This window comes from Sphingobacterium sp. UBA5789 (assembly GCF_002418355.1).
In the GTDB taxonomy this organism is placed as follows: domain Bacteria; phylum Bacteroidota; class Bacteroidia; order Sphingobacteriales; family Sphingobacteriaceae; genus Sphingobacterium.
In genome coordinates this window covers 1-115,343 of sequence record NZ_DIDX01000001.1, presented here as the reverse complement: position 1 = coordinate 115,343, position 115,343 = coordinate 1, and the positions used below count along the sequence as shown (strand labels likewise).

The window sequence follows — 115,343 nt, the reverse complement described above, 5'->3', positions numbered from 1 at the left end:
TGTCTTTATTCTGGGACATCAAATCTCAGATAACTATCAGATAGAATTAAAGAACAATTATGAGACTATACCAATGTTCAATGTGGCGGGTATAATTCCGGGAAAATCCAAAGCAAACGAGTTTGTTATCTTTTCAGGCCACTATGACCATATTGGCATTCTGGCTCCCGAAGGACAGGATTCTATTGCCAATGGTGCTGACGATGATGCCTCTGGTGTAACAGCGATGATTGCTTTAGCAAAGCATTTTAAAAAGGTAAATAAGAATGAAAGAACTCTCATTTTCGTGGCCTTCACCGGAGAAGAGCTTGGTATGTACGGTTCCACTTATTTTTCCAAACACATTAATCCGGATCAGGTCACAGCCATGATCAATATGGAAATGATTGGGAAAGATTCCAAATTTGGCCCCAATACAATGTACATTACGGGTTATAATCAATCCAATCTCGGAGAATTGATGCAGCAAAATCTGAAAGGCTCTAAATTTAAATTTTATCCGGATCCCTATCCGCAGCAGAATCTCTTCTACAGAAGTGATAATGCTGTCTTGGCGGCACAAGGTGTACCTGCTCACTCTTTTTCAACCAGTCAGATGGATCAGGATACATACTACCATACTGTAAAAGATGAAGTAAGCACACTGAATATCGAAAATATTAAAGCCAGTATAGAGGCAATTGCGATTGGTATTACTGGTATCGTCAACGGTAAACAGACACCATCAAGAGTAGAGAAATTACGGGAGTAAACGCTGCATGACATAATCATCCAGCACATAGCCAAAATAAGGGATATCTACTTCTTCGGAGACGTGGAATCCCTCTTTTTTATAAAAATGGTAAGCCGGATTATTCCGGTTTACATTAAGTTCCAACACTTTACAGCCAAACCGCAAACCCTCCTCTTCAGCAAATGAAATAAGTCTCTTTCCGAAACCCTTTTTTTGCGCAACAGCAAGTAAATAAAGTTTTTCTATGCGTAAGACAGCGGTATCCTGAGGTTTCAGTCTGACAGATAAAAAACCTTGTTCCTCTTTATCATCATACAGGATATAAAACAAATGTCCGTCTTTCATTAATTGCCTGATAGCAGATGCTGTGTAACTCTTCTCCAGCATAAATTCAATCTGATCGGCTGATAAAATTTCAGGGTATGTAGTATAATAACTTGCCCGGCCAATTTGAGCAATAGTTTCCGCTTCCTGCTCCGTTGCTTTATGAATGGTAATACTCATCGTTCTTCTTCTATAAACAGATATGTAGGTTGCTCAAATTCTATCTTAAAAAATCCTTCCAGCGAAGTCTTATAGCGATTATCTCCTATTGCTGTTAATCCGGATGTATGAATTTGATCCGAACCGATAACACGTAATACCTCTCCCTGTGGTTTCCACTTTTCATAGGGAGACTTTACCAGAACGGTTCTTTTCGTGGTGGATATAATCACCATATCCAGCTTGTCTGCATAGTAAAGCAATAACTCAAACGGGATATGATCAGTAATTACATTGACGGCGCGATGTCCGTTTTCGACAAGATACTGCAGTGCGCTGCTTATATAGGATTGTTCTACTGGAAATATTCGGGTGTGTTCCTGTATATCTATATCATACACGGAATCATGAAGAAAAAGTATATCTACCTTAATACCCAGACTTTCGAGCGCATCATAACTTGCGTCACTGCTGATAAGGGTAGGGCTCCATTCCAGTAACTGGCCCAGGGACTCTTCATCGATAGCGTCGAGCACATCAATCAATAAAGCCGGTTCTTGATTTTCACGAACGATGTGGTGAGAAGACATATTAATTTCCTAATTTACGAAGTGCGATATAAGCCATCAGACCCATACCTGTTCGTAATGATTGCTCATCAATATCAAATGTCGGTGTATGTACCGCCGAGGTAATGCCTCGGGATGCATTTGCTGTTCCCAATCTATAGAAACAGGCGTCTGCTTCCTGAGAATAATATGAAAAATCTTCGGCTGCAGGCCACAGATCCAGATCAACAACGTTTTCTTTGCCCAGATAATCTTCTGCCAGCAATCTGGCCTGACGTGTCGTTAATTCATCATTAATTAAGAAAGGATAACCTTTACGCACTTCAAAATCACAGACAGCATCCATGCTTTCGGCTATGCCTACGGCCATCTTAACCATTTTTTCATGTGCTTCTGCACGCCATTTTTCATCGAAGGTTCTGAACGTTCCTTCCAGATATACTTCATTAGGAACTATATTTGTTGCACCATTTGCCTGTACCTTACCCCAGGATAATACTGTAGGTGTCCGCGGATCTGCCATACGGCTTACAATCTGCTGTAAAGCGGTAATGATATGTGCAGTTATGACAATAGGATCTATATTCTGGTGAGGATGTGCTCCATGCCCGCCCCTGCCCTTGACAGTCATAAACAGCTCATCACAGGAAGCCATATACTTGCCTTCCCTGAAACCGACTTTTCCGGTCTCTATAAAAGGCATTACATGTTGGCCGATGATAGATTTAGGCTCTGGATTATGTAATACTCCTTCTTTGATCATCAGTGATGCTCCGCCGGGAAGACGTTCTTCTCCAGGTTGAAAGATCAGTTTGACTGTACCTGAAAAAGTAGATTTGAGACGATGAAGGATTCTGGCAACGCCCAGCAGTGAGGATGTATGAGCGTCATGACCGCAGGCATGCATTATCCCCTGATTAGAGGAACCGTATGACCTGCCTTCTACCTCCTGAATCGGCAAGGCATCGATATCCGCCCGAAGAGCAATTACCTCTTCTCCGGGAAGATCTCCTTTTACTAATGCCACTACTCCTGTATTGGCCATTGTTGTAAACGGAATATCAAGCTGTCTTAACTGATCCTGTATGAAAGCAGAGGTATTGTATTCTTCAAAGGAAAGCTCAGGATGTTGATGCAGATGTCTTCTGATAGCTATAATATCATTTAAAAACTCTTCTGCCAGTTGTTGTACCTGTTCCTTTGAAATTGTCATGATTAGCAACTTTAACGATAGACATACACGTCTTCTGTAAAGACGAATACATTATCAAACTGAGACCTTAAAATACGCATCAGATTGTTTGCTTCTGAGCGACTTGTAAAGTCTCCCACTTTTACACGGTAGTTCGGCTCATCATAATTGACATAAGCCTCATACTCTTTATATAGGTTTTTGAATCTTCCCTGTTCAGCATATGCCTCATTACGGCTTGCTCCGGAAAAAATCTGTACTCTGAATCCCCGAACTTTGACACGCTTCATTTTGGACTTATCCACTACGGAGGTTTTTCCTATAGAAACGGTCTTTTTTTCAAGAGAGGGATTAATACCTTCTTCCGATCTGTAGGCTTGCAGAACCGAGATCAGGGAGTCCTTAAACACCTCAACCCGTCCTGATTGCTGAGCTTTTGCAAACACGGCAAATCCAAACATCAAAAAAAATAGTATTAATCCCTTTTTATACATAGTGAATACTTTATTCTTCAAAAAGATTAACTGTTTTTGCCGTGGCAATTTTTGTATTTTTTACCTGACCCGCAAGGACAATCATCGTTTCTGCCTACAGTCGCTTCTTTTCGGATAGGCTGTGTAACGACATTTTCTCTTGTGTCCTGTACATCTTCGTCACTCACTCCGGTCGGAGAAGTCAGTTCTGCTTTTGAAGCAACCACTCTTGCCGGCTGTGCCGGTATAGGACGGGCTTCAGCCACTTCCTGTGTCTGACCCGGGATTTCTCCTTTAAATAAGAAGCTGACAATTTCTTTATTCATCGAAGCTAACATCGATTTAAATAAAGAGTAAGCTTCCATTTTATAGATAATGATCGGATCTTTCTGTTCGTATACCGCATTCTGAACAGACTGTTTCAAGTCGTCCATCTCACGAAGATGTTCTTTCCAGGCTTCGTCTATCAATGCAAGTACTATCCCTTTTTCGAATGATTTGAAAACTTCTCTTCCGTTTGTTTCGATTGCCTTTTTCAGATTAGTTGCAACCTGAATACCACGAATACCATCCGTAAAAGGAACAACTACATTTTCGATAACATTACCACGCTCAGCAAACACATTCGCCAGTACCGGCAATGTCTGTGTTCCGATCTGAACAGCTTTATTGTGATAATGATTGATCACCTGATCAAACAAACGATCTGTTAATGTAGTAATATTACTTTGTGCAAATTCTTCTGCTGTAACTTCCGGATCCAAAGCAAACAGTCTGATCACTTCCAGTTGGAACTCTTCAAATGATCCTCCTTCTTTTGCTTCTGCTACGATATCCTCAACAACATCAAAAATAGTGTTATTCAAATCTACATCCAGACGCTCTCCGAATAATGCATTTTTACGTTTAGTATAAATAACTGTACGCTGTGAGTTCATCACATCATCGTATTCCAGTAAACGTTTACGGATACCGAAGTTATTTTCCTCTACTTTGCGTTGAGCACGTTCGATAGATTTCGTCAGCATGCTGTGTTGCATCTCTTCGCCTTCTTCCACACCCATTTTTACCATGATGTTAGAAATACGCTCAGAAGCAAACAGACGCATCAGGTTGTCTTCCAGAGAAACGAAGAACTGAGAAGAACCCGGATCTCCCTGACGACCTGCACGACCTCTCAGCTGACGGTCTACACGACGTGATTCGTGACGCTCTGTACCGATGATAGCCAGACCACCTGCCTTGATGACATCCTCACTTAGCTTAATATCCGTACCACGACCAGCCATATTTGTAGCAATAGTCACTGTTCCGGCTTTACCAGCTTCAGCAACGATATCTGCCTCTTTCTGGTGTAATTTAGCATTCAGTACATTGTGTTTGATACCTCTCATCTTCAACATACGGCTCAGCAATTCGGAAATCTCGACCGAAGTAGTACCTACCAGTACCGGGCGACCTTCTTCTGTCAGTCTTTGGATCTCCATTGCTACTGCATTGTATTTCTCACGAGCAGTACGATAGATCAGGTCATTTCTGTCATCACGCTGAATTGCTCTGTTTGTCGGGATTTCTACAACATCTAATTTGTAGATTTCCCAAAGCTCTCCTGCTTCTGTAGATGCTGTACCCGTCATACCAGACAATTTGTGGTACATACGGAAGTAGTTCTGTAAGGTAATCGTAGCGTATGTCTGTGTAGCATCCTCTACTTTAACATTTTCTTTTGCTTCGATCGCCTGATGAAGACCGTCAGAATAACGACGTCCTTCCATAATACGACCTGTCTGCTCATCTACGATTTTCACTTTTCCGTCATCAACGATATACTGATCATCAATTTCGAATAATGTGTATGCTTTTAATAACTGGTTGATCGAATGAATACGCTCAGATTTAACAGCGTAGTCACGCAACAATTCTTCTTTTTTATGAACTTTCTCTTCTGTAGTAAGCGTTGATTTTTCAATTTCAGCAATCTCCGTACCTACATCCGGAAGAATAAAGAAGCTTGGATCTTCTCCTGATGCTGTGATCAGTTCGATACCTTTATCTGTCAGCTCTACCTGATTATTTTTTTCATCAATGACGAAGAATAATTCCTTATCTACCTTAGGCATCTGACGGTTTTGCTCCGCCATGTAGTAGTTCTCTACCTTTTGAAGGATTTGTCTGTTACCACCTTCACTCAGGAATTTGATTAAAGCTTTATTTTTAGGAAGACCTCTGTAAGCACGTAATAAGGACATTCCTCCACCTTCTACATCCGAATCTCCGGCATTGATTGCTTTTTTAGCATCATTCAGGACAGTGTTGATATAGTTTTTCTGTGCATTTACCAATCGCTCGATACGTGGTTTCAATTGGTAGAACTCATGTTCATCCCCACGCGGAATAGGTCCGGAGATAATCAATGGTGTTCTGGCATCATCAATTAATACAGAGTCAACCTCATCGATCATGGCATAGTGCAACTTGCCCTGTACCAGTGCATCGGGAGTCTGCGTCATATTGTCACGCAGGTAGTCAAAACCAAATTCGTTATTTGTACCGTAAACAATGTCAGAAGCGTATGCTTTACGACGTTGAGGTGAATTCGGCTGGTGCTTGTCTATACAGTCTACACTCAATCCGTGGAACTCGAATAACGGGCCATTCCACTCGGAGTCACGACGAGCAAGATAATCATTGACCGTAACGATGTGAACACCTTGTCCTGAAAGGGCATTCAGATAAGTAGGTAATGTTCCTACCAATGTTTTACCCTCCCCTGTAGACATCTCGGATATTTTACCCTGATGTAATACAATACCACCGATCAACTGTACATCATAGTGAACCATATTCCATTTCACTTCTGTACCCGCAGCAATCCAGGTATTTTTCCAGAAAGCTTTATCCCCTTCAATAATGACATTCGGTTTGCGGGATGCTATTTCTTTGTCAAACTCAGAAGCCGTAACCTCCAGCTGATCATTTTCGGAAAGACGTCTTGCTGTTTCTTTTACTACTGCAAATGCTTCGGGTAAAATCTCCATCAACACTTCTTCCAGTTTTTTATCGCGATCCTTTTTCAGCTTATCTATTTTATCATAGATTTCTGTTTTATGCATCATATCGACATCATCCGCATCTGCCTCTGTTTTCAGGGCATTTATTTCCTCATCGATATCTGCTAAGTATTCTTTAATTCGGTTTTTGAAGTCTGTTGTCTTAGAGCGCAGCTCATCATTGGTTATACTGGATAACTTTTCGTATTCAGCTTTAATTTTGGTAACAATGGGTTGGATAACTTTGATATCCCTTTCGGATTTACTACCAAATAATTTACTTAAAAATTTTAACATAATTTTTTATCTATCTCAATTTATAGCATTTCTCAATAATGACTCCAAAACTATTTTGCAGACAATTTGACACTAATCGGGCAAATTTAGTTATTAGATATGATAACTTACAAAATCACCGGCTTTTTTTTATTGATTTTAAGAAAGAAACAATTTCTTATCTGTATCAGGGATCAGCTTTAGAGCCAAAGCATTATCAAACATATAGGCAATAGCCTTTCTGCCCTCTGTCCCGAGGTCTCTGGAATAGGAATTAACATACAGCTCAATATGTTTGTACATCACTTCTTCGCTCATTTCCTGTGCATGTGAACGGATAAAGTCAAGTCCTGATTTTGGATGTTCAAAAGCAAAGGCTACACTCTTCTTTAATATGCGGTTAAGCTTTTGTTTCACTTCATCTTCCAACCCTCTCCTGACCACAATACCGCCCAGCGGAATCGGGTACCCGGTCGTTTTTTCCCAAAAATCGCCCAGATCAACTACTTTATGAAGTCCCTTATCTGCATAAGTGAATCTATTCTCGTGGATAATCAAGCCCAAATCAATGTCTCCGTCAATCACAGCTTGTTCAATACCCGAGAAAACAACTTCCTGTTTATTTTGCAATTGCGGAAAAGCCAGGCCTAAAAGAAAATTTGCAGTGGTGTATTTTCCCGGAATTCCTATTCTCAAATCTGCCAGATCAGCACTTAATGTTCCTTTAGTATCCAGAGATTCTTTCAGTCGCTCTGCCAATTTTTCATCTTTTGTGATCAGCAAAGGGCCGACACCAAATCCAAGGGCACTCCCGGCATCCAGTAATTCATAGTCTTCTACCGCATAGGCAAAGGCATGGTAACTCAGCTTAGTTACATCCAGTTCCTGCTGAAAAGCTTTTTGATTAAGGGTTTCCACATCCTGGTATTCCACTTCAAAACTCAACCCTTCTGTATCTATCTTATTGTGAATGAGCGCATCGAAGATAAACGTATCATTAGGGCATGGAGAAAAACCTAATGTTAATTTCATTATCCAAATATTTTTAATGTATAAATCAATATGACTGTCCCTGCAAATGTAACCAACATAATACCCCTGGCCGTCTGCTCTTTGTCATTTCTATAAAAGTAACGGAGCATAACCAGGTTGACTAATCCGGCAATAACATACAGTGCAGCGGGCTTATTGGCTGACAGCATAGTCTCCAGAGCGGTATAAGTCGTCAGAAGATACGCAACCAAAGGAGCAATGACGCCGATTGCCATCCCGATTAAAAAGTTATTTTTCTGCATGATCCGGATTAAACATCAAAACTCCAGGAATTCAACTCGGGAATGGCATGATGTGCGGTCATGTCATATTGTGTCGGAACGACAGATACATATCCGTGATTGAGAGCATGTGCATCTGTATCTTCTCCGCGGTCTTCCAGTTGAAATTTGCCCGTAAGCCAGAAATAATCCCGGTTGTGCGGATCTACACGTTCATCAAACTCCTCTACCCAGCGAGCACCTGCCTGACGGCAGATCTTAATTCCTTTAATATCGTTTCCTTGCGGAAAATTGACGTTTAACAACGTGTTCTTTGGTAATCCGTTGTTGAGTACCTGTTGGGTTATACTCAATATATAAGGCCTGCAGGGATCAAAGTTCGCATCATATGTAAAATCATCCAGAGAAAATCCGATAGAAGGAATAGATTCAATAGCCCCTTCAACCGCAGCCGACATTGTGCCGGAGTACAGGACATTAATAGAATTATTAAGGCCATGATTGATACCTGATACACAGATATCCGGCTTCTTACCTTTGAAAATCTTATTTACAGCCAGTTTTACGCAATCTACAGGAGTACCGGAACATTTGTACATTTCTACTCCTTCATAGAGATTTACTTTATCCAGTCGCAAAGGTTTTCCGATTGTTATCGCATGTCCCATTCCCGATTGCGGGCTGTCCGGAGCTACGACGACAACATGTCCCAGTTTTTGCATTTCTTCAATAAGCACCTTTATTCCCGGTGCTGTTATACCGTCATCGTTAACCACTAATATGGTTGGCTTCTTTTTTACCATACTGCTAATTTAGAAAGAAAAAAAGAAAGCGCTAGCTAAATTAGCTAACGCTTAACGATCTTATTACAATAACTAAAGGATTACAAACTGTTGAACCAGTTTTCTACTTCTTCCTTCGTTTTTCCAGTTTTCTTTTGAATGCGGCCCAACAGTTCATCGGCTTTTCCTTCTTCGTATAACAAATCATCATCTGTCAAATCTGCATACGACTGTTTAACCTTACCTTTTAATTCGTTCCAACGGCCTTCCCATGTTAATTTACTCATCTTTTTCCTCCTTTGTTTTAATTTAAAAAATTTTGAGAATGTAATAAGATAACAACCTTACCCCCCTTTTTGTTTTAGAATACGAACTATTCCTCAACACTCTTCTTATAATCAACTCTTTATATTTTACCTGTATTTACCCTTTAGTTCTTAATTTTACTTAAATTAAGGATTGAAAACCTTTTCGTAGAATTATATGTCAATCCGGCCTAAAACCGTTAATTTAGAAATTTATTCACCCCTCATTACTATTAATTTTTTTCTAATATGAAAACAATATTTGAATCCAGATACGCAATCGGTCCTCAGGAAAGCAAAGCCCTTGATACTGCCGGTCTAAGAAAAAACTTTTTGATAGAAAAGCTCTTTGATGCAGATCAAATTCATTTTGTATATACACACTATGACCGATATATGGCCGGAGGTGCCATGCCGGTATCCGGAAAAATCAAATTAGATACAATTCCTGAATTATTGAAAGAAGAGTATTTTTTGAGTCGCCGTGAATTGGGCATTATCAATGTTGGTGGAAAAGGTTCGGTAGAAGTTGACGGAACGGTCTATGAACTGGAATACAAAGAGGCATTGTATATAGGAAAAGGAAATAAAGAAATCTTCTTTAGCAGCGAAGACCCTCAAAAACCTGCTAAATTCTATATGAATTCCACTCCTGCACACCGTAATTTTCCAACGAAAAAAGTTACTAAAGAAACAGCCATTAAAAAAGAACTGGGCACATTGGAAACCGCCAATCACCGTACCATTAATCAAATGTTGCTGAATACAGTGCTGGAAACTTGTCAGCTGCAGATGGGAATGACAGAGCTTCAGCCGGGTTCTGTATGGAACACGATGCCAGCACACACGCATGACCGCCGCATGGAAGTATATTTTTATTTCGAAGTGCCTCAGGAGCAATCTGTATGTCACTTTATGGGACAACCGGATGAAACAAGACATATCTGGATGCAAAATGATCAGGCCGTTATATCTCCGCCATGGTCCATACATTCTGGCGCTGGCACAAGTAATTATACATTTATCTGGGGAATGGCCGGTGAAAACCTGGACTATGATGATATGGACAAAGTGGCAATAAACGACTTAAAATAAAGAAAGATGAAAAAGACATTCATAGCTGCTTTTGTAGCTCTTGCGCTTGCAAATTCTTTATCCGCACAGCAAAAAATTGTAGTTAAAAATCCGGGTAATCATTCCCGTCATGAACTGATAAGCATCCCTTATTCCTCGTTCACAAAGCATTTTAAAGTAGATTCCGTCTTTACCATTGTCAATGCAGCTGACGGTTCCGAAGTTGCACATCAACTTGAAAAGCTGGGACAGTCTTCTCCACAGAATGTTCTGGTGGAAGTCAACGTTGGTAAACAACAGGAACTGACTTTAACGGTAAAACCTCAAAAGGGATCTGCTTTTCAGGCACGGACCTATGCAAGGTATGTCCCTGAGCGGAAGGATGATTTTGCCTGGGAAAATGATATTGCGGCATACAGAGCTTACGGCAAAGCATTAGAAGGCACAAGTGAAGATGCACAAGGTTTCGATTTTTGGTCAAAAAGAACATCCGAACTGGTTATTAATGAATGGTACAAGACAGGGGATTATCATGCAGATCATGGAAAAGGTCTGGACTATTATTCAGTAGGTCAGACGTTAGGTGTTGGTGATCTGGCCTTATTTGTCAATGGAAACATAAAGTTTACCAAACATTACCGCAAATTTGAAGTGCTGGACAATGGTCCTATCCGGTCGACATTCAAATTGATATTCGAACCTGAGGAAATTGAAGGAAACACGATTGAAATCTCCAAAACAATATCTATTGACGCAGGTTCTCAGCTCAATAAAATACAGGTAGAGCTGAAAAACAATAAGAAATCTTCTACAGCTGTAGTAATAGGACTATCCCGCAGAGGTGAAGAAAAACCAGCTTATCAATTTGCAGACAATAGTCTTGCATATTGGGAGCCTACACTAGCTGATAAGGGAACTACCGGTACAGCTGTATTGTTCGGAAAAGATAAAATAACGTTAGATACGAAGGATCCTAAACAGTTTCTGGTACACACGACTATTCCGGGAAATAAGAAATTTGTTTATTATAACGGTGCTGCCTGGGATAGAGCCGGAAAAATCACAAAAGCACAGGAATGGTTTGATTACATAAAGCAGCAACAACAAAATATTAGCGCACCGCTAAAGGTAACACTGAAATAACAGCATCAGAAGTCTTATCAGCATACAACTTTTAAAGATATATACTATGTCCATAACCCAAATGTTTGACCTGACAGGGAAAACAGCTATCGTAACAGGCTGTAAAAGAGGTATCGGAAAAGCCATAGCCGAAGCACTTGCAGAGGCCGGAGCAGATATTATAGGAGTATCTGCATCTCTGGAACTGCAGGACTCTGCTGTAGAAAAATCCGTTAAAGCTATCGGAAGAAAATTCAGTGCATATCAGGCAGATTTTTCCAACAGAAAAGACCTTTATGCTTTTATTGAAAAGGTCAAAGCAGAACATTCGCAGATTGATATTCTCTTTAATAATGCCGGTAATATTTTGCGAAAACCAGTCGCAGAACACCCGGATGAATACTGGGATGAGATTATCGAAATCAATCAAAATGCACAATTTATACTGACCCGGGAAATCGGAAAAGAAATGGTGGCAAGAGGGTCCGGGAAAATCATATTTACAGCTTCTCTCCTGACATTTCAGGGAGGAATTAATGTTCCGGGATATGCAGCATCCAAAGGAGCAATAGGCTCTCTTGTAAAAGCGTTCTCAAATGAATGGGCTTCAAAAGGAGTCAATGTGAATGCATTCGCTCCGGGATATATTGCAACGGACAACACAGAAGCGCTCCGTGATGATCCTGAAAGGTCAAAATCTATATTAGATCGTATTCCTGCAGGAAGATGGGGGCAGCCGGAAGATTTTAAAGGTCCTGCCATTTTCTTAGCATCTCAGGCATCTGACTATGTACACGGCACTATTCTTACCGTAGATGGCGGATGGATGGGAAGATAATCTCAATATAAAATAAATGGCTTCCGAAAAGGGAAGCCATTTATTTTACTGGTTGTATCCTGCCTATTAGAGCATTTCCTTTTCTTTTTCAGACATCTTTGTAATCATAAACCGCCGGACGTCGGCTATCTGAATCTCATCCAGGACATCTACCAGATTCTTTGTAACTGATTCATTTCCGGGTTTGATCAGCACAATCATATCTTGTCCTCCAGTACTTTGTAGTATCTCCGTTTTCAAATTTATCAAAAGCTCTCTCAGTCCCAGTTTACCATATGACACCTTTACAGGTTTGCTCTTTGGATGCTGGTCAGCACCTTTATAATAGGTGATTTCATTATGATCTCCTAATAAAAGATTGATGGTGCGGTCCTCATTAATAAATACCGGTTTGGTAATGGGTCCCTTATCCGGCATAGCGACAGCCAGATTATTGGGTGTATTCAATGAAGTGGTCAGCATAAAAAAGGTAATCAGTAAAAATGCCAGATCTACCATTGCCGTCAGATCTACTTTAGGCATAGCCCTTGCTCTGATACTTCTCCGTTCTTTTTTTCCGGTGTTTTGTTGTTTAAGACTTAGCTCTGCCATGACCTTGAAGTTTAAAAGTTAAATAACCATTATTTAACTTTAGGATGCTTTAAAAACGTCCTTTCCATAAAAAAGGAAAACTAAATCCTGCAGCTGTAGCAATTAAAAAAGCCCACCTGAATAGATGGGCTATGTCTTTTTTTATTTTGAATAAAGACCCTTTTTGTCTATAAATTCTATAACCTTATCCGGTGTAAAAAACTTAATATCTTTCCCTTCCTGAATGGCCTTTCGTATAAATGTAGAAGACAATTCCATTAATGGGGTATCCGTGATGGTGATAGAAGGGTGATCTTTAAAATCTCCGGAATTGTAGCCGGGTCTCGGGTATACATAGATGTGATAATCCCGCAGAATGATATCTATATTCTTCCATTTCTGAAGAGATTCCAGATTATCCTGTCCCATAATAAGGTGAAACTGCTTATCCGGATATTTTTCAGATAAGTGTACAAGTGTATCTATAGTATAGGATGGCACAGGCAGATTAAACTCAATGTTACTGCACCTTAAGTTTTCCGTATCTTCAATAGCCAGATTCACCATCTCAAGACGATCATAAGGATCCGCCAAAGATGCTTTCTTTTTAAAGGGATTCTGAGGGGATACCACAAACCATACTTCATCCAGAGCAGTATGATTAGCCATATAATTGGCAATGATCAAATGCCCTACATGTACCGGATTGAAAGATCCAAAGAAAAGCCCAACCTTCTTCATCGCCGATCTGTACTTAATCCTGATCGATAAAATCTAACAATAGTTTTTCTGCTTCAGCACATGCTGTATCCAGATCATAATTTTTGAGGATGACATCAAACCGATCAGCAAAAGACAACTCATGTTCCGCTTTTGCAAAGCGCTCTTTCAGTTTATCTTCACTATCAGTACCACGACCTCTCAACCGATCTTTCAACACTTCCAGAGAAGGCGGTTTTACAAATATAGAAAGTGCCTGATCCGGAAATTTGGATCGCAGCCGCAACCCTCCGACAACATCTATATCAAAAATAACATGCTTTCCTTTTTCCCAGATACGCTCTACCTCTGAACGGAGTGTACCGTAAAAAGTACCGGAATAAACTTCTTCAAACTCAATGAACTCCTGCTTTGCAATTTTATGCAAAAATTCTTCTTTCGAAATAAAATAATAATCCTTTCCGTCCACTTCCTCTCCACGCGGTTCACGCGTACTGGCCGAAATCGAAAACTCTATTTTATCTGGATATTTATTTAATAAGTGTCTTACTATTGTTGTTTTTCCTGCTCCTGAAGGTGCAGAAAAAATGATTAACTTTCCTTTCATGCGGCTATAAAACGTTTAGCAACTGTTCTTTAATTTTCTCTAACTCCTCTTTCATACGAACCACGATCTGCTGTATCTCCGCATTATTCGCTTTTGATCCTAAAGTATTGATTTCTCTTCCCATCTCCTGAGAGATAAATCCAAGTTTTTTACCATTAGAATCCGGTGCATTCAATGCTTCTAAAAAATAATTACAATGACTGCGTAAGCGGACTTTCTCTTCCGAGATATCCAGTTTATCGATATAATAAATCAGCTCTTGCTCAAACCTGTTCTTATCGATATTCTCTTTGCCGACGACTTCGTCCATATACTGGCTGATACGCTCTCTTATCAACGGAATGCGGGAAGTTTCTTTTGCTTCTACTGAAGTCAGATAGTCCAGGATAAACTGTACACGCTGTTCCAGATCATTCCGTAATACCACTCCTTCCTTTTCACGGAATATATTAAACTGATTAACGGCTTCCTTAAAAGCGGTCATCAATATACCACCTTCTTCTTCATCAACCGTGTCATCATTATTGGTTACCACTTCGGGCATATCCAAAGCCATAGCAAATAAAGACGCATGCTTATCACCAAGTTCTACAGCGATGTCCTGAAGTTGTTCGTAATATTTCTTTAAGAGAGCAGCATTAATATTTGAGGCTTTTGCTGTCTGATCGGTATACTCAACGTTTACCATCACGTTGACTTTCCCTCTTTCAATAAGCTTACCACACTCTCCGCGAAGGGTCAGCTCTTTATCGGAAACCGCCTTAGGAAGACGGATATTAAGCTCTAAGAATTTTGAATTGAGGGATTTTATTTCAACACTATACTTAACCTTTTCATTGTCATGAGTGCCAATACCATACCCGGTCATTGATTTTATCATATGCAAAGGTATGAAAAGTAAAAAATAAAAAGTAAAAAATAAACCGGTGAAAGTGAGCTTTATAGAAGATAATGCATTTATTACCAGTCATGCTTTGCGATTATAACACAGAGATAGCTTTTATAAGTCGCTCCCGAAGGGATCCTGACATATCCAATACCTATATCCTGGAGGGATCCGTTCCATTTATCCATGCCAAGCAAATGCTTACGATGCATAAAACCGGGAGATCCTTTCCCAATAATCAGCGCCCTTATTCCTTCTTCTGCAGAAGGATGGTTGGCAGCTATAGATTCAAAATTATTTGCTTTAATGTTTTTTAACCAGTCTTTGTTTAAAGAATATCCTCCTTCAGCGATCTGTACATTCACGCCCACACCATCAGGTGTAATGTGGTCAAAATAATCTCTTTTGGCCATATCATAAGCTCTTTCTTCCGCAACTTTAGCTAATTGTTTGTTCCAGACTAATGCCTTTCTGGTTACATTTTGTATATCCGATATTCCCAGTTGCTTCTTGTATTTGGAAGGATTACTGCGTATATCATTAAGTAATACATAGGCATCTTTCGCTTCATCTCTTTCTGTGGTAATAAGTTGTGCTTGTGCAACATGAGCAACCAGCGAAAAAATCGCTACAATCAGATATTTCATAGGCATATTTTATAGTGAAGACTGAAGAGCCAGACAAAAGTTTAATCTATAAACGTTGCTTATTTACTTTTATTTCTGACAATCTCTATAACCGGAGGAATAATCGATACAGCTATAATAAATAAAATAACAAGAGAAAAGTTCTGCTGTATAAAGGAAATCTGACCAAAGAAATAACCGGTCAACAGAAAAAGAGACACCCACAATATTCCTCCTATTATATTATAGGACCCAAAACGGGAATAAGGCATCTTACCAACCCCTGCAATAAAAGGTGCAAATGTCCTTACAATTGGTACAAAACGGGCATATATTATAGTTTTAACACCATATTTTTCATAAAATTGTTCTGTTTTCAACAAGTGCGAGGGTTTAAAAATCTTAGAGCCGGGTTTGAACAATCGCTTACCAAAATATTTACCAATCTCATAATTTACAAAATCCCCAAGCACTGCCGCTGTTATCAGCACCACCAGCATGACCCATACGGACAACTGACTCTCCTGCTTAGCTAAAATAACGCCTGTAGCAAACAATACGGAATCTCCGGGAAGGAATGGTGTCACAACAAGACCCGTCTCCGCAAAAATGATGATAAACAAGATAAGATATGTCCATGTCTGATAATCATTGACAATATCCATCATGTGCCGATCTATATGTCGTATAAAATCAAAAAGCTGTACAATCAGATCCATAGCAATAGGTATAGAAACAAAAAAGGAAGCTTTTAGGCTTCCTTCTTTTTAAATTTTTCTTTTATCACTTCCACTACCGGAGGCAGTATAGAGAATACAATAATGCCAAGAATGACATATGTAAAATTTTTCTTTACAAATTCTAACTCTCCAAACTTAAATCCCAGAAATAAGAAACTGGACACCCAAACAATCGCTCCGATAACATTATAGGAAGCGAACTTGCGGTATGACATAGATCCTACCCCCGCCACAAAAGGCGCAAATGTTCTTACTATTGGAAGAAAACGGGCATATATAATCGTCTTCCCACCGTATTTTTCATAGAATTTTTCGGTCTTATCCAGATAATCCTTTTTAAGAAACCGATATTTTCCACTGAAGGCTTTGGGTCCTATATACTTTCCGATATGATAATTCACCATATCGCCAAGTATTCCGGCGACCATTAGTAGTACCCACATCAGCCAGATATTTAAATCTGTTTCTGGTTTGGCAATGATGGCTCCCGTTGCAAACAGTAAAGAATCTCCCGGTAAAAAAGGAGTAACTACAAACCCTGTCTCTGCAAAAATAATAATGAAAAGAATCAGATAAGTCCATGTTTGATAATCATTGACGATCTCGACCAGATGTTTATCAATATGGAGAATAAAATCAATAAGTGATGATATAACTTCCAAGACGCTCTAATTAACCGGCATTATTCAACATGACAGGCATTACCAACATCAGGATGTCTTCATTGTCATCTTTGATCGCCGGGATCAATAAACCAGCTCTGTTTGGTGTACTCATCTCAATAATTACTTCTTCGCTGCTCAGGTTATTCAACATCTCAACCAAAAATTTAGCATTGAAACCGATCTCCATATCATCTCCTTCAAACTGGCAGCTCAAACGTTCGTGTGCTTCATTTGAAAAGTCAAGATCCTCCGCAGAAATATTAAGCTCACTACCTGAGATACGTAAACGTACCTGATGAGTAGTCTTATTTGCGAAAATGACAACACGACGTAAAGTATTCAGAAATAAAGAACGGTCTACGGTCAGTTTATTAGGGTTTACCTGAGGAATAACAGCCTCATAATCCGGATAACGCTCATCAATCAGACGACAGATCAGAAAGATATTGCCAAACTGGAAGAATGCATTCGTATTATTATATTCAATAGTCACATTCACATCGTCAGATGGTAAAGACGATTTTAATAAAGAAAGTGCTTTTTTAGGCAAAATAAGAGATGCCGGTTTATCCGTGTAAATATCTGTACGGCGGTAACGCACCAATTTGTGTGCATCTGTAGAAACAAAAGTAGTCGATTGTTCCGCCAGTTGTACCAATACACCGGACATCGCAGGTCTCAACTCATCGTTACTCACCGCAAAGATTGTTTTGTTTATCGCCTCAGCCAAAACAGGTGCAGGAATATTTACTGTAGAAGTATTGTCAACGGTTGGAATCTTAGGAAAATCATCTGCATTTTCACCACTCAGCTTATACTTACCATCTCCCGCACTGATCTCGATAGCTAACGTATTTGTGTCAACAGAAAAAGCTACTGGCTGATCTGGTAATGTCTTTAAAGTCTCAATCAAAATCTTAGATGGCATAGCGACACGCCCCTCCTCTTTAGACTCTATCTGTAAAGAAGTTACCATACTTGTTTGCAAATCTGTCGCAGAAATTGTCAGCGTATTGTCTTTGATTTCAAACAGGAAATTTTCCAAAATAGGCAGAACAGTACTGCTACTTGAAGCGCCACTGATGGCTTGCAACTGTTTTAATAGAATTGAAGTGGATACTATAAATCTCATTTCCTAATATACTTATTTATACTTGCAATAATACAGAAAAGAATCAATATTCTTTGTATTCACTCGTCGTTAATGACGAATAGTTTTCTACATTTTGTTTTATCATACAGCAGGCGAAACCGTATCCGCAAATATATTTTGTTACATTTGTATGTTGGCATTGAATTATGCAGTTTAAAGATATTATTGGTCATCAGGAAATTAAAGATCATCTCGTACGTACCGTATTGGAGAACAGGGTAAGCCATGCCCAGTTGTTTCTTGGTCCTGAGGGTTCAGGAAGCCTGGCTTTAGCACATGCCTATGCCCAGTTTATCAATTGTGAAGCTAAACTTGCTGACGACAGTTGCGGCCAGTGTAATTCCTGTCGGAAATATGCCAAAATTATTCATCCCGACCTTCATTTCTCTTTTCCCTTTTTTGCAAAAGGAAAAGAAGAGACTTCTGTAACATATATGGAAGAATGGCGGGCAGCATTTTTGAAAAATCCATACCTCAGTCTTGAATATTGGAGAGGACAACTTGAGGCTGATAACAAACAAGCCAATATCAACATAGCAGAAGCGCATGATATTATCAAAAAGCTTAGTTTGAAAGCCTTTGAAGCAGAATACAAAATCCTGATCATGTGGTTGCCGGAATATCTGGATACGCAAGGCAATGCTCTCCTCAAATTAATAGAGGAGCCACCGGAAAAGACACTGTTTCTCCTGGTATCAGAAAATCAGGATCGCATATTAAATACTATTATTTCCCGGACCCAACTTGTCAAAATTCAAAAACTTCCGCATCAGGAAATTACAAACTACCTGGTAGAAGAACGTGGAATTCAGAAAGAACAGGCCGGAGAAATCGCTTTTATTGCAGATGGAAATCTTCAACAGGCGCTCAATCTGCTTTCAGAATCCGGTAATCATCTGGATTTGCTGATTCGCTGGCTGCGATTTATTGTCAGTGATGCAGGTCTGCATATGATCAGTATATGTGATGATGAACTTTCAAAACTCGGAAGAGAGAATCAGAAAAGCTTTCTTTTGTACGCTATAAATATGATGAGGCAGATTATCCTTATCAAGGAAGAACTTCATGATCTGGTCTTCCTTCCGGAGAAAGAATTAGAGTTTGTAAATAAATTTGCACCACTTTTTACGGTTAATCAGATCGAAGAAGCTGTATCTTTATTTGAAAAAACACATTATTGTGTAGAACGCAATGCAAATCCTAAAATATTATTTTTAGATTTATCTTTGCAATTAGTTTTATTGTTTAAGTATCAAACGTTCCCAAAAGGGACTCAATATATATAAAGAAAAAATATGGGATGTGGCAGTTGCTCATCCGGTGGAGGTTGTGGAAGCGGAACTGCAGTTGCAGGTGCTACCCCGGCAGGTTGCCAAAGCAATGGCTCTTGCATGACCAGCGGATGTAATAAATTAGATGTATATGACTGGCTTTCCAATATGGATATGCCATCTAACTATAAAGCCTTCGATGTGGTCGAAGTGCGTTTTAAAGGATCTCGCAAAGATTTTTTTATCAATACGGACAATCATTACCTGGAAATGGGAGAAATGGTCGTCGTAGAGCCTTCTACAGGTGGCTATGACATTGGTCATGTATCCCTGACCGGTGAACTGGTCAGACTGCAGTTGAAAAAAAATAATGTTTCTGTAGACGCTGTTACAAAAAAAATCTACAGAAAAGCAAACGAGGCGGACGTAAAGAAATTTGAAGCAGCGAAGGATCTGGAATGGGAAACCATGCACAAAGCGAGAAAACTGGCTTTGGATCTGGGACTTTCGATGAAGATATCTGATGTTGATTATCAGGGTGACAAGACCAAAGCAACCTTCTACTACACAGCTGAGGGCCGTGTAGATTTTCGGGAGCTCATCAAAAAAATGGCGGAATCCTTTAGGATACGTATAGAGATGAGACAGATCGGTATGCGTCAGGAAGCAAGTCGTCTGGGTGGAATCGGATCCTGTGGCCGGGAACTTTGTTGTTCCACGTGGCTTACAGACTTCAAAACCGTATCAACTTCAGCTGCGCGCTATCAGAATCTTTCGCTTAATACGCTTAAATTAGCGGGACAATGTGGCAAACTCAAGTGTTGTCTCAACTATGAGCTGGACAGCTATATGGATGCATTAAAGGATATTCCAAATAATGTAGACCGTATCGAAACAATTATAGGTACCGCATATCTTCAAAAAACCGATATTTTCAAAAAGACAATGTGGTATGCTTATCCGAAAGCGGAAAACTGGATACCTCTGTCTGTAGATAAGGTAAAAGAATTCATTGAAATGAATCGTGAAGGAAGAAAACCGGAAGAACTGGTTAATCCTAACATTCAGGAAGAAGTAGAAAAACCTGTGGTCTACGATTATGAAAATGTAGTAGGTCAGGATAGTCTGACACGTCTGGATGAACGCAGAAAGAAAAAATCCAAAAGCAAAAACCGTAATAAAAACAAACAAACGGTACAGAAAGCAGAAGGAGTAGCTGAGGACAAAAAACCTGTAAATAAACAGAATAATAAGCCCCAGCAACCGAAAGCTCAACAAGCGAAAAAGGAAGATAATACGGAATCCAAATCAGCAAAAGAGCCTCAAAATACTGATGCTCCAAAACCAAAAAAGAGATTCAATAACAGAAACCGTAATAAAGGAAGAAATAATAATAGTGGTTCTCAGCCTGCTGAATAGGGGTTAACAAGATGAAAAGATTACTTTACGCTTTTATTCTTTTAAATATACTGGTATTGGCCGGATGTGATGCCAATACCGTAGTAGATGAGAATATCATCATTACAGACAAAAGCTGGCCGTATAATGTTATTCCAAAAATAAAAGCGCATATTACGGACAAAGATGCTAAGTATGATGTATACCTTAATCTGCGTCACAACGGAGATTACAGATACTCTAATATCTTTGTTCGTATACATGAAACAAATCCTAAAGGTATCAGTAAAAGAGAAAGAAGAGAGCTTAAACTGGCAGAATTAGATGGCAGATGGACAGGGAGCAGTGCGGGAAGCTTATATGCACATCAGGCGTTGATACATGAAAATTACAGCTTTCCTGATACAGGTGTTTACACTTTTGCTATAGAACAAAATATGCGCGAAAACCCACTGAAAGACATCAATGATGTGGGAATAAAAATTGTAAAGAGATAACTATGAATAAATTTAACCAGATTTTAGTACATCCGAATTTTAGTTATATCTATCTTTTTTTAGTTGTTATTTGTGCTGTTTCATTCTTTGTAATAGATGAAAAACATCCTTTCAAAACCTATATTTTTCCGATAGTAATTGTTTTATTCTTGCTACAACGATACCGCAGATACCTGATCCAACGTAATCAAAAGTAATTTGGCTATGCTATTGTTAAGATGGTTTCTATTTCCAATTACCATTATCTACACCAGCATTATATGGCTTAGAAATCGTCTGTACGATTATCAGCTGCTAAAAAGTAAAACCTACGATATTCCCCTCATTGTAATAGGAAATCTGGCAATAGGCGGGACAGGTAAAAGCCCGATGACCGAGTTCCTGATCCGTCTTTTGAAAGACAAAATTAAACTGGCTACGCTCAGCAGAGGTTACGGCCGTAAGACAAAAGGGTTTAGATTTGTGTCTACTCAGTCTACATCTGCAGAGGCAGGAGATGAACCTTTGCAATTCAAACGCAAGTTTCCGGAAATAACTGTAGCCGTTTGTGAAGACCGCTGTTATGGTGTAGAACAATTAAAAGATCAACATGAGCTGATTATTCTGGATGATGCATTTCAACACAGAAAATTAAAACCTACCTATTCCATTCTACTTTTTGAATATACTTCTCTTCTGGCACCCGCTATTTTACTTCCTACCGGAAATTTCCGCGATATGATGATGGAAAGCCACAGAGCTAATATCATCATCGTAACCAAAACCCCGGAAGAAGCAACAGAAGAAGATAAAAGGAAAATTGTTAAGAAGATTTCCCGTCACAATTCCACTGCTTCCATATATTTCAGTAAAATCAAATATGATAAATGGATGGATAAGAATGGTTCAGGCTGCTATACCAATTTAAAAGAAACAGATGTTCTACTTATAACAGGAATAGCAAATCCAAATCCGCTGATCAATCATTTACAACCCAATGTAAACAGATTGATTCATATGTCCTATTCCGACCATCATGCTTTTTCAGAGACAGATATCAGTAAGATAGAAGAAATGTACAAAGCTATTACCGGATCAAATAAACTTATTCTGACTACAGAAAAAGATTTCCAGCGTTTGTATGGAACACGTCTGCATCGTTTCCCGTTTTACTATATTCCTATTCAGATAGCATTTGATACAGCAGATTATGCAAACATAGAAAGAAGTATTTCGGATCATTTAGGAATCTGATATACATATAATATCTTTTTATATGTAGGTATAATACTTCCATACTCTGCTAAACTACTATCTTACGATAAGAAGATATATATCCTTTAAACCTATCACCCCACCTTCATTATATATAGTATTTTACCTCATTTTGAGATAAAATAAAGCTTTTACAAGCCTTTCATCTCAAAACAGTATTAATCAGGCTCAGATTGACCTTAAATTCATCAATTTATTGTAACACAATAATTACAATTTAAATTATTGATTATCAAATGTTTACAAATAATCAAAATGTTAAGTAATGTTAAAAAGTAACAAACCTGATACAATCATATACTAAGCCCTGTCAAAAAGCAGTTATTAATGTAAAGAATTTAATAATTGAGTTTTAAACGTATAAATTTTAACAAGATGAAAAAATTAATTTTAACAGGTATCGGATTTTTCTTAGCATTAGGATTAACATTTGCGCAAGCGCAACAGACCCAGTCACCAGAAGATAATGCAAAACAAGTGGTTACTGTATTGACACAACAATTAACATTGACAGAAGAGCAGCAACCAACTGTATATAATGCAACATTAGAATATGCAAAAGCAGAACAAGCATTATTAGCAGATAATACAGCATCTAAAGAAGCTAAAGCTGAGCAAATCACAAAACTTCAGGCACAGACAGATGCAAAAATCATTGAAGTCTTGACAGATGAGCAAAAACCACTTTTTGAAAAAATTGTAGCAGAAAGAGCTCCTGTAACGATTCCTGAGTCAGCTCCGGCAGAAGTACCTGCTACTGAGCCTTCAACTACTGAGCCGGTAGAACCAGCACAACCAGTAGAACAAACTCAGCCAACTGAGCAACCTGCTCAGCCGGTACAATAATTAGCAAAGCAATAATAGGTTTCATAAATTAGCAATTAAGGGGTCTTGTTGAAAAACAAGGCTCCTTTCTTTTTAGAGCTTATACCCTAAAGTATAGAACGCTAATTTTGCAGGTTAGTCTTCAATGCTTATATATAAAGAAAACGGTATTTAAATTTGCTTAACAAGCTGCTTACCGTAATAACGAGATAATAAAAAAGGGAAGCAAATGATTGCTTCCCTTTTTACGTTCAAAATTTTGATTGTTAAGATGCTTTTAACTTCTTCAGGATATCCTGTACATACGTTTTAAACTTCTTGTCTGTTTCTATCAGATCTTCTACTGTCTGGCAGGCATATATCACTGTAGAGTGATCCCGTCCACCAAAGAAGTTACCGATAGACTTCAAAGAAGATTTAGTATGATTCTTTGCAAGATACATAGAGATCTGACGTGCCTGTACGATTTCACGTTTCCTAACTTTTGATTTTACCATTTCTACCGGAACTTCAAAGTACTCACATACCAATTTCTGTATGTATTCCATTGAAATTTCCTTACTGGTATTCTTCACAAAGTTTTTCAGCATAGATTTAGCAAGGTTCAGGTCAATCTCCTTTTTATTAAGGGTAGATTGCGCCAATAATGAAACCATAGCACCTTCTAATTCACGGACACTGTTATCAATCTGATGCGCCACATACTCTACTACATTCTCCGGCAACTCAATACCGTCAGAATACATTTTTTTCTTCAGGATAGCCATCCTTGTCTCCAGATCCGGAACCTGTATATCCGCGGATAAACCCCATTTAAAACGACTTAATAATCGTTCTTCCAGTCCTGCCAGATCTTTAGGAGCCTTATCAGAGGTCAGAATAATCTGTTTACCTGACTGATGAAGATGATTAAAGATGTGGAAGAAAATGTCCTGGGTTTTTTCCTTACCGGCAAAATTGTGTACATCATCCATGATGATGACATCCATTGCCTGATAAAAATTCACAAAGTCATTGATTGTATTGTTCTTTAATGAATCTACAAACTGTTGACAGAATTTTTCACAGGATACATAGATAACCAACTTATCCGGCAGATTACGCTTGATCTCATTTCCAATGGCCTGGGATAAATGGGTTTTACCTAACCCTACATCTCCGTATAACATCAAAGGGTTAAAAGAGGTTCCTCCGGGCTTATTTGCTACCGCAAACCCTGCAGATCTTGCCAGTCTGTTACATTCACCTTCGATAAAATTATCAAAAGTATAATGCTGATTCAACTGCGGATCTACCTGTAACTTCTTCAATCCCGGAATAACAAAAGGATTCTTAATATTCTTATTCAAATTGACCGGAACCGGGATCGATTGACGCTTCCCTTCTGCACCGTTTCCATTTGACGGAATATTGGTTGTATATGGTATATTGGTTGAAGATTTCTCCACCACAATATTATATTCCAACCTTCCCTGTTCTCCCAAAAATTTTTTGACCGTTTTACGTAAGATACCTACATAATGTTCCTCAAGCCACTCGTAAAAAAATAAGCTCGGCACCTGAATAGTTAAAACGTTCTCATCAAGTTTCACCGCTTTCACCGGTTCAAACCAAGTCTTGAAACTTTGCGCAGGTATATTGTCTTTGATAATCTGAAGACAACTATTCCAAACACTTGTGTACGTTTTTTCCATTCTAAAATTGTTAATAACTTGATTTACAATATCTGACCAAAAAATTGTTCATAACTTTCTCTTAAAACGAAGATGGCAAAAAAAATTCAGCTAAAAAATTAAAAAGTAAAAAAATACACAACGTATTAATAAACAATAACTTAAGTCGTTTTTTAGAGATTTTTTACTAAAATTCACAGGCAAAATTTTAGTTTTCAACATCAGCTCTTATGATGGGCTCGATACTCCCAATTTAGTAACTTTTATTGAATTAAAAAAATCAATGTGGAAAACTATGTTTTAAAATCGGGGATAATTTTCAGATAGTTTTATAAGGATAAAGCATAAAAAAGGAGTTGANNTCAACTCCTTTTTTATGCTTTATTATCGTACAGGTTATCTATCCAACTAGAGAATCTGTTTTACGGATAGTGGATAATTTTCTGCATTGCTCAGCAATAGCCTCTGCATCATAATGACACAAATTCCAAAGCTCTTTTTGCTCTCCATGCTCTACAATTTCATCCGGAATACCAAGACGAACAACATGAGATTGGTAACCATTATCGACCATAAATTCGAGTACTGCCGAACCCATTCCTCCCTGTAAACAACCATCTTCTACGGTGATAACTTTTTTATACTTACGGAAGACTTCATGTAACAATTCTTTATCCAAAGGTTTGACAAATCGCAAATCGTAATGTGCCGGATAAATACCCTCTTCATTTAATACACGAATTGCTTTTACAGCTTCATTACCTATACTGCCAATGCTTAATATAGCAACCTCTTCTCCGTCCGATACTTTACGGCCTTTTCCTATTTCTATTTCTTTAAATGGTCTTTTCCAATCCGGCATTACCCCTGCTCCGCGAGGATAACGGATCACAAATGGTCCTTTATTCTCCAATTGTGCGGTATACATCAAATTGCGAAGTTCTTCTTCATTCATAGGAGCAGACACAGTCATATTTGGTATACAACGCATATAAGCAAGATCGTATGCGCCGTGATGTGTAGGACCATCTGCCCCGGCAACACCTGCTCGGTCCAGACAGAATACCACATTCAGATTTTGTAAGGCTACATCATGAATAACCTGATCATAAGCCCGTTGCATAAAGGAAGAGTAGATATTACAAAAAGGAAGTAATCCCTGTGTAGCCAGTCCAGCACTGAATGTAACAGCATGCTGTTCAGCTATTCCCACGTCAAAGGCACGGGTAGGCATAGCTTTCATCATAATATTCATAGAAGACCCAGACGGCATAGCGGGAGTAATTCCCATTATCTTCTTATTATTCTCAGCCAGTTCCACTAAGGTATGTCCGAATACATCCTGATACTTAGGTGCAACAGGTTTGTCAGAAACAGATTTTTTAATCTCTCCTGTGATTTTGTCGAAAAGACCCGGTGCATGCCATAGTGTCTGATCTTTCTCGGCTAAAGCATATCCTTTACCTTTTACTGTAACGCAATGCAGGAGCTTCGGTCCCGGAATATGTTTAAGATCTTCCAGCGTTTTGGCTAGTTTCTTGACATCATGCCCATCTACAGGTCCGAAATATCTGAAATTTAAAGATTCGAAAAGATTTGCATTCTTAAGCAGTGAACCTTTGATTCCTCGTTCAAGCTTTTTGGCTATTCCAAGTGCATCCGGTCCTACTTCTGATATTTTAGAAAGCACAGCAGCCAGATCATCTCTGAATCTGTTGTAACGTTTAGACGTTGTTATACTGGTCAGATATTCCTTCATCGCTCCAACATTCGGATCGATTGACATGCAATTATCATTTAGAATAACCAGCAGATTGGATTTTTCTATACCGGCATGATTCAAAGCCTCAAACGCCAATCCGGCAGTCAGGGCTCCATCTCCTATTACAGCTACATGTTGTCTGTCATCTTCTCCTTTATAATGAGAAGCTACAGCCATCCCCAGAGCTGCCGATATAGAGGTAGATGAGTGACCTACACCAAAAGTATCATACTCACTTTCATTTCGGTTTGGAAAACCCGAAATACCATTTAATATCCGGTTTGTATCAAAGACGTCCCTTCTCCCCGTCAATATCTTGTGACCATAGGCCTGATGACCTACATCCCAAATCAATTGATCATAAGGTGTATTTAACACGTAATGAAGGGCAACGGTTAATTCTACTACCCCTAAACTTGCTGCAAAATGCCCTCCGTTAACGGAGACAATATCAATTATATATTGTCTAAGCTCTTTACATACCTGCAATAAATCTTCTTCCTTTAATTTCTTAAGATCTGAAGGAAAATTTATTTTTTGCAATAGTTCTCCAGCCTCTACCTGCATAGTTTTTACGATTTCAAAATAAGATACAAAGTAACAATTTTTTATTTACATAAATCATATAACAATTCGCAATTGTTATGGTTTACATAGGTTCTATAATAAACTAATTTATTAATAATTTTTTATAATTATGTACTTTTGAATCTATGAATGCAAGTGAGGGTTACGAAATTAAGTTAGAACAATTTGAAGGTCCGTTTGATCTGCTTTTGTTTTTTATAGAGCGTGATGAATTGAATATCCATGATATAGCGATCTCTAAAATAACAGATGATTTTCTGGACTACATCCAGAAGATGCAGGCTTTGAATATAGAACTGGCCAGTGAGTTTATATTTGTAGCTTCTACCCTCATGCGTATCAAAGCAAAAATGCTTTTACCACGCCCTGACCTGGATGAAAATGAAAATGAAATAGATCTTAAAAAGGAACTGGTACAGAAACTGATACTCTACAAACAGTTCAAAAATATTTGCGAAGATCTGAAAGGACTTGAAGAAAACCGTGTCAGGTATCATTTAAGAGGAAATATCGGTTATGATCTGAAGAACACTAACCGCCCTGTACAGGAAGGAGAAGAATTGTCTTCATTTGATCTTTACAAACTTATGATGGTATATGAACGTATGATGTACCATTATTCAAATCGTGTCCAGGAAGTCAAACATACTGTTGTAAAATATCCTTATACCATAGAACAACAGAAGAGAGTCATTAAGGAGTTGATAGAAATGAATGAGAAACTGGATTTTAACAGTATCCGAAAGAGTTCAGAAAATAAAGTTCATTTCGTCTATAATTTTTTAGCCATTCTCGAAATGCTGCAGCAACGCTTATTAGAAATTGAGGTAGGATTGGGCTATAATAATTTTTGGGTTGGAAAACATGATCCCAATGTACCGGATCCGGTAGTATTAGAACTGGAGGAAAACTAAAAAAGGTGCTGTTTCACATGAAACAGCACCTTTTTTATATAGTAATCAATACATTACTTTTTAAAAGCATTCCAACCCTGAGCTGTTAAAGGATATACATTTCCGGATTTGGAAATCATTTCATATCCAGCATTTGGCTCGGTTATATATCCGATAACTGTTATATCGGGAAGATTTCTAAGTTTATCATATGCTGACTGTGGAACTGTAAACAACAATTCATAATCTTCTCCTCCGTTTAATGCACAAACTGTAGGATCTAAACCAAATTCACGGGCAGTATCATATGTCATCTGATCCAACGGAATTTTATCTTCATATAATTTACATCCTTTATCAGACTGTTTACAGATATGAATGATCTCCGAAGCCAGACCATCTGATACATCTATCATAGCATTTGGTTTGATATCCAGACTATCCAATAGTTGAACAATATCTTTACGGGCCTCCGGTTTCAACTGGCGCTCGATGATATAATCTTTTCCTTCCAGATCCGGCTGAATATTGGGATTATCTAAAAATACCTGCTTTTCACGCTCCAAAATCTGTAATCCTACATAAGCAGCTCCAAGATCTCCGGAGACACACAGAAGATCACCTTCCTGAGCACCTGAGCGATAAGTTATGCTGTCTTCATCTGCATATCCTATACTGGTTACAGATATAATTAATCCCTGGGCAGAGGCTGATGTATCTCCACCTACCAGATCTACGTTGAATTTCTTACAGGCAATCAATGCTCCTTCATAGATTTCTTCAACTGCTTCTAAAGGAAATTTTGAGGATAATCCTATTGAAAAGGTAATCTGAGAGGCTATACCATTCATAGCATATATGTCACTTAAATTTACCTGTACAGCTTTATAACCCAGATGTTTAAGTGGAACATAGCGCAAATCAAAATGAATTCCTTCCAACAGCAGATCAGTAGAAATAAGCGTTTTCTTATTTGAAAAATCTAATACAGCAGCATCATCTCCTATACCTTTGACCGTAGACTTTTCAGTCAGTTCCACATGTTTGGTCAGGTGTTCAATCAAACCAAATTCACCCATCTGATCCAGATTTGTTCTTTCTGTATTTTCAAACATTCTATAATGTTAAAATTAAAAATTATATCAGTTAAGCTTACAATCCTAATCTTTCTGAAATCTCCAACATACGTTCAATTGGCTTTTGAGCGCGTATAATTACATCTTCAGGAAGTGTAATTTCAGGAGATTCGAACTTGAGACAATTGTAAAGTTTTTCTAAAGTATTAAGCTTCATATGCGGGCAATCATTACATGCACATGCATTATTCGGAGGTGCCGGAATGAATGTCTTTTCCGGACTCGCCTTTTGCATTTGATGAATAATACCGGATTCAGTGGCTACAATGTAAACCTGTGAGGGATCATTCATGGTAAACTTAAGCATACCTGAAGTGGATCCTACATAATCAGCACCAGCCAGAATATGATCCTCGCACTCCGGATGTGCTATAAACTTTGCATCCGGGTATTCGTTGCGTAAAGCATCTATTTTATCCTGCGAAAAAATCTCATGTACCATACATGCACCATTCCACAAGACCAGATCTCTACCCGTCTTCTTTTTTACATAAGCTCCGAGATTGCGATCCGGACCAAAAATTATTTTCTGATCCAACGGAAGGCTTTCTACGATCTGTACCGCATTACTGGAAGTACATACAATATCTGATAATGCTTTTAACTCAGCTGTACAGTTTACATAAGTTATGACCAGATGATCAGGATATTTTTCTTTAAATTTCGCAAATAAATGAGGAGGGCAACTATCTGATAGTGAGCATCCTGCCTTCAGATCAGGTAATAATACCTTTTTTGATGGGGATAATATCTTTGCTGTTTCAGCCATAAAATGCACCCCAGCAAACACAATCACGTCTGCATCTGTCTTGGCAGCCTGTTGGGAAAGTCCCAAACTATCCCCTATATAATCCGCAATATCCTGAATTTCAGACTCTTGATAATAATGAGCCAGAATAACAGCATTCTTTTCCTTCTTGAGGCGATTAATTTCTTCTACGAGATCAATTGTAGGATCAATAGCTACATCTATGTATCCTTTTGCTTCCAGATCTCTGTCATAAGTAATATTCATTTCCGTGTTGATAAAATTTAAGTCAACGATTCAGACGGTATCACTTCACAAAAGTAGCGAAAGAATTTGAAACGAAATCCACATTCCCTTTTTTCAATAATTAATAACTCTTTTTATAAAAAGGAGACTTATTGTTTATTAGTGTGTGGAAAATGGGGAAAGTTTTAAGAATTTATATTTGCGATTATTACTTTTAACATAGTTATCCACATTTATCCACATCTAAAGTTTATAAATAGAGCTGATTTTCAGATATATGAAAATTACTCTTTTTCGTTTTCCATATTTTAGTGTGAATTGTTTGTTGTTTACATTTTGTTAATAATGGGGTAAAGTTGTGGTTATAATTTGTTCACAATGGCTGGATTTTTTGTGGAAATGTGAAATAAAAAATAGTTTTCATTTTTAATTCACCATTTATCTACACGTTATCCACATATTTTGTTAATTTGTTATCTGAAAAACTAGATTTTTAATACGCATTAGTATTTATGGGAGATCGTAAGGTTGATTTTTTGATTATTGGTTCCGGAATTGCTGGTTTAAGCTTCGCTTTGAAAGCTGCAAAAAAAGGTAAAGTCTTGATAGTCACTAAGTCTAATGAAGATGAGTCTAATACCAAATATGCACAGGGCGGTGTTGCTGCAGTTGTGGATAAGTCTGATAGCTTTGAGAAGCATATACTTGATACTCAGATAGCTGGTGATGGATTGTGCCATGTGGAAATTGTGGAAAACGTTGTTAGGGAAGGTCCTGAACGTATAGCAGAGCTTATAGCTTATGGTACTAACTTCGATAAGGTAGATGATGACAGCTATGATCTCGCAAAAGAAGGTGGTCATTCCAAACACCGTATTTTACATTATAAAGATATAACTGGTTATGAAATAGAACGAGCCTTGCTGGCTAAAGTACATCAGGATCCTAATATTGAGATACTTACACATTATTTTGCAGTAGATTTAATTACGCAGCATCATTTAGGTGAATTTGTTGATAAGAAATCGGACGATATTAAGTGTTTTGGTATCTATGCATTGAATACAAAGAATCACCGTATAGAGAAGATTTTAAGCCGTATTACCTTGATGGCTTCAGGAGGTGCAGGACATGTGTATTCGAGTACGACTAATCCTACGATAGCTACCGGTGATGGTATAGCAATGGTCTATCGTGCTAAGGGCAAAGTGCGTAATATGGAGTTTATACAGTTTCATCCTACAGCTCTTTATAATCCCAGTCAATATCCTGCATTTCTGGTATCCGAGGCTGTACGTGGCTTTGGAGGTATCCTGAGACGTGTGTCAGGGGAACCATTTATGGAAGAGTATGATGAACGGGGTTCATTAGCACCACGGGATATCGTAGCTAGGGCAATAGATGCTGAAATGAAGAAATCAGGTATCGATTATGTATACCTGGATATTACGATGCGTAGTAAAGAGGATATTTTAGCCCATTTTCCAAATATCTACGAAAAGTGCTTATCCATCGGATTGGATATGACAAAGGATTATATTCCTGTATCTCCGGCTGCACATTATTTATGTGGGGGAATTCTGGTAGATGCATACGGACGTAGTACTATTAATAATTTGTATGCATGTGGAGAATGTTCATCTACCGGGCTTCATGGAGCTAATAGATTGGCTTCCAATTCATTACTGGAAGCTGCTGTATATGCCCACCGGATCTGGCTGGATGCTGCTGAAAAGTTAGGGGATATCGATTTTGAGGAAAATATACCAGACTGGGATGATTCCAATACAAGTTTATCCAATGAAGATATTCTGGTCTCACACAATCTTCGGGAGACACAAAAAGTAATGTCCGATTATGTTGGTATTGTGCGTTCTGACTTCAGATTGGATCGTGCATTCAGAAGACTTGGATTTTTGTATGATGAGACGGAAGAATTTTATAAGCATACCAAATTATCAGTGCCGCTTTGTGAATTGAGAAATGTCATTCAGGTTGCTTTTTTGGTTATTAAGTCAGCTCAGGATCGCAAAGAAAGCAGAGGACTCCATTATTCAACAGATTATCCTTATCATGCTGATATATTAAAGGATACTATATTTTAGAAGACATATGGCTGTTATTTTACCTGTTAAAGATAAATACCCTGAATTTGCGGAAGATTGTTTTATAGCCCCTAATGCGACCGTTGTAGGTGATGTGGTTATGGGCAATAAGTGTTCGGTATGGTTTAATGCTGTGATAAGAGGAGATGTAAACTATATACGAATCGGATCTTATACGAATATCCAGGATGGGGCTGTTATTCATTGCACTTACCAGAAGAACGGAACTGATATAGGTAGTTATGTCAATATTGGCCATCAGGCTATGGTACATGGTTGTGTAGTAAAAGATTATGTATTGATCGGTATGGGCGCTATTGTCATGGATAAAGCCGTAGTAGAGACTGAAGTTATTATTGCTGCAGGCGCTGTGGTACTGGAAAATACCATATGTGAATCAGGCTATCTGTATGCAGGTGTTCCAGCTAAAAAAATAAAAGCGATAACTGATGAACAACGGGAGATGTTGCATCAGTTACCGCATAATTATGTGTTATACAGTTCCTGGTTTGAAAACAGTTAATTTAGATTGACTGTTTCATTTTGTTCCCAGTTGGCCCGTATTGTAAATGTTTTGTTAAGATACCATATTTGTTCTGCCTGCTTTTTTGTTTTTACATCTGCAGGATCCCATACACCATTCTTGTTAGCATCATATATTACACGTAAAGAATATCTGCCACCCGGAAATTTCTTGTAGGATATCGTATTATCAGGGCCTAATATCTGCCTGTTAAATACCTTTTCTTTCTTGTCATCGATAAGTTCTACCACATATTGCATAGTACTGTCTATATTGGTAAAATTGAAGTTTATATCTCCGTAATTTTCGCTTTCATCCAATGTGAAATTAGTTTTGAACTCCTTATTATGATCTCCGAATAATCCTGTTAAAGCTTTTTCTTCTAAAACTAATGTATAATTCCTTTTAGGTTTCCAGTTAAAACGAATATGATATAGCTGATTATTAAGTGTATCTTTTTGCAATTGGAAGTTGGTTCTTGCTACACTATCTTCTGTGAGTTTCACTTTAGATTTATCTATTGAGGCTAAAGGTATTTTAGAGGTAACGGTGATATGCGTAATCTTATCTACTTTATTACTGATATTCAGGACAGGTAGTATTTCTTTTTCGAACTTCACATTTACTCCTTTCTTTAATATTACAGTGTCCATGACCGTATTATAATTGCGTATCTCCAATTTAAGAGAGTCAAAATCAGTGTTTTGAGTATATATTAATGCACTGTCTTTATGTACACCATAGCGTACATATTTAGATGCATCCAGTTCCTGTGGAGATAATATTTTTATAGCCGGATCAAGTAGAGGTCGGTTAAATACAAGTTGTATACCCCCATCCTTTTCCAGTTTCTTTTCACCGGTTCTGAATTTATCAGGGTAGGGTTTAGTAAATTCCAATTTGATATTACTCGTATCTTTCTTTAATACGATGCTGTCATTGAGAAAACCTATCCAGTCATCTGTGCTTTCATATATACGATTACTGCTTTTCTCCTTCAAGGCATATATACGGTATGTATCCTCTCTCAGGTTATTAAATTTGAAATTACCAGCTGTATCTACAGCCGTAAATATATTCGCTTTACGTTTACCAAATATACTGTCCTGACGGGTGGGAATCAGAATAACGATGACATCTTTATCTTCATTCTTCATATCCAGACTCTTGGTATATCCGTTCAGAACTGATCCTGATATAGAAAGAGAGTCAAGCTCATCACCAGTGGCAAATACATACGAATAGTTAGGAAGCGGATTACCTTCATTATAGTCGACTAATCCTTTTCCGAAGTGGATTGTATATGTTGTATTTTCTTCTAATGAATCTGGTAATGTTATTTCAAGATTTTTTTTCTTGATTTTATATTCAGGTTGAGTATCTACATCCGGGGATATACTGAATTCTTTAAACTGACTGTTTAGTTTGACATACTCATCGAATTCCAAAACTATTTTTTTTGCTTTGAAATTTCGGGTATAATTTTTTGGTAACTCACTTAATATTTTCGGTGGAAGTGAATCTTTAGGCCCGCCAGTAGGGTGTTGCATGTTGGCGCACTGTATAGTACTTAAAATAAGAAGACAAAAAAATGAAAAAATTACCACTTTTTGAAATAGGGTAGTTTTTAGCGTTTCTGAGCTACTTTTATCTTTTTTGGATGTTTGTGTCATAAAATTAAAAATATCTTCTTATATCCTTTTATTTTAAGCTTATATATTTTATTGTTAATATACTGAAAATCAATATATTAACTCATGTGTACCATTAAAACACTAATATCAGCAGGTGAAACTCCTGAAATTCGGGAAGCCTGTCCCAATGTTCTTGGCTTAACCTTTAACAGTTTTTGCCTTGCTTCTATAGAAAGAGAAGTTAAAGAATTGTAATCAAAATTAGGATTGATCTCTTTATCTTCCATTTTTTTCATACGGTTGACAATCTCCATTTCTTTTTCAAAATAGCTGTCGTATTTTACTTTTATTTCAGCCTGCTCTATTGTTTCTTTATCAAACTGATTTAAATAGTTTTCAAAATCACTATCCGCTTTTTTGATATCGTAAATATTAATCTGTGGTCTGCTTAGTATATTAAACATTCTGGTTTTTTGAGATACCGGCGAGGAGTTAAGATCTTCGAGTACCGGATTAATGTGATCCGCTGTTACACTATTTTGTCTTAAATATTCTACAATAGCATCTGAATTTTTGATCTTTTCATTTACCTTATTCAGTCTCTCCTCTCCTACCAGACCCAGTTTATAAGCCATTGGTGTAAGACGAATATCTGCATTATCCTGACGTAACAATAAGCGGTGCTCCGCTCTTGATGTAAACATTCGGTAAGGTTCTTCCGTACCTTTTGTAACTAGGTCATCAATCAAAACGCCTATATAAGATTCAGAACGTTTTAGCGTCAGTTCATGAAGATCATTTATTCTCTGGTGAGCATTGATACCTGCAATGAATCCCTGTGCTCCTGCTTCCTCATATCCTGTTGTTCCGTTAATTTGTCCTGCAAAGAATAAGTGTTTTACTCGAAGTGTTTCTAGTGTCAGATCTAGTTGCATTGGCGGAAAGAAATCGTATTCAATAGCATATCCCGGTCTGTACATTCTGGCATTTTCAAATCCGGGAATCAGTTGTAATGCTTTTTGCTGTACATCTTCCGGAAGAGAAGTCGAAAATCCATTCACGTATATTTCTACCGTATTGAATCCTTCCGGTTCTACGAATATCTGATGTCTTTCACGTTCTGCAAATCTGTTTATTTTATCTTCTATAGAAGGACAATATCTGGGACCTAAGCCTTTTATTCTTCCTGTAAACATAGGGGATCTTTCGAATCCTGTTTTCAGCATTTCATGAACTTTGTCATTTGTGTAGGTTATCCAGCAACATCTTTGTTCTGTAGGAATAGGTACATCTGTATAGGAAAATCTTCCTTTATTTTCATCTCCCCATTGCTCTTCCATGAGGTCGTAGTTAAGAGATCGTCCATCTATACGTGGAGGTGTTCCGGTCTTCATTCTACCCGATTCAAAGCCGAGACTTACTAATTGTTCGGTAAGACCTGTAGCTGCTTTCTCTCCAGTACGGCCTCCTCCGAATTTTTTTTCTCCGATGTGGATCACTCCATTTAAGAACGTTCCGTTTGTCAGAACTACTGCATCTGCTTCTATTCGTATTCCCAGAGAAGTAATGACTCCCGCAGCTTTATCGCCTTCTACTATGACTTCTTTAACGGTATCCTGCCACATATCCAGATTAGGGATAGCTTCGAGTTGCATTCTCCATTCTTCAGCAAAGCGCATTCTGTCATTTTGGGATCTTGGACTCCACATGGCAGGACCTTTGGACAGATTAAGCATTCTGAATTGTAGTGTAGATTTGTCTGCTATGATACCTGTGTATCCACCCATTGCATCAATCTCTCTTACGATCTGCCCCTTTGCTACTCCTCCTATTGCTGGATTACAGCTCATCTGAGCGATTACACCCATGTTCATTGTAATCAACAAAACAGATGATCCCAGGTTGGCTGCTGCTGCTGCTGCTTCACATCCGGCATGACCGGCCCCTACTACAATTACGTTATATTTCTTAAACATTTTATTTTAGTTTCACGTGGAACAATCACTGCTTCACGTTTAATTTATCTATAGTTTCACGTGGAACGCTTCCTTATTATTCTGCAAGCTCTGCTAATAATAACCAACGTTCTGTTTTTTCTTCTAGTTTTAATTCAAGTGATTTGATAGCTTCCGCAATCTCGACGAGTTGTAAATGGTCGGTTGTTGAATTTAATACTTCTGTTTTTTCTGCTATCTGCTGTTCTAAAGAAGTGACTTCTTTTTCCAGATCTTCATATTCTTTTTGCTCTTTATAGCTTAGCTTTTTCTTGCTTGGTTGTTCTTTTACTTCTACAGGCTTCACATTTGTTTTTCCAGCTTTGAGTTGTTTGTTTAATAGGTCCTGCTCTGCTTTGAAGTCTGCATAGTTTCCGTTATATATGTTGATATTTCCTGATCCATCAAAGATGAAAAGTTGATCGGTCAGTTTGTCTACCAGATAACGATCGTGTGAAACAAGAAGAAGTACGCCTGTATATTTTTCAAGAAAATCTTCCAGTACATTTAAAGTATCAATGTCAAGATCATTAGAAGGCTCATCCAGAATAAGAAAGTTTGGATTACGCATAAGCACGCGCATAAGTTGTAAACGCTTACGTTCTCCCCCACTTAATTTTTCAACCATGCCGAATTGTTTCTCCGGAGGGAATAAGAAATGTGTTAATAATTGAGAAGCGGTGATCACTTCTCCTTTAGCCATTTCTATATATTCAGCCACATTCTTTACAACGTCTATTACACGTTCATTGGTTTGAAATTCCAGACCGCCTTGTTTATAGTATCCGTATACTGTAGTCTCTCCTACACTGATTGTTCCGGACGTTGGTTTTTCAATCCCTGTGATTAAATTCAGGAAGGTGGATTTTCCGGAACCATTGCGACCGGATAAGCCTATGCGATCTCCCTTTTTGAAAGTATAGCTGAAATTTTCAATTACCGATTTAGTTCCGAAGCTTTTAGAAGCATTTTCTATTTCCAGAATTTTGGAGCCCTGGCGACTTACTTTTACACTCAGCTGTACAATGTCATTTTTCTTTGCGGCTTTAGATTTTTCCTCTAGATCATAGTAAGCTTCAATTCTGGATTTGGATTTAGTCCCTCGTGCCTGCGGTTGTCTGCGCATCCATTCCAATTCCTTACGCAACAGATTTCTGCTCTTTTCAACCAATATGGAATCATTAGCTTCGCGTTCTGCTTTTTTCTCCAGATAATAGCTGTAGTTACCTTTGAATGTCAGAAGATTTCCTCTGTCAAGTTCGCGGATTTCTGTACAGACTCCATCCAAAAAGTAACGATCGTGCGTTACTAATAATACTGTTTTATTTCCTGTAGTCAATAACTTTTCTAACCATTCTATAGTCTCTATATCCAGATGATTCGTAGGCTCATCTAGAATATAGACATCAGGTTCGTCAATTAGTAATTTTGCAAGTGCCAGCCTTTTTCTCTGACCACCTGACAGATTATCTATCTGCTGGGTGAAATCAATAATATTAAGGCGGTTTAGAATAGTCTTGATGTTGTATTCATATTCCCATGCATTAAGCAAAGATAATTTTTCAGTGAGATCTTCCAGTTTTTGCTGATCAGGTTCATCTGTACTTAACAATTCTTCATATTGACGAATTAAAGTCTGCTGTTCGTTATCCGCACTATAGATGAAATCATTGATAGAATGTAATCCTGAAAAGTCAGGATCTTGAGCAAGAAAGCCAATTTTAATTCCTTTTTCCTTTACTACTTTTCCTGAAGTCGGAATTACCTTTTCTGCTAAAATAGATAGAAGTGTAGATTTGCCGGTACCGTTAATTCCGACAAGAGCTATCCGGTCACCCTTTTGTAGTCCAAAATGGATGTCTTTGAATAACCATCTGTCATTGAAGGAATGACTGACCTGTTCTGTAGATAATATACTCACGCTAATTCTTTAATTTTCGCTGTTTTGAAGATATGTGTGCCTGTGACATCAGATAAACATATTTTTATCATTGATCTGGCTACATCTTCCCCTTTTATACTTTTATAATCTTTTAATTTTCCTATTAGGAAATAATTTATAATATTCATAACCACTGAAGAGACCTTCTCCAGCATTCTGTTTTCTTTGCGTTTTCCCAATAATAAGGATGGTCGGAATATGAATGTTCTTTCAATCGAAAGTAATTCTATATCACGCTCAATCTCTCCTTTCATTTTCAGATAGAAGTTATTGGATAATACATTAGCTCCCATACTTGAAACCAAACTCACAGCAGAAAGCCTTTTGTCTTTGAGATGCTGTGCTACCGACAAAGGATAATCATGATCTATCTTATAATATGCAGACAGATCAGGAGTTTTACTTTTGGTACTTCCCAGACAGCAATACAGGTGATCAACAGCTATATTTTCCAGCTGATGTGCTATTGAATCTGCATCTGCTATAATATTGATAAGCTTGGGATGTTGCATCTGTAGCTGACTTCTTGATACAGCGTATACTGTTGAATACTGTGTATTATCCAAAAGCATCTCGACCAAAAAGCTGCCAATCAGGCCTGTGGAGCCTAAAACAAGTGCGGTATAGCCAGTCTTATCCATAATAAGGTACAAAAATACAGAATTTAACGGGTTTAAACAGCGTAATATTTATAGGAAAGCTTAGAATTGTACTTCTTTATGACAGTGTATATATAACTGTTAATTTAAGCGGTGATTAGCAATAAGGTTAAAACGGGGAATCTCTACATAAAAAATCTCTCCGTCTAACTGGCGGGACATTTGGTATGTACCTTCCATATAGCCCATTTCGCTTTTAAGATTACAACCGGATACATATTGATGTGATTCTCCTGGCTGTATAACTGGCTGTTCTCCCACTACCCCATCTCCTTCTACTTCTCTGTGTTCTCCAATTGCATCAAATATTTGCCAGTGACGACGCAATAGCTGAACGGTATAATCGCCTACGTTTTCAATAGAAATACGATAAGCAAACATGAAATGTTCCTTTTCAGGATTAGAATATTCCGGTTGATAAATACTCTCTACCGAAATCTTTACACCTTCTGTTATTAGAGATACCATTAATGCAAATATTAATATAATTTATAAATTATCAAAGAACAACTCCCTGAATGTGATAAAATTACGTAAAAATGAAAAAATCCTGAACCAGAGCTTGTTAATGTTTGTTAAATGACGATTACGTAACCTAATCAAATGCTGACAAACAAGATAAATTTGTATTCGTCTGATCATATTCGTCATAAATGACTAGGTTTGTATATGTCAAAAGGTATATTGTATCTCCTTCCTGTTCCGTTGAGCGATGACGCTGCAATGGCTTCTTATACACCCTATTTACAAGAGACCATCAATACACTGGATGAATATATTGTAGAAAACGAAAAAACTGCCCGGAAATTTTTGAAACAAGCCGGTTTGTCTATTCCGCAACAACAGTTGATCATCCATGATTATGGTAAACATAACCGTGATCAGGGAAATAAACAGGAGTTTTTCAAAGGACTGATGGCTGGCAAGAATGTGGGATTAATGTCTGAAGCTGGATGTCCGGGAGTAGCAGATCCGGGTGCGGATATTGTCGCTGAAGCACATAGCAAAGGTATAAAGGTTGTTCCTTTGGTGGGACCAAGTTCGATTCTTTTAGCCTTAATGGCTTCTGGTTTCAGTGGACAGAAATTTGCATTTCAGGGATACCTTCCTATTGATAAATCGGATAGAAACCGGAAGATAAAAGATCTGGAAGCACAGGCATACAGAGACAAGCAGACGCAGATTTTTATAGAAACTCCCTTTCGCAACAATGCCTTATTCGCGGAATTACTGAAGGTCTGCAAGCCTCAAACCAAAATATGTGTGGCCTGTAATCTGACTGCTCAGGATGAATTTATCCTGACACTTACAGTGGATCAGTGGAAAAAAAGAAAGGATGATTTTCACAAAAAACCGGCTATTTTCCTTCTGTATTTTTAAAGAACAGAAATAGAAGAATGACTCTGTAATAAGCCTATTTTCGCTGATTTTGTAAGAAAAATAGAACCAAAGAACTTTTTACAGGTTGTTAAATTGTCAGATAGGTGCTAAATATTATTCATAAATATCAAGTTTTGAATAATTCAGCCTATATTTAAAGAAGAAATTCAAAATTAAGAATGCTAGAGTTTACACCTGATAAGATGACGATGGAAATGCTGTACATTGTTTTGGCAGCATCCGCAGTTCGTCTGATTTGCTGGATTTTATTTGCCAATACCATTCGGAAAACATTAAATCTGATCGCTCCGGAAAACAGGAATATTTTGCCGTCACAAGCCTGGTTTGTAGCTGTGCCGTTGTTTAATATTTACTGGCACTTTGAGGTCGCACGAAGACTCTGCGACTCCCTGAATAATGAATTTTATGACCGTAAAATTCCGGTGGAAGAAAATCCAACACGTAAGGAAGGACAAATTTATGCATGGACATTTCTTTCCATTAATATTCCTTTTCCACCCTTTATACTTGTTATTGCAGGTATTATGAATCTGATTTATTTCATTACATATTGGGTAAAGATCAATCAATACAGAGTTTTATTGATAGAGCACAATAAGTTTGTGGAAAAAGAGGTTAATGAAGGATAAAGGCCTGATCCTTTTCTTTGGTAAAGTAAAGCAAATAAGAGTTGAATGAAAATATTTGAACTAACAAACTATTTAGAGAGTATAGCTCCTTTGGCATATCAGGAATCTTATGATAATTCTGGTCTGCTAGTGGGTAATCCCGGAGATGAGATTCACCGTGCATTAATCTCCTTAGATTGCACCGAAGCTGTTGTGGATGAAGCTATTGCTGAAGGATGTGATATCATTATTTCGCACCACCCTATTGTATTCGGGGGCTTGAAAAAGTTTACCGGATCCAATTATGTGGAGCGAGTGATTATTAAGGCTATCCGGAATAATATAGCTATTTATGCTATTCATACCAATCTGGATAATATCTTTGGTGGGGTCAGTTCAAAAATTGCGGAGAAGCTTCATCTGGAAAATACAGCTATATTAAAGCAAAAGAAGAATCTGTTAAATAAGCTGGTTGTATACGTACCGAGAACACATGTGGAGCTTGTGCGGACGGCTCTTTTTGATGCAGGAGCAGGCAATATTGGTAATTATGACCAGTGTAGCTACAACAGTGCCGGATACGGAACCTTCAGACCATTGGAAGGTGCTGAACCCGCTATTGGTGAGATCGGTCAGCAGGAAAGGGTTGAAGAGACTAAAATAGAAGTTATTTACCCACAAATAAAAGAGCGTGAGATCCTCGTAGCCATGTATGCAAGTCATCCCTATGAAGAGGTTGCGTATAATATTGTTACATTGCAGAATAATTATCAGACTATAGGGTCTGGAGTGATAGGAAATTTATCCGAACCGATGAGTGAAATAGATTTTCTGCAATACTTGAAAGAAAAGCTCAATCTTACAGTCATTCGTCATACTGAATTGAGAGGCAAAGAAGTGTCTCGGGTAGCAGTATGTGGGGGTGCAGGAGGCTTTTTGCTTGCTGATGCAAAAAGATCAGGAGCAGATTTTTTTGTTACGGCAGATTATAAGTATCACGAGTTTTTTGATGCTGAAGGTCAGATAGTCATTGCAGATACGGGACATTTTGAAAGTGAACAATTTACGCAAGAATTATTGTTAGAGATTATTCGGAATAAATTTGCTAACTTTGCAGTCCTAATAACGGAAACAGACACAAATCCAATAAAATACTACTGTTAATGGAACAAACTGTAGAACAAAAATTGAAAGCATTATGGTCTTTGCAAACCATACATACTAAAGTCGATAAAATTCGTCAAATCAGAGGTGAATTGCCTATCGAAGTAGCTGATCTTGAAGATGAAATCGCAGGATTAGAAACCCGTATTGAGAAAATCAGAACGGATCTGGATGAATTGGAAGATTCTATCGTAAAGCGCAAAAACATGATTAAGGACGCTCAGGGGGCCATCAAGAAATATGAAGGTCAGCTGAACGAAGTTAAAAACAATCGTGAATATGATGCTATCACTAAGGAGATCGAAATTCAGGGCTTAGAAATTCAGGTTTGTGAAAAACGAATCAAAGAATATGAGTTTGAAATCCGTAACAAGACTGAACAGTACGAAAGCACAGAAAAAACCTTAGGTTACAATAAGACTGAGCTTGAAGGAAAAAGAAAAGAGCTGGATACAATTACGGCAGAAACTCAAAAAGAGGAAGATACGTTATTGAAGAATGCTGAAGCAGCAGAAAAAAACATTGAAGATCGTTTAATGAATGTCTACAACAGACTTCGTAATTCATTCAAAAATGGTCTTGCTGTAGTTTCTATTGATCGCGACAGCTGTTCAGGATGTCACAATAAGATCCCTGCACAGATGCAATCTGAAATTCGCCAACGCAAAAAAATCATTATTTGTGAGCACTGCGGACGTGTAATCGTTGACGAAGGAATCCTACTGGAAGTAGAAGGCGAAATGGTTTAATTTCGATTTACGATAAAAAATGTTAAAGCGCTGATAATCTCAGCGCTTTTTTTGTAAATAAGATTTCATAGCCGTATCTTCATGCTGTTTTACAACAAAAATTTAATAGCATATTTCCTACTTTATGAATAAAAAGCTAAGATTCTATTTCAATAGTATCATTCTCACTGTAGTTTCAGCTACAGCAGCTCAGGGACAACAACAGGAAACACTGTTGTTGAGAAACCCCAGCATTAGTCAAAATCACATCTCTTTTGTATACGGAGGCGATATCTGGATCGCAGGAAGAGACGGCAGTAATCCTAAAAGACTTACAGTCAACCCCGATGTAGAAAGAAACCCAATGTTTTCACCCGACGGAAAGCAGATTGCTTTTACAGGTAACTATGATGGTAATGTCGATGTTTATACCATCTCTGTTGCTGGAGGTGAACCTAAACGAATTACGTATCATCCTGCAGCAGATGTTATGAGAGGGTGGATTAATAACCAGGAACTCTATTTTACAAGTACACAGGAGTTTCAGTATTCATTGGGCTCCAGACTCTATAAAATCAATATAAACAAAGGAAAAGACGAAGCTCTTCCTATGCCGACAGCTTTTGAAGGCTCCCCTTCTCCTGACGGTAATTATTGGGCATATTTAAAAAATTCCGACCCTACGGAACGCGAAGTTGTAGCTTTTAAAAGATACAGAGGTGGAGGTATGCCTTCGATCTGGATTTTCAATAATAAAACAAATGATATTGAAATCGTACCCGGAGAAAAAAGTAATAATGTTAAGCCTATATGGTTAGGAGATAAGATCTACTTTTTGTCAGATAGAGATAAAATCGTGAATATCTTCAGCTACGATACAAAAACCAAGAAAACAGAGAAACTTACCAATAGCAAGGAATACGACATCCGGACATTGAACGGCTTCGGTGATGATCTTATTTATGAAGCTGAAGGTAAGATCTATACCTTCAATATTAAAAGTAAAAAGACTTCTCATATCCCTGTTCAGATCTTTGCAGATAACACGTATAAGCGCCCTCATTATACCAATATATCCGAAGGTATCCGCAATTGGAATGTCTCTCCTACGGGTCAGCGGGCAATTTTTGAAGCAAGAGGCGAAATATTCACAGTACCTAAGGAAAAAGGTGATGCAAGAAATATATCCTCTTCACCAGGCTCTCATGAGCGTTTTCCGAATTGGTCACCCAACGGAAAATGGATATCTTATCTGTCTGACGCAAGGGGAAAATATGAATTGGTGCTGAGAGATCAGATGGCCAAAAATGACCCTATTTATATATCACTGGGAGATTATTACTTCTATTTTGATCCGATCTGGTCTCCGGACAGCAAAAAGCTATTCTTTAATGATGCCCATCTCAACTTGTATTATGTAGATATTGACACGAAGAAAGTGACAAAAGTTGATGATGATGTCCTGGGATCGCATACTAACAGAACAGGCAATTATTTTGAACCGTCATGGTCCCCGGATTCTAAATGGATATCTTACATCAAAACATTACCGAATACTGTATCGGCAGTATTTATGTATAATCTGGATACAAAGCAAAGTCAGCAGATTACGGATGGTATGTCTGAAACGCATCAGCCTACATTCAGCAGAGACGGAAAGTACCTGTTTTTTACGGCTAGTACCAATACCGGGCTGACAAACTCGGGCTTGCATATGTCCGCCTATGAGCGTTCCCCTAATTATACCATTTATGCCTTTATTTTAGCTAAGGATACGCCTTCTCCGTTTAAACTGGAAAGTGATGAAGAAGCTGTTGGTAAGGATAAAGAAAAGGAAGAAGAGAAGAAAAAAGAAGAAAAAGAGGAAAAGAAAGAAGAACCGAAAGTCAAAAATATAAAAGTCGAATTTGATCAGATTTCTAATCGTATTGTCGCTTTGCCGTTACCTGCAGGCTATTATAAACTGGATGGAAGAGTGGAAGATATGCTGCTTTACCAACGCGGACGTACTATCGGAGCATATGATTTAAAGAAGCTGGAAGATAAAGTATTTGTAGAGGGTGCCGGTGGATTTGAGGTTAGTGCAGATGGTAAAAAGCTGATGTACAGTTTAGGCGGGTCATATTTTATTGTGAATTCTAACCAAAAGCCTATTCCTGATAACGGTAAACTAAAGATTGATAATGTTAAACAGCTTGTAGATCCTGCTGCTGAATGGAAGCAGGTATTCAATGAGGTCTGGGCAATGGAAAAAGAATATTTCTATGTTGAGAATATGCATGGTGCAGACTGGAATGCGGTAAAGCGTAAATATGAGAAATTTCTGCCGTACGTGAACCATCGTTCGGACCTGTCTTATCTCTTGAATGAAATGATGGGTGAGATGGTTGTTGGTCATAGTTACATCTATCCGGGAGATCAGCCAAGAACTCCGTCTGTGAATGTAGGAATGCTGGGTGCGGACTATAAAATAGTTGACAACCGTTATCAGATAAGTAAGATCTATACCCGTATGGAGTGGAATCCTGAGCTGCAGGCACCATTAGCTGAGCCGGGGATAGAGGTTTCGGAAGGTATGTTTATTGTCTCTGTAAATGGAGTGGAACTGACTGCTGATATGAATATTTATAGTTTATTCAATCAAACAGCAGGAAAGCAAACGGTCATTATGGTGAATAGTAAACCATCCCTTGTTGGTGCAAAAGAGGTTGTCGTGAAGCCGATTCCTTTCAGTGATGAAATAAACTTACGCCAGACAGAATGGGTAGAGCGTAATAGAAAACGTACAGATGAACTTAGTAAAGGCCAGATTGCGTATGTGTATATGCCGAATACCGGATCAGAAGGATATACATCGTTCAACAGATACTATTTCTCTCAAATGGATAAGAAAGCCCTGTTATTGGATGAGCGTAACAACGGTGGAGGATCGGTAGCCGACTATGTCATCGATCTGCTGTCCCGTGATCTGATCGCTGGCTGGGGTATACGCGACGGAAAGAGCTTTACTACACCCGGAAATGGTATTTACGGACCAAAGGCAATGATTATTAATGAAAATGCAGGATCAGGAGGCGATATGATGCCTTATATGTTTCGTCATAAAGGCTTAGGAAAGCTGGTTGGACGTACGACTATGGGCATATTAGTAGGTATCAGTGGCTACCCTATTCTATTGGATGGCGGAAGGGTAACTTCTCCTAACTTTGGGATATTCGATCTGAAAGGAAATTATATTATCGAAAATGAAGGTGTTGCTCCTGATGTTTTTGTGGAGCAGACTCCAAAAGAAGTGCTGCAGGGTCGTGATCCGCAACTGGAGAAAACGATACAGATCTTGTTGGAAGAGATGAAAACATATCCGTATCAGCAGATGCGTAAACCGGCAGATCCGGTCAGAGTAAATTAATAGAACGAGTGAAAAGGGCTGAAGTTTAATCTTCAGCCCTTTTTCGTTAAATAACACGTCCCATCTGAGGATCTGTCATCGAGGAAGTACCTGTCTCTGCTCTTCCGGCAAAACCACGTTCAAAGTTCGGATCATCAGCTAATAAAACCTTAACTTCATACCAGTTAAACGATTTTTTCCCATTGATAGAAATGATTTTTTCCTGATTGGGCTTCAGGCTTATTTTCTCCTGAAGCTGTTGATAGATCTGTGCAGATACAATTACAGGTCGTGTTTTATTCGCATCTGTATTTTTAATCCTGAGGTTGATATTGCCAGTCGGAATACCTTTCTTATCTAATTCATATTCACAGGTTACGTCTAATAATTGTGAACTTTGATTGCCTTTGAAGGTTCTTAAAAATCCGTTAGGACCATATACCCGTAAGTCATAGTTGTCTTTGAAGTCGGCAAGATTCCATTCAAAATCTACCTGATTTCCGGCTGAAGTAGCAAAAGGCCAGTAGCTAACACCGTCATTATAGGAAGGCCCGGAATACACATTGAAAGGCGAGCCTAATGCGTTGTCTTTAAATATATTTTTTCCGGCATTAAATCGAAGTTTTATTTTAGATGCAGTCATCTCAGCATCTACATACAACTCATATGCTAATGCAGAGGATTCTTTTATACCAGATTCTTGTTTAGGTAAAAACGGACTCGTAGCCGGAGATCTGTTTGCTGTTTCTATTTCTGAAGAGGACAGCGCATGGTGGTTTTTCGGATAGTCCAGTGATTTGCTTTTATCTATTCTCAGGATTTGTTCATTGCGGTCAAGAAAATCCGGAGAAGATGTACTTTTATTCGTTTGAGGACGGAAAGCCGAAGTCAGATCGCCGGTAATACCTCTTCTCCATGAGCTTATATTACTTTCAAAGATTTGCTTGTTGTACTTTTTATTCAGGAATGTTTCCATAAATTGAATAGTAGAGGTAATATCGCATACTTCGGAATTAACCCAGCCTCCCTTAGACCATGGTGAAGCAATGACCAATGGAACGCGATACCCCAGGCCGACAGGGCCTTCAGTTGCACTTTGCTCTGATACACCGGCTGCAATCTCTTGTTCGCGTGTTACATATTCATCACTATAGTCCAGATCCGCAGAGGTTCGGCCCGATGCAGGATCATTTGGATTAGGCGCAACAAAAGGAGGTATATGGTCAAAATAACCATCATTTTCATCGTAGTTAAGGATAAAAATAGTTTTTTTCCAGACTTCAGGATTCTGCGTCAATATATTCAGCACTTCTGAAACATACCAGGCGCCGTACATCGGTGCGCTCGGATGATCAGAAAAGTTTTGTGGAGCAACCAGCCAGGAAACTGTAGGCAGCTTTCCGGATTTGACATCCTCTCTGAACTGATATAGTACATCTCCTTTAGGAACCGTAATATCTTTTGATGTTCCCTGATCATCCATTGATACCGTTTCGATTTCGTGGTAGTGCGGATCTCCTTCATTTGTTTGAAAGGCTTTCGTTACAAGCGCTTTATCAAAATTGCTTAATGCAGCAAAGTTCTCAGCACTGTATGTTTTTAATGCAGACTGATAGCTCTCGAGTTGCTGAATTTTGTTCTTTAAGTTCTTCTGTAATTTTTGGCTATCAGCAGCCTTTGTATTTTTTATCTGTGTTTCCAATTCCGCAATTTCTGCAGGTAATTGCGTTACACGTATTTTTAAGAAATCGGTATGGCTTTTCTTGAACCGTATATTATATTGCGCGAACCACTCCAGATTATTGTCTGTAAAATTGCCCAACCAGGGTTCGCGTTCTCCTTCAAGCGCATTTTGGATGCTGACCTCATTTTGATAGACTCTCCAGCTGATATTATTTTCTTCCAGCCGCTCAGGAAAAGTTTTCCAGTGAGCAAGTTGATTAAAATAGATATCGGAATTACGCACAAGCGGCTTTTCTCCCTTTTTAGGGACACATTTTCCTGTCCAGAAGAAATGGCGGTTAGTGGTAGTTCCGGTTATAGAAGAACAGAAATGCTGATCACAAATCGTAAAGGCATCTGCAAAAGCATAATAGAATGGAATATCAGCTCTGGAATAGTAACCCAGTGTCAGTGGAATATCTCTTTGTTCTTTTACTCCCGAACGTTTGGCCTCCAGCCAGTTATCGTGTTTTCCCTTATTGCGTGCAGCAGATTGGTTTTCCCAGGAATGCGGAAGATCTCTTGTCCAGGCTGCATTCGAATTTTGCAGATCCAGCCGGAATGGAGCATACGTTTTACCTTCTTTATTTTGCTGTAACCAGACCAGATTTTTATTGGGCAGCTGGATTGCTCTGGGATCATTAAATCCACGCACACCTTTTAAGGTACCAAAGCTGTGATCAAAAGATCTGTTTTCCTGCATCAGTAGTACGATATGCTCTGCGTCATAGAATGTGGATCCGGCCGCCGGCTCAATAGCTAGTGCTGCCTGAATAGATCCGGGCAGGCTATTAAAAAGACCAAAGGAACCCGTTAATAACGCGGCCTTTTTAATAAAATCTCTTCTATTTTCCATAAGAATTAGGTGTTTGCGGGAAAAATCCGCAGTATTTGTAAAATTGAACGTGCAAACTACTGATATTGCCTATCTTTAACAAATTTTTGAGATTAAGAGAATACAGTATCATTATTATTTTTACAATAACAAATGCTATTAACAAAGCCTATTCATACGCCGGTTGTATCTATGCTATTATTGATTATTATTAGCCTGGCTTGCAGTTTGACGCTGCAGGGAATAGTCATGTTTATATATGCTGTTTATTCCGGAAGTTTTGACGTGCTCAAATCGGGCTCTTCGATCATGAGTAATCCGGTTTTCAGCAATTTGTTATTAGCTGTAAGCAGTATTGCTACATTCGGATTACCGGCTTATTTTCTTTTACAGGCCGAACAGCGTCAGATAAATTACTTTCCTTTACAAAAGAGGGGACGCCTCACCTATTTTGTACTGGTATTGCTTACGATGACTGCTTTTATCCCTTTGATGAGTCAGATTGCAGAATGGAATGCAGAGATGGTTCTGCCGGACGCTCTGAAAGGCATCGAATCCTGGATGCGGGAACAGGAAGACAATGCGGCCTCCATGATGTCTGGTATCGTTATGAAAACGTCGTGGTGGGGTTTGTTTATTAATCTGATTATTCTTGCCCTATTGCCCGGAATCTGTGAGGAATTGTTTTTCAGAGGGGTAATCCAAACGAGTTTTTTTCGTCTTTTCAAAAATCAGCATCTTGCGATCTGGGTAACGGCTATAATTTTTAGTGCCATACATGTTCAGTTTTACGGATTTTTCCCAAGAATGTTTTTAGGAGCATTTTTCGGATATCTCCTGATCTGGAGTAATAATATCTGGGTCCCTATATTCGGACACTTTATCAACAATGCTACAGCTACCATTTTTGGCTTTTACTATTCCAGAGAAGGGAAAACTTTTGAGGAGATGAGTACTGCTGAAACTTATCCATGGTATATTTATATCGGGAGTATAGCGGCAACAACGGTATTGTTATTTATAATTTACAACTATTCAAGAAAGATTAACGATGGAAAAAGACTGGGTAAAGATCAAGACGTATACGAATGCGATCCAGAGTGAAATTGTAAAGCAGATGCTTTTAGAAAATGAGGTTAATGCTGTTGTTCTCAATAAGCAGGACTCTTCTTATCTGTTTGGTAAGATAGAGCTTTATGTCAATGTAAATGATGTAGAGAAGGCAAATGCATTGATCGAAGAACTTAATCCGGAAGAAAACTAATCATGAAGACAAGAGCTATTACAGGTGTTTTCTTTGTTATTATCCTTGTCGGGTCTCACCTGTTAGGTAAAGAGGTATTTGTGGCTTTCTTTGCGTTACTGGGTGTAGCAAGCCTTCATGAATTTTATAAACTGGTAACTTCTGATGATATCAAACCAGATAAGACTATCGGGTTATTGACCGGACTGGTTCTGATGGTTACAGGCGGAGGAGCTTATCTGGAATTTTGGTCTTTCCGGTTTATTCTGCTGGTCGTTCCTTTTCTTTTATGGATCTATATTGCGGCTCTATACCAAAACCGTAAATTTCCTTTCCACGATATATCTTATACTATCAGTGGAATCGTGTACACTGTTGTCCCGTTTTTAACACTGATAGGCCTGGCTTTTGTAAACGGGAAATTTAACTTTTATATTCCTTTAGGGTATCTGATTCTTCAATGGTCTAATGATACAGGAGCTTATTTGGCAGGGAGAAGTTTTGGAAAGCGGAAACTTTTTGAGCGGATTTCTCCAAACAAGACCTGGGAAGGATTTATCGGAGGTGTACTGCTTGCAGTAGTGGTTGCGCTCAATCTGGAACAGTATTTCGGGTCTATTGAAAAATGGCAATGGGTTGTCGTGGCGCTGACAATTGGCGTTTTCGGGACATTGGGAGATCTTGTTGAGTCTATGCTTAAGAGAAGTCTGGATGTCAAAGATTCAGGTAAGATCATGCCCGGACATGGTGGTTTTCTGGACCGGTTTGACGGTGTGCTTATTGCAGCTCCGTTAGTCTATATATTTTTGTTGTTAGTTTAAACTCTATTTTCGTTATGGCTAAGATTGAAAAACAAACCTTTTCTTTTTTGGAGGCTCTTCGTCCAAATAATAACCGGGAATGGTTTCAGGAAAACAGAGAGCTTTATGAGGCTTCTCTGGCTAATGTAAAAGCATTTATCCGTGGCATTATTGATGCATTATCTGCTTTTGATCCTCATATTCACACCGATATTTCAGAGAGCAAGTGTTTGTTCAGGATCTATCGGGACACTCGTTTTTCAAACGATAAAACGCCTTACAAAACCTGGTTCAGTGCCGGGATATCTGTTGACGGGCGTAAACTGGACGGGCCGGAATATTATTTACATATAGAGCCGGGTAAGTCTTTTTTAGGAGTGGGATACTGGAGACCAAATAAAGAGCATCTGGATGCCATCCGTCAGGAGATTGATTATAATGCTGAAGGGTTTTATAAAGCATTGGAAGATCATCAGTGGAAAGCATCAGACCTGTCTGCAGAAGATAAATTGGTAAGACCTCCTGCAGGATATGATGCTTCGCATCCGGAGATAGAGATCCTTAAATTAAAGAGCTTTATTCTCTATCGTAAGTTTACAGATAAAGAGCTGATTGCTTCTGATGCACTGGACAAGGTGATTGAGGCCGCACACAGCATGCTGGCCTTTAAAACCTATATACATCAGGCGATCGACAACGATTAGACTGGCAGGCTTATTTTGCCCATACAAACAGCAGGTGAATCTTTGATCTGATTGACATGATCCGGCTTTCCAACAAGTGTCTCGTTTGCCAGTAATGCAAACAGACACGCTTCTTTTGCATCCGGATTAAGTCCCAGCTCTTCGAAAGATGTTATTTTATAATCTGGTAAACCTGCTTTTATTAATTCTACGAGTAAGGGATTATGCAGTCCTCCTCCGCTGATGTATACAGCAATATTCTGAAGATCTTCGCATTGTTTTAAAATAGCGGCAACAATAGTGTTTGCAGAGAAATGACAAAGTGTAGCCATCACGTCTTCATGAGAGAGGGCTGTGGTATCTGACAATTCCTGTAAATGATGTAAATACTCGAGATTAAAAAGTTCCGGCCCTGTTGTTTTTGGAAAATCCAGCAGGAGAAAAGGTTCTTTACTTAATTCTTCCAATAATTTTTGATCAGGTTTTCCGGAGCGGGCCACATGTGCGTCTGTATCCATTTCTTCATCAAAATATTCCTTCATATATTGATTCATCATGGTATTTCCAGGACCCAGATCTGTTGCATATGCTTCATAGGTACTGTCTGTATGCGGCAGGAATGTGAAATTCGAAATACCACCAATATTAAGTAATATTCTGTTCTCAGTCTTATCGGTGAATAGCAGGTAGTCTCCGTAGGCCGCTAAAGGAGCTCCTTCTCCCCCGGCAGCAATATGCTTTTGTCTGAAATCTGAAAGTGTAATAATGCCGGTCATTACAGCAATATGATCTCCATCGCCGACCTGTAATGTGCTATTCGGCAGGCGCGTGTCATGAGTCAGACTTTGAGGAGCGTGATATACGGTTTGCCCGTGACTGGCAATAATATCCACCTGAGAAGCATCCATATGCCATTGCTGCAACGCCTGATTGATCAGCTTAGCGTGCACAATACCAACATAGGCATTCAGCCCGGATAAGGTTTGCAGATCAATAGTGCGCTTTGAAAACACTTCCCTTACATACGTTCTGAATTGAGGTTCGTAATCCATAGTCTCAAAAGCTACAAGTTCCAGACGTGTATTGCTTCCTGAACCGGAAATCTTACATAGTGCAACATCTAATCCGTCCAGTGATGTTCCAGACATTAGGCCTATAATCATCCGTTCCTGCTTTTGAGCAAGGGCATACAACTTTTCAATCTGTGCATTCATATTCTAAAAATACAACTTTAATCATATATAAAGGGCATCTTTAATATTTTGTAATGTCATGTTATAATTCTATTTTTGAGAAAAAATTAAGATTATGAATTTTCCAGCAGAATTAAAATACACGAAAGATCACGAATGGGTTCGTGTTGAAGGAGATGAAGCCGTAATTGGTATTACAGACTTTGCACAACGCGAACTAGGCGATATCGTATTTGTGGATATCAACACAGTAGGCGAAGAAGTGCCTGCAAATGAAGTTTTCGGTACAGTAGAGGCTGTAAAAACAGTTTCAGATCTGTTTATGCCCGTTACTGCAACTGTATTAGCAGTAAACGAAGCTATCGATGCTTCTCCTGAATTGGTTAACTCGGATGCCTATGGCGAAGGTTGGATTATTCGTGTTAAATTGAGCAATGCTGCTGATGTAGACGCTTTATTGTCTGCAGATCAATATAAAGAAGAGATTAATGCATAATGCATTTACGTATAAATAACAAAAGGCTCACCATTCGGTGAGCCTTTTGTTATTTATAAGGTATTCATAGTGACTTCTGTAGTCACTTTTGTCCCCTGTACTTCAAGTCTTGTTGTCAGGATATAGCTTTTGGTCAGATTAGTGGTTTTATCTAAGATATAGTTTCCGGTTATCGTTCCTATCTGAGAGTCATCATCCCCGAATACATTCCCTGCAATATCAATAACGTAGCCACTATCCGATATTTCTTTAAATGTTGATTTCGTTGTGATTTTCGGAACAAGTTCCCCTTTTTCTATTTCACTATCCCATGTATCTCCTGGTTTTACAGGATGATCGGGCAAGGCTGTTGCCATATTATTAAAAGAGTTTTTATCTATGCTTTGTCCCAGTTCTGTCGGAAAGGATACATCCAGCACTTTTCCTGAGTTTGTCATTACAGTCGTAATTGTTTTGCCAAGTATAGGTGCAAACTGTTCACTCAGCATTTTTCCCATTTCGTCAGTGGATTCTTTTTCCGAATCGTAATTCAGCGTCATCATATCTGCATTGATTTCAGCTTTTATCGTTTTGGTAAGGGTTTCGATAGTAATCTTTTCCCCTTCTATACTTTTTGGTGTCATTTCCATTTTCATGGACATATTCATTAATACACTTTGAGGTCCGTCCACATCTGTCTTGACCTCCATTTTGACTATGGATGGTTTGTTAAGGGATGGTTTGATTTTTAAAGTAACGGCTTGTTGTGCCTGAGTGGTCAATGTTAGGCCTATTAAGATAAGCAGGCCTAATGCGTGTTTTTTCATAAAAGTAATTTAAGTAAGTGGTCAAAAAGAAAGCCCCTCATCACTGAGAGGCTTTCCTGAATTTATAATAAGATAACTTATTTCTTTAAGTAAGCAACTTCTTTTACTGCTTTTACCACTTTAGCTACACTTGGTAAAGCTGCTTCTACTAATGTAGGCGCATATGGAAGAGGTACATCTGCCGCTGTAACACGAGTTACAGGAGCATCTAAGTAATCGAAAGCATCACGTTGTACTTTGTATGTTATCTCTGAAGAGATAGAGGCCAGAGGCCATGCTTCTTCAACAATAACCAAACGGTTTGTTTTCTTAACAGATTCAACGATAGTTGCATAATCGATAGGACGTACAGAACGTAAGTCGATCAATTCAACATTTACACCTTCTTTTGTCAATTCTTCGATAGCCGGAAGAACAACACGAGGAATCATTTTACCGAATGAAACAACAGTTACATCAGTACCTTCTTTTACGACATTTGCTTTGCCGATTTCCAGGTAGTATTCTTCCTCAGGAACAGGACCTTTATCGCCGTACATTACCTCTGATTCCATGAAGATAACAGGATCCGGATCAATGATAGCTGATTTCAAAAGTCCTTTTGCATCATAAGGGTTAGATGGAACGACAACTTTCAGTCCTGGTGTATTAGCATACCAGTTCTCAAAGTTTTGAGAGTGCTGCGCACCTAACTGACCGGCATTACCTGTAGGGCCGCGGAATACAATAGGGATGGAAAACTGTCCACCACTCATCGAATGAATTTTGGCTGCAGCGTTGATCACCTGGTCAATTGCTACCAGTGAAAAGTTGAATGTCATAAACTCAACAATAGGCTTAAGGCCGTTCATTGCTGCTCCAACACCGATTCCGGCAAAACCAAGCTCTGCGATTGGAGTATCTATAACGCGTTTTGGTCCGAATTCGTCAAGCATACCTTGACTTACTTTATAAGCTCCGTTGTATTCTGCAACTTCCTCGCCCATTAAAAATATTTTTTCGTCTTTACGCATTTCTTCGCTTAAGGCTTCGCGAAGTGCTTCTCTGAATTGTATTTCTCTCATCAGTTGTAAATAGTGTCAAATTCTAATACGCAAAACTACTATTATTTATTGATATTTTGAAGGTTCCGGCTGTCAAAATTATATGACTTTACTTCATTTTTGGTAAAAAAAGGAGACTGATATGGCAATATTAACAAGAAATAAAACCTATTTGGATAAAAGATCTAAAAGTTGGACGTTCAAATTTTTGATTGCCAACGGGATATTCCAGTTCTCTCTGTTGCGCCTTTCCACATAGTTTGAAATGCTTCGAAGCTGAATCACAGGGATGTTTTCTTCTCCGGCAGCCATGAATACAGCCGCTCCTTCCATAGATTCTAAAGAGACAGAAGGGAATAGCCTGTTGATATCTTCAATTGTCTGTTCATGACCATGTACTTTATTGACTGTAATTGCGGTACATTTTTTATAAGAGTCAAGACGGGTGTTCCAGTCAGGAGGGGGTGTTGCAATATAAACAGATTGGCCAAATCCGAGTGTTTCTATGGGAAGAAATGTTTCTCCGTCTTCAGCACCTAATTCTGCAAACCGGTCTTCTGTGATCTGCAGCACCTCTCCTATCATCAGATTTTTGTCAAAAGATCCGGCTATTCCGGCGTTAATAATCAGATCATAGGGATTGCTGACCAGGTGTTTCCCGAGCTGATAGGCCGTATTGGTCATGCCAACCCCCGTGATTAGGATCTCACAGGATGGATAATCCTGTTTTTTTTCCAGAAAGGGTTGAATTTCAAAGGATGTAGCGGCAACAATAAGTGTCTTCATACGAGCAAGCGTTGTCCTACAATAATACTAATATTTACTCAAATCTAACCGTAAAGCAGTATCTTTGCAGCATTATGATTTTTATTACTCGACGCGAGCGTTTCAGTGCTGCGCACAAACTTTACCGAGAGGACTGGTCATCAGAACAGAATGAAAATGTCTTTGGAAAATGTAGCAACCCCAATTGGCACGGACACAACTATGTGTTGTTTGTGACAGTCAAGGGAGAGGTAAATCCGGAGACCGGTTTCCTTATCGATTTAAAAAAAATGAAGGAAATCATATTGCATCATATTATCGAAAAGCTGGATCACCGCAATGTGAACCTTGATGTAGACTTTATGAAAGGCAAACTGGCTTCGACGGAATATATCGCTATTGAGATCTTTAATGTATTAAAGCCTCTTTTTGAGGAGGAGAATGTAATCCTTCATAGTGTGAAATTAGTAGAAACAGAAAACAACTATGTCGAATATTTCGGCAATTAAATCTTAAAATAAAATTTGATCATGAGCAACCCTTCAAGTTTAGATCATGAAGAGATGGATGGCTATGTTAAAATCGACAAGTATAATCCATTGCACGTTGACAGAATAGCTACTCATTATACCGATATCCTGCAGGCTCTGGGCGAAGATCCCGCACGTGAGGGACTGTTAAAGACACCAGAGCGTGTTGCAAAAGCATTGAAGTATCTCACACACGGATATGATCTGGATCCGGCGGCTGTATTGAAAGGTGCTATGTTTGAAGAAGACTACAGTCAGATGGTTGTGGTAAAAGATATAGAAGTATACTCGCTTTGTGAGCATCATATGCTTCCTTTCTTTGGAAAGGCGCATGTGGCCTATATTCCCAACGGGCATATTGTGGGTCTGAGTAAAATCCCGCGAGTCGTGGATATTTTTGCAAGACGTCTGCAGGTACAGGAGCGTCTTACCAATGAAATCCGGGATTGTATTCAGGAGACACTTGGTGCACAAGGTGTAGCTGTAGTGATGGAATGTAAGCATATGTGTATGGCTATGCGCGGTGTGCAGAAACAAAATTCTGTTACAACTACATCCGCATTTACCGGTGCATTTCAAAATGATGTGACACGGTCCGAATTTTTGAGATTAATTACCGCCAATCTGGTTTAATCTAAGAAATCCCCGCTTATATTAAGAATTACTGAATCCGGACATTACTTTGCTTTGTGACGAACGAAATAAAGTAATGTCTTGATTTTTAGTGAGATATGATTTTTTGTTTTTGTATTTACAAAAGCCTTATTTACATTTGCATCCATGTATCAGTCAGAAGAACTGTTAAATACGTACTTAGAACATACTTGTGACGCGGAATCTGCGTTACTAAAAAGGATCAACAGAGAGACCTATTTACGGGAAACTATGCCTCATATGTTGTCGGGTCATTATCAGGGAAGAGTACTTTCTTTTTTGAGTAAAATGGCAAGGCCGGGACGTATTTTGGAGATCGGTACATTTACAGGATATGCTACTCTTTGTCTGGCTGAAGGGCTCAGTAAAGATGGTGAAATCCATACAATTGATATCAATGCAGAGCAGGAAGAACGTGTGCAGGGATATTTTGATGAATCATCATATAAGGAGCAGATCCGGTATCATATCGGAGACGCGCTGGAAGTGATAAAAGAGATATCAGGAGATTTTGACCTGATATTTATAGATGCTGACAAAAAGAGAAATCTTCAGTATTATGAATTACTGGTTGATCGGGTTCCGTCCGGAGGACTTATTATGATCGACAATGTTTTATGGAAGGGAAAAGTGTTGCAGGAGGATCCGGACAATCAAACGAAACAAATTCTCGAGTTGAACGAGCAGTTAGCAAAAGATCAACGGGTAGACAAATTAATTCTACCTATTCGGGATGGGCTTTTTGTATTACGCAAAAAGTGATTTGTGGACTAAATGATTTATTATGCAAGAAAAAAACTTTAAGAAGGTTCTTCTTGTGTTGTTTTTGTGTTTTTTAAGTATAACTACTTTTGCACAGAAATTTTCTCCGACATCTTATGTCGAAGAGCACAAGCAGATCGCACAACGTCTGAGCCGCGAACAGGGTGTTCCCGCCTCCGTTATTTTAGCTATTGCAATGCATGAGAGTGCAAATGGAAATAGCAAAGTTGCCAAAAACCTGAATAACCATTTCGGAATTAAAGGCAAGAACAATAGCAAGACCATCCGGTCATCCTACAAAGGCTATTCTTCTATTTTAGATTCATATCATGACTTCGTTGCCTTACTAAAGCGAAGGACTTCTACTCAAAAACTTTTTGACAAATACGACTCAGACGATTATCAGCAATGGATAAACGGAATCGCAAGATCCGGATATTCACACAGTAAAAGCTGGAAATCTCAGGTGTTGGGTATGATCAAAAGATATGGATTGGACGAACTGGATACTCCGGTTTCGGATAATAAATCCCGTATTGCCAACAGATTAGATGCTGATGTTTCACAAGGAACATCCTCAAAATTGAGATAAGCTTTTTTTTTCAGTATTATTGCATTTTATAACAAGGTAAAACTCTATAGTATTCAATGAAAAAGATTTTCTATTTGTCCATCATGGTTATGCTGGTCGCATCATCATGTTCAAGTAAAAGGCACACCGTTTTACAGGGCAAAAATGGAACCTCTGTTTCAAAAGGAAATCAGGGCAGCCAGACTTCCTCCGGCAAAGGAGCGACCAGTATGTCCGGATTGAGCTATATTGAACGTTATAAAGGTGTCGCTATTTCAGAAATGAATAAATACGGGATTCCGGCCAGTATAAAATTGGCACAGGCATTACTCGAATCCGGAAGCGGCAACAGCTATCTTGCCAGAGAAGCAAATAATCACTTCGGTATCAAGTGTGGCGGCGTATGGAATGGCAGAAGTGTCAACCGTCCGGACGATAACGAAAATGACTGTTTCCGCGTATATGATAATCCGGACCAATCTTTTAAAGATCACTCTCAATTTTTATTAAGAAAACGATACGAGAAGCTTTTCCTGCTGGATAAGAACGACTATAAAGGTTGGGCAAAAGGACTGAAATCTGCTGGTTATGCCACAAATCCACGCTATGCCGAACTCCTGATTGATATGATCGAAAGGTATGAGTTGTATCGCTATGACCGCTCCGAGACTTATGTGGAAAAAGAAAAACGTGAGGAAGTCGTGGACAAAGTAATAGAACAACGTATTGTACAGGAACCCGCAGCGGTGGTACCTGAGCAGATAAAAAGTCCTGTGGCGATGCGTATTCATGAAGTCAAAGCAAAGGAGACATTATATGCCCTCAGTAAAATGTATAATGTGTCTGTAGAACAGATAAAGCAACTGAATGGATTGACTGCTGATGATGTTTCTATAGGGCAATTGCTTGTAATTTCAAAATAGTTTGCAAACAGTGAAAAGTTGTTAAATATTTCACAATTAGCGTTCGATAATGTAGTTTTACCTTGTGAGAACGCGCCTTTATATTCTTTTTTTTATTTTATTTCTCGGGAAAATCACGCCTCTTTTTGCACAAAAGCAAATAGAAGGAATAGTTTTTGATATGGACACCAAGCAAAGGATTGCGAAGGTGAATATCAGGAATGTGACTGGTGGTGGCGAGGTTTTTAATAATTCAAAAGGAGAGTTTCAGATCAAAGCCAAAAAAGGAGATATACTTATTGCGTCCTCTAAAGGGTTTCACGGAGATACTGTAAAAGTAGAAGACAGCCCGGTGATCCTGTTTTATCTGAAGCGGGCTACAATTTATCTGCAGGAGGTCACTGTCAAAGGCAGGAAGACACCTGAAGAGATTCTTCAACAGGAACGGGAAAACTATAATAAGGCTTACCGTCTGGCTGATCCGGGAAGTGTATTTTCAGTCGGACCAACAGGAGCAGGTGTAAGTATCAATGCGATTTACAGTCTTTTCAGCAGAGAAGTAAAGAATGCAAAACGGTTGACACGCCTCATTGAAAACGATTATAAAGAGAATATGATCGATTACAAATTTACGGAGGCATTGGTTGTAAAGGTGACCGGGCTTAAGGATGAGCGGTTAAAGGATTTTATGACACAGTACCGGCCATCATATTTTTTTGTAATTTCGGCAACAGAATATCAGATGACAACCTATATTCAGTCAAGTTATGATCAGTATATAAGCAATCCTGCATTAAAACGCTTACCTTTGCTGCCGGACGTAACATTAGATATAACACCCTATAAATAATTGTTTAACAAAACAGCTATTATGAAAATAAAAAACTACGCTTTTCTTCTATTGATGGGCCTGCTTTTCAAAACAGCCCATGCTCAGGTTGATTTAAAAGATCTTCGGGCAAAACCGGACTCTATTACAAATAATCAGAATAAGCAAAAGTTAAATATAAAACCGATCAATGTTCCTATTCCTAAATTGGCGCTGGAAGTAGATTACTGGAAGCACTGGAGCCGGTTTGGGGTTAATGCTAATCAGGCTTCATTCAGCGATAGCTGGAAAGGTGGAGGGGTCAATTCATTAGCTTTGGGACTAAATGCCTGGCATAAATCCGAATTTAATAAAGATGATTTTAACTTTATTACGGAGGTAGATCTGCGATATGGTAAAGTGAAGAATAAGGATCAAATGGCTAAAAAGAATAATGACCGTATTTTCTGGGACAATAAGCTGTCTTATAAACTATCTAAAAGCTGGTCACTCTTTACTTCCTTGACATTTGAATCCCAATTTGACGTAGGTTATACATATGAAACAAAAGACGGCGTAGAGCGCATAAAAGAAACTGTTTCTGCATTTATGGCTCCGGGATATGTTACGGAATCTTTCGGTTTGGAGTATAAGCCTGATAATACGTTTTCTGTACGATTTGGTACAGGTACAGCCCGTCAGACCTTCGTTTTGGACGATCGTATCAAACCCTTGACAATAGAACAATATGCCATCAAGTATCCTGGACAGACAATCACTAAAGACCAGGAGAAGTATGGTGTTAAGGCCGGAAAAACTTTTAAAAATGATCTTGCATTTCAGATAACTGCCAACCTGGATAAGAATCTGTCTAAGAACCTTAATCTGAAGAGTCGTTACAATCTGTTTGCGAATTATGAGAAGATCGGTGACCCCAGTCATCGTTTAGATGTATGGCTGACAGCTAAGATTACACGATTAGTGAATGTTAATTTAAACGGGATAATGCTGTATGACAGCGATGATGTTACTCCTGAAAACCCGAAAGCGAAACTGCAGTTCTCAGAATCTCTGGCTTTAGGTCTTACATTTAATTTGCCGAGGTAATGAAAGCAGGCATACAAGCCGTATTTGGAGTTTTAGTGGTGGTGATAGGATTTTCAGCTTGTAAGACCAATCAATATGCCAAGACAAATAAACAGTACCAGAATCAGGTCAAAGAGATTGCATCTACACTGACTGCTGAGCTTCCGCAACCAAGCGGAGCAAAAGAAACGGCAGACAGCGCTGTTCCGGAAGTAAAGACCGTGGATAAAGTGGCCGATCTTCAGCAAAAAGGAATGCGTAAGGATCTGGATTGGGTAGGAGCAATTCATTTTGACATCCGTAAACCCAATTATGTAATTATCCATCATACCGCTCAGGACAGCCTCAAGCAGACGCTTCGTACATTTACACTGGAGCATACCAAAGTGAGTGCACATTATCTGATCGGTAAGAAAGGTGAGGTTTACCAGTTGCTCAATGATTATCTGAGAGGATGGCATGCAGGAGCAAGTAAATGGGGATCTGTTACAGATATGAATTCCGTTTCTCTGGGAATTGAGCTGGATAATAATGGAAGAGAGCCGTTTTCCGATGTGCAGATCAATGCCTTGCTCACCTTATTGGATACCCTAAAAGCAAACTACGATATACCTACAGCCAACTTTATCGGTCATGGAGATATTGCTCCTACCCGTAAAAATGATCCAAGTATATTTTTCCCGTGGAAGAAGCTTGCTGAGCGGGGATTTGGGATCTGGTATGATGAACGTACACTTATGACCCCTCCAGAAAATTTCAACCCAATAGATGCACTGAAAATAATCGGATACGATACCCGTAACCTATCTGCAGCTATTGTAGCATTCAAACGTAAGTTTATTGTGAATGACCTCAGACCTGAGCTTACCCTATATGATAAAAGTGTATTGTATAATCTGTACCTGAAATACTAAGTTCTTGTTCAAAAAACTTTATCCTGATCAGCAGGTCGATTCAAAGTAGATTAGATTCAGATGTAAAGGACAGGTGTGCGGACCGGGGCCTACAGGCTGTTTGTCATATTAATCAACATTCTCAGCTTACCAGTTTCTCTGTTTTTCGTGGCAGTGTTGCTTGAAGGATAAGTCCTATGATGACAACCAGTGCGCAGCCGATAAGATTGAGCCAAAGGAAAGCAACAATATCCATTTTCCATATGGCTACAATAATGATTTCTGAAATCACTGCTGCCCAGAATACCGCCCTCCCTCCTATTTTTTTCACATAAAAGGCTACAATAAAAATACCTAATATTGTTCCATAGAACAGGGATCCAAGTATATTGACAGCTTCCAGTAAGTTGCCGAGCTGACTGGCGTAGAGTGCGATGAGTATGGTAAATATGCCCCAGGCAAATGTAATCACCCTGGATGCATTAAGATAGCCCTGGTCGGAAGCCTCTTTATTCATAAATCGTTTGTAGATATCTACGATAGTCGTTGATGCCAGAGAGTTGATAGCACTGGCCGTTGCCCCCATAGAAGCAAGGAATATAATGGCCACAAGTAATCCGATAAGACCCTTAGGGAATGTGCTGGTTATAAAAGATAGAAATACATAATTGTTATCATTTACTTCCGCTTTACTATCGTTCTTTTTGATCAGCGCTATTACGTTATCCCTGACACCCTGTACCTGTTTATTTGATTGTTCAAGTTTCAGACGGGCATCTTCTATTGCTTTATCATTATTTTTATCCAGTGCTGTTGTCAACTCATTGATGACGGCCTGTTTTTCAGTATACAGTTGTACATGCTGCTTTTCAAGCGACTGGTATTCCTCATTATAGCTACTTCCCTGAAGCTTGTGAATCTCTTGCTGGTTGAAAAATACAGGAGGGGTATGATACTGATAGTAAGCAAATACAAGTACGCCGATCAATAGAATGGCAAATTGCATGGGAACTTTCAGTAATCCGTTCATCAAAAGTCCCAACCGGCTATCCCGGATAGAGGAGCTGGTGAGATAACGCCCTACCTGACTTTGGTCTGTCCCGAAATAAGACAGCTGAAGAAAGAAACCTCCGATCAGACCTGTCCATACCGTATATTGATTATTGGGGTCAAAAGTAAAATCAATGGCATTTGTTTTTCCGGATTTTCCGGCAATATGAAGCGCTTTACTAAAGCCGATATCTTCCGGTAATAAATGCACAACCATAAAACCTGCGACCAGAAGTCCGCCAAAGATGATACTCATTTGCAGGGCCTGCGTATACGAGACAGCTTTTGTTCCTCCATATACCGTATAAAGTACGACCAGACTACCAATAAACAGTGTCGTATAGGTAACATCTACATGAAGAATGGTCGATAGAATAATAGAAGGTGCAAAGATGGTAATGCCGGTAGATATACCGCGTTGTATCAAAAACAGAATGGCTGTAAGTGCCCGTGTTTTGATGTCGAATCTTTTCTCCAGAAATTCATATGCAGTGAATACACGCAAACGGTGAAAGATTGGGACAAAGGTAATACAGAGCACAATCATGGCCAGCGGGAGTCCAAAGTAGAACTGTACAAAGCTCATTCCGGAGGAGTAAGCTAAACCCGGAGCTGATAGAAAAGTGATTGCACTGGCTTGAGTAGCCATTACAGATAGCCCGACATTATACCAGGGCATAGAGCGGTTGCCTAACAGGTAGCCGTCTATATTGCGGATGCCTCTGCTCTTGTATATGCCGTAGCAGATAATGAGCAGAAGAGTAAGAAAGAGTACGGTCCAGTCGATCGCACTCATGAGAAATACAGTGTAAATGCGTAAAGAAACAGAATAAAAAGCGCTAGCCAGAGAACAACTAAAATATAAAACTGCCTCCAGCTACGCACAAAAGGGGGTAAACCCCTATCTGTCATGTGGTTTTCCTTTTAGAAGAAAACTAATAAAAATGACTGCAAAAATAAAGCCTCCGATTGCTCCACCGATCGCACCCAGAATAGATAGATTCCAGGCAAGAACAGTCAGTGCGCCAAAAATTACCCCAATTAGAATAATCAATCCAGGAACATTCAATGCAGTTTCTTCTGTATTTTCGATGTGGTTTTCCATTTTTAATTTATTGTGATTGTTTTGATAGCAAATTTACAAATAATCTGTAAGCTCCCGGTACTCCGGCAGGCAATTGTCTAAAAAAAGACAAGGATGTATACACAAATTTACCTTTTCCTTCATTAACAACCAAAAGAGATCCGTTATTCGGAGATTCATTTTTATCATTCATCAGTAGTGGAGTAGCATATTTGCGGTCTATCTGCGAGGCGAAGTATAATCCACGTTCCTGAATCCATCCGTCGAAGTCTGCAGCTGTGATTTTATTCGGAGTTTGTAAAACCGGACTTTCCTTGTCAAATTGTACAGTTGCATTTTCATCAGTCACACGGTCACGCGAGATCTGAAACGGGTAAGGGCCAAAGGTGTTCGATTTCAGACCATTATTTACATTGTATTGCTCTACCAGCGTTCCTCCCGATCTTACATATTTTAAAAGATGCGGCATCAGGGCAGACATTCTGCTATTTACATTGAAAGCTCTTATACCAACAATTATGGCATCATAGTCCTGCAACTGATCATTTATAATCTCGGATTCCCGTAAATTGGTAACCTTAATACCAATATCTTTAAGACTGGAAGCAACGAGATCTCCTGCTCCTTCGATATAGCCGATTTTTTTCTGAGGAATATTAATATCGAGACCCGTAAGACGAACTTTTGCGGGCGGAAACCAGGTGATTTTTGGAATATGTTCGTATGCAATGGAATGATAAGAAAGAGCAGCCTTATTTCCTATGTTGATCTGTAAAGAATCTAAACGGACATCTTTTGACAATGGTGTCAATATTATCTTTTGTGAAATTTCAGTCTCCTTATTTTTAAAATCCAGGGATAGTTTTTGTGGAGATACAGTCCAGTTCTTTGGCACATCGAAAGAGACTTCTGCTGTCTGAGGTTGATCTGTATGTGCCTGAAATAAGATTTCTACCGTTTTCGGTTCGCCGAGGCGTGCGACAACAGCACTGCTCAGTATATTAGCCGTTACAGCAGGACTAATGATTAACGGCTCATATACCTCTCCTCTCACAGGATGTGTGTATTTAAATAATACCGGACGATCAAATGTGACGGACACACCGTTTATTTTGAGGGTAAAAGTATTGTGCAGGGCATCGGGATTTTCAGGGTTGCCAACAAGTGTTAAATCATCCACATTGAATTTTCCCAGTGTACCTTCCTTTTCAAGCCAGTAAGGTTGTGAAACAGGTGTTGCTGTTTGGTTATTTTTTTCCGTTAAGATGCTGTTATAACTAAGCGATTTATTAACAGGTGTATTGTTTATTGCCGAGAGCTCGACTTTAACGTCCGGTCTTCTGACGATAGCATCGTTAGCGATAGAAACGGTTGTACCTAAAACAAATTTTGACTGATCCGTATAACTTTCTATCCATATGCCAGCACAGTCCAGTATCAGTTCTTTTATTTCTTTGGTCTTTTGTGTTTTCCAGTGCGTATCATCTACTTTTTGGACCAGCTGTAAGAGTTCGATCAGTCCGGTGACAGAAGCTTCCGGATGACTGATATTAAAGTTTTGATTAAGCTGCGTAATTTTTTGTTGTATAGCCGGATTGTCTGTTACTCTTTTCCAGGAAGTTTCTACACCATCCATTAAGTCCGTTTTAGGAGCGTCGCCTCCCAGCAGCTCAAAGTATTCTCTGGCATTTCCTCTTTGTCTGGAAGCGCCAAATCCCTGGCTTTTGTGTGAAGAGCGGCTCTCGGAAGCAATCTCTCCATAAGACTTACCTATAAGGGGATTATAATCACCGATCTCAAGATTGAACTGATTCGCTGCTGTTGTATTTACATTGCCAAAATTAAAGGTATTCCAGAGCAATCTCCTGGCTGCCCATGGTTTTACATATTTCAGTTGTTCGGGATATACCTTGGGATCTCCGGCAATTTTAAACGCTTCGATAGCCAGTATAGCTGAAGCCTGGTGGTGTCCGTGTCCCCCTCTTTCATCTGGCGGAAAACGGGTGATAATAACATCCGGCTGAAACTTTCGGATAATCCACACGGCTTCTTTCAGGACTTCATCTTTCTCCCAAAAATCAAAGGTCTCTGCGTAGGTCTTCGAAAAACCAAAATCATACGCAGTGCTGAAAAACTGCTCTCCCTTATCAATGGATCTGGCTTTTAGCAGTTCCTGCGTACGGATAAGTCCCAGCTCTTTTCCAATTTCCGTACCGATTAGGTTCTGTCCTCCATCGCCCCGGGTAAGGGACAGATATGCTGTTCTGTATTTTTTTTCCTGTGCCAGCCAGGCAATAAGTCTGGTGTTTTCATCATCCGGATGCGCCGCAAAATAGAGTACAGAGCCAAGGGAGTTTAGTTTTTCAAGTTTGAGCTTGATTTCGGATGAAGGTGTCGGGAGTGAAGGTTGAGCGTATAATAGATGTGTGTTTGCGATCATGCAAAGAGCAATAGCGATATTCCGTATAATCATAGGAATAAAGATAAATAATTTTGTAACGCCGAGTAGCAGAAAAGTAAAAGGGATCTGTAATTTTACAGATCCCTTTTAACAACAATTAAAAAATCTTTTTTTGACCTAAAGCTGCAATTAGCGACGAATAATTGAGTTTTAAACAGGTTTCCGTTGTTTGCAACTTTAAGTATTGTAACCTTTATTATAGTAAATGTAGTGTTTTTTATTTCTATTGACAGAACACCTGTAAAAATAAATTTTCCACAAAAAAGAAGTTATGCACATGTGTTGTTGCAAAAGTGCTTCTTCACTATCATCTACTTACTTTTAGATCAATGCTTAGCGGATTATTTATCTATCGAGCCCAAAACTCTTTTCATAAACACATTTAGTGCTTCTTTTTTAGGAGTTCCTTCTTTTATCAATTTATCGACCTCAACAGCTCCATACATATTGGAGATCAATTCACCGATAACATCCAGTTCTTCATCTTTTAAAGAAGGAACTTCTGTCAATGCTTCCAACGTTTCTATAGTCTCCAGTACGTAGTCCACATCATTTTGCTCGATAAACTCTGTTAAATGCTTAATTACTGGTAGTTTCATTGAATAAGTCTATTAATCCTTCGAATTTATTAGTTTGAACCTGATTGATCAGCTTGCCGTTTTTGAATGCAGCAAAAGTTGGAAGATTATTTACGTTCGCTAACTTTCTTGATTCCGGGAACTTCTCTGCATCAACGATAATAAATGAAACATTTTCATTCTCACCGGCTAATTTTTTGAATTTTGGTTTCATGATACGGCAGTTTCCACACCATGAAGCCGAGTATTGTACCATTACAATATCATTATTGTCCACAATTTCTTGTAGCGTATCGTTTTCTAATTCCTGTAACATGATTTTTTTATTTAAGCGGTTAAATAACAGGGGAAATACAGATACTTCCCCTGTTTTTTTGTTTTAGTCTTTGCTAAAGCTAGCCAGACTTAGTTAAGGTTTGACAAGTATTCAGCTACACCTGTACGCGTTGCGTGCATAGCTTCTTTACCTTCTTCCCAGTTTGCCGGGCATACTTCACCGTGTTGTTGTACGTGTGTGTACGCATCGATCAAACGGATATATTCTTTAACGTTACGGCCTAAAGGCATGTCGTTTACTGACTCGTGGAATACTTTACCTGTTTCGTCGATCAGGTAAGTTGCACGGTAAGATACTGCAGATCCTTCAGCAAGCGTACCATATTCAGGGTGCTCCACTTCTTTGATCTCCAGAATACCCAGGATACTGGATAAGTTACGGTTTGTATCAGCCAGGATAGGGTAAGTAACGCCTTCGATACCACCATTATCTTTTGCTGTATTTAACCAAGCAAAATGTACTTCGTTAGAATCACATGAAGCACCGATTACGATAGTGTTACGTTTTTCAAATTCCGGTAAAGCATCCTGAAAAGCATGAAGTTCAGTAGGACATACGAAAGTGAAATCTTTCGGATACCAGAACAATAATACTTTTTTACCTTCCTGAGTTGCTTTTTCAAAAATGTTGATACTTAAATTGTCACCTAATGAATCGATTGCATCTACTGCAATACTTGGGAAATTTTTACCTGTAAAGCTCATGATTATATATTGTTTTTTAATTTTTTCTATGCTACAAAGATACGACTTATTCCATCATGAAAGTATTGCAATTGTCAATAAGCAATTGTTGAAATCTATATCTTTATTATAGTTGTATAGATTTTTGCTATTGTTATTTCTTTATAAATTATGCGCAGACATTGTTTAGAAAGAAGAGAAATATTACATTTGCTTCGCTCAAGATCAAATGGCCCTGTAGTTCAACGGATAGAATAGAAGTTTCCTAAACTTTAGATAGCAGTTCGATTCTGCTTGGGGCTACTAAACAAGACAAAAAATTATAATCTTTTGTCATCGAAGCATAAAAACACCGGTCTCATTAACGAGACCGGTGTTTTATGTTAGAGAGGTCTTATTTCCATCCTCCGCCAAGGCCTTTATAGATATCGACAACCGTACTTAGTTGTTTTTGCTTTGCTTCTATAAGTTCCAGTTTGGCATCCAGAGCATCCCGTTGATTCAGGAGTACTTCCAGATAATCTGCTCTTGAATTTTTGAATAACTGATTGGCGATCTCAATAGATTCGTCCAAAGCCTGCGTTTCCTGTGATTTCATTTTATAGTACTGATCTATATTTTTCACTTTGGACATCAGGTTTGCAATATCCAGATAGGCATTCAGTATCGTTTTGTCGTATTCGTATAATGCCTGCAGCTGTCTGGCATCTGCTGTCTGGAAATTGGCTTTTATGGCACTTTTGTTGATCAGCGGCCCCGCAAGTTCACCTGCCAGACCAAAGGCTATTGACTCCGGCATTTTCACCAGATAAGAAGGTTTAAATGCTTCGAGTCCCAGCGCAGCTGAAATTTCCAGTGACGGATAGAATTCTTTGCGGGCAGCTTCTACATCCAGTTTTGCTGCTTTTAATTCCAATTCAGCTTCTTTAATATCCGGGCGATTCGCCAGCAATTGTGACGGGATCCCTGTATACACTGGTTGTGCGATTGTCGACATAAAACTTTCTTTTGTGCGGACGACAGGCTGCGGATAGCGTCCCAGCAAAGCGTTGATCTGATTCTCTTTTTCGGTTATTTCCTGATGAATCGTATAGGCCGTAGCTTTGGACTTGGAGAGTTCTGCTTCAAATTTTTTAACTGCTAATTCTGTTGTTGCTGCAGCTTCTTTCTGAATTTTGGAGATCTCCAAAGCTCTTTCCTGCAATTTGATATATTGTTGTACAATATCCAGCTGATTGTCCAGCGCCAGCAATTCATAGTAATTGTCCGCCACTTCTTCAATCAGGTTGGAGAGCACAAAGTTTTTACCTTCTACAGTGGCCAGATAGTGAGCAATAGCAGCTTGCTTTTCTGTGCGTAGCTTTTTCCAGATATCCACTTCCCAGTTGGCGACTAACCCCCCTTCAAAATTTCCGAGGGGATCCGGCATCTCTTTTCCAGGTTCTATCTCTGTAGTGGCATCTCCGGCTCCTTCACTGGTATAACGGCCGGCTTTGCTTACTCCCGCGCCGAGTTTTGCAGCAACAGTCGGGCTTAATTTACCGTTTTTGTAAAGTACACCACTTTTTGCTATCTCGATTTCCTGAAGAGTAATCAGCAGCTCCTGATTATTTTTTAAAGCAGTCTCAATAAGTGCGACAAGGTTCGGATCCGTGAAAAATTGTCTCCACGGCGTTGTGCCACTGTTTTGTACGGTATCCTGCTGTTCACCACTTTGAAAATTCAGAGGGATATTTTCTTTTACCTCATCTTTTACAATGGTCGCCTTCGGGGCTTTACATCCTGCCAGTATCAAAGCGAAAGCAATTGCTGTGATAATGCTTTTAGTCTTCGAATTTTCCATCATGTTCATAAGGTTCAGTTTTTTCTGTTAATGGATTTTCTTCTTCATATCTTGCCAACCGTGATCTTTCCGCTATTGTTCCGAAGATGTAGTATAATCCCGGAATAATCAGCAGTCCGAAGATGGTTCCGATAAACATTCCTCCTGCCGCCGCAGTACCGATGGTACGGTTTCCTAAAGCTCCCGGACCTGTCGCCATCACTAACGGGATCAGACCGGCAATAAATGCAAATGAGGTCATCAGGATAGGACGGAATCGGATTGTCGCTCCTTCTATAGCTGCTTTTACCACCGATATTCCTTCTTCCGCCTTTTTCTGTACGGCAAATTCAACAATCAGTACGGCATTCTTGCCTAGCAGACCGATCAGCATAACCATAGCTACCTGTGCATAGATATTATTTTCAAGGCCTAATAATTTTAAGCATAAAAAGGCTCCGAATATACCTGTTGGTAAAGAGAGGATAACAGGAAGCGGAAGGATAAAGCTTTCATACTGAGCTGACAGGATCAGATACACAAATCCCAGACAGATCAGGAAAATATAAATCGCTTCATTTCCACGGCTTACCTCATCTTTGGAGATACCGGCCCAATCGATACCAAATCCTCTTGGAAGCTTGCTGTTTGCGACCTCCTGAATAGCCTTAATGGCCTGCCCGCTACTGTAGCCAGGAGCCGGAGATCCGCTCACCTCTGCAGAGTTATACATATTATGTCTGGTGATCTCAGACAGACCATATACTTTTTCCAGATGCATAAAATCAGAATAGGGAACCATCTGATCCTTATCATTTTTTACATACAGTTTCAATAAATCTGTCGGTAAAGCCCGGTATTGCGGTCCAGCCTGTACGATCACTTTATAAGGTCGGTCAAAGCGGATGAAACTGGTTTCATAATTGGAACCGATCAGTGTAGACAGGTTGTCCATAGCTTTTTCTATGGTTACACCTTTTTGTTCAGCCAGATCGTTATCTATTTTCAGCATATACTGCGGAAAACTGGCAGAGTAAAATGTAAAGGCAGAACCCAGTTCAGGACGTTTTTTCAGTTCCTTCACAAAATCATTGCTTACCTGTTCCATTTTTTGATAGTCTCCGCTTCCTGCTTTATCCAGCAGACGAAGTTCAAAACCTCCGGCAGCTCCGTAGCCCGGAATGGATGGAGGCTGGAAGAACTCTATGTTTGCACCCGGGATATTTTTGGCTTTTTCTTCCAGTTTTTCAATGATTTCTGCGGCAGATTCCTTCCGTTCCTCCCAACTTTTGAGATTGATAAGACAGGTTCCGGAGTTGGATCCCGTACCCTCTGTCAGGATCTCATATCCTGCCAGCGATGATACGGATTGTACGCCATCGATATCTTCTGATTCTCTTAACAGTTCTTTTGCAATCTGGTTGGTCCTTTCCAGTGTTGATCCCGGTGGCGTCTGAATAATAGCATAGATCATTCCCTGATCTTCTCCCGGTATAAATCCGGAAGGGAGAGAATTACTTAAAAAGAAGGTACAGATACAGAAGGCGAGTAACAAAGGAAGAGTAAAAGCTTTCTTAGTAACCGTTTTATTCAACAGCTTCTCATATCTTCCGGCACCTTTGGTAAACATATTGTTGAAGCTGTCCAGAAATTTGTTGATCCATGTTTTCTTTTTCGCTTTTCCGTGATTGTTTTTAAGGATCAGTGCACATAAAGCCGGAGTTAATGTCAGGGCTGCGACTCCAGAAAGCATAATAGAAGACACCATTGTGATGGAAAACTGTCGGTAGAATACACCAACAGGACCGGACATAAAGGCTACCGGAATAAATACAGAGGCCATGACCAGTGTAATGGCTATAATGGCTCCGCTGATCTCATGCATGGCTTCTTCTGTCGCTTTGAGCGGAGACAGGTTCTTCTCCTCCATCTTGGCGTGCACGGCCTCGATGACTACGATCGCATCATCGACCACCACTCCTATGGCCATGACCAGTGCAAAAAGCGAAATCATATTTAAGGTAATGCCGAACGCCGACATGATAGCAAATGTACCTACCAGTGACACCGGTACAGCAAGTGCCGGTATCAGCGTAGAACGCCAGTCCCCAAGAAACAGAAATACCACAATCGCCACCAGTATGAATGCCTCAAACAGGGTATGAACTACTTTTTCGATAGAGGCATCCAAAAACCGGGATACATCATAACTGATATCATAGTGCATACCTTTTGGAAAGTTGTTCTTTTGAAGATCCGTCATCAGTTCTTTTACATTTTTGATAACGTCGCTGGCATTGGATCCGTAGGATTGTTTTACGGTGATTGCAGCTGAAGGCTTACCGTTCAGGGTGGAATAAATATCGTACATAGATGAACCAAACTCTACATCGGCCACATCTTTCAAGCGTACAAATTCACCTCCGGATTTGGCTTTTAGGATAATGTTTCCATAATCTGTTTCATTATTGAAGCGACCCGGATATTTCAGAATGTACTCGAAAGACTGGGAACGTTTACCGGAACTCTCTCCTGTTTTTCCGGGAGAAGCCTCCAGACTTTGCTGGTTTAGGGCTTCCATGACCTCATCGGAAGAGATGTTATAGGCCGTCAACCGATCTGGCTTCAGCCAGATGCGCATAGCGTATTCACGTGTACCCAGTATATCTGCAAAGCCCACACCGCTTACCCGTCTCAATTCGGACATCACGTTGATATCCGCATAGTTGAAGAGAAATTTCTGGTCGGCTTTAGGGTCATCGCTGTACAAGTTGATGTACATCAGCATGTTGGGTTCTTCACGGGTGATTTTTACCCCTTCACGGACAACCAATGGTGGCAGTTTGTTGACCACGGAAGATACACGGTTCTGTACATTCACGGCTGCAACATTCGGATCTGTACCCAGATCGAATACAACCTGTATAGATGCTTCGCCGTCATTACCGGCATCCGAAGTCATATATTTCATGCCCGGTACACCGTTCAGGCCTCTTTCTAACGGAATGACTACCGATTTAATCAATAGTTCGTTGTTCGCTCCGGGATACGAGGCGGTAATATTTACCTTGGGCGGAGAGATGGACGGAAACTGTGTCACCGGAAGTTTGGCCAGTGAAAGTATTCCTAAAAATAGTATAATCAGTGAGATTACTATAGACAGAACGGGTCTGCGAATAAATTTCTTAAACATAATATTTCATTTTAAGCCAGCCTTACTCTGCTTTTAATTTCAACGATTGCATCACTTTTTCCGGCTCCTGAAACTTCGTTTGTACCTTTTGATCATCTTTTACTTTCTGTACTCCCTCCAGTAAGAAGCGGTCCCCGTCTGCAAGACCCGAACTGATCACATAGAGATCCGGAATCTCATAGGCGATTTTAATGTTTCTGGATTTCGCTATTCCGTTTTTATCTATTACAAAGACATATTTTTGATCCTGAATCTCGTAGGTTGCTTTTTGCGGGATAATCATTGCATTTTTCAGCGGTAGTACCATTTGTATCTTTCCGGTCTCACCGTTTCGCAACAGTTTATCAGGGTTTGCAAATTTCGCACGGAAAGCAATATTTCCTGTTTCATTGTCAAACTCACCTTCGATAGTCTGTATTTGTCCTTTTTTAGGAAAAGCCTCCCCGTTAGCCATAATCAAGGTTACCTCCTTACTTCCTCTGTCATTGATATGTGTCTGATAGTTTAGATACTCAGGCTCTGAGACGTTGAAGTAACTGTACATTTCTGTGTTATTTGAAAGGGATGTCATCAGATCACCTTCATCAACAAGACTTCCCTGTTTCAGCGGAATACGGTTGATTATACCCGAAAACGGAGCTTTGATATCTGTAAATGATAAGTGAATCTGTGCCAGCTTCATTTCGGCATTGGCAGCATCCAGTTTGGCTTTAGCCATAGCTTTCTCATTTTTAGAAACAATGTTATTGGAAGCCAGTGTGCTGGCATTTTCCAGCTCTATTGTTGCCTGTTCTACTTCCGCTTTTGCTTTCAGCAATTCTGCCTGATACAGTTGCGGCATGATACGGAATAGTGTCTGGCCTGCACTGACATACTGACCTTCATCTACAAAGATCTTTTCCAGAAAACCTTTTTCCTGAGCGCGGATTTCGATGTTTTGTACAGAGCGGATCTGTGAAACATACTCCTTCGTGAAAGAGGTGTCTACTCTTAACGGACTGGTAACGGTGTACTCTGCTACTTCTTCTTTTTTTTCTTTTTTAGCAGTACAGCTTGTTTGGTATAATAATGCAAACAAGCTCATGAACATGATAATTCTCTTCATGATATGAATTAATATAGGACAAATGGAAATTGGAGAAACCGAAGATTTCTTTAGGGACTATGGAAACATCACAACGTTGCCGGATACAAACAGTCTAACAGCAATGAAAAAATCAAGCATATACCATTAGCCTTCGATAAGCGTATCGCAGACTGTAAATATGATGTAAGGAAAGGTTATCAGATTCTTAGTACCCGCTGGAGGATATATTTGTAAGAAGGGGTATACAGATGAAAATAAAAGGGAAGACGGTCCTTATGTCTGTATTGAATAAAAGGCAAAAGCAATCCGTATGACAGAGCAATGATCTGTTTGGATAGCTGCACGTCTTTTCTTCCGAAAACAAAATCAGTATCTTCATTTTCTACGCTGAAAATACTTTTTTCCTCCTCATCCAGCAGACTGTTTTTCACGACGAGCGCGTCATGGTGTATATGACAGGTCTGTTTGGTTTGCTGCATTTGATTTCCATGAATACCGTACACCTGCTGTGCAGTATGTGCATAAGCGTGGTGGTGTCCCCATATCAGGAGAAAACAAATATTCAATATGAAAATTACAGCTCTCATTTTCAAAGGCCAAAAATAGCAAAAGTTTAATCTCCTCAAAGCGAAACCGGTGCCGTGATATGTGAAATAATCGTTAAATTTTATTTTGAATGCATTTTTGAACGATAAATTACATGGTTTTTACATTTAATGTTGTCAGAATGTAGACTATTAGCTACTTTCAACTCAAATATTGCAGCACATAAAATCAGATCGGGATAATTTTTATGCTATCTATAGTCAAACAAGTAATCGGATTATCTCTCTTGTATGCTGCAAATTGTAACCTACTATTTTTATGATCAAACATTTTCTTTGTTCACTGGGGATTTCACTGAGCAGTCTGCTCAGTGTAAACGCACAGTCCCAGGCATCCTTCTTCTCGTATCCGACACTGAGTCCGGACGGACAAACAATTGTATTCAGTTACGATGGCGATCTGTGGAAAGTCTCCGCCGACGGGGGGCTGGCGCTACGGCTCACCGCTATGTCGGGAACGGAGATCGCTCCCCGGATTTCTCCTGATGGCAAATGGCTTGCCTTCTCTTCGAATCAGAATGGCAATATGGATGTATATATCATGCCACTGGAAGGTGGTGATATCCGCCAGTTGACCTACCACGATGCCGGTGACGAAGTAGACAGCTGGAGTTGGGATAGCAAGAGTATATACTTTACTTCGGCCAGATACAACAGATTCAGCAGCTATAAGGTTGCTGTAAACGGGGGGACTGCGGAAAGGATGTTTCCGCATTATTTTAATACCATTCATAATGTGGTAGAAACTCCTTCCGGGGAACTGCTGTTCAATGATTCCTGGGAAAGTAATTTTGCGGCTAACCGCAAGCGCTATAAAGGAGCCTTCAACCCGGACATTCTTTCTTATTCTCCAAAGCAAAAACAATTCAAACAGTATACTGATTATGCAGGAAAAGATTTCTGGCCAAGTGTGGACCAAAAAGGAACGATTTACTTTGCATCGGATGAAGTAAACGGGGAATACAATCTGTATAGCTTTGTGAATGGACAGAAAACAGGGCTGACCAAATTTTCAACATCTATTAAGCGTCCTTCGGTTTCAGCAAACGGGTCAAAGATCGTTTTCGAGAAGGATTATCAGTTATTTTTATATGATGTTGCCACAAAGAAAACGATCCAGCCTAAGATAGCAATCAGCCGCAATCTGGTATTGAATAAGCAACAGGAGTTTGATGTCAAGGATAATATCAGCAATGTAGACGTTTCTCCTGATGGTAAAAAAATGGCTTTTGTCTCCCGCGGAGAATTGTTTGTGAGCGATATTGAAGGGAAGTTTGTACGGCAGATGCCTGGCCAGGGCGAGCGTATTGTAGAAGTCAAATGGCTCAAAGACAATAAAACCTTACTCTTTAATCAGACTTACCAGGGATATCTCAACTGGTTTACGATAGCTGCAGACGGCAAGGAGCAGGCAAAACAATTGACAAAAGATCTTCGTAACAACAGGATTATCGAATTTAATAAAGACCGTACTCTTGGGGTTTATCTGAGTGGTCGGGATGAGGTACGTACATTAGACCTCCATACACTGAAAAGTAATACGGTCGTAAAGGATGAAATCTGGGCATTTCAAAATTCATCTCCATCATTTTCGCCCGACGGCAACTATATCCTGTTTACAGCATACCGCAATTTTGAACAAGATATTATGCTGCATAACCTGAAGACGAACAGTACAATCAATCTTACCAATACAGGAGTATCCGAGCTTACTCCTACCTGGTCTCCGGATGGAAAGTATATTTATTTTGCAAGTAACCGGACAAAACCTTCCTACCCGACCGGAGTACAAAATGCCAGTATATACCGAATGGCATTGGAAAACTTTGATGAAGACTACCGCATCAGCAAGTTTGACGAACTCTTTAAAGAGACAGAGAAAGTAAAAAAAGATACAACAGCACAAAAGAAAACACCTGCAGATAAAGATAAAAAAGAACCTGTGAAAACGGCTTCTGCTGACAAGCCGGTGGTGACTATAGATACGAAGGGTTTACTGGATCGTATAACACTGGTCAGTCCGGCTTTCGGAACACAACTGGATCCTGTTGTATTTCAAAAAGGAGATAAAACCTATGTGTTCTATTCATCCAATCATGGAGAAGGACGGGGTGCATTGTATCGTACTGTGATTGAACCTTTCGCACCCAATAAAACTGAAAAGGTAGCTGATGGAGGCATCGGCGCTTTATTCGAAACCGGTGGCAAATATTATGCATTGAGCAAAGGTGCCATTCAGAAATATAATATAGAAGCAAATAAATTTGATAAAGTAGATGTTTCATTGAAATTTCAGCGTAATCTGGAGAAAGAATTTTCGCAGATGTTTTATGAGACCTGGGCAGGTATAGAGGAAAACTTCTATGACGGAACTTTTCATGGAATAGACTGGTCAGCTGTGAAGAAGCAGTACGAGGCTTATCTGCCCAATATCAATAACAGAGCCGATCTGCGCATATTACTCAATGATATGCTGGGCGAGCTGAATGCTTCCCACTTGGGGTTCAATTCTTCAGGTCCTGAAGAACGCAAAAGCTTTACTGCTGTCACAAACGAGATTGGTGTGGTATATGATGCAAAGGATCCCTGGAAAGTATCACAGATCATTGTCAACAGTCCTGCATCCCGCAAAGGTGTAGACATTAAAGAGGGAGATATCCTGCTGGCGGTTAACGGGCAGAGCATAGATAAAACCAGAGACCGAGATTCCTATTTCACGTTACCTTCCTTAGCCGAAGAAATGGCATTGACATTCAGCCGTCAGGGCAAAGAAATCAATGTCAATATACGCCCGCAGCCGGCAAATGCACAGCGGGAGCAGCTTTATGACGAATGGATCAAAGCAAACAGAGCTAAGGTTGACGGAATGAGCAATAACCGGATCGCCTATTCTCATATGAAAAATATGGGCGGTGAAGAGTTAAACCGTTTTTTACTGGATATGGCCGAACAGGAAAACAATAAAGATGCGATTATACTGGATCTGCGCTACAATACCGGGGGTAATGTGCATGATGAAGTTCTGCGTTTCCTGTCTCAGCGTCCATATCTGCAATGGCAATACCGGGACGGTAAGCGGGCTCCTCAAAGTAATTTTGCTCCTGCCGCCAAACCGATTGTGTTACTGATCAATGAGCAATCACTCAGTGATGCAGAGATGACTGCAGCGGGATTCAAGGCGCTGAAGCTGGGTAAGATTATCGGAACAGAAACTTACCGCTGGATTATCTTCACCTCTGCGAAGGGATTAGTGGACGGATCCATGTACAGAGTACCGGCCTGGGGATGTTATACCTTAGATGGTCAGGATCTGGAGTTGACAGGGGTGTCTCCGGATATCTATATCAAGAATACATTTGTGGACCGTTTAGAAGGAAAGGATCCGCAGCTGGAAAAAGCAATTCAGGAAATCCTGAAAGATTTAAAATAAATCAAAAAGCCGGTATTTCAAAAGTGAATACCGGCTTTTTAATGGCCTTTTGTTAAAGTCGTAAGAACATAAACGTTATACTATCCAATATTGCATTTTAGAGGACTAATCATGTTGATCACAGATCAGTATATTTGACTGTCCCAGTCTTTGTGATCCTCTGGATGCCGGAACAGCAACATCTCCTGTTGGCAAAAAGTCTATTGTACCGGCTTGTTGTGGTACGTATATCTCTACTGATGTCACAGAATAGCCCTGAGGAAGATATTTGATATAATAACCGTCCGGATGAAAGCTCCAGATACCTCTCGGAAATTTTTCATTGACAGGCGCGGCTCCTGTAAGCATAGCCAGACTTTCAATTTCCTGATATGAGGCATTCGCCTTATACATCATCCCTCTGATCTTGTTTTCGATCTCTACAATTGTTTTTGCAGGTTCAGGCAGATTTTGTGTCAGCGACTGCATCGCTTCTCCGCTAAGATAATCAATGACTGAGCTCCCCAGAGCGGACAGGTCTTTTTGACTCAGGAGTATTGCTGCGGTCGCCTGAAGATCCGGAGATAATTTAGTAAAGTTTGTCTTCGCTATAATAGCCCACAACAGCACCTGTACCTGAGATTGTTCGATTTCGGGATGATCTTCCCAGTTTGCGATGAGTGTACGTGCTATCTTTTCTTTGGGACCTGCGAGCGGAGCGAACAGATAAGCGTCTCCTCTTGAGGGTCCATAAGTACCTGCCTGCAGACAGAAACTTTTAAAGGTTCCTTTATAAAAACCAGGCTTCAACCGGAATCCTGTAGTTTTGGTATACTGGGCACTTAAGGTGCAAAGATCTGTTTTGACAGAATCTTTTCCGAAATCTGCCACAAGCGTTTTTTCCTGGTTGCAATCATCAAAATTGGTTGTGATCGGATCGGATTTTAATAATTTGAGCTGGGAACTGTTGAGTGCCTTGCCGACTCCTTTATTGACGATATCTCCCAGTTTCCCAAATTGAGCCTGAGCACTGAAACTCTGTAATGCGACAAAAAGTATGACCAGTCTGATGGTGGTGCTTTTTAAAGAATATGTATTGTACATCTCTGATTTAGATAGATTAAACTCAAAGTTAATAGAAATATCAGTATGGACAAGATGAATTTTTTGTAAACAAAATCTTAGTGATCCCGTTATCACTGTGTCATAATATGAGATAATGCCTGTTCATTGCTCATGGTTGGGCTCAAATATTGCTGTATGTTAATTTAATGTTGTAAATTTAGTATGTCTAAAAATCCCTCCATATGAAAAAGATATTTCTTCTTTTCGCTGTATTTGCGGTAATACTCTTACCTGCAAAAGGACAACAGGAATTGTCTGCCAGCAAAGGCGGTAGTTCCTGGATCTGGGGCCCGTCTGTGGGGTATCAATACCAAAAGGGTAATTTTTTAAAAGTTTCAGGCTGGGGACTTTTTGCACCCAATGATAATCAGTATATGAAAATTGATGCCGGAGCCAACTTTACCTGGATGATGGATAAGACAACTGTTATTCCCGAACTTGGATTTACATACTACCTGAGCGATAAAGGTGTATGGCCTTTTCTGAAAGGAGAAATTACACCCTATACCGTTACACCAAAGGCGGGGGTGAGTTTGCTTTCGCTCATTGATATTGGGGTAGGCTACGGGTTTGATATGCAGACGAAGGATAATTTTAAACCCCTGAAGGGCTTTACAACTTCCATCAGTGTTAATGTGCCGTTTAACTTCTTTATCCGTTAATCATCCTGCATCCATAGTAAAGGTTTGATCCTTAGTATTGTTTCTTTCAGGAAACTACCTGCTCCTGTGGCTAATCTCCGCATTCGGCTTCATTGGTCATAAAATATATTTCCTCTTTGTGTTTTGATTCATAAAGTTAATTGAGTAAATTGAATGGAATTAATTTTTCGATATGAGAAATGCTATTCCGATGTTTTTCCTTTTTCTATTGCTCCTCTTTGCTCCCGAATCTCTTTTGGGCCAAAAGAATAAATGGATCTGGGGTCCGTCGGTAGGTTATCAATATCAAAGCGGTAATTTTTTGAAAGTTTCGGGTTGGAATCTGTTTGCGCTGAACTCCAAAGAATATATTAAGCTCGATGCCGGAGCCAACTTTACCTGGATGATGGATAAGACAACTGTTATTCCTGAATTAGGATTTATGTATTACAGGGAGGATAAAATATTTTGGCCAGCTTTGAAGGCAGAAATTACTCCTTATACTTTTACTCCTAAAATAGGATTTGGATTGATCTGTTTAGCAGATGTAGCTGTCGGCTATGGATTTGATATAAGCACCAAGTCTCAGTTTAAGCCTATCCGGGGATTTACGGCCTCTGTCAATTTTAATATACCTTTCAATCTCTCCGTTCTTTAAACTACTTTTCGAGCCAGGTTTTGAAATCACTAACCCGCTCCCTGCTGACGATCATTTCCTGATCCGGATCTGGCTGCAGATATATGCGCAGCCGGGAGTTGGAATGTACCGCAATTTCTCTAATACTGTCTATCTGGATAATATGGCTGCGACTGATCCTGAAAAACCGGTTGGGATCAATCAGCTTTTCCACCTTATCTAAAGTGATGTCAAGCAGATAGTTATTTCCCTGACGTGTCCACAGGTAAGTTCCTTTGTGTTCACTATAAATGCAGGCAATGTCTTGTATATCAATTACCTTGATCGTTTGTCCGATCTTTATGGTAAACCTTTCTTTGTAAGACTCTTTTTTTGTGAGTTTTAAGAGCGATCGGATCTCATTCAGGTCTACAGTCTCCGAACTGCGCTGCAATTTCAGAAATTTTTCAAATGCAAACTTCAGTTCTTCCTCAATAATAGGTTTGAGCAGATAATCAATACTGTTCATCTTGAATGCACGCAACACAAACTCATCATAGGCTGTTGTAAATATGATCGCGGATTGTACAGTCACCTCTTCAAAGATCTCAAAGGAAAGTCCGTCAGACAATTGTATATCCAGAAATATAAGTTCCGGTTCCGGATTGGACAAAAGCCATGCTTTAGCTTCTTCTACCGAGTGCAGAAGTGCAGTCACAGCATATCCCATATTTTCTACCTTCCGCTTCAGCAGGCGTGCAGAAGGCATTTCGTCTTCTATAATTATTATATTCATGATTCAGATTTTACAGACAGCAGCGGTAAGCCCACTTCAAAGTTTCCGTTTTGATCGTTAATAATAACCTCTTCAGTAGTCAGCAACTGGTAGCGACTGATAATATTGCTTAATCCTATACCTGTAGACTCCGCAAGCGTTTCTTTAGGCTGCAGATTGTTGCTTACATATAGGTAGTTATCTTTTTTGACAATCCGGATATGCAGTTTTCGGGCAGCGCTGACCACATTATGTTTGATTGCATTTTCGATAAGCAACTGCAGAGAAAGGGGGATAATGTTTTCTTCTTCTTCCATATTGCTTTCATCAATCTCTACGACCAGGGCTTCCTCAAAACGAAGTCTGAGCAGATTGAGAAAGATTTGTGCAAATCTTAGTTCCTGTTGTGCGGGTACCAGTTCTTTGTCTTTTTGCTCCAGAACATAACGGTAGATACGCGAAAGTGATGTAGTGAAGTCCACCGCCTTTTCCGGACTCTCTTCAATCAGTCCGGTGAGAACATTGAGACTATTGAACAGGAAGTGCGGATCAATCTGATTCTTAAGAGACTCAAATTGAGCGGTGGCATTTCCTGCAATCTGTTTCTGCTTCTGGATCTGTGCATTTTTATAAGCTTTATAGAAATAGAAAGCATAAAACCCGAGACCAACGACTAAGGCAATAAGAGTTGTCATGATATAAGTCGCTAAGTGCTGCCTCAGCAGAAATTCGGTGAATGAAAGCTCTCCGAAAACAACCCGGAAAAAGCAATTGACCACAAAGACCATCAATACAGTAATCAGGATACTGCCTGGTATAAAATACGATAACCGTTTACGCCACAGGTTATCATTGGGTACTTTGCTGTGAATATAGGCGGCCAGATTGCTGTTGAGCATATATCCCATTACCCCATAGATCATTCCGATCTGTGCCCCTCTGGATTTGTAAAACTGAATATCCAGATTACCGTACGTGATGAGATAATAGGCCGAGAATAATAGGGATATGCCCGCACTTATTACTATTCCCAGAAATAATGATTTAAGAAAGGCTTTCATATCGGTATTATTTACTTGAACAGGAAGAAACGATCTGCTCTGCTTGCTCTTTTCCCCAGGAAGGAGCAAAAGCGGTCTCGGATTTCTGTATTTCGAACAAATGTAGAGCTTTCTTTATACTTTCACACTCTGCGCTGGTATCCTGATGGAAATATTTCTTGGATTGCATCTGAAATTGAGCCAGATTCAGGATAACCCTTGGGTTTTCCGGTGCAATAGCTTTCGCTTTTTCGTATGTACCGATAATCAGCGGCGACAATTCCTGTGCTTTAGTCATAGGGTCTGTCGTGAGTTCAGCCGTATAATTCATAGCTTTTAATACCAACCATTCCGGGTTATTATGCTGTGCAGGATAAGCATCCAGAATAGCCCTGGCTGTTTTGATCAAACTCATCTTGCTGTCGGCGTCTTTAGCATTGAATGCGGATAAAATGGTAATAAAGGATTGATAGTAAGCTGGTATCCAGTTGTCTTTTTCTGCCTGTGCAATGCGTTCGAACTGGGCTGCGGCTTCTGTGTTTTTGCCGGATTGCCAAAGTTGCATTCCATTAGCCATACCTTTTTCATAAGCGGTCTGCGCAAACATAGAGTTTGTAATCAGTAGCGCAAGGAGTAATAATGTTGTTTTCATAATATGTTGTATTAAAGTTTATAATTCAAAAGTGTAAAGTCTGCTGTCGTTGTACAACTAATAATAACTGAACTGTCGGAAAACCGGGATGAATTGTCAGATACTACAGATTGTCCAGTTGGTTATCTTTTTTATTTCGGCTTATTGTCATAAAGAATCCTATAAATACAAATCTTTTAGCGACCGGAGTGATTGCCTGACGCGCAAATACACCCTGCGGTCCAGCCTGACTGGCGTAATTGTAACCATAGACAGGCTTATTACCCAGAAGGTTACTAACGGAAAAGAACAGAATCTTCTGCTGGCTAAGTAAATAAGACCAGCTCATCGCGACCTGCGAATAGCCTTTTGTTTTCTGTTGCATAAAGTCCGCCGAATTTGGGTCGTTATATGGTCTTCCGGATACGTAGCTACCGGTAAGACTGAGTTGAGATTTCAGGTCACTGATCCAGTATTTGCTGACGACCGACAATGCATGATCGGCAACATAAGACGGAGTCACTTCCAGAGGATAGTTGGCTTCCTGGCGACGGGTATGCGTATAACTGTAAGAAATCCAGTACTGCAGATTTCGGATACTCGTATTATCCCGGTACAGGATATCCACACCTTCTGCAAATCCTTTTCCCCCGTTACTGTACACGCTTTGATACGTAGGACGGGCTGTATTGTATTGTACCAGCTGATTATACGTTTTTCGGTAAGCTTCAATACGAAGAGTTCTCCCTTTCCTTTCGTACATGTAATTGAGGATAAAATGTCTGGATGACATCCAGTCTAACCGATTGGCGTATTTGAGTACATTCGGGTCTGCCTGTTGATGAAAATCTCCATAGGCCAGTGAAAGCTGACTGGATCTGTTTATCAGATAGCCCAGTGATACTCTGGGTTCCAGAATCACTCCATCCTGCAAGTTTGTCTGACTCGCACGTAGTCCAAGTTTTGTAATCCATTTTGTACTGATTGCATAGTCCGTCTCTGTATACAGCGCTCCGATTTGCGAATTATAACCATACGCAAATGAGCGGTCAGGATCTGTATAGTGCTCTTTATACCGGGTATAAAAAAAATCTCCTCCGAAGGATGTACGTAAACGTTGATGCCAGGTTTTGGAAAGCTTTTCCTTGACATGCAGACTGAAATCCTGATTCGGGATATAGCTTTCATTAAAATAAGTGTTCGTGTTTTTGCGGTCTGCGCCTATTCCGGATTCCATCCGCCAATCATTGGATAGTTTTTGTTTGTAATTGATATTCAGGTAGATATTGTCTGTTTTTTGTTTTACATATACCGGATCGGTGTAGTCGATATGCTGCTGGCGCAATGAAAACCGTTCTATATTGAATGAACCATATACATTCAGAAAGCTGTTTTCGGACTGATGACGATAGATCATCTCGCCGGACCCGCTTTGATAGGGGGCTATCCAGTCCAGTTGTTGGTTAATCAGTTTTACATAAGGTCTGAGGTTAGAGTAGCTACCGTTGAAGCTGAGGGAGTTCCTCTTCCAGGCTTGTGTGGTTCCGAGACCTACACCAACCGAGGAAAGGGACAATTCGGTCTTCGGATCTTCTATTTTATCTGCAGTATTAAGCAGCAATACTCCTGAGAGTGCATTTCCATATTCGGCAGAGTAGCCTCCGGTAGAAAGATTGATCCCTTTGAATAAGAAGGGAGAAAACCGTCCCCGGACAGGAGAATCATTAGGCGCGGAGGTATACGGCTGACTGGCCTGTATACCATTTACATATGTACTTGTTTCGGATGAAGATCCACCCCTCACCATTAATCTTCCGCTTTCTCCGGCGACCTGAGCTCCGGGAAGTGTGGCCAGTCCGGCAATTATGTTGCCCATGCTTCCCGCTGTAGTAACAATTTCTAAAGGAGTCATTACACTGCCTTTGGCTTTATCTCCGGCCTGTAACATTCCGGCAGAAATAGCAATTTCATCCAGTTGAAGCGCTGCTTCTGCGAGTTGAATCTGTAAAACAGACGTTTGTGTTGTGTGTATAGTTAATAGGGCGCTTTGATATCCTATAGCTGTTACTTTCAATTCTTTTGAGCCGGTTTCGGTGGTACGGAAGCTAAAGTTTCCGCTGGAGTCCGAGGTGGTACCATCATATGTGCCGATGAGATATATACTTGCACGGGGGACAGGTCTGTTGCTTTTATCTGTAATACGGCCTGTGATCTGGGTTTGTGCAAAAACTGCGGTCTGCATAAATAATAAAAAAATCAATACTCTCATGTGGTTAATAAATTTGATATAAAGGTGCCTCCGGAGACTCGTTTTGGCAAAAGAGAGTGCCTGAATTGTCAGAAAACCAGGATGAATTGTAGGAAGAGCACAAAGAGCTAACTTTTACTCCTGTTTCTCATCTTATTTTTTGGAATATAAACTATTTCTGTACTTTTGTGTAGAATTAATCTAAATAAGAATAAAGTATGCCCTACTATCTGAATATGTACCCGTCAGGGATGAGATATGTTTTCTTTAAAACAGAAAAAGTAATGCATTCCCATCAATAGGCTTTGCTTTTACATGTCTTTCCGATTTCCCATATACGGTCTTTTTCTTATGTACACATTTGCCTTTTCTGAATATGCCGCTTGATTTTATCATGGCAGGAATGCGCACAATGAAGGTACAGGTGTATAGCTTCTTCTTTCCGAATTACACAAAAACCAAATTATATTATTACAGAACATTACTATTCTAATTAACATCATGAGATCAGTCTTTATTATTTTATTGTGCTGTGTATTGCCCTTAACCGGTGCGGCACAGAAACAGGAACGGGTGCGCGGAAAAATTATGCTCACAGATCAGGTACCCGTTAAGGATGCCCTGTTGCGATTATTAAATACCTCTTATCAGTCCAGAACCGATAAAACCGGTGAATTTTATCTGGATAATGTTCCTCCCGGAGAGTATGTTATACAGGTAACGTTGAACGATATTGAAGTGCTGCGGGAGAATATACAGCTTACAGCAGGTATGGCGGAACTGCCGACGATCTATGCCACTAAAAAGTACCATGATCTGGACGGTGTGACCGTCTATGGTTATCGTCGGAATAAATTTCTGGATAAGGATAGCACCACAGCTGCAAAGATGCCATTGCGTTATCTGGAAAACCCACAGGCACTGACCAGTGTCAATCAGCAGATTATGAAAGAACAGCTGATTACAGATCTTTCGGATGCCTTGCGAAATGTACCGGGAATGGTCAAAATGCAGGGAAGTCCGGGGCGCGGCAGCGGTGACGGTTCATTCTATTACAGTCTGCGCGGATTCCCGACCAAAGTATCGATGGTGGATGGTGTGCCGGCGACGACCAACGGGGAAATTGATCCGGCAGATATAGAACGTGTAACTGTATTAAAAGGGCCATCCGGAACGTTATACGGGGGCGCGGTTACCTCATTTGGAGGATTGGTCAATATTATGACCAAAAAACCAAAAGATTATTTTGGCGGACAGGTTTCTTATTTTCTGGGGAGTTATAACCTCAACCGTCTGACAGCGGATGTATATGGACCGGTGACCAAATCCAGAAAGACACTTTTCCGTTTCAACTCGGCTTATCAGTATCAAAACGGATTCAGGGATTCGGAGTTCCGAAAATCTTTCTTTGCTGCACCGACATTCAGTTATGAGGTCAACGATAAACTAACCTTTAATCTTGGCGCACAGCTGTATAACTACGAAGGAACGAATACGCCGATTATCTTTTTTGCAAGAACACGTCCGTTCTATGCGCATACACCGGATGAACTGGGTTTTGACTGGAAGCGCTCTTATTCCAATAATGATATGACACTGAAGGCGCCATCCATCAATATCAAGGGTGAAGTCAACTATAAAATTTCAGAAAACTGGACCTCCCAAACGTTACTTTCCCGCAATTTCAGAAAAACAGAAGGCTTATACCAGTATCAGTTTATCCGTGGTAATGACAGCGATGCGCTGTTGGAGCGAAATGTACAGTGGAACAATTCGGAAGGTAGTTCTACGAGTGTACAACAGAATTTTAACGGTACATTTCATATCGGAAGTATTAAGAATAAGGTGTTGATTGGTCTGGATTACCTGAATCAGTCGACCCGAAACAACCACTCTCCGATAGTAAAATACGATACAATCAATGGTCGGGATCTGGAAAATGATTATGGTTTTATTTCCCGGGAACTGGCTACAGCCAGCATTCAGAAATCTAAATCGCCAATGGTGCGTAATTATACCTCCAGTAATATTTACGGAGCATACCTGTCGGATGTGGTATATCTGACAGATCGCTGGACGACTTTATTGAGTTTGCGTGTCGATCATTACAACAGCCGCGGACAGTTGAATCTGAATAACAATGTGCGTACAGGAGAGTTTAAGCAGACGGCCTGGTCGCCAAAAGTGGGCATGGTCTATCAGGTACTGAAAGATCGCCTGTCGGCTTATGCAAACTATATGAACGGATTCAGCTATGTGGCTCCTGTAACGCAACAATTACCGGAATATAACGGTAATCTGAAACCGCAGATGGCCAATCAGTGGGAGGCAGGAGTGAAAACAAATCTATGGGAGAACAGATTTAACCTTACAGCATCTTACTATGATATCACCGTCAATAATATGTCCCGTGATATTGCCGTAGAACAGGGCGGTAAAGAATATCTGATCACTATTCAGGATGGTGAACAGCGCAGTAAAGGTCTGGAGTTTGAACTGATTACGAATCCGATTGCCGGATTGAATATTATGACGGGTTATACCTATAATGACAGTAAATTTCAAAAAGCGGATGCTTCAGTAGAAGGTCGCCGTCCGGGATCAGCAGGTCCGGCACATATCTTTAATTCATGGGCGAGTTATGTCTTGCAGACGCGAGTATTGCATGGGCTTGGATTTGGATTTGGTGTCAATCGGGTAGGCGAGCAGATCAGTGAGGATAAAGTGGTGACAGGACGATTTACTTTTCCGGCTTATACGCTGATCAATGCTTCTGTTTCTCTGGAAAAAGAGAAGTACAGATTCGGATTCAAAATGAATAATCTGGGTAATGCACAATATTTTGCCGGACAAGGTGTGGTGGTCGCGCAGATGCCACGCAATTTTACAGCGGAACTGACCCTGAAGTTTTAAAATACAGAGAGGAGAATTCTTTCTTACATAAAATATATAAGCCGGTTGCAATTTTACCCTGCAACCGGCTTTTCTTTTACTTTGTCGGCCGTAACATGTAATAATGCAGTGAAAAACAGAGAAAATCCGGCAATATAAAGAAGGTAGACCAAATTGTGATACCATACTGTCTGCCAGATATTACTAACTATACCCCATAGTATTCCACAGATTACGAGCAAAAGGGAAAATATCAGCCATTTTTTTAAAAAGGACAGTTCCCTGCCTTTATGCTTGTAATAATTCTTTATAAACTGAAACGGCATAAGGATGAAGAGCAGAAAAAGAACCGGCATTAAGGGATAAGCCATCGGGTGTAATATGGCTTTGCTTATATATTCACCTGCAGATTCGTATGTCGTATCATAATACTGGTAATTGCCGCTAAGGATATTGCCCCATTCTCTGTAAGAGATGACTACAGGAAAAATAAGTAGTGCCGTCAGTGTATTGATAACTATTCTTAGATACATAATTCAGGATTATTTCTTATGCAAGTTAAGAATAAGAAGTGCTATCACATGGTTAAAAATTTTTGTATTCAAAGCAAGGGGTTTTCCTGTATAACAGCGGTGTAAAAAATTCTTTAAAGCATTTGTTTTATTGGTGTACAACTGTAACTTTGTTTATAGCCCTCGGGCAAATCTGACTTCGTAGCTCAGTTGGTAGAGCAACAGACTCTTAATCTGTGGGTCCTGAGTTCGAGCCTCAGCGGGGTCACTAAAAGCTTCTCTAAAATAGGGGAGCTTTTTTATTTTGTACCTTTCGAACTAGTGTTAAGGCTGTTTTTTTATATTTATCCTAAGCGAGAAGGAAAAAACAATTTTGAAATTTGTGATAAGACTATATTCTCTCGTTTATATATCCCTCAATTATTGTTATTTCTCAACTCCTATCTGTCTTGATAGAGCTTTTTAAAGCCCCCTAATACACTCAAACAATTTTCAAGCTGTGTAAGCGATAAGTTTACATTATGTCTGAGACAAGAAGATTTTCATGATATATATTTAATAATTTCTGCATCTCTCCAAAATGAAAAATATCATTATATTAATGAAAAATATTATATGACTTTAAAAACTGAGAAAGATTATTTTAAATGTGAGATAACTAGGCCTATCAATGGAATGAAGAAGTACTTAGAAAGATTGAAACAAGGCGATAGATTCTTTTTGGACAATGGCGAAGACCTATTTATTAAAAGTAATCAGATTTCCGAAATAGGAATTTTATGTGTTTCTGATAAAGGACTTGTCGAAATTATTAATAGAAAAACAAAGGTTATCCATGTTCATGGAGTTGCTTTTACCTATAGAAAATTGGGATGGTTAATAATAAAGCATGTAAAGAATGAAGGTAGGCTTTTATTTAGGACTGATCTATATCCATAATTATTTGAATGAGTCGCTCTCAATTCTGTGAGTTGAAAGACACTTGAAGAGAATTTCGAGGGGATGATTTAACAATATCTATAAAATAAAGGAACCCCGAGCAATCTATAGATTAGCCAAACTCTAAAAACAGTTGGATTTTGAATGGACATGTAATGCTTATTCAAAAGGCAAGGATGTTTTTATGGAGAGCAGGTGTTACCAAACCATTAAATTTGACAAACAGTGTGGTTTTAAAAATGAAATAATATGAAATATTGTTTCATTTTTATGAAGTTTGACGTATCTTAATGGCGTTAATTCCGATACGGAATGCCGTTTGATTGCTAGTAAAGTTAAAAAAATGAGCCTTTCTAATTCCACATTGGAGGAGATCTTGTAAAAAATAGGGAAATCATTAATGGAGTGGTCGATATGGAAGGGAATCATTTGTATAAGATTTTTTTAAAGGAAAAGATAAGGAGCAAATAGAAAGAGTTTAATTTGCGTTAAAAGAACTCGGAAAACTTTATGTCGATGGAGGCGAAATATATCCAGCAATTAATGCATCAGACGCTATTAAGAAAGAATTTCCAGATTTCAAATCGATTGACAGGATAGAGCCAAAATTAAAAGATTAAATCCTGCGAAGGAAGTTTAAATTGGTATTTGAGGGGATCTTTCAATTATTAATGATTTGCAGTATTTCGAAACTAATACCTTAAACTTAAATTATCAAAAATCATATTAATGACTAGCTTTACAAAAGGAGAGATAGATAGATTAGGCAAAAATATCAGAATTGAATATTTCGAAATTAAAGATGAAACAATTGATTCTTTACAAGAATATAGAACATCACACCAATTGCCATTAGCGAACGTATTCAAATTAATCTGTTCTATCGCAAAAAGTATACATCATTCTTCCATTGCAACATATAGAATTAAAAGATTTGAATCAATAATTAATAAGCTAGATCGTTATCCAGATATGAGATTTAGTAGGATGTGGGATATTGCAGGGTGTAGAATAATTTTAAGGAATGAGGACGAAGTTTATAAAACTATAGAAAAAATAAGAGCAAAATCAGAAATTGAAATTGTTAAAATAAATGATTACATCGAGACGCCGCAACCAGATGGGTATAAATCGATTCATTTGTACTTAAAACATAGTTCAAGTAATATTATCGTAGAGGTTCAATTAAGAACACTCAAAAACCATAATTGGGCAACTTTAGTTGAAATCACCGACCTTCTTTTTAATACAAGAATTAAAGAAATAGGCGATGATAAAACTTTATTAGAATTCCATGGATTATTATCTAATACTTCAGAATTAACGATCCAAGAGAAATATAAAATATTCGAAATCTTAAGAGAAAAAAATTATTTTGAAAAACTAAGTGAAGTTTTTTCAAAAAATTATCTTATTGTACGCAAACAATGGTTGACATTGGAAGCAAAGACTAATCATAGGTATTTCCTTATAGAAGTTGACAATAATACACCTAATATCAAGTCTTTTTCCAGTTTTGTAGAAGCGGAAAAGGAGTATTTTGAACTTTATAGGAATAAGACTAATACAAACGTTGTACTAACTTATTTACAAAATCATAATTATGAATTGCTAGCGACAGCTTATGCGAATTATATTTTAACATTTCATAGTTTTTTATTTGAGTGTTTGGAAATTATTGAGACATTAATTACCGATTGCTTAGAAGAGAAAAAATCCTTTAAACTACAAAAGGTATATAGTTTTTACAATGATTTAATATATCGATTTAATAAAAATACTATTCAGGAACTGGATGATTCTGTAGAAACTTATTTTAACGATTTACCTCTAAAGGTGCAAGCTAAACTAAACAAGAAACGCAAATTATGGATTGAAGACATAAATAAGCAGCTCATTAAATTGCGAGACAATCAATTTCAAGTTGCCATTAAGGTTCAGAATAGACTAAAGGAGAGTGGGGTTAAAAACATTATCCTAAAGTATATTATAAAATTTAGTAATAGAAAATATCGAAAATTAACAAAGCGATTGATAGGAAGATCAACAGCTCTGGGGCCTATGATGAAAAAGGCTAATCAGAAAAATAACCGTTGAATAAAGCATAGAATGTAGTATAGTCTACACAAAACTAAACATTTAATTTCTGGCTAAATCCAACACTCGCTGAAACCTTCACAAGTTTCGAGTGATGTGTTGATAGTTGCTGGAAATTTTATTTTTTAAAAGCTGACTATGGCATTATAACAACAGCAGATATTTTATAAAAGTAAGCGTTTCAATAGTATACTTTGATCCGATAGCGCCGATAAATCATTCCGATCTGGAAAATTGATGATTTGTTCGTCTATTCCTCCTTTCTTTTTCATGTATTGGAAAACTCTATTGTTAAAAGTGCTGTATTCGTCAATACAAACGACCACTACAAAATTAGCAGTTCTTGGGTATAACTTTGCTAATGATTCATAAATTCTTGGACTCTATAACGTTGTAGATTGTTGAATGCTACCAGATAGTTCAATTTCTGTTAAGAAGGATTTTAATCTTTTAGCAAGTCGTTCCAAATTCTTAACATATCTGATAGACAAGTTTGCATTTTTCTTGTTATTAATAGCAATGTCTATAAGGTCCTTAAGAAGAGTATTGCTAACTGTAGGGATTTTAATGATGTTATGGACAATTGGGGATTTGCCAAATTCAATTGCTTTACGAAATTCGTATGTAAGGGTTTTTAATGCTTGATCTCGTCCTATTGGAGAATTACAGGAATTAGGTTTTATTTCTAATCCAGATTTGATTCTTGTATACTCCTTGTACTTCTGTTTGCCAATTTTGATATAGACTTATGATCTTTTAGATCTTTTGAATTTGATATTTGTAGGGCTAATATATTTTCTGTTCTAGCAGCGTTCTCGTAATAAATTTAATCAATGGCTGTCAAATAAGATATAGGATGTTCTTATGTAATTTTTGTAACAAAGAATCTCCAAAATTTAGAAATTATACGCTATAATCTTAGCTTAAAAATTTTAAAGGATTTAATTTATTGGCTTACAACTGTAACTTTGTTTATAGCCCTTGGGCAAATCTGACTTCGTAGCTCAGTTGGTAGAGCAACAGACTCTTAATCTGTGGGTCCTGAGTTCGAGCCTCAGCGGGGTCACTTTCTGAAAAAGCCGTTTTACATTTTCGTAAAGCGGCCTTTTTCAAGTCTATAAAGTTTCAAGTTTATACCTTATATTATGACAAAGGATGATAAACCCTTTATTGGAATGAGACCTTTTATTTCCCTAATCTAAAGCCAAGTGTTACACCACCTACAAAAGTAAATTCACTTATACCATCATAAAAACTTACTCCGGGACCGATGCCTACATTCATCATGAAACGCTCTCCATAGTTCCGCTGAATTCCCCACATAGCACCCACTGCCATAAAGAAATCAGGCACATATACATTGTCACTTTTCAGTATGGACGGACCGCCCGCTGCAACTACTCCGGCAATATAATTTCCGGAGTTATGTGCTACTTTTTTTCCTTTTCTAAGCCTTTTGTTTAAATCGTAATAATGTCTGACTTGCACATCAAGCGCAGGACGGATGACATAACCCCATTCTGAATCTTCATAATGGTAGTCGTTAATTGTTATGGATGAACTTCTGTATAAAACGCCTCCTGCTATAGGGCCCGATAAACGTAATGTAGTTTTTTTTCCAATACCCTTTTCGTACGAAAGATTGGTTAGTAAATTATAAGCAAATTGGTGATTCTCTACCTGAGCTTCAACATCCGTATTTGTTTGCGCAAAAGAGGTGCCGGCGAAAGTTATCGCCATAAATGTTGTGATAAAAAATTTTTTCATTGATGGTTAATAGTTTGATTTTGCGAAGATATAAAAATTGATAATGATTAATATCAGTTTATACAGAAGCAGGAAGTATGAGTCTGTTCATCTATCATAGTATATAGAATCTACTTCCAGGGGTGAAAATCACTCCTGTTATTTAGATCAAATTTTACAGAATCTTTGAAGGGACTGTCTTCAGATATTGAGGCCCTTTTATAAGAATATGTCCCAATCAATGATTTGTAATTGTCGGATGCGCCAATGACTTGAACCAGAATCGTATAATCTCCGGAAGGGACGGCCTTTGTAAAGTCTTTCGTCGCATATTTTACGTGTTTAGGCATGTCAGAAAAAATATGGTACACTGTATTCTTGTTTATCTCTTTTGGAAAATCTTTAATAGGAATAACAGCTATATCACAAAATATATACTCATCTCCGGTTATGACTTTATCGCCATTAGTTAAAGTCGCTGCAATATCAATCATACCATGGGGAGGGGAAGCTTCATTTTTGGAGCAAGAGGAAAAAGTCGTTACTAATAACAGAAGAAGAATAGTGTAGTAGTTTTTCATAATTTATAGTTAAGGAGTAAATATATAAAAAAATCAAAGGTTAACCCTTTACGGGAAACCCTTTTTGCCGGTTCTGAGTAGGCAGTATTTTCGTGCCTATGAAAAAGATAGTATTAATTTTGGTTGTTTTAAGTTCATTATTGGCATGTACAAAATCTGAGGTAGAAAACCTTTCAACTGGTGCCGGAAGTTGTACCTACAACGGAAACAGACTGTACGATGGCCCGAAGGGCGGATGTTATTATAAAAACTCCAATGGCAATAAAATGTATGTAGACCGAAGCTATTGCAATTGCAAATAAACTAAAAGCCTTCCACCTAAATCAGTGGAAGGCTTTTATATTTAAAATTTATATCCGACGGATATGCCAAAGCCTTTGTTTTTTCGTTCTCCTTTAGGCTTGTATGATCCCCATTTCGGTTCCAGATTGGCCATACCCCATTCTGCGTTCAGCTGGAATGTATAGGTATTGAAAAGATCATATCCAATTACAGCACTTGTTCCGTAATCCCAGGGTTTTCCATAGATATAAGTGCCATAATCGGCAGCAGAGCCATCATTTTTAAATTTTATATCGCCTTTATTGTCGATCATAATGTCCCCTATCAATACGGTTTCGTCAGTTTTCCATTTCCCTCCTGTACCATAGGCAAGATAAGGACCTACCCCCAGAATAAGACTTCCAGGTCCAACCTTTGGTTTGTAAAGAATATGCACAGGAAGTTCGAGATACGATACATTTGCATTAAATCCTTTGCTGAAACCTATAGATCCGGCATCGGCTTTATATCCTTTTCCGGAATATAATAGAGAAGGCTGTACATAAAAGTCACTTATGACAGGAATATCTGCGCTGATGCCGATGGAGAAGCGTGTGACGTACTTAGTTTCGAGTTCACTTTCCTGTTCATTTGTAGCATTGAGTGCGGTAAAATTAACTCCTGCTCTGGCTCCCCATTTGATCTGCGCCTGTAAACTATTTGTAAAAGAGATAATCATTAATGACAACGCAGCTGCATAAAGTTTGAAGATGTTCATAAATTCAGTATTTTTTTATCTGTTAATTAAAGGTTTGCGAATATAACGGTTATTTTTTTGGAAATGCTACAGCATATCTCTGTAAATATGGGATTAGGGGGCTTTGGAAGCATTAAAATTTAAATAATGATGTATATTTGACACATTATCAGCACAGAATTGGCCTCGTAAACCCTATTCCGAAACATGGATGAATTTAGACAGTTGAATCAACCCACAGGACGTAAAATACAGCTTCATGACAAGGAGTACCTCTTTTTCGGGGGAACAGCATATCTGAGTCTGCTGAATGATCCGGCATATATGGAATTGTTTATAACAGGTGTAAGAAAGCTGGGGTTGAATAACGGGACTTCCCGCAATAATAATGTACAGCTTGGAATCTTTGATGAGGCGGAGAAAGCCATATCGCGGAGATTCAGATTTGAAGATGCAATTCTGGTTTCCGGCGGATATCTGGCCGCGCAGATGGTAGTCAAAAATCTGGCGGGAGAAGGAGAACTCATCTATGCGCCGAATAGCCATCCGGCACTCTGGCTGTCCGACAATCCCGGTACCCAGGGTGAATTCCCGGATTGGGTAACGGAAACAGTTACTTATATCAACGACTCAGAACAAAAGGTTTTCGTCCTCATCAGCAATACGCTGGATAATATGAAGCCGGAGCGATATGATTTTAAAGCTTTCAGGGGCATTGACCCGGATAAAAAAGTAATTCTTATACTGGATGACTCGCATGGTATAGGTGTGATAAACCGCAATCGACCATCTGTAGCCGTTGAAGAGCTTGTACAGGACAATCTGGAAGTCATTTTATTGGCATCCCTGGCCAAAGGAATGGGAACAGATGCGGGTGTGATCTTTGGTTCCCCTCAACGTATCGCAGCATTGCGGTCTTCAACATTCTATACAGGTGCTTCACCCAGCTCTCCGGCATCGATGTATGCCTTATTGCATGGCGAAGAAATTTATCACAGGCAGTTTGATCAACTGCAGCAGAATATTGCTTTATTTGACCAACTGACAGGAGACAGACTTTCTCATACTTCCGGTTTTGCTGTGTTTACCTCAGCCAGGGTGGAGTTATATCACGTTCTGTTGCAGAGCGGATTTGTAGTATCCAGTTTTCCATATCCGCTGGCAACGGATCCTTTGCTGAACAGAATTGTAATCTGTAGTCACCATACAGCAGCGGATCTACACCAACTGGCTGATCATATAAACGAGTTTACAGATCAGCCATAATGTTGTCTTAGTTCCTGCAGATGTTGTCTGTATACTGCTACTTAAGTGTTAAAAATGCAGTTTCCAGTCCTTTGACTTTGACTGCAAGAACACTGGAACCTTTATTTTTGCGGATCTTAATCATAGCACGTCCATTAAAAGCCTGTAAGTAGCGGGAGCCTGAAGAAGTTCCCTGATCCTGAACTAATATTCCATCTCCGGCCAGTTCAAAAAGAACATAGTCTTTTGCGTCCAGACATGCTGTACCCTCGGCATCCGTCAATTGTACATCTACGACTACTTCATCATTGGAGAGATTGCTGGTTCTGGTTGTGATACTGGCGGGTTTACTCCATTTTTTTGTTTGGTAAAATTGATTGATCTCATCTGTCACAGTCTGTTTCCCTTTCTTAGCAATTACCCGGATATGATTTTCCCCTTCGCGGAAAATGGTGTTCCAGCGTAGTCCTGCTGCGGGAAAATCTGCGGAGTTCCGTTTTTTCGTGCCCAGACTTTTTCCGTTGAAAAATAATTCGGCTTCATCCGCATTGGAATAGACCTTGATCATTTTCTGTTCATCGGCCTCTCCCCAGCGAATGGGCCAGGAGTGTCCGTATATATGAGCCATTAGATCTTTGGTCCAGTAAGACTGAAAAACATAATAAGACTCTTTTTTTGTAAAATCCCGCTCTACGACACCTTTCTGATTTACATAAGGTACCGGATTATCCGGCCGTACAGGAGTGGAAAAATCTTTGAAAGGCCAGTATGCAGATCCGGTTAGCCACGGCATATGTTCCTGTTCTTTGAGGTGCCAGTCTATCAGATTGCAGATGTAGCTTTCACTCCAGTTTCCATCTTTGGATGCCCTGGTTGCGCCTCCGTATAGAGAAGCATCTCCTGCGCGTTCATCCGCAGAAGTGCTTGATGTAAGTTTGGTAAGCCCGTTGTCCGGATTTTCATCGTGTCTTCGGGCATGGCTGTCACCTCCCCACTCTGCATGAATAAAATGGGGAACTTGTTTGAATTCGGCCTCGGATACAGATTTATAGTCGGTATACTGACCCCTGTACCATCCCGCCCATATAGACGGAGAATAGACATCTACAATATCCTTACAGAAGTCACAGCGGCGGATGGCCGTCTTACGGGTATTATCCAGACGATGAGACAGGTTGTGCAGTTCCTGCATAAAAGCTCTGATCTGCTGTTTGTCAAATGTGGGAAAGTCATTCGGCCAGTCATTTTCATTTCCCATCCCCCAAAGAATAATGCTTGGGTGGTTGTAATGCTGTTCTATCATATTGCGAAGCATACGTTTGGCCTGTTCCTGGTAGACCGGTCCGCCAAGACCACCTCTGCACCAGGGAATCTCTTCCCAGACCAATATGCCCAGACTGTCACAGGCATTGAGAATAATACGGGACTGCTGATAATGTCCGAGACGGATAAAGTTAACTCCCATCTCTTTCATCATTTTCATTTCCTGCAGCATCATCTCTTCAGTCATAGCAGCTCCTACTCCGGCGTGATCTTCGTGGCGGTGCGTTCCTCTCAGGAGAAGACGCTCACCGTTGAGCCGGAAAGGGCCGTTGTCTGTGAATTCAAAATGGCGGATTCCGATAGCTGTGCTATGAAGGAAAGTCTGCCCGTTATAGTTGCCCTGTATATGTAAAGTATAGCGGTTGGGTTGATCAGGTGACCACAGTTCCGGTTTTTGTAGTCTGATTGCGGGGAGTGTAATTTCAGTGCTCAGCCTTTGATTGCTTGTATGCTTATAGACCGTCTTTCCATCAGGAGCGGTCAGTTCTACTGTAATATCTCCATTAGCCTGATCCGTTTGCGGATATAGCCGAAGGGAAACGGCAATATTTGCTGATTTGCCGGAGAGGTCATAGGTTGGTGTCACAAATACCTTCTCGATTGCGACGGCAGGAAGATACATCAGATTGAGATAGCGGTATATTCCGCCATATACATTGAAATCCGACAAATCTGATGGTATCATTTCCGTGTCTCTGGAATTATCTGTACGAATGACCAGCGGATGACGACCCTTATATTGTTTTTGAAATGCAGGGTTTTTCTCAAAAGCTTTTACAGCATCGGTGATGTCGACAGTCCATTCGTCATATCCGCCTACATGTTCTCCAACCAACTGATCATAGAGATAGACTTTTGTTTTTTGTCCTGCACCTTCAAAATGTAAAAGTGTGCGACCATTGGGATAAGGATTGCGGATAGCCAGTGTACTGCGGTACCAGGCTGGTCCCTGATAATAGTTTTCAAATGGAGCGACGGCATCTGTTGCATTATAGCAATGAGGTAACGTAATTTTCTGCCAGATAGGAACACTTTCGGAAGATCCCGGACTATATGGCCGGATCGCTTCCCAGATATTGCCCAGATCATTTCGCACAAAGTCCCAGTTTTCATTCAGGCGTATGCTCTCTTGTGCGGTATTGAATTGCATAGACGCAAAGATCATGTAAACTAACAGCAGGTATTGTCTCATAAATAGGATATAAAGTCTAAAAATAAGAAATGAAAGCGGGCAAAGGGAGGTTTGAAGCATATGAATTTGCGAAAACGTTTAAGTTTTACGCATAAAATTTGCAACTTTTGGGTTTCACGTGGAAAGATAATTTTACAAAATAACTCTTTGATATTCAAGGTAAAAAGTTGTACTTTTGTCGTTCGTTTACGATTGAAAACAGGAGTCGGTTGGGGATAAATACTTGTTAATGATGCATTTTTGTTGTCATTTTCATTAAAAAACGCAGAAATAATTTCCAAAGCTCGTTTTAAAGCAATACCTTTGCGTCCCCAAAGTGCTGTGTGCTTAAGGGTTGAAATACAAAATAATACAGTAAAAACAGATATGACTAAAGCAGAAATTATCGCAGAGATCTCTAACAAAACGGGTTTAGAGAAAGTAGATGTACAAGAAACAGTAGAGGCATTCTTCAAAGTAGTGAAGAACTCCATGATCGGCGGAGAAAATGTTTATGTAAGAGGTTTCGGTAGCTTCGTAGTGAAAAAAAGAGCTGAAAAAACTGCAAGAAACATTTCGAAAAACACAGCAATCATTATTCCTGAGCACTTCGTTCCAAGTTTCAAACCTGCAAAAGTGTTTGTTGAGAAGGTAAAAAACGGGAATAAATAATTCAACGAAATAATTTCATCATGCAAAAGACCAAGCAAATTGTTGTTATTGCCTTAGTAGTTCTCCTTGTAGGAGCCCTATTGGCGCAGCCAATAAAAGGTCTGGTAGATGGTAAGGAAGAAGCTACAAGTACCAAAGGTACTGAGGCTTCTTCTGTCGTTAATTTAGATGCGATCTCACAGGCATCCAAACAAGGATTAGATGCTAATCTGATTCAGGATATCGCAGATCTGGAATCTAAAGTAAGTAAAGCTTCGGGTGAAGATAAAATTGCACTTTACCAGCAGCTTGCTCAAAAATGGGATGACGTAGCAAAACCTGCTCCTCAGGCATTAATTTATGAGGAAATGGCAAAAATTTCTCCTAAATTTGAGTATTGGTTGAAAGCTGGACAGGCTTATCGCGCCGCCTATACAAATTTACAGGACACCGTATTAGCTTCGGCACTGAATCAAAATGCAATTCATGCATTTGAAGAAGCAACTAAACTTGATGCGTCCAGTCTGGATGCGAAGACAGGTTTGGGGGCTGCCATGGTAACGGGTACGAATAATCCTATGGCCGGTATTGCGATATTGCGTGAAGTCGTGGCAAAAGAACCAAAAAACGTAGAAGCAAACAAAACACTGGGATTGTTTTCACTGCAGTCCCGCCAATTTGATAAAGCAATCGATCGTTTCAAAACGGTTATCGAACAGAAACCCGATGCGGAGTCATACTTTTATTTAGCCACAGGCTATGAAAACATTGGGATGAAGAGTGATGCTATCGCTGCTTTTCAAAAAAGCAAAGAACTGGCATCTGATCCTTCACTCTCTCAATTCATCGATAAACGTATCGAAGAATTAAGCAAGTAACATATTATTTTATAATCATTTAAAAACATTAAAGCTATGCCAAGCGGAAAAAAAAGAAAAAGACACAAAATGGCTACTCACAAACGTAAAAAACGTTTAAGAAAAAATAGACACAAGAAAAAATAAGCTTGTGGGGTTATGACGGTTATTAATGCATATTGCTAACTGAAATAACAGAGTACAATCGATGGATCTGCAATCGTGGATCCATCGATTGTATTTTTTCATTAAACGGGAATTATGTTTCATCGGTGCCCGCCCGGACGGAGTTCGGACAGGAAGGCATCCCAAATATGTAGCTGTTGGTAAAGGAATTAATTATCGATTCTACCCCTGACAAAGGGGTAACTATTGCTTTACTACAGGATAAACAGCTTGTTGAACTAAACAAGGAACAGGCAAACAACAATTTTTCCGTCGGTGATATTTACCTGGGAAGAATAAAGAAGATCATGCCTGGTCTCAATGCAGCTTTCGTAGATGTAGGTTACGAAAAGGATGCATTTCTGCACTATCTGGACCTCGGTCCGCAGGTGCAGTCGTTACTCAAGCTAACCCGTATAGTAAAGAATGGCAGTTATCAAGAGAAACTGCTCAATAGTTTAAAACTAGAAAAGGACATCGATAAGGCAGGTAAAATTTCGGATATCTTGAGCCGGAATCTGTTACTACCTGTTCAGATAGCCAAAGAGCCTATCTCTACAAAAGGACCGCGGTTGAGTTCGGATTTATCCATCGCCGGAAGATTTGTAGTATTAGTCCCTTTCTCGAGTACAGTTTCTATTTCGAAACGAATCAAAGGAAGCGCCGAACGTACACGCCTCAAAAAAGTAGTGGAAGGAATCAAACCTGCCAACTTTGGAGTAATTATTCGGACTGTTTCTGAAGGTAAAGGGGTTGAAGAGTTGCAAAAAGACTTGTTAGACCTGATTTCGAAATGGGAATTATTTACCAAACGCCTTAGAACTGCAGAACCACCCCAGAAAGTGTTGGGTGAGATGGATAGAGCTTCTACCATTTTACGCGATATCCTGACGGATGAGTTTACGCATATATATGTTAATGATCCTGTTATATACGAAGAAACAAAGTCGTATGTGCAGGAGATTTCTCCGGATCTGGAAAAGATAGTCAAACTTTATAAACATAAAGAACCTATCTTCGATCACTTCGGAGTAGAAAAACAAATTAAGGCCTCTTTTGGCAAGACGGTCAATTTGCAGGGTGGTGCTTATCTGGTAATTGAGCATACTGAAGCCTTGCACGTTGTTGATGTAAACAGCGGTAACCGGACAGCCAATAAAGAAAATCAAGAAGACAATGCGTTGCTGGTCAATAAGGAAGCGGCGCGCGAAATAGCAAGGCAATTGCGTTTGCGGGATATGGGCGGTATAGTGGTCATCGATTTTATCGATATGCACAAGCCAACTAATCGTAAGGAATTATTTACTTACTTACGCGAATGTATGCAGGCCGATCGTGCCCGTCATACGATATTACCACCAAGTAAATTTGGATTGGTACAGATCACACGGCAACGTGTACGCCCGGAAATGAGCGTAGTGACTAATGAAAAATGTCCGACCTGTAACGGTACGGGCGAAATCCGATCCAGTATCGTACTAATGGACGATATTGAAAGCAATTTGAGTTTTATTCTGCAGGAACAAAACGATAAGGGAATAACACTATGTGTACATCCTTATATAGAAGCCTACATTAAGTCTGGTTTTGTATCAAAAAGAATAAAATGGTTTATGAAGTTTGGAAGGTGGATCAAAGTAAAAGCCGTCTCTTCATATAGCTTAACAGAATTCCATTTCTTCAATGCGAAGGATGAGGAAATCAAGTTATAAGATATTCTAAAAAGGGGTAGTGTTCACTACCCTTTTTTTATGTTTAATATTTCTCTGCACATCTGTGCTGTACTGCCCTGTTCCAGCCAGTGAATCTGTACATTATCTTTTTCCATTTTGCGAAAGTAAGTCATCTGTCTTTTAGCATAGCGATGTATCTCAGTTTCTAATTTGGTAAAGCAGGCTTCCCTGTTCAGATCCCCTGAAAGATAATAGGAAATATACTTATACTCCAATCCATAATATTGCAGATCATCATGCGTAACACCGTGTGACAAGAGATGCTCTACCTCTTCTACCAATCCCTGATCAATACGTTGTTTCAGTCGCTGAGATATTTTCGTTCTCCGGATCTCTACCGGAGGATCGATACCAAATGCCTGGTAAGTAAAGGGGATGGAAACAGGCTCTGCTGTTCGCTCATATTTATCTAAGCCAGCCAGGATTTCTAATCCCCGGATCATGCGTTTTCGGGTGCTGTTATCAATCTTGAGATCCGGAGGAATTGTTTGCTGATCTAACCGGATTTGTAATTCTTCCCGGGATAAGGTCTCCAATTCTTCCCGTAATTCGGGGTTAACAGGGACATGGCTGTATGGTTTTTCCTGAATGACAGATTGAATATACAAACCTGTGCCCCCGCAAAGTATAGGCTGCTTTCCGCTTTTGACAATATCAAAATAAGCTTTTTGAAAATCATGCTGAAAATCAGAGAGATTATATTTTTCTCCGGGCTCGCATATATCAATCAGATAATAGGGAATATCTTCGTATTCTTTCAGGTCCTTACCCGTGCCGATATCCATCTGTCTGTATACCTGACGGGAATCTGCACTGATAATAGCCCCATTTGTTTTTTTAGCCAATGCAACAGCCAAAGCCGTTTTGCCGGAGGCTGTAGGGCCAAGTATAATAATTACATTTTTCATCGGAACATCAGATTGCTCCGATGAAAAATGTAAGGAATCTTGTCGGTTTATCACACGACAAATTTAGTCCATTTTTCGTTACCTTCATTATTCTGAACGACAGTCTCAATAAAAGCCATACCTCTTACACCATCCTGTACATTTGGAAAATCCAATGATTCAGCAGACGGAGTGAGGCCTTCACGCTTCGCAGATACTGTCAGCGCAAAATTACGGTATATGTTTGCAAAGGATTCCAGTAATCCTTCTGGATGACCTGCCGGAATACGGGTATTGTGCGTCGCAAATGAACTTAATGTATAGGGAGCTGCATATGCATTACCTGTGCGGTAAAGCTGACGGGGCTGATCCAGCATTTTTATAATAAGGTTGTTCGGATCTTCATTTGCCCACTCAAGCCCTCCTTTTTCTCCGTAGATACGGATACGTACTGCATTCTCCTCTCCTGCCGATATTTGAGAAGCCATCAGAACGCCTTTAGCGCCGTCTTCAAATCGCAGTAATACGGAGCCATCATCATCCAGTAAGCGGCCTTCTACGAAAGTGGTCAGGTCAGCACACAGTTCGGTGATCTTCAATCCCGAAACGTATTCTGCCAGGTGTGCAGCATGTGTACCGATATCGCCCATGACCAATGATTTGCCAGAGCGCTTCGGATCTGCACGCCAGGCTGCTCCTGCATTCCCTTCCCGTTCAGAAAGACGGCTCAGCCATCCCTGAGGATATTCTACCACAATCTTCCGGATTTTACCGAAATGTCCTTCTCTCACCATCGCTTTGGCCTGTTTGACCATCGGATAGCCGGAATATGTATGCGTAAGGCATAATGTTCTGCCTGTACTTTCTACAATAGATTTTAGTTCCTGCGCTTCTTCCAGAGAAACAGTCATCGGTTTTTCCACTACCACATCAAATCCATTTTCCAAAGCCAGCTTTGCCGGACCGAAGTGTAAAAAATTAGGGGTAACAATGGTGACAAAATCCATACGCTCACCTTCCGGTAAAGCGGCTTCTTTGGCAATCATTTCTTCATAATTTTCATAAATGCGGTCTGGGGAAACAAATAGTTGCTCTCCGGATTCTCTGGAAATCTGCGGATCAATACTAAAGGCTCCACAAACCAATTCTATCTTTCCGTCCATAAATGCGGCTATGCGGTGAACAGCACCAATAAAGGCATCTTTGCCTCCGCCCACCATGCCCATGCGTAGTTTACGTTTCATCTCTTTTAGCGTTTTAAAACTTAAGTTTATAGTGTTAAATATACACAATACAGGACTTCTTTCATAATGTTAGTACCAATTTGGCACTTCCACTATTATACTTGAGATAGCCTGTTGGATAAGTACGGATGATAGTATCTTCCATATTTTCGGAGAGAAAATACCTTTTCTGGTCTGCTATCCAATATTTTTGTGCCGGAATGGTAGAGCGCTTTTCAAAACCGATACGTTCGAGACTTGATTCCTGCGCCCAATCCAGATCTGTATAGGTCATAATATCCCCGGGATTAAAATCCTGTTGAAAAGCACGGATCAGCTTGCTGATACCGCCGATCACAATATAGGGTTGCTTGTGGCAGAACCGTATCAGTTCAAAGGAGCGATAGCCTTCAGGTTTGTCATGCATGCGGCGACCACCCGAAAAAACAGCTATAGAAATCAGTTCTCCGTCAGCGAACAATCCATATCGGTATTTTCCGGGCATTGCATCCTGCAGGTGAAATTCTTCCTGAAAAGCCATCGAAATCCGTTTATCTATACGTGCTGCTACGGTATTGCGTGCATAAATGCGCTTCCCCTTTCCGGCCAGTGTCCGGATACGGTCGATGATCTTTTGCTCATCTCTCGCCAGCTGGTCTATATCCAGATGAATATTATGGGTGGGATGTGCCGGCTCTTTAATTCGTTCTGTTGCTCCAGCCAGGTAGATGTAAATCTGATAACTGAAGTCCGGCCCCGTAATAAGAGATATGTCGGTCTTACAGTTCTCTAAACGGAGTTCCTTTCCTGTAGAGATAACAAGTTGTTGCATGAAGTATTGAATCTGCTCTGCGTCGGACATATGTACTTAGGGTCAAAGTACAAAAGTAAAGGATACAATCGGATTAAATAAAAGCTTCCTGATATTTGGGTCATAAAAAATATTGGTAACTTTGTACCCACAAAATTTAATAAGATGAAACTGCCAATCGTTGCGTACGGAGATCCGGTCTTGAGAAAAAAGACACAAGAGATAGATGAAGATTACCCGGAGATCAAAGAACTGATCGCCAATATGTATGATACCATGTATGCAGCTCATGGAGTCGGTCTGGCAGCACCTCAGATCGGTTTGCCGATCAGGGTATTTGTGATAGATGCATCTCCGTTTGCAGAGGACGATGATGAAGATAAGTCATTGAAAGATTTCAAAAAGGTCTTTATTAACCCGATTATCGTGGAGGAAACAGGAGAGAAATGGGGATTTAATGAAGGTTGCCTGAGTATTCCGGATATCAATGAAGAGGTATTTCGCCCTTCTAATGTGGTCATTAATTATCTGGATGAAAATTTTGAAGAGCATGAAATCGAACTTTCTGGTCTGGCTGCACGTATTGTTCAGCACGAATATGATCATTTGGAAGGGAAACTTTTTACAGATAAACTGGGGCCATTGAAAAAGGCGATGCTTAAAGGAAAACTGGATGCAATATCTAAAGGACTGATCAGAGTCGGATATAAAATGAAATTTCCGTTTGAAAAGAAAAAACGTTAAGGATTTATTCCTTAACGTTTTTTGTATTCGCCCACTGCAGGAAGAAAAAGCCGGTATTTGATAGAAACAATACGGACAATAAATACAACTGCAGCACCGATAAATGCACACCACGAATTATTGAGCCCTGTGTTTCGCAGCAGGATAAAAGTAATAGCTCCCGCAAGACAGGCCGTAGCATAGATCTCTTTTCGGAATATAAGTGGGGTCTCGTTCATCAGCGTATCTCGTATAACTCCCCCTAAAACTGCGGTAAACATACCAAATACAACTGCCGCAATGGTACTGCTGTCATAGATCAGAGATTTTTGTACACCTACAATGGTGAAAAAACCAATACCTATAGCATCAAATAAAGAAAGTGTACGTGCGTATTTGTCAAGGCGCTCATTTGCAAGGAGTGCGATGCTGACACCGATCAGAATGGCTACAAGGTAGTTTCCGTCATTGACCCATACAGGACGCAGGTTAAGAAAAATATCCCGGAGTGATCCCCCTCCGATAGCGGTAACAAATCCCAGAAAAGTAGCACCAAACATATCGATGTTTTTTCTGTTGGCTGCCATTGCTCCGGATATAGCAAAAAACATCGTTCCGACCAGGTCACTGTAATATATGTAGTTGGCGTCTGTCATCTGAATAATTTGAATTCAATTATAAACAAATTTGCGTAGCTATGTAAGGAAGAACGTTTATTTTTTAACAGGACTATCCAGATTTATACCTACTCGTATTGCTCTCAGACCTTCCACTCCCTGCACTTCCTCCAAATCTAATTCCTCAATACCTGGCAGCAGTAGATGAGTCGCCTGTAAAGATTGTATGCTTTCACGCAATTCTGAGGCCATTTCCTGAGAAAAATATACGATTGCAATTTTATCCGGTTGTGTAAGGCGCTCGAGTGAATGTCTGATCCGTATTTTATCTATTCGTTTTTTTATGATCTGATACCGGATGTTATAAGATCCTTCTACATCAAATCTTCTTTCATCACTGCGGAAGCTGATGTCAATATTGGTAGGATTGACAAAAATCAGCTGTGTGGTCTGTAACGGTATTTTTAATTCAGGCTGCATATGATGCACTAAAATACCGATTCTTGCCATGGTGATAAGTTGCTGAAGACGAAATATCCGGATAATCCTGGAGTCAAATGGCTGTAAAGGGGTAATGGATTCACCGACAAAGATATCGTACTCTATGCCATCCGTTCTGAACTTTTCAAAGTAAGAAGGATAGTTGCCCTGTACAAAGGCATTAAGAACATCGAGTTCCTGACTGATGACAGCATTAAGCTGTTGCAAGGAAATCTCAAATTCATTCTGAAAACAATCGTTGTGTATCTCGTTACAACTTATCTGATTTTCGTAAGATGTGATAAGTGCATTTGTTCCGGCATTATGATGCCTCACCTCCTCAAAAAACTGATTAAGGTCTTTTCTGAAAAACTCTACAATCTTAAGGAGTGCCTCATCAAAGGGTAGCGTAGAAAATAGCTTTCCGGATTGTTGCATTTTATCTCTAAATGCACGGACTGCCGGCGAATCATCTATATCCTGAATCTTTAGAAGCAGTTCTTCCAGTTGCTGATGTTGCAGATTAAAATCGCGCTGTACGGCCTTACTTCTCAGAACAGAAGAATCTCTGACATCTATTGCACCATAGAGCGGATATACATCTCTGAAATAAATGTCTTGTATTTTTGAATTCGGGACATTAGCAGCAAGATCTCCAAGGTATTTGGCTGCAACCTGATTAAATTTCCATTGTACCGCCGGCTGTAAAGCAGTAAACTGTTCCGTAATGACTTTGTCAAGTCTGTTTTTAAATTCCAGAGAGAGATCAAAAGACAACTGAGAAAGCAGTGTCGCTATATGACGAAGTCTTGGCAGGATGCTTTTATCCAGCATTTTTCCATTGGTAGAATAGATCTCCAATACACCAGAGAGCGTATTGTTGTAATATAGCGGCAGGCCTAAATACGAAGTTATCCCTATCTGCTGAAGTGCATTGGTCAGCATAGACTCCGAATCGATCATACCATCCACGAGATTATAGACAATGGAAAAGGGAGAATGCAGATATTCGTAGATAAAATTAGGACTCTCCTCCCTGAAGATATTCTGTAGCTGCCCGAACAATACACTTTTATGTGTGAAGTCTGAATTGACCACAGGTGAGCCATTAAGATGGAAAAGAGGGAAAAGACTGAATTGTACTTCAGAAACACCAAGAAGTATTTTAATAAACTGATCAAGCTTTTGAAAATAATGATTTGTCTCGTAAAGAGACAAGTTGGTCATCATAGACTTGATATGCTGTGTGACGCGTTCTTCAGTGACATTCTGAAAAGTCAAAAGCGTGAATCCTGAAAACTCAAATTTAGTAATATCAAGCACCTTGCTGAGCTGAGACCAGTCCGTGTTTGCTGGATTTCGCTGTTCTTTTAACTGTGTGTAGTCTATGGGAGGCAGGACGCCTTGCACCTGAATATCTACAAAAGTATAATCTGTAATCAGATCATAATAGCTGTTTACCGTTCCGTCTTCATTCTTTAATGTGTACAGAATCTTATCTTTTTCGGTATTCGGAAATCCATAGAATCGCTGTAAAACCAATGCATACAGATGGCGGATCTGGGGATCTATCTCCGGGACAATAAAAGCCGTTTCAGACATATCTTCCTCTTCCAGATTTCTGTCTAGGAAGGAGTAAAGTGCATCTGTGCCATAAGCGACCGTTTTGCTGACCGGAAGTCCGATTCCCCATAGAGTATCCTGATTGTTAGCCATCAGGGATACGGTCAGGTTGTAAATCAGATGAAAAACCTCATCATATGCGGTCATATTATCCAACGTCAGCTTACCGTTTTTGTGCTCAACTTCTCTGATTCTTTTTAAAGCAAATTCAGGAAGAATACGTTTGTGCGGATCAGAGTTTTGGACGATATTATCCAGATAACTGAAAAAAGGGTCGCAGGAGAGTTCTTCTTTAAGAACCGGCCAGTAGCCGGCTTCTTTCCTGTGTATATCTTTTAAATACGATTGCATAATCTCTCATTAATATTTAGAAACGGAAACCCATTGAAAAATAGGGATACCAGCCTTCTGTGGAGTGGGCCATGACAAACTGCAAAGCCAGCATCTTAGCCAAAATGTAATAAGCACCACCACCAATGCCCTGATGCATAGAAGAATCTGTAGTGTTTTCAGACCAGACCTTACCAATATCATAAAGACCCAGTACTCCAATTTCACCGGGAGCAATATAACTGTTAATATGATGTACGCGTATCCGTGCTTCAAGATTATTATAAAAATACTGATCTCCGGCAAACCGGTATTGGCGATATCCTCTGAGATTACCCTGTCCTCCTAGGAACAGGGACTGATAAAAGGCAGGTTTCCCCACATTGGATCCCGCACCGGTTCTGTTGGCAAGTACAATAGCTTTCTGTAAAAAACTTTTGTATACCCCTATCTCGGCAGTCAGCTGTGCATAGGATCTGGAATATTTATTCAGACCTGTATATCCGGAGAGAGAGGTAGAAAAATACCCTCCTTCTGTTGGATTTAAGTGATTGTTGCGATTGTCCTTCATAAAATGCGCTGCAAGTCCTATAAAAGTCTTGTCTTTGGAGACGGTAAGACTGTCGTAAGAGTGAAGAGCGTTGGATGTCAGAATAAACCGGTCTTTGTTTTCTTCCGGATTCATATGATAAGCCTGAAAAGAAGGACCAATGCTGTAGGTAACAGTAGGGCTGGGATTCCAGAGTAAATGTGAATTTATCTCAAAAAGATTAAAACGGGCTCTGTAATACCTGCTGCCATAAGTGTCTTCATGAAATTCAGAGTCATTACCCATCCCGAAAAAATTCTGACTATTGTCCGGAGCTTTGGCATTCGCTTCGACTACCAGATCTGCTTTGCCAAATACTTCTTTCCATTGACCACGATATTTGATACGGTAAGCTCCGGTGCGGATCGCCCCTCCTATTCCGAATTCCTGGGTGTTAGAAAACGGAGTTTTGCGAAAGCCTCGCTGCTGTGTGTATTTAAATCCTGCTCCCAAAAATACTCCGTCATCAGCATTATATCCTGCAGTCAATAAAGGAAGCCAGGTGTTATATAAATTTACGGGAACAAAATCTACATTAGCAGAATCTTTACTGCTTTTCACATGCAGACGGTCAATATCACCGGAGAAATGTGAAGAAGCACTGTTATCATATAGTCTGATAGTTTTGTTGGAATGTTGTATCTCGTATGCTTTGCTATCATAGTTGCCTATAATCCGGAGTCCTATATCTGTGTCGGAAGTATTGACAAAAACGGAATCTGCACCTTTACCTAAATATACTCTTACTTCTTTGGTCATGTCCGGTGAGAATATTTTGTCCATAAGCAATTTAGTCTCTTCGCCTTCTTTATTGATTTTGGTTATTTTAATGCTTAACGCTTTATCCGGAGCATCTTCAATCCGTACTTTTTCATTCTTATCACTCAGATGTACGTCAACAATATTATTTATAAAGCGGTAGTATTTATCCATAGCTGCAGGCATGGCATCTCTGCGGGATTTCAGGTCATGCAATATCGCTTCCCCACGGATAGTGATAGAAGACTGGGGCAACTTGCTGACACTCTCTGTCAATACCTCATCTGTAAGTTGATCCGAAAATTTATGTGCTTCCTTCATCCATTCTTCATAAGACAATTGTACCTGAGGATGTGCATTGAGAAATCGGGATTTGATCATTGAATATTGAATTCTGGGGATTTTGGGACCGAATCCCTGCATAGTGGGCATAATAAAAGGCTGATAAATGTTGGATGTAATAAATCCCTGAGTGACACGCAATGCCTGGTCACGATCCCGGGGAACAGAAACATAGTCACGGTCTTTATCTTTTTTGCCTTTATTTACATCATACCACCTCCACTGATCTTCATGTCTGTCCCAGTCATTGATCAGGACATCCAGCATTCTTGCTCTTAGAAATGTTTTAGCCTTAAATTTATTGTCATTGTCATTTTGCAGCTTTTGCATCATTTTGATGCTGTTGTCAGAGTTACCCAAAGGCTCCCGCTCTTCCAGCAAGGCCACTTGATTTGCAAATAAAAGATTATAAGCGCCTAAAGCGGTATCCGGAGCGACTACCCCGATAACGGGATTGGCTACGGGTACATCTATTGCTTTTGCCAGAGGAGGTATCATTAATGCGGAATAGGGATGTTGGGCACTGTTTGCATCATCCAGAACATTCTGTACAAAAGTGTGATGCAGTTCTTCAGGAATAAGAGATTCTGTCCGTTTGTTTACAGAGCGAAGAGCCCACTCTTTGCCCTGTGCATCTTCCAGACGGAGGGATATAGATTGCATTCCTCCGCCTCTTTTCGTAGGTTTTAACCCGCCATGTAGTTCCGACATGCGTAATACAGGCAGTTTGGTTTCGGCGGCCCATTCTTTTCGGTAGTTTTCACCCAGGAAGAAGCGTTGTAGGGTATTCGCCTCATCATATTTCGGATTGACCCGTACAGTGACACTATCCCGGCCGGCAGTCATGTTGTGTAAAGAGTCTACTATAATATTTATATCCTTATAAGGCTTGGTATATGTGTATGATTCTTTTACCTCATCTTTATCATAGACATAATATGTCATTTTTATATTTCTGTCTTCGAGTTGATCCAGAATTACAAAGCCTTCTTTTTCTCCTTTGTACAAAAGGTGTTTTCCTTTGTGAATATGTGATGCACGTGATCCGGCTCCGCTGACAACCTGTGTAATGTTTTTATCCTGAATGAGTTGGAGCCCGTGATCATGTCCGGAAACATAAATAGTATTAGGAAACTGTTTGAATACAGAAGTCACTTCTGTAATAAGGTCTGTGTATTCAGGATGCGGCTTATCCTCCGGGCTTTGGAATACTGTGGAACGAAGGAGCGGATAGAGTGAGCCGACAACAGGTAGCGGAATGTAAAGATTTTTCCAGCCTTCTGTAAGAGGAAAGAGGTGTTGTTTTACTGAAAAATATCCGCCATGTGGTCCGTAAGTACGCATGGGGTGATGAGAGGCAACTATAATGGTTTTATAACGGTTTTCATATAACAGTTCATCAAGCTGTTGCAGAAAAACAGTTTTAGAATCACATTCGCAATCGATGTCTACTGTTGATTTCTTGTGTGGAAATAACCAATATTCACTGTCATAAGCGATAATAACCAGATCTTCAGAGACCGGAATCTCTACGGGTCCTGGACATCCGTTGGCAGGAAGGACTTTTAATAAGGAATCCTGTTGATCCGCTATAAAGTTCCACTGCGCCCTTATTTTTGCAAGTCCTTCTTTACCCATATTATCCCAATCGTGATTTCCGGGAATAAAGTAAACAGGACTGCCGGCCTGTCTTAGAGGTGAAAATTGGGAGGATAAAATTTCCTTGGTTACTTTTTCTTTTGGATTTCCGGGTAAAGCCATACCAGTAGGATATATATTATCCCCCAGAAAGAGGGTTGTCGTTTTGCCCGGAATAATAAGTTCTGCCGCTTTAGTAATCAAAGCAGTTTGCTGCGGATTGATTTCTCCCCCATCCCCGATCAGAATCAAACGGCTGCGAATCTGTCCGTTTTGAGCAAAAGCTGGACCGGCCAGCAGAAGAAACAAAAAAAGCGATTGAAATTTCATTATTTAAGCAGTTCAAATTTATATAATATCGCTTTGTCTTTATTGCCGGCCTCATTGCTGATATACAAGTTGTCATCGGCATCAAATGCAATCCCTTCCGGCTGTGCATGCTGTTTGCGGCTTAAGGGAGAAACAGACTTTACATTCCATTTGTCATCTGTGATGACCAACACTTTATCTACTGATGAAAGAATATACCATTCATTTGTTGACATACGTTTTGTCAGAGCAGAAGGTTTGAAGGTTTTAGAGAAACTATGGTCAACTTGTTTTAACTGCTCAATATTCAACGTGAATCCTCCGTTCGCTTCCAAATCTCCGCTTTCATTTATTTTGAAGATATAACCGGAAGTCTGCGCTTTCTTTTTGTCTGCGGAACAGGATTTGCACAGCGCAAACACCAACCCACGGGCAGGGTCAGTGGCCAGACCTTCATATTCTCCCTTTGGTAATAGTTCCTTAAAAGTTTTGACCTGCTGTATATTGTTTTTCTCAGTAATGGGAAAAGTATATAACGTACCATTACTCTTTAGAATAATAAAATGACTGTTGCTGACCGCTAAGTCTTCATAATCACCATCTTTTTCGAAAGGGACAGAAGAGAGCTGTTTGTTTGTAAGATTATAAGAGTACAATAAACCCTTTTCATCCTGAATGGCATAAATCCATTCTTTATTATCAGGTAAGAAGGTAATTCCCGAAATTTCCTGCAATTCTTCTGGCAATTCCGTTAGCACTCCCTGATCAAGTTGGTAAGGAAGAGTTGTGGCGGCAGCTGATGGAGCAGATGCTGTATCTTTTGTTTTCGTATTGTTGGCTTTCTGAGAACAGGCCTGAAAAGCATAGGAACTTAAAGATAGAGCCAGGGATAATATAAAGACGGAGCGATTCATAGGCGTCATTTTAAAAGAATGATTATATACTCACGGAAATCAAAAAGGATATAGAAGAAAGAATCAAACCAAGCATAAATATAGCATATGCAATACGCAGTAGTTTGTATTTTCTTCCTAAAACAACTCCCTGTGCATACACATCCTTTGTCAGCATCCCATACAGGAACTCGCTGTCATCCATCACCCTGTTCATTCCTTCCTTATATTCCTCCAGTTTCATTTTATAAAAATTGCCGAAAAACAAGAGGTTTACCGTTTTTTTATTGATCTCTTCCTGTGTGAATACACCAGGTGGCACCTTCGGAATAGTGGACAATATCGCGACTACCATTGTGGATACACTAAAAGATAATAGCATAATAGTAGGAATAACCAGATGCTCGTTACTATCCAGCTTTCTCAACAGTACCGCTATGACCATAGAGAGAATAATCGAATTAACCGTTAATAGAATATTCGCTTTATTATCGGCCATATCACTTAAGCGCTGATTGTTGGATGAGGTAATCCGAAACATAGTTTCTATCCCGCGCTCGGGTTTCTTTTGCCGTTCCTCATTCTTTTTAGAGTAAGTATCCTCTATCAGCTCCTTCCCCTCCTTCTTCTCTTTATCCATTAAGGTTTTCAGATTTTTCTCTTTTTTCTTATTCAGTTTTTCTTTTGCATAATCTGTATGATAGTGATGCTGCTGCATAAGTGCGATCGTTTGCTTTCTCCATTCCTCTTTACCGATCTTCTTCCCTCCCACTGTTTCTGCTTCTTTACGCATAAGTTTATTGCGGGTCTCGAAATTCTCCCCTCCTAAATGAAACAGATCTGCATCACATAATATCTGCTCTAATAAATTAGTGGGTTGCTGCGGCATCCGGGTAGCCATAATGCAACCTACTACCTGATCCTGAATATGCTTATCTATACCTTGTTCTTCAAGAAATGTCCGGGCGAGTTGCGCTCCCCTTCCTTCATGTTGTTTCGCTCCACCATGGAAATAGCCCAGGTCATGGAAATAAGCGGCGCATAAGACAATAAACAGATCTTCTTTATTAAGCGCATAGTGATGGGCGATCTCAGTAGTCGCATTGACCACTTCTGAAGTATGTGAATCATTATGAAAGCATAGCTCGGCAATTTTATGTTGCTTTATAAAGTCTGAAACATAGGCTTGCACTTTTTGGAGGATCAGGTCGTATTCCATTTTAATAACCGTTAAGTATTATAACAAATATATCTACATCTGTAGAAAGTCGTAGCAAAACCTGTTTGTTTTTAATAGAAATATATATTTTTTGATTCCTGGCTGACTTTTACAAGCCGTTTTATAATGACTTTTGAAATTATCTTGTATATTATCAGTGAGTTAAGATTATTATGAACAAAAGCTTTGAAAAAGGTTTGGAAGTAATGTGTTTAAAG

General features: G+C 39.5%; 101 protein-coding genes and 3 tRNA genes (1 of these 104 running past the window's edge). 45 read left to right on the top strand and 59 right to left on the bottom strand.

The features are described from left to right. Positions 1 to 751 carry the 3' portion of a M20/M25/M40 family metallo-hydrolase gene (locus B4B65_RS00520; protein ID WP_293912388.1) on the top strand. It extends 560 nt beyond the left edge of the window, so only the last 751 of its 1,311 coding nucleotides appear in the window; its start codon lies off the left edge, out of view; it ends in the stop codon at positions 749 to 751. Here B4B65_RS00520 and B4B65_RS00515 read toward each other — a convergent pair. The 9 genes from B4B65_RS00515 to B4B65_RS00475 all read right to left on the bottom strand — a co-directional run bounded on the left by B4B65_RS00515 (position 740) and on the right by B4B65_RS00475 (position 9,119). Continuing rightward, entirely contained in the window at positions 740 to 1,237 is a 498-nt protein-coding gene (locus B4B65_RS00515; protein WP_293912386.1) for a GNAT family N-acetyltransferase, read from the bottom strand. The genes B4B65_RS00520 and B4B65_RS00515 overlap by 12 nt on opposite strands. Continuing rightward, a complete protein-coding gene (locus B4B65_RS00510; RefSeq protein WP_293912383.1) occupies positions 1,234 to 1,806 on the bottom strand; it encodes a thiamine diphosphokinase in 573 nt (190 codons plus the stop codon). The genes B4B65_RS00515 and B4B65_RS00510 overlap by 4 nt, the downstream gene beginning before the upstream one ends. Position 1,807: 1 nt before the next feature. Then, complete coding sequence (locus B4B65_RS00505) at positions 1,808 to 2,998, bottom strand: M20 metallopeptidase family protein (RefSeq protein ID WP_293912381.1); 1,191 nt, start codon at positions 2,996 to 2,998, stop codon at positions 1,808 to 1,810. 11 nt (positions 2,999 to 3,009) lie between these two features. Further along, positions 3,010 to 3,492, bottom strand: coding sequence for an SPOR domain-containing protein (locus tag B4B65_RS00500; protein WP_293912378.1), 483 nt, complete (start codon positions 3,490 to 3,492; stop codon positions 3,010 to 3,012). Between the two features lie 5 nt (positions 3,493 to 3,497). Beyond that, entirely contained in the window at positions 3,498 to 6,797 is a 3,300-nt protein-coding gene (secA, locus tag B4B65_RS00495) for a preprotein translocase subunit SecA (protein ID WP_201681048.1), read from the bottom strand. A gap of 138 nt (positions 6,798 to 6,935) precedes the next feature. Continuing rightward, the gene (locus B4B65_RS00490; protein ID WP_293912375.1) at positions 6,936 to 7,808 is read right to left on the bottom strand and encodes a menaquinone biosynthesis family protein; all 873 of its coding nucleotides are present in this window, start codon (positions 7,806 to 7,808) and stop codon (positions 6,936 to 6,938) included. Next, entirely contained in the window at positions 7,808 to 8,071 is a 264-nt protein-coding gene (locus B4B65_RS00485; protein ID WP_201681046.1) for a hypothetical protein, read from the bottom strand. Before B4B65_RS00485 ends, B4B65_RS00490 begins: the two co-directional genes overlap by 1 nt. Before the next feature lie 8 nt (positions 8,072 to 8,079). Beyond that, the gene (surE, locus tag B4B65_RS00480; protein WP_201681045.1) at positions 8,080 to 8,853 is read right to left on the bottom strand and encodes a 5'/3'-nucleotidase SurE; all 774 of its coding nucleotides are present in this window, start codon (positions 8,851 to 8,853) and stop codon (positions 8,080 to 8,082) included. Positions 8,854 to 8,933: 80 nt separating this feature from the next. After that, positions 8,934 to 9,119 carry a CsbD family protein gene (locus B4B65_RS00475; protein WP_002998456.1) on the bottom strand — a complete coding sequence of 62 codons (186 nt, stop codon included), beginning with the start codon at positions 9,117 to 9,119 and terminating at the stop codon, positions 8,934 to 8,936. Between the two features lie 267 nt (positions 9,120 to 9,386). Here B4B65_RS00475 and kduI point away from each other — a divergent pair, with 267 nt between their 5' ends. From kduI to B4B65_RS00460, 3 genes are read left to right on the top strand one after another with little or no spacing between them, the layout of a single operon-like run. Next, entirely contained in the window at positions 9,387 to 10,232 is an 846-nt protein-coding gene (kduI, locus tag B4B65_RS00470) for a 5-dehydro-4-deoxy-D-glucuronate isomerase (protein ID WP_293912370.1), read from the top strand. Between the two features lie 6 nt (positions 10,233 to 10,238). Continuing rightward, complete coding sequence (locus B4B65_RS00465) at positions 10,239 to 11,354, top strand: DUF4861 family protein (RefSeq protein WP_293912368.1); 1,116 nt, start codon at positions 10,239 to 10,241, stop codon at positions 11,352 to 11,354. A 46-nt stretch (positions 11,355 to 11,400) separates the two neighbouring features. Then, complete coding sequence (locus B4B65_RS00460) at positions 11,401 to 12,171, top strand: SDR family oxidoreductase (RefSeq protein WP_409590540.1); 771 nt, start codon at positions 11,401 to 11,403, stop codon at positions 12,169 to 12,171. A gap of 66 nt (positions 12,172 to 12,237) precedes the next feature. Here B4B65_RS00460 and B4B65_RS00455 read toward each other — a convergent pair whose 3' ends face one another. From B4B65_RS00455 to dnaN, 8 genes are all read right to left on the bottom strand, one after another. Further along, positions 12,238 to 12,762, bottom strand: a complete 525-nt coding sequence (locus tag B4B65_RS00455) for an ExbD/TolR family protein (RefSeq protein ID WP_293912366.1) — start codon at positions 12,760 to 12,762, stop codon at positions 12,238 to 12,240. A 141-nt stretch (positions 12,763 to 12,903) separates the two neighbouring features. Further along, positions 12,904 to 13,482, bottom strand: a complete 579-nt coding sequence (gene nadD, locus B4B65_RS00450; protein ID WP_201681041.1) for a nicotinate (nicotinamide) nucleotide adenylyltransferase — start codon at positions 13,480 to 13,482, stop codon at positions 12,904 to 12,906. A 13-nt stretch (positions 13,483 to 13,495) separates the two neighbouring features. Next, complete coding sequence (gene gmk, locus B4B65_RS00445) at positions 13,496 to 14,068, bottom strand: guanylate kinase (RefSeq protein WP_201681040.1); 573 nt, start codon at positions 14,066 to 14,068, stop codon at positions 13,496 to 13,498. A gap of 4 nt (positions 14,069 to 14,072) precedes the next feature. Then, entirely contained in the window at positions 14,073 to 14,948 is an 876-nt protein-coding gene (locus B4B65_RS00440; RefSeq protein ID WP_293912361.1) for a YicC/YloC family endoribonuclease, read from the bottom strand. An 80-nt stretch (positions 14,949 to 15,028) separates the two neighbouring features. Beyond that, positions 15,029 to 15,601, bottom strand: coding sequence for a CAP domain-containing protein (locus B4B65_RS00435; protein ID WP_293912358.1), 573 nt, complete (start codon positions 15,599 to 15,601; stop codon positions 15,029 to 15,031). 59 nt (positions 15,602 to 15,660) lie between these two features. Further along, positions 15,661 to 16,299 (bottom strand): DedA family protein, encoded by a 639-nt coding sequence (locus tag B4B65_RS00430; protein ID WP_293912355.1) that lies wholly within the window; start codon positions 16,297 to 16,299, stop codon positions 15,661 to 15,663. A 32-nt stretch (positions 16,300 to 16,331) separates the two neighbouring features. Next, the gene (locus tag B4B65_RS00425) at positions 16,332 to 16,982 is read right to left on the bottom strand and encodes a DedA family protein (RefSeq protein ID WP_293912353.1); all 651 of its coding nucleotides are present in this window, start codon (positions 16,980 to 16,982) and stop codon (positions 16,332 to 16,334) included. Positions 16,983 to 16,992: 10 nt separating this feature from the next. Then, positions 16,993 to 18,117 (bottom strand): DNA polymerase III subunit beta, encoded by a 1,125-nt coding sequence (gene dnaN, locus B4B65_RS00420; protein WP_002998480.1) that lies wholly within the window; start codon positions 18,115 to 18,117, stop codon positions 16,993 to 16,995. A gap of 167 nt (positions 18,118 to 18,284) precedes the next feature. On the opposite strand from dnaN, the gene B4B65_RS00415 reads away from it, so the two are divergent. The 5 genes from B4B65_RS00415 (at position 18,285) to B4B65_RS00395 (ending at position 23,404) form a co-directional block, all read left to right on the top strand. Next, positions 18,285 to 19,424: an ATP-binding protein gene (locus tag B4B65_RS00415; RefSeq protein ID WP_201681036.1), complete on the top strand. Its 1,140-nt coding sequence runs from the start codon at positions 18,285 to 18,287 to the stop codon at positions 19,422 to 19,424. Positions 19,425 to 19,529: 105 nt separating this feature from the next. Further along, the gene (locus B4B65_RS00410) at positions 19,530 to 20,828 is read left to right on the top strand and encodes a PSP1 domain-containing protein (RefSeq protein WP_409590543.1); all 1,299 of its coding nucleotides are present in this window, start codon (positions 19,530 to 19,532) and stop codon (positions 20,826 to 20,828) included. 11 nt (positions 20,829 to 20,839) lie between these two features. Continuing rightward, the gene (locus B4B65_RS00405) at positions 20,840 to 21,304 is read left to right on the top strand and encodes a gliding motility lipoprotein GldH (RefSeq protein ID WP_293912346.1); all 465 of its coding nucleotides are present in this window, start codon (positions 20,840 to 20,842) and stop codon (positions 21,302 to 21,304) included. Positions 21,305 to 21,508: 204 nt separating this feature from the next. Further along, positions 21,509 to 22,537: a tetraacyldisaccharide 4'-kinase gene (gene lpxK / locus B4B65_RS00400; protein WP_293912344.1), complete on the top strand. Its 1,029-nt coding sequence runs from the start codon at positions 21,509 to 21,511 to the stop codon at positions 22,535 to 22,537. 396 nt (positions 22,538 to 22,933) lie between these two features. Beyond that, positions 22,934 to 23,404 (top strand): hypothetical protein, encoded by a 471-nt coding sequence (locus B4B65_RS00395; protein WP_293912341.1) that lies wholly within the window; start codon positions 22,934 to 22,936, stop codon positions 23,402 to 23,404. A 245-nt stretch (positions 23,405 to 23,649) separates the two neighbouring features. On the opposite strand, the gene dnaA is transcribed toward B4B65_RS00395, so the two are convergent. After that, entirely contained in the window at positions 23,650 to 25,077 is a 1,428-nt protein-coding gene (gene dnaA / locus B4B65_RS00390; protein ID WP_002998498.1) for a chromosomal replication initiator protein DnaA, read from the bottom strand. A 379-nt stretch (positions 25,078 to 25,456) separates the two neighbouring features. Then, entirely contained in the window at positions 25,457 to 27,385 is a 1,929-nt protein-coding gene (dxs, locus tag B4B65_RS00385) for a 1-deoxy-D-xylulose-5-phosphate synthase (protein WP_201681032.1), read from the bottom strand. 146 nt (positions 27,386 to 27,531) lie between these two features. On the opposite strand from dxs, the gene B4B65_RS00380 reads away from it, so the two are divergent. After that, positions 27,532 to 28,320, top strand: a complete 789-nt coding sequence (locus tag B4B65_RS00380) for a segregation and condensation protein A (RefSeq protein ID WP_293912335.1) — start codon at positions 27,532 to 27,534, stop codon at positions 28,318 to 28,320. Positions 28,321 to 28,373: 53 nt separating this feature from the next. On the opposite strand, the gene thiL is transcribed toward B4B65_RS00380, so the two are convergent. Then, positions 28,374 to 29,414, bottom strand: coding sequence for a thiamine-phosphate kinase (gene thiL / locus B4B65_RS00375; RefSeq protein ID WP_201681030.1), 1,041 nt, complete (start codon positions 29,412 to 29,414; stop codon positions 28,374 to 28,376). A 37-nt stretch (positions 29,415 to 29,451) separates the two neighbouring features. Next, the gene (gene nadA / locus B4B65_RS00370) at positions 29,452 to 30,450 is read right to left on the bottom strand and encodes a quinolinate synthase NadA (RefSeq protein WP_293912330.1); all 999 of its coding nucleotides are present in this window, start codon (positions 30,448 to 30,450) and stop codon (positions 29,452 to 29,454) included. 491 nt (positions 30,451 to 30,941) lie between these two features. Here nadA and nadB point away from each other — a divergent pair, with 491 nt between their 5' ends. Both nadB and B4B65_RS00360 read left to right on the top strand, forming a co-directional pair. Next, positions 30,942 to 32,534 (top strand): L-aspartate oxidase, encoded by a 1,593-nt coding sequence (nadB, locus tag B4B65_RS00365; RefSeq protein WP_293912328.1) that lies wholly within the window; start codon positions 30,942 to 30,944, stop codon positions 32,532 to 32,534. A 7-nt stretch (positions 32,535 to 32,541) separates the two neighbouring features. Then, positions 32,542 to 33,057, top strand: coding sequence for a gamma carbonic anhydrase family protein (locus B4B65_RS00360; RefSeq protein WP_293912326.1), 516 nt, complete (start codon positions 32,542 to 32,544; stop codon positions 33,055 to 33,057). Here B4B65_RS00360 and B4B65_RS00355 read toward each other — a convergent pair. From B4B65_RS00355 to apaG, 5 genes are all read right to left on the bottom strand, one after another. Continuing rightward, on the bottom strand, positions 33,054 to 34,607 hold the full coding sequence (locus B4B65_RS00355) for an Ig-like domain-containing protein (RefSeq protein WP_293912323.1): 1,554 nt from the start codon (positions 34,605 to 34,607) through the stop codon (positions 33,054 to 33,056). The genes B4B65_RS00360 and B4B65_RS00355 overlap by 4 nt on opposite strands. Positions 34,608 to 34,807: 200 nt before the next feature. Next, a complete protein-coding gene (gene mnmG, locus B4B65_RS00350) occupies positions 34,808 to 36,667 on the bottom strand; it encodes a tRNA uridine-5-carboxymethylaminomethyl(34) synthesis enzyme MnmG (RefSeq protein WP_293912321.1) in 1,860 nt (619 codons plus the stop codon). Between the two features lie 76 nt (positions 36,668 to 36,743). Continuing rightward, the gene (locus tag B4B65_RS00345) at positions 36,744 to 38,606 is read right to left on the bottom strand and encodes an ABC-F family ATP-binding cassette domain-containing protein (protein ID WP_201681024.1); all 1,863 of its coding nucleotides are present in this window, start codon (positions 38,604 to 38,606) and stop codon (positions 36,744 to 36,746) included. After that, positions 38,603 to 39,268: an NAD-dependent epimerase/dehydratase family protein gene (locus B4B65_RS00340; protein WP_293912316.1), complete on the bottom strand. Its 666-nt coding sequence runs from the start codon at positions 39,266 to 39,268 to the stop codon at positions 38,603 to 38,605. The genes B4B65_RS00345 and B4B65_RS00340 overlap by 4 nt, the downstream gene beginning before the upstream one ends. A 99-nt stretch (positions 39,269 to 39,367) precedes the next feature. Then, on the bottom strand, positions 39,368 to 39,754 hold the full coding sequence (apaG, locus tag B4B65_RS00335) for a Co2+/Mg2+ efflux protein ApaG (RefSeq protein ID WP_002998519.1): 387 nt from the start codon (positions 39,752 to 39,754) through the stop codon (positions 39,368 to 39,370). A 201-nt stretch (positions 39,755 to 39,955) separates the two neighbouring features. Here apaG and B4B65_RS00330 point away from each other — a divergent pair, with 201 nt between their 5' ends. From B4B65_RS00330 to B4B65_RS00310, 5 genes are all read left to right on the top strand, one after another. Continuing rightward, positions 39,956 to 40,666 carry an SAM-dependent methyltransferase gene (locus tag B4B65_RS00330; protein WP_293912312.1) on the top strand — a complete coding sequence of 237 codons (711 nt, stop codon included), beginning with the start codon at positions 39,956 to 39,958 and terminating at the stop codon, positions 40,664 to 40,666. 179 nt (positions 40,667 to 40,845) lie between these two features. Next, complete coding sequence (locus tag B4B65_RS00325; RefSeq protein WP_293912309.1) at positions 40,846 to 41,316, top strand: hypothetical protein; 471 nt, start codon at positions 40,846 to 40,848, stop codon at positions 41,314 to 41,316. A 45-nt stretch (positions 41,317 to 41,361) separates the two neighbouring features. Then, positions 41,362 to 42,459: a Nif3-like dinuclear metal center hexameric protein gene (locus B4B65_RS00320; protein WP_201681020.1), complete on the top strand. Its 1,098-nt coding sequence runs from the start codon at positions 41,362 to 41,364 to the stop codon at positions 42,457 to 42,459. Continuing rightward, positions 42,459 to 43,208 carry a zinc ribbon domain-containing protein gene (locus tag B4B65_RS00315; protein WP_293912306.1) on the top strand — a complete coding sequence of 250 codons (750 nt, stop codon included), beginning with the start codon at positions 42,459 to 42,461 and terminating at the stop codon, positions 43,206 to 43,208. Before B4B65_RS00320 ends, B4B65_RS00315 begins: the two co-directional genes overlap by 1 nt. A gap of 124 nt (positions 43,209 to 43,332) precedes the next feature. Then, complete coding sequence (locus B4B65_RS00310) at positions 43,333 to 46,596, top strand: S41 family peptidase (protein WP_293912303.1); 3,264 nt, start codon at positions 43,333 to 43,335, stop codon at positions 46,594 to 46,596. A 46-nt stretch (positions 46,597 to 46,642) separates the two neighbouring features. On the opposite strand, the gene B4B65_RS00305 is transcribed toward B4B65_RS00310, so the two are convergent. After that, on the bottom strand, positions 46,643 to 49,153 hold the full coding sequence (locus B4B65_RS00305) for a phosphocholine-specific phospholipase C (RefSeq protein ID WP_293912300.1): 2,511 nt from the start codon (positions 49,151 to 49,153) through the stop codon (positions 46,643 to 46,645). A gap of 132 nt (positions 49,154 to 49,285) precedes the next feature. Here B4B65_RS00305 and B4B65_RS00300 point away from each other — a divergent pair, with 132 nt between their 5' ends. From B4B65_RS00300 to B4B65_RS00285, 4 genes are read left to right on the top strand one after another with little or no spacing between them, the layout of a single operon-like run. Next, positions 49,286 to 50,236 carry a CPBP family intramembrane glutamic endopeptidase gene (locus B4B65_RS00300; protein WP_293912297.1) on the top strand — a complete coding sequence of 317 codons (951 nt, stop codon included), beginning with the start codon at positions 49,286 to 49,288 and terminating at the stop codon, positions 50,234 to 50,236. Further along, entirely contained in the window at positions 50,184 to 50,396 is a 213-nt protein-coding gene (locus B4B65_RS00295; RefSeq protein WP_236582337.1) for a putative signal transducing protein, read from the top strand. Before B4B65_RS00300 ends, B4B65_RS00295 begins: the two co-directional genes overlap by 53 nt. Before the next feature lie 2 nt (positions 50,397 to 50,398). Next, a complete protein-coding gene (locus B4B65_RS00290) occupies positions 50,399 to 51,196 on the top strand; it encodes a phosphatidate cytidylyltransferase (protein ID WP_201681015.1) in 798 nt (265 codons plus the stop codon). A 14-nt stretch (positions 51,197 to 51,210) separates the two neighbouring features. Next, positions 51,211 to 51,879 carry a DUF2461 domain-containing protein gene (locus B4B65_RS00285; RefSeq protein ID WP_293912293.1) on the top strand — a complete coding sequence of 223 codons (669 nt, stop codon included), beginning with the start codon at positions 51,211 to 51,213 and terminating at the stop codon, positions 51,877 to 51,879. On the opposite strand, the gene B4B65_RS00280 is transcribed toward B4B65_RS00285, so the two are convergent. After that, positions 51,876 to 53,072, bottom strand: coding sequence for an anhydro-N-acetylmuramic acid kinase (locus B4B65_RS00280; protein WP_293912290.1), 1,197 nt, complete (start codon positions 53,070 to 53,072; stop codon positions 51,876 to 51,878). The genes B4B65_RS00285 and B4B65_RS00280 overlap by 4 nt on opposite strands. Positions 53,073 to 53,166: 94 nt before the next feature. Here B4B65_RS00280 and gcvH point away from each other — a divergent pair, with 94 nt between their 5' ends. Further along, a complete protein-coding gene (gcvH, locus tag B4B65_RS00275; RefSeq protein WP_293912288.1) occupies positions 53,167 to 53,547 on the top strand; it encodes a glycine cleavage system protein GcvH in 381 nt (126 codons plus the stop codon). 53 nt (positions 53,548 to 53,600) lie between these two features. On the opposite strand, the gene B4B65_RS00270 is transcribed toward gcvH, so the two are convergent. The 3 genes from B4B65_RS00270 to mqnB all read right to left on the bottom strand — a co-directional run bounded on the left by B4B65_RS00270 (position 53,601) and on the right by mqnB (position 56,182). Next, positions 53,601 to 54,353, bottom strand: a complete 753-nt coding sequence (locus B4B65_RS00270) for a DUF6263 family protein (protein WP_293912286.1) — start codon at positions 54,351 to 54,353, stop codon at positions 53,601 to 53,603. A 77-nt stretch (positions 54,354 to 54,430) separates the two neighbouring features. Beyond that, positions 54,431 to 55,417, bottom strand: a complete 987-nt coding sequence (locus B4B65_RS00265; protein ID WP_002998545.1) for a pyruvate dehydrogenase complex E1 component subunit beta — start codon at positions 55,415 to 55,417, stop codon at positions 54,431 to 54,433. A gap of 147 nt (positions 55,418 to 55,564) precedes the next feature. Then, positions 55,565 to 56,182: a futalosine hydrolase gene (mqnB, locus tag B4B65_RS00260; protein WP_293912283.1), complete on the bottom strand. Its 618-nt coding sequence runs from the start codon at positions 56,180 to 56,182 to the stop codon at positions 55,565 to 55,567. Between the two features lie 74 nt (positions 56,183 to 56,256). On the opposite strand from mqnB, the gene B4B65_RS00255 reads away from it, so the two are divergent. The 8 genes from B4B65_RS00255 to B4B65_RS00220 all read left to right on the top strand — a co-directional run bounded on the left by B4B65_RS00255 (position 56,257) and on the right by B4B65_RS00220 (position 62,388). After that, on the top strand, positions 56,257 to 56,670 hold the full coding sequence (locus tag B4B65_RS00255; protein ID WP_293912280.1) for a 6-pyruvoyl trahydropterin synthase family protein: 414 nt from the start codon (positions 56,257 to 56,259) through the stop codon (positions 56,668 to 56,670). Positions 56,671 to 56,691: 21 nt separating this feature from the next. After that, entirely contained in the window at positions 56,692 to 57,324 is a 633-nt protein-coding gene (gene folE / locus B4B65_RS00250; protein ID WP_293912277.1) for a GTP cyclohydrolase I FolE, read from the top strand. Positions 57,325 to 57,471: 147 nt separating this feature from the next. Continuing rightward, positions 57,472 to 58,107 (top strand): O-methyltransferase, encoded by a 636-nt coding sequence (locus B4B65_RS00245; RefSeq protein WP_293912274.1) that lies wholly within the window; start codon positions 57,472 to 57,474, stop codon positions 58,105 to 58,107. A gap of 22 nt (positions 58,108 to 58,129) precedes the next feature. Then, on the top strand, positions 58,130 to 58,699 hold the full coding sequence (locus B4B65_RS00240; RefSeq protein WP_003009747.1) for a glucosaminidase domain-containing protein: 570 nt from the start codon (positions 58,130 to 58,132) through the stop codon (positions 58,697 to 58,699). Positions 58,700 to 58,755: 56 nt separating this feature from the next. Beyond that, a complete protein-coding gene (locus tag B4B65_RS00235) occupies positions 58,756 to 59,601 on the top strand; it encodes a glucosaminidase domain-containing protein (protein ID WP_201681008.1) in 846 nt (281 codons plus the stop codon). Between the two features lie 160 nt (positions 59,602 to 59,761). Next, positions 59,762 to 60,430 (top strand): hypothetical protein, encoded by a 669-nt coding sequence (locus tag B4B65_RS00230; protein ID WP_236582335.1) that lies wholly within the window; start codon positions 59,762 to 59,764, stop codon positions 60,428 to 60,430. Positions 60,431 to 60,451: 21 nt separating this feature from the next. After that, positions 60,452 to 61,495, top strand: a complete 1,044-nt coding sequence (locus B4B65_RS00225; RefSeq protein ID WP_293912265.1) for a DUF3078 domain-containing protein — start codon at positions 60,452 to 60,454, stop codon at positions 61,493 to 61,495. Continuing rightward, positions 61,495 to 62,388 carry an N-acetylmuramoyl-L-alanine amidase gene (locus tag B4B65_RS00220; RefSeq protein ID WP_293912263.1) on the top strand — a complete coding sequence of 298 codons (894 nt, stop codon included), beginning with the start codon at positions 61,495 to 61,497 and terminating at the stop codon, positions 62,386 to 62,388. The genes B4B65_RS00225 and B4B65_RS00220 overlap by 1 nt, the downstream gene beginning before the upstream one ends. A gap of 121 nt (positions 62,389 to 62,509) precedes the next feature. Here B4B65_RS00220 and B4B65_RS00215 read toward each other — a convergent pair whose 3' ends face one another. The 6 genes from B4B65_RS00215 to B4B65_RS00190 all read right to left on the bottom strand — a co-directional run bounded on the left by B4B65_RS00215 (position 62,510) and on the right by B4B65_RS00190 (position 68,581). Continuing rightward, the gene (locus B4B65_RS00215) at positions 62,510 to 64,213 is read right to left on the bottom strand and encodes a sodium:solute symporter (RefSeq protein ID WP_293912261.1); all 1,704 of its coding nucleotides are present in this window, start codon (positions 64,211 to 64,213) and stop codon (positions 62,510 to 62,512) included. Between the two features lie 105 nt (positions 64,214 to 64,318). Beyond that, a complete protein-coding gene (locus tag B4B65_RS00210) occupies positions 64,319 to 64,522 on the bottom strand; it encodes a hypothetical protein (protein ID WP_002998565.1) in 204 nt (67 codons plus the stop codon). Positions 64,523 to 64,529: 7 nt separating this feature from the next. After that, the gene (locus tag B4B65_RS00205) at positions 64,530 to 66,974 is read right to left on the bottom strand and encodes a PIG-L family deacetylase (RefSeq protein WP_293912257.1); all 2,445 of its coding nucleotides are present in this window, start codon (positions 66,972 to 66,974) and stop codon (positions 64,530 to 64,532) included. Positions 66,975 to 67,303: 329 nt separating this feature from the next. Then, positions 67,304 to 67,561: a DUF6952 family protein gene (locus B4B65_RS00200; RefSeq protein ID WP_002998569.1), complete on the bottom strand. Its 258-nt coding sequence runs from the start codon at positions 67,559 to 67,561 to the stop codon at positions 67,304 to 67,306. Beyond that, entirely contained in the window at positions 67,542 to 67,856 is a 315-nt protein-coding gene (locus B4B65_RS00195) for a thioredoxin family protein (protein WP_002998571.1), read from the bottom strand. The genes B4B65_RS00200 and B4B65_RS00195 overlap by 20 nt, the downstream gene beginning before the upstream one ends. 89 nt (positions 67,857 to 67,945) lie before the next feature. After that, on the bottom strand, positions 67,946 to 68,581 hold the full coding sequence (locus B4B65_RS00190) for a peroxiredoxin (RefSeq protein ID WP_002998573.1): 636 nt from the start codon (positions 68,579 to 68,581) through the stop codon (positions 67,946 to 67,948). A 210-nt stretch (positions 68,582 to 68,791) separates the two neighbouring features. Between B4B65_RS00190 and B4B65_RS00185 the strand changes: the two genes are divergently transcribed. Further along, positions 68,792 to 68,863 (top strand) — tRNA-Arg (locus B4B65_RS00185). A gap of 91 nt (positions 68,864 to 68,954) precedes the next feature. Here the strand turns inward: B4B65_RS00185 and B4B65_RS00180 are convergent. The 4 genes from B4B65_RS00180 to B4B65_RS00165 all read right to left on the bottom strand — a co-directional run bounded on the left by B4B65_RS00180 (position 68,955) and on the right by B4B65_RS00165 (position 75,249). Further along, complete coding sequence (locus tag B4B65_RS00180; protein ID WP_293912250.1) at positions 68,955 to 70,412, bottom strand: TolC family protein; 1,458 nt, start codon at positions 70,410 to 70,412, stop codon at positions 68,955 to 68,957. After that, positions 70,384 to 73,575, bottom strand: a complete 3,192-nt coding sequence (locus B4B65_RS00175; RefSeq protein ID WP_293912248.1) for an efflux RND transporter permease subunit — start codon at positions 73,573 to 73,575, stop codon at positions 70,384 to 70,386. The genes B4B65_RS00180 and B4B65_RS00175 overlap by 29 nt, the downstream gene beginning before the upstream one ends. 22 nt (positions 73,576 to 73,597) lie before the next feature. After that, positions 73,598 to 74,680 (bottom strand): efflux RND transporter periplasmic adaptor subunit, encoded by a 1,083-nt coding sequence (locus tag B4B65_RS00170; RefSeq protein WP_003009784.1) that lies wholly within the window; start codon positions 74,678 to 74,680, stop codon positions 73,598 to 73,600. 179 nt (positions 74,681 to 74,859) lie between these two features. Next, positions 74,860 to 75,249: a hypothetical protein gene (locus B4B65_RS00165; RefSeq protein ID WP_201681000.1), complete on the bottom strand. Its 390-nt coding sequence runs from the start codon at positions 75,247 to 75,249 to the stop codon at positions 74,860 to 74,862. 277 nt (positions 75,250 to 75,526) lie between these two features. Between B4B65_RS00165 and B4B65_RS00160 the strand changes: the two genes are divergently transcribed. Further along, the gene (locus B4B65_RS00160; RefSeq protein ID WP_293912245.1) at positions 75,527 to 78,697 is read left to right on the top strand and encodes a S41 family peptidase; all 3,171 of its coding nucleotides are present in this window, start codon (positions 75,527 to 75,529) and stop codon (positions 78,695 to 78,697) included. Positions 78,698 to 78,802: 105 nt separating this feature from the next. Here B4B65_RS00160 and B4B65_RS00155 read toward each other — a convergent pair whose 3' ends face one another. Further along, complete coding sequence (locus B4B65_RS00155; protein ID WP_293912243.1) at positions 78,803 to 79,780, bottom strand: hypothetical protein; 978 nt, start codon at positions 79,778 to 79,780, stop codon at positions 78,803 to 78,805. A gap of 203 nt (positions 79,781 to 79,983) precedes the next feature. On the opposite strand from B4B65_RS00155, the gene B4B65_RS00150 reads away from it, so the two are divergent. After that, positions 79,984 to 80,463, top strand: coding sequence for a hypothetical protein (locus B4B65_RS00150; protein ID WP_201680997.1), 480 nt, complete (start codon positions 79,984 to 79,986; stop codon positions 80,461 to 80,463). A gap of 172 nt (positions 80,464 to 80,635) precedes the next feature. Then, positions 80,636 to 81,100: a hypothetical protein gene (locus B4B65_RS00145; protein WP_293912241.1), complete on the top strand. Its 465-nt coding sequence runs from the start codon at positions 80,636 to 80,638 to the stop codon at positions 81,098 to 81,100. A gap of 1 nt (position 81,101) precedes the next feature. Here the strand turns inward: B4B65_RS00145 and B4B65_RS00140 are convergent, their stop codons facing one another. From B4B65_RS00140 to B4B65_RS00125, 4 genes are all read right to left on the bottom strand, one after another. Next, complete coding sequence (locus B4B65_RS00140; protein ID WP_293912239.1) at positions 81,102 to 81,854, bottom strand: LytR/AlgR family response regulator transcription factor; 753 nt, start codon at positions 81,852 to 81,854, stop codon at positions 81,102 to 81,104. After that, the gene (locus B4B65_RS00135) at positions 81,851 to 82,894 is read right to left on the bottom strand and encodes a sensor histidine kinase (RefSeq protein ID WP_293912236.1); all 1,044 of its coding nucleotides are present in this window, start codon (positions 82,892 to 82,894) and stop codon (positions 81,851 to 81,853) included. Before B4B65_RS00135 ends, B4B65_RS00140 begins: the two co-directional genes overlap by 4 nt. 7 nt (positions 82,895 to 82,901) lie before the next feature. Then, complete coding sequence (locus tag B4B65_RS00130; RefSeq protein WP_293912234.1) at positions 82,902 to 83,525, bottom strand: hypothetical protein; 624 nt, start codon at positions 83,523 to 83,525, stop codon at positions 82,902 to 82,904. A gap of 103 nt (positions 83,526 to 83,628) precedes the next feature. Next, a complete protein-coding gene (locus B4B65_RS00125; RefSeq protein WP_293912231.1) occupies positions 83,629 to 85,773 on the bottom strand; it encodes a TonB-dependent receptor in 2,145 nt (714 codons plus the stop codon). 480 nt (positions 85,774 to 86,253) lie between these two features. Here B4B65_RS00125 and B4B65_RS00120 point away from each other — a divergent pair, with 480 nt between their 5' ends. Further along, positions 86,254 to 88,665 carry a TonB-dependent receptor gene (locus B4B65_RS00120; RefSeq protein WP_293912228.1) on the top strand — a complete coding sequence of 804 codons (2,412 nt, stop codon included), beginning with the start codon at positions 86,254 to 86,256 and terminating at the stop codon, positions 88,663 to 88,665. A 53-nt stretch (positions 88,666 to 88,718) separates the two neighbouring features. On the opposite strand, the gene B4B65_RS00115 is transcribed toward B4B65_RS00120, so the two are convergent. Continuing rightward, positions 88,719 to 89,177, bottom strand: a complete 459-nt coding sequence (locus B4B65_RS00115; RefSeq protein WP_293912226.1) for a hypothetical protein — start codon at positions 89,175 to 89,177, stop codon at positions 88,719 to 88,721. 174 nt (positions 89,178 to 89,351) lie between these two features. Here B4B65_RS00115 and B4B65_RS00110 point away from each other — a divergent pair. From B4B65_RS00110 to B4B65_RS00095, 4 genes are all read left to right on the top strand, one after another. Next, a tRNA-Lys gene (locus tag B4B65_RS00110) sits at positions 89,352 to 89,424 on the top strand. 347 nt (positions 89,425 to 89,771) lie between these two features. After that, complete coding sequence (locus tag B4B65_RS00105; protein WP_293912224.1) at positions 89,772 to 90,095, top strand: hypothetical protein; 324 nt, start codon at positions 89,772 to 89,774, stop codon at positions 90,093 to 90,095. A 729-nt stretch (positions 90,096 to 90,824) separates the two neighbouring features. After that, on the top strand, positions 90,825 to 92,192 hold the full coding sequence (locus B4B65_RS00100) for a hypothetical protein (RefSeq protein ID WP_293912222.1): 1,368 nt from the start codon (positions 90,825 to 90,827) through the stop codon (positions 92,190 to 92,192). A 993-nt stretch (positions 92,193 to 93,185) separates the two neighbouring features. Beyond that, positions 93,186 to 93,258, top strand: a tRNA-Lys gene (locus tag B4B65_RS00095). A gap of 119 nt (positions 93,259 to 93,377) precedes the next feature. On the opposite strand, the gene B4B65_RS00090 is transcribed toward B4B65_RS00095, so the two are convergent. Further along, positions 93,378 to 93,959 carry a hypothetical protein gene (locus B4B65_RS00090; protein ID WP_293912219.1) on the bottom strand — a complete coding sequence of 194 codons (582 nt, stop codon included), beginning with the start codon at positions 93,957 to 93,959 and terminating at the stop codon, positions 93,378 to 93,380. A 110-nt stretch (positions 93,960 to 94,069) separates the two neighbouring features. Further along, entirely contained in the window at positions 94,070 to 94,519 is a 450-nt protein-coding gene (locus tag B4B65_RS00085) for a hypothetical protein (protein WP_293912217.1), read from the bottom strand. A 98-nt stretch (positions 94,520 to 94,617) separates the two neighbouring features. Here B4B65_RS00085 and B4B65_RS00080 point away from each other — a divergent pair, with 98 nt between their 5' ends. Continuing rightward, a complete protein-coding gene (locus B4B65_RS00080) occupies positions 94,618 to 94,821 on the top strand; it encodes a hypothetical protein (protein ID WP_293912214.1) in 204 nt (67 codons plus the stop codon). A 41-nt stretch (positions 94,822 to 94,862) separates the two neighbouring features. Here the strand turns inward: B4B65_RS00080 and B4B65_RS00075 are convergent, their stop codons facing one another. Beyond that, entirely contained in the window at positions 94,863 to 95,558 is a 696-nt protein-coding gene (locus B4B65_RS00075; RefSeq protein WP_293912211.1) for an outer membrane beta-barrel protein, read from the bottom strand. 186 nt (positions 95,559 to 95,744) lie between these two features. Between B4B65_RS00075 and B4B65_RS00070 the strand changes: the two genes are divergently transcribed. Then, on the top strand, positions 95,745 to 96,803 hold the full coding sequence (locus tag B4B65_RS00070) for an aminotransferase class I/II-fold pyridoxal phosphate-dependent enzyme (protein WP_293912209.1): 1,059 nt from the start codon (positions 95,745 to 95,747) through the stop codon (positions 96,801 to 96,803). Positions 96,804 to 96,840: 37 nt separating this feature from the next. On the opposite strand, the gene B4B65_RS00065 is transcribed toward B4B65_RS00070, so the two are convergent. After that, positions 96,841 to 99,297, bottom strand: a complete 2,457-nt coding sequence (locus tag B4B65_RS00065; protein ID WP_293912206.1) for a glycoside hydrolase family 2 TIM barrel-domain containing protein — start codon at positions 99,295 to 99,297, stop codon at positions 96,841 to 96,843. A gap of 366 nt (positions 99,298 to 99,663) precedes the next feature. Here B4B65_RS00065 and B4B65_RS00060 point away from each other — a divergent pair, with 366 nt between their 5' ends. From B4B65_RS00060 to B4B65_RS00050, 3 genes are all read left to right on the top strand, one after another. Further along, on the top strand, positions 99,664 to 99,948 hold the full coding sequence (locus B4B65_RS00060; protein WP_037461054.1) for an HU family DNA-binding protein: 285 nt from the start codon (positions 99,664 to 99,666) through the stop codon (positions 99,946 to 99,948). Positions 99,949 to 99,968: 20 nt separating this feature from the next. After that, positions 99,969 to 100,805 (top strand): tetratricopeptide repeat protein, encoded by an 837-nt coding sequence (locus B4B65_RS00055; RefSeq protein WP_201680982.1) that lies wholly within the window; start codon positions 99,969 to 99,971, stop codon positions 100,803 to 100,805. 302 nt (positions 100,806 to 101,107) lie between these two features. Then, positions 101,108 to 102,661: an Rne/Rng family ribonuclease gene (locus tag B4B65_RS00050; protein ID WP_003001733.1), complete on the top strand. Its 1,554-nt coding sequence runs from the start codon at positions 101,108 to 101,110 to the stop codon at positions 102,659 to 102,661. 26 nt (positions 102,662 to 102,687) lie between these two features. Here B4B65_RS00050 and miaA read toward each other — a convergent pair whose 3' ends face one another. From miaA to B4B65_RS00035, 3 genes are all read right to left on the bottom strand, one after another. Beyond that, positions 102,688 to 103,590 carry a tRNA (adenosine(37)-N6)-dimethylallyltransferase MiaA gene (gene miaA / locus B4B65_RS00045; RefSeq protein ID WP_293912198.1) on the bottom strand — a complete coding sequence of 301 codons (903 nt, stop codon included), beginning with the start codon at positions 103,588 to 103,590 and terminating at the stop codon, positions 102,688 to 102,690. A 50-nt stretch (positions 103,591 to 103,640) separates the two neighbouring features. Further along, positions 103,641 to 104,813, bottom strand: coding sequence for a Gfo/Idh/MocA family protein (locus B4B65_RS00040; RefSeq protein WP_003009879.1), 1,173 nt, complete (start codon positions 104,811 to 104,813; stop codon positions 103,641 to 103,643). A 61-nt stretch (positions 104,814 to 104,874) separates the two neighbouring features. Then, a complete protein-coding gene (locus tag B4B65_RS00035; RefSeq protein WP_293912194.1) occupies positions 104,875 to 105,654 on the bottom strand; it encodes a hypothetical protein in 780 nt (259 codons plus the stop codon). Between the two features lie 114 nt (positions 105,655 to 105,768). Between B4B65_RS00035 and def the strand changes: the two genes are divergently transcribed. Next, a complete protein-coding gene (gene def, locus B4B65_RS00030) occupies positions 105,769 to 106,347 on the top strand; it encodes a peptide deformylase (RefSeq protein ID WP_293912192.1) in 579 nt (192 codons plus the stop codon). 11 nt (positions 106,348 to 106,358) lie between these two features. Here the strand turns inward: def and B4B65_RS00025 are convergent, their stop codons facing one another. Genes B4B65_RS00025 through B4B65_RS00005 form a run of 5 tightly spaced genes read right to left on the bottom strand, consistent with a single transcriptional unit; the run spans position 106,359 to position 115,125 of the window. Further along, complete coding sequence (locus B4B65_RS00025) at positions 106,359 to 106,982, bottom strand: trimeric intracellular cation channel family protein (RefSeq protein ID WP_201680978.1); 624 nt, start codon at positions 106,980 to 106,982, stop codon at positions 106,359 to 106,361. 57 nt (positions 106,983 to 107,039) lie between these two features. Continuing rightward, positions 107,040 to 109,397 carry a GAF domain-containing protein gene (locus tag B4B65_RS00020; RefSeq protein WP_293912188.1) on the bottom strand — a complete coding sequence of 786 codons (2,358 nt, stop codon included), beginning with the start codon at positions 109,395 to 109,397 and terminating at the stop codon, positions 107,040 to 107,042. A 16-nt stretch (positions 109,398 to 109,413) separates the two neighbouring features. Continuing rightward, entirely contained in the window at positions 109,414 to 113,034 is a 3,621-nt protein-coding gene (locus B4B65_RS00015) for a BamA/TamA family outer membrane protein (protein WP_293912186.1), read from the bottom strand. Further along, a complete protein-coding gene (locus tag B4B65_RS00010; protein ID WP_293912183.1) occupies positions 113,034 to 113,927 on the bottom strand; it encodes an SdiA-regulated domain-containing protein in 894 nt (297 codons plus the stop codon). Before B4B65_RS00010 ends, B4B65_RS00015 begins: the two co-directional genes overlap by 1 nt. 22 nt (positions 113,928 to 113,949) lie before the next feature. Further along, positions 113,950 to 115,125 (bottom strand): Pycsar system effector family protein, encoded by a 1,176-nt coding sequence (locus tag B4B65_RS00005; protein WP_293912180.1) that lies wholly within the window; start codon positions 115,123 to 115,125, stop codon positions 113,950 to 113,952. Positions 115,126 to 115,343: the final 218 nt, after the last annotated feature.

Coding starts and splice junctions, on each gene's coding strand:
- B4B65_RS00200 (WP_002998569.1), bottom strand. CDS start 67,561: ATGAAACTACCAGTAATTAAGCATTTAACAGAGTTTATCGAGCAAAAT.
- B4B65_RS00245 (WP_293912274.1), top strand. CDS start 57,472: ATGTATCAGTCAGAAGAACTGTTAAATACGTACTTAGAACATACTTGT.
- B4B65_RS00515 (WP_293912386.1), bottom strand. CDS start 1,237: ATGAGTATTACCATTCATAAAGCAACGGAGCAGGAAGCGGAAACTATT.
- B4B65_RS00070 (WP_293912209.1), top strand. CDS start 95,745: ATGGATGAATTTAGACAGTTGAATCAACCCACAGGACGTAAAATACAG.
- B4B65_RS00455 (WP_293912366.1), bottom strand. CDS start 12,762: ATGGCAGAGCTAAGTCTTAAACAACAAAACACCGGAAAAAAAGAACGG.
- B4B65_RS00265 (WP_002998545.1), bottom strand. CDS start 55,417: ATGAGAGAAATACAATTCAGAGAAGCACTTCGCGAAGCCTTAAGCGAA.
- B4B65_RS00065 (WP_293912206.1), bottom strand. CDS start 99,297: ATGAGACAATACCTGCTGTTAGTTTACATGATCTTTGCGTCTATGCAA.
- B4B65_RS00485 (WP_201681046.1), bottom strand. CDS start 8,071: ATGCAGAAAAATAACTTTTTAATCGGGATGGCAATCGGCGTCATTGCT.
- B4B65_RS00360 (WP_293912326.1), top strand. CDS start 32,542: ATGGCTGTTATTTTACCTGTTAAAGATAAATACCCTGAATTTGCGGAA.
- B4B65_RS00105 (WP_293912224.1), top strand. CDS start 89,772: ATGACTTTAAAAACTGAGAAAGATTATTTTAAATGTGAGATAACTAGG.
- B4B65_RS00115 (WP_293912226.1), bottom strand. CDS start 89,177: ATGTATCTAAGAATAGTTATCAATACACTGACGGCACTACTTATTTTT.
- B4B65_RS00285 (WP_293912293.1), top strand. CDS start 51,211: ATGGCTAAGATTGAAAAACAAACCTTTTCTTTTTTGGAGGCTCTTCGT.
- B4B65_RS00215 (WP_293912261.1), bottom strand. CDS start 64,213: ATGAGTGCGATCGACTGGACCGTACTCTTTCTTACTCTTCTGCTCATT.
- B4B65_RS00040 (WP_003009879.1), bottom strand. CDS start 104,813: ATGAAACGTAAACTACGCATGGGCATGGTGGGCGGAGGCAAAGATGCC.
- B4B65_RS00220 (WP_293912263.1), top strand. CDS start 61,495: ATGAAAGCAGGCATACAAGCCGTATTTGGAGTTTTAGTGGTGGTGATA.
- B4B65_RS00340 (WP_293912316.1), bottom strand. CDS start 39,268: ATGGATAAGACTGGCTATACCGCACTTGTTTTAGGCTCCACAGGCCTG.
- B4B65_RS00510 (WP_293912383.1), bottom strand. CDS start 1,806: ATGTCTTCTCACCACATCGTTCGTGAAAATCAAGAACCGGCTTTATTG.
- B4B65_RS00175 (WP_293912248.1), bottom strand. CDS start 73,575: ATGTTTAAGAAATTTATTCGCAGACCCGTTCTGTCTATAGTAATCTCA.
- B4B65_RS00160 (WP_293912245.1), top strand. CDS start 75,527: ATGATCAAACATTTTCTTTGTTCACTGGGGATTTCACTGAGCAGTCTG.
- B4B65_RS00035 (WP_293912194.1), bottom strand. CDS start 105,654: ATGTCCGACGCAGAGCAGATTCAATACTTCATGCAACAACTTGTTATC.
- B4B65_RS00505 (WP_293912381.1), bottom strand. CDS start 2,998: ATGACAATTTCAAAGGAACAGGTACAACAACTGGCAGAAGAGTTTTTA.
- B4B65_RS00060 (WP_037461054.1), top strand. CDS start 99,664: ATGACTAAAGCAGAAATTATCGCAGAGATCTCTAACAAAACGGGTTTA.
- B4B65_RS00295 (WP_236582337.1), top strand. CDS start 50,184: ATGGAAAAAGACTGGGTAAAGATCAAGACGTATACGAATGCGATCCAG.
- B4B65_RS00355 (WP_293912323.1), bottom strand. CDS start 34,607: ATGCAACACCCTACTGGCGGGCCTAAAGATTCACTTCCACCGAAAATA.
- def (WP_293912192.1), top strand. CDS start 105,769: ATGAAACTGCCAATCGTTGCGTACGGAGATCCGGTCTTGAGAAAAAAG.
- B4B65_RS00230 (WP_236582335.1), top strand. CDS start 59,762: ATGGACACCAAGCAAAGGATTGCGAAGGTGAATATCAGGAATGTGACT.
- B4B65_RS00130 (WP_293912234.1), bottom strand. CDS start 83,525: ATGAAAACAACATTATTACTCCTTGCGCTACTGATTACAAACTCTATG.
- folE (WP_293912277.1), top strand. CDS start 56,692: ATGAGCAACCCTTCAAGTTTAGATCATGAAGAGATGGATGGCTATGTT.
- B4B65_RS00225 (WP_293912265.1), top strand. CDS start 60,452: ATGAAAATAAAAAACTACGCTTTTCTTCTATTGATGGGCCTGCTTTTC.
- B4B65_RS00165 (WP_201681000.1), bottom strand. CDS start 75,249: ATGAGAGCTGTAATTTTCATATTGAATATTTGTTTTCTCCTGATATGG.
- B4B65_RS00235 (WP_201681008.1), top strand. CDS start 58,756: ATGAAAAAGATTTTCTATTTGTCCATCATGGTTATGCTGGTCGCATCA.
- B4B65_RS00255 (WP_293912280.1), top strand. CDS start 56,257: ATGATTTTTATTACTCGACGCGAGCGTTTCAGTGCTGCGCACAAACTT.
- B4B65_RS00240 (WP_003009747.1), top strand. CDS start 58,130: ATGCAAGAAAAAAACTTTAAGAAGGTTCTTCTTGTGTTGTTTTTGTGT.
- B4B65_RS00320 (WP_201681020.1), top strand. CDS start 41,362: ATGAAAATATTTGAACTAACAAACTATTTAGAGAGTATAGCTCCTTTG.
- B4B65_RS00150 (WP_201680997.1), top strand. CDS start 79,984: ATGAAAAAGATATTTCTTCTTTTCGCTGTATTTGCGGTAATACTCTTA.
- B4B65_RS00080 (WP_293912214.1), top strand. CDS start 94,618: ATGAAAAAGATAGTATTAATTTTGGTTGTTTTAAGTTCATTATTGGCA.
- B4B65_RS00085 (WP_293912217.1), bottom strand. CDS start 94,519: ATGAAAAACTACTACACTATTCTTCTTCTGTTATTAGTAACGACTTTT.
- B4B65_RS00415 (WP_201681036.1), top strand. CDS start 18,285: ATGCAGTTTAAAGATATTATTGGTCATCAGGAAATTAAAGATCATCTC.
- B4B65_RS00015 (WP_293912186.1), bottom strand. CDS start 113,034: ATGAAATTTCAATCGCTTTTTTTGTTTCTTCTGCTGGCCGGTCCAGCT.
- B4B65_RS00025 (WP_201680978.1), bottom strand. CDS start 106,982: ATGACAGACGCCAACTACATATATTACAGTGACCTGGTCGGAACGATG.
- dnaN (WP_002998480.1), bottom strand. CDS start 18,117: ATGAGATTTATAGTATCCACTTCAATTCTATTAAAACAGTTGCAAGCC.
- B4B65_RS00290 (WP_201681015.1), top strand. CDS start 50,399: ATGAAGACAAGAGCTATTACAGGTGTTTTCTTTGTTATTATCCTTGTC.
- B4B65_RS00330 (WP_293912312.1), top strand. CDS start 39,956: ATGTCAAAAGGTATATTGTATCTCCTTCCTGTTCCGTTGAGCGATGAC.
- mnmG (WP_293912321.1), bottom strand. CDS start 36,667: ATGTTTAAGAAATATAACGTAATTGTAGTAGGGGCCGGTCATGCCGGA.
- mqnB (WP_293912283.1), bottom strand. CDS start 56,182: ATGAAGACACTTATTGTTGCCGCTACATCCTTTGAAATTCAACCCTTT.
- gcvH (WP_293912288.1), top strand. CDS start 53,167: ATGAATTTTCCAGCAGAATTAAAATACACGAAAGATCACGAATGGGTT.
- B4B65_RS00310 (WP_293912303.1), top strand. CDS start 43,333: ATGAATAAAAAGCTAAGATTCTATTTCAATAGTATCATTCTCACTGTA.
- B4B65_RS00410 (WP_409590543.1), top strand. CDS start 19,530: ATGACCAGCGGATGTAATAAATTAGATGTATATGACTGGCTTTCCAAT.
- B4B65_RS00205 (WP_293912257.1), bottom strand. CDS start 66,974: ATGATTATACGGAATATCGCTATTGCTCTTTGCATGATCGCAAACACA.
- B4B65_RS00195 (WP_002998571.1), bottom strand. CDS start 67,856: ATGTTACAGGAATTAGAAAACGATACGCTACAAGAAATTGTGGACAAT.
- B4B65_RS00145 (WP_293912241.1), top strand. CDS start 80,636: ATGAGAAATGCTATTCCGATGTTTTTCCTTTTTCTATTGCTCCTCTTT.
- B4B65_RS00305 (WP_293912300.1), bottom strand. CDS start 49,153: ATGGAAAATAGAAGAGATTTTATTAAAAAGGCCGCGTTATTAACGGGT.
- B4B65_RS00435 (WP_293912358.1), bottom strand. CDS start 15,601: ATGAAATATCTGATTGTAGCGATTTTTTCGCTGGTTGCTCATGTTGCA.
- B4B65_RS00380 (WP_293912335.1), top strand. CDS start 27,532: ATGAATGCAAGTGAGGGTTACGAAATTAAGTTAGAACAATTTGAAGGT.
- kduI (WP_293912370.1), top strand. CDS start 9,387: ATGAAAACAATATTTGAATCCAGATACGCAATCGGTCCTCAGGAAAGC.
- lpxK (WP_293912344.1), top strand. CDS start 21,509: ATGCTATTGTTAAGATGGTTTCTATTTCCAATTACCATTATCTACACC.
- surE (WP_201681045.1), bottom strand. CDS start 8,853: ATGGTAAAAAAGAAGCCAACCATATTAGTGGTTAACGATGACGGTATA.
- B4B65_RS00490 (WP_293912375.1), bottom strand. CDS start 7,808: ATGAAATTAACATTAGGTTTTTCTCCATGCCCTAATGATACGTTTATC.
- B4B65_RS00270 (WP_293912286.1), bottom strand. CDS start 54,353: ATGAAAAAACACGCATTAGGCCTGCTTATCTTAATAGGCCTAACATTG.
- B4B65_RS00405 (WP_293912346.1), top strand. CDS start 20,840: ATGAAAAGATTACTTTACGCTTTTATTCTTTTAAATATACTGGTATTG.
- dxs (WP_201681032.1), bottom strand. CDS start 27,385: ATGCAGGTAGAGGCTGGAGAACTATTGCAAAAAATAAATTTTCCTTCA.
- miaA (WP_293912198.1), bottom strand. CDS start 103,590: ATGAAAAATGTAATTATTATACTTGGCCCTACAGCCTCCGGCAAAACG.
- B4B65_RS00475 (WP_002998456.1), bottom strand. CDS start 9,119: ATGAGTAAATTAACATGGGAAGGCCGTTGGAACGAATTAAAAGGTAAG.
- B4B65_RS00210 (WP_002998565.1), bottom strand. CDS start 64,522: ATGGAAAACCACATCGAAAATACAGAAGAAACTGCATTGAATGTTCCT.
- B4B65_RS00395 (WP_293912341.1), top strand. CDS start 22,934: ATGAAAAAATTAATTTTAACAGGTATCGGATTTTTCTTAGCATTAGGA.
- B4B65_RS00315 (WP_293912306.1), top strand. CDS start 42,459: ATGGAACAAACTGTAGAACAAAAATTGAAAGCATTATGGTCTTTGCAA.
- B4B65_RS00190 (WP_002998573.1), bottom strand. CDS start 68,581: ATGAGCTTTACAGGTAAAAATTTCCCAAGTATTGCAGTAGATGCAATC.
- dnaA (WP_002998498.1), bottom strand. CDS start 25,077: ATGGAAAAAACGTACACAAGTGTTTGGAATAGTTGTCTTCAGATTATC.
- B4B65_RS00125 (WP_293912231.1), bottom strand. CDS start 85,773: ATGAGAGTATTGATTTTTTTATTATTTATGCAGACCGCAGTTTTTGCA.
- B4B65_RS00120 (WP_293912228.1), top strand. CDS start 86,254: ATGAGATCAGTCTTTATTATTTTATTGTGCTGTGTATTGCCCTTAACC.
- B4B65_RS00100 (WP_293912222.1), top strand. CDS start 90,825: ATGACTAGCTTTACAAAAGGAGAGATAGATAGATTAGGCAAAAATATC.
- B4B65_RS00075 (WP_293912211.1), bottom strand. CDS start 95,558: ATGAACATCTTCAAACTTTATGCAGCTGCGTTGTCATTAATGATTATC.
- nadA (WP_293912330.1), bottom strand. CDS start 30,450: ATGAATATTACTTATGACAGAGATCTGGAAGCAAAAGGATACATAGAT.
- B4B65_RS00460 (WP_409590540.1), top strand. CDS start 11,401: ATGTCCATAACCCAAATGTTTGACCTGACAGGGAAAACAGCTATCGTA.
- secA (WP_201681048.1), bottom strand. CDS start 6,797: ATGTTAAAATTTTTAAGTAAATTATTTGGTAGTAAATCCGAAAGGGAT.
- B4B65_RS00300 (WP_293912297.1), top strand. CDS start 49,286: ATGCTATTAACAAAGCCTATTCATACGCCGGTTGTATCTATGCTATTA.
- B4B65_RS00140 (WP_293912239.1), bottom strand. CDS start 81,854: ATGAATATAATAATTATAGAAGACGAAATGCCTTCTGCACGCCTGCTG.
- B4B65_RS00020 (WP_293912188.1), bottom strand. CDS start 109,397: ATGCAATCGTATTTAAAAGATATACACAGGAAAGAAGCCGGCTACTGG.
- B4B65_RS00180 (WP_293912250.1), bottom strand. CDS start 70,412: ATGAACATGATGGAAAATTCGAAGACTAAAAGCATTATCACAGCAATT.
- B4B65_RS00430 (WP_293912355.1), bottom strand. CDS start 16,299: ATGGATCTGATTGTACAGCTTTTTGATTTTATACGACATATAGATCGG.
- B4B65_RS00325 (WP_293912309.1), top strand. CDS start 40,846: ATGCTAGAGTTTACACCTGATAAGATGACGATGGAAATGCTGTACATT.
- B4B65_RS00010 (WP_293912183.1), bottom strand. CDS start 113,927: ATGAATCGCTCCGTCTTTATATTATCCCTGGCTCTATCTTTAAGTTCC.
- B4B65_RS00135 (WP_293912236.1), bottom strand. CDS start 82,894: ATGAAAGCCTTTCTTAAATCATTATTTCTGGGAATAGTAATAAGTGCG.
- B4B65_RS00090 (WP_293912219.1), bottom strand. CDS start 93,959: ATGAAAAAATTTTTTATCACAACATTTATGGCGATAACTTTCGCCGGC.
- nadD (WP_201681041.1), bottom strand. CDS start 13,482: ATGAAGAAGGTTGGGCTTTTCTTTGGATCTTTCAATCCGGTACATGTA.
- B4B65_RS00465 (WP_293912368.1), top strand. CDS start 10,239: ATGAAAAAGACATTCATAGCTGCTTTTGTAGCTCTTGCGCTTGCAAAT.
- B4B65_RS00005 (WP_293912180.1), bottom strand. CDS start 115,125: ATGGAATACGACCTGATCCTCCAAAAAGTGCAAGCCTATGTTTCAGAC.
- apaG (WP_002998519.1), bottom strand. CDS start 39,754: ATGGTATCTCTAATAACAGAAGGTGTAAAGATTTCGGTAGAGAGTATT.
- B4B65_RS00155 (WP_293912243.1), bottom strand. CDS start 79,780: ATGTACAATACATATTCTTTAAAAAGCACCACCATCAGACTGGTCATA.
- gmk (WP_201681040.1), bottom strand. CDS start 14,068: ATGAAAGGAAAGTTAATCATTTTTTCTGCACCTTCAGGAGCAGGAAAA.
- B4B65_RS00170 (WP_003009784.1), bottom strand. CDS start 74,680: ATGAAGAGAATTATCATGTTCATGAGCTTGTTTGCATTATTATACCAA.
- B4B65_RS00440 (WP_293912361.1), bottom strand. CDS start 14,948: ATGATAAAATCAATGACCGGGTATGGTATTGGCACTCATGACAATGAA.
- B4B65_RS00280 (WP_293912290.1), bottom strand. CDS start 53,072: ATGAATGCACAGATTGAAAAGTTGTATGCCCTTGCTCAAAAGCAGGAA.
- B4B65_RS00055 (WP_201680982.1), top strand. CDS start 99,969: ATGCAAAAGACCAAGCAAATTGTTGTTATTGCCTTAGTAGTTCTCCTT.
- thiL (WP_201681030.1), bottom strand. CDS start 29,414: ATGTTTGAAAATACAGAAAGAACAAATCTGGATCAGATGGGTGAATTT.
- nadB (WP_293912328.1), top strand. CDS start 30,942: ATGGGAGATCGTAAGGTTGATTTTTTGATTATTGGTTCCGGAATTGCT.